The sequence below is a fragment of the Carboxylicivirga longa genome (genome assembly GCF_050589825.1).
Taxonomy (GTDB): domain Bacteria; phylum Bacteroidota; class Bacteroidia; order Bacteroidales; family Marinilabiliaceae; genus Carboxylicivirga; species Carboxylicivirga longa.
In genome coordinates this window covers 173,014-275,551 of record NZ_JBNGOZ010000005.1, presented here as the reverse complement: position 1 = coordinate 275,551, position 102,538 = coordinate 173,014, and the positions used below count along the sequence as shown (strand labels likewise).

Below are 102,538 nucleotides of genomic sequence, written 5' to 3'. Positions count from 1 at the left end.
TTCGGGGTTTTGTTATACTTTTAAGATAGTAATAATTATCTAGATATCAAAGATATAAGTCAACTTATGAATATCCCCAAATATCATAAATCAGCAACTTAAAGGTTTGTGGGAGTTTCTACATAAACCCCTGCTGCTTCAGCACTTGTAACAAGACCTTACTAAAGTGCTCATTGTCGGCTTTTTTATAGCGCACATCGGTAAAAACCTGAGCCAGTGTCTCTTTATTATTTTCCGCAACAAAGGCTTTATTTTCCTCCAGGCTCTCTTTTTCGGCATATAGCTCATTAATATGCTCTTCCGAATAATCTTGATAGGTTTCGGGATGCACAACAGCGGCTAGTGGAAGACGATCCACCTGCTTGGGAGTTTCAGCAGGATAGCCCAGTGTAACCGTTGTAACAGGCACCACCCCCTTGGGCAGGTTTAACACCTCAATAATCTTATCAGCCAGATAAGTAGTAGTTCCCACATAACAGATACCAAGCCCCTTGGCTTCGGCCGCTACACATACATTTTGTGCCACCAGCAAGGCATCGATGGATGCCGTTACAAATGAAATAAAATTATCGTATCCAGGCTCTGCCTTACGCAATTCGCACCACTTCTTAAAACGGTTGAAATCGGCACAAAAAGTGATAACCACAGGAGCCTGGGTAATCATGGGCTGATTAAAATGACAGGGTGCCAATTTTGTTTTGATGGTATCATCTTGAGTTACCACCATACTATACACTTGCATATTACCCGTTGTAGAAGCCCTGACACCAGCCTCTAGCACCTCATTTAACACGGCCTCATCCACCTTTTGATCTGTATATTTCCGTATGGTTCGATGATTCTTCAGTAAATCAATCATTGCCTTTTACATTTTTAGTTAGTTTCTCAAATGTAAAAAAATATACCGTCTTTTTACAAAATAGACCGGGCGCGGCTCAGCAGAAAAAAACCAATAAAAAAAGAGTGCTTCCGTTGAAACACCCTTTTTTATTCAATCCAACAACAACTATAATATCTACATAAGATTCAATTTCTTAAGCTCAGCTAGCAAAGCCACTTTATTCTCATCCTCCATGGTACACATCGGCGATCGAAAAACCTCATTCACCTTGCCTAATGCTGCCAAAGCCGTTTTCACAGGTATGGGGTTTGATTCCACAAACATCAGATCCATCAGCTGACGGTATTTGTAAAACAAAGTATTCACTTCCTTCACGCGACCTGCTATGGAAGCTTCCATCAGTTGAGAAAAATCATTAGGAATAACATTGGCTACTACTGAAATACAGCCATCGGCCCCCAACAAATTAGCCGACGCAGACAGAAAATCATCGCCACTGTAAATCTTAAAGCCTTCGGGACGCTGTGCCACTAGTTCGGCAAACAAGGCCAGGTCGCCGGAGGCCTCCTTGATACCCACAATATTATGATAGGTATTGGCCAGCTTAATGGTATTGGCCACTGAGATACTGGAACCGGTGCGCCCAGGTACGTTATACAAAATAACAGGCACATCAACAGCCTCTGCCACTGATGAAAAATGCATGTACATGCCCTTCTCGGTCGGTTTGTTATAGTAAGGCCCAACCACCAATACAGCATCAACTCCAATCGCCTCTGCCTTTTGAGTATACTTAATACATTCGTCAGTTGAATTGCTGCCCGTGCCAGCAATTACAGGAATCCGTCCTGCCACGCGCTGCACGGCACGTTCAATCATAAAAGCATCCTCATCGCCCGTAAGTGCAGGCGTTTCGCCCGTGGTGCCACATACCACAAGACCTCGTGTTCCATTTGCCACATGCCAATCGATCAGCTCATCAAAAGCATTCACATCAATCTCCCCATTGGCCTTAAATGGGGTTACTATTGCCACAATTGAGCCGCTCAAACTAAAATTTTTCATGTGTCTGTTATTTGCATGTTTGTTTTGTGTCGCCTACTTCAGTCTCCTTTATTCCTGTTCTACAAAAGTCAGCTAAACACGTGTCAAAAATATCAATTGCTATGACGAAATAAAAGTTTTTCAACAAAAAAAACTTCTTTATAACACTGTGTTAATATCTTAACATTTTCTATCTTTGCCTCAAAATTCAGAAACCATGAAAACAGTAAGTCAGGCTGTAGAATCAGTTATTAAAGTTAAGCCATTTGTGATCGAAGCGCTATGCGAAGGCCTATTAAATATATCGTCGCTGGCACGGCAAATACAACCAATGGTTGAAAAGCTAACGGAGAAACCCGTGAAACAAGGTGCTATTGTAATGGCTTTAAATCGCTTGACACCTCAGTTGGATTACTCACTCAACCGCAACCTACAGAAATTACTGGAGTCGCTGGGCGACATCATTGTGCGCTCCAACCTAACAGATTACACCTTTCGTAACAGCAATACGATTTTTAACAGCCACACTAAGGTGATGCAAGACATCAGCAATCAGCACGATGTATTTTACACCCTGGTGAGGGGTGTATTTGAGTCCAATCTGGTGGTTAGCTCCGCCTATGAGGAACTGGTTGAAAAGTATTTTGCTGAAGAGGAGTGCCTGCTCAAACAAAGCGAGCTGTCCGCCATTACCTTAAAGCTGCCGGCCGACAACGTACAGGTAACCGGTTTCTACTACCACATAATGAAAGCCATCGCCTGGGAAGGCGTTAATATTAAAGAAGTGATTTCCACCACCAACGAATTCACCATTATTGTCAACGATGAAGATGTGGATCGCGGCTTTACCATTCTGAAGAATTTAAAAACAGCCTACAAGAAAAAGTAAGAAAACAACAAGAGTCGCAGCAGAAAAGAGAAACTTTTTATGCTGCGACCCCTGTTCATTCACTATTGTAGGTATTAATGGGTATTTCCACGTGCGTTAATCAAACTCCACAGGCACTACTAAGGTGGTTGAAACCGGCTTACCCCGCTGCTTGCCCGGCTTCCAGTCATTCAGTTCCGAAATAATTTGAACAGCATACTTTGCCTCTATTTCATTAACTCGGTTAATTGCCTTAATATCCTTTAATTGACCATCTTCTGTTACGATAAACTGAACTTTTACTTTTCCATTTAATTCTTCTTTTTGCTTAACAGCATGTACCTTTTTTTGAAGCTTGTCAGCAAAAGTTTCCTCTCCCTCATTAAAAGAAGGCATCTCCTCCACAATAAAAAAGACAGGCTTCCCATCCTTCGTATTTGGCTCAATTACCGACTCACCCTTGAGCCGTGCCTTTATTTCTGATGGGTCCAATTCATATCCGGTTTGCACCATTGCAACAGTAAGCAATTTTTGATTATTCACCTTCACTATTCGCGTTTCGAATCCTACAAATGAAAAAACAAGTTCATCACCAACAGAAACCGGTAATTCAAACTCGCCCTGCATATTTGCAACAGTACCAGTTGTGGTACCTTTAATAAGAATACTTGTACCAGGAAGAGGGCTTATTCCGCTAATAACTTTCATTTCAGACACATTTGTCTGCACGTTACTAACCACAACGGTATCAGACACAGGTATCCCAACTATCCCTTTTACAAGGAATTTCTTTCCTTCATCCCGCACCGAAGTGTCTTTCTTAAGCTCATTGTTAGAGCGATACTCATACACCGGCTCACTAAAAGCCCATAGCAAACCACCCATCATGGGCAGCACCAACAGTAACTTTAATAGTCGCCATTTGGATTTTTTGTCGTTTTTCATCATTTTTAGTCGTCGTTTATTTTGGGAGAACCGGAAGTGATTGGCTAGCACTGACACTTCCGCTCCCATTGTTTCACAAATAATTATTTGTACGTAATTTTCATATTTATGGCCTTTTTTCAGCACACCCTGATCGGCTAGAAATTCCAAATTTTGCTTTATCAAGCGTGCATAATGCCAGGCCAAGGGGTTAAACCAGTGTAAAGCAATAAACAGCTCACTCAGCATCACATCAATCCAATGCTGCTGAAACAAATGCACACGTTCATGAGTCATAATTTCTGCATGCGCTGAGCTCAGATATTGTTCATCCTTGATAAATATCCAATTCCCGAATACAAAAGGCATTTCAACATCTGCATTAATACAGACAGTAACACCTTCACACTTTACTCTCCGTGAGTTTTTTACAAAGAATAACATCTTAACCAGCATCACCATTATTCTCACAAGGAAAATAATTGTAAGGCCTGCATAAAGATACGCAAGCAGTGTCAACCAGTTAATCCGATCAGGCAGTTCGGCTTCCACAAGCTCGACTTCAGACTGCGCTATTTCCACCGCTTCATATCCTTGATTCGTCATAGCCTGCTCTACTAACACTGTATAGTTTAGCTCTGCAAAAGGCAAACATAGAGCAGCCCCTAAGCCCAGCAGCAAAAAGTAACGTATTGCCGCGTAGTGGGCATCATTGCGCAAAAACACCTTGTAAATAGCGAGGAATATGAACAGTATTAATGATGACCTTGTAAAATAGGTGAGTAAATCCATGGCTTTTACTTTAATTGATCAGCTTCCTTTAATAACTCTTCCAAATCCTGAATATCCATATCATTATCCTTGGCAAAAAAAGCTGCCAATCGAGCAAAACTGCCCCCGAAATAATTTTTGAGTAGATACTTCATCTGAAAAGACGAATACGCCTCCTTGGTAATCAATGGATAATAAACATATACATTACCCACCTTTTTAAAATCGACCACCTCCTTATTCTTCAAAACTTTAAGAACAGTTGCAACAGTGTTGTACGCCGGCCGCTTATCCTTAAAGCCTGCTAATATTTCTTTAATAATGCCCTTGCCCATTTGCCACAGAATTTGCATCACTTCCTCCTCGGCTTTCGTTAACTGCTTCATGTTATCGGTAATATTATAAATACATCTGATGAAGAAAATCGCACCTTCATTTTCTTAAACTACTACAAGTATAGTACTAATTATTTAGTACTACAACTATATTTGTAGTATCTCTACATTTCGTCACTTAAAACTCTTGCGTTAAATATTCGATTAAGCAAACTGTAACCAATTGACAGTTCTAGCGTAGAACCGCCCGTTGGGAAACAGCTATATTATGAATTTACGACGAGTTACGCTCTGCGTTGGCCTGGCATTTTTATGCTATTGTCTTCATGCACAGCATAAAATAAAAAATGAGGATGTATTGGTTTTTGATGACAGCACCGCAGCTGCCATAGACACACTTGGTGCTACACCAAATAAAACCAAATTGGTAATTAAGGCCGATTATAAAATTGCACCCAACAAAAAAGTAAAAAACTCAAAAAGTGCTGACTTCAACAGCGATTCCATAACCACTGTTATAAAAGGATACAGCCCATTCACTAATTATACCGATACTTTTCGGGTGGAAGCCTCTCATAAAACAGGCAGCATCACCCCTGCGACGCAGCAACTAAAACGAAAACCCCTCATTAAAAGACCGGTAATCAATCAAGACAGCACAAGCCGGTTTATTTTTAATTATGACTTCGATTATAGCAGAGCATCCCTTGCACAGGCCTGGCGAGCTTATATCAATAACGACAGTAAAACCATCGCCAGTCACAAACCCACAAACACTAATAAACCTATTGCGCAAGCAGAGAAAGAATCGTGCGCTGAAATAACACCAGTAAATACTGAGGAAAGCCAGCAAAATAAAGATCAACAAGTAACAGAAGCACCCCTATACTCAGAAACGATAGAAAGTGCAGAAGGAACTGAAATTATAAAAGACACAACGGCTGTTACTTTTTACTTACAGCTGGCCGCGAGCCGCCAACCCATGTCAGGAAAAGAAGTAGAACAGATAGATACTACTCACTTAACCCTCAGAAAAATACTGGAGGATGGCTGGTATAAATATCAGCTACCGCTGGGCAGCGACTACATTACCGCCCGACATACCATACGCGACTACTCCAATAAAAACACCTTCTTAGTGGCCTACAGAGGAACAGAACGTCTCAACCTATGGGAAACAGTCAAGCACATTCAGACCCAAAAGCAAAAGAAGAAATCCAGCCTGGTATTTGTCATTCAGGTGGCAGCCAGCAGAACCCCCTTAAGTTACAAGGAGCAGCAAAAGCTAAAGCCCGGCGCCGAGCACCTAAGACAGATTGAGGAAGAAGGTTGGTATAAGTACCAAATTGTAGTAGGTCCCTCCTACCCTCTCACCATCGAGAAATGGAAATTATGTGGTACGCACATCTCCTTTCCGGTAGCCTACCTAAACGGCGAAAAAATTGAAATGGCAGAAGCACTTAAGATAATAAGATAAAAACCATAATTACATGAAACGCAATCGACTAAAAAGCTGGCGATCATTATGCATAATCGCCGCACTGGCGTTCCTTTCCAACGCCTGTATAAGCCTTAAGAAATCTGAGCTTATACAACCCCTTACCATTCCGGATTACAGCCAGGAATTTGTGAATACCGAGCGAGATTCCTATCGAATTAACTATGGCGATAACCTGTACTTAAAGGTGTATAGCGCCGATGTTAAAACATCGAAATACTTCCGATCTGATTTCCCGGAACTGATGAACGACTCCTATATTTACCTGAATTCCTACAAGGTAGATGAGGAAGGCTATGTGCAATACTCTTTTATTGAAAAAGTGAAGGTGAAGGGTCTGACCATTGATGAAGCTCAAGTAGCCATACAAGAAGCTGTCGAAGCTTATTTTGACGATGTAACCGTACAAATCAAACTGGTCAACTTTCAGATATCCATTTTGGGCGAGGTGAAGAGCCCGGGCAGCTATAATATCGACCGCGAGCAGATTACCCTGCTACAAGCCATTAGCATGGCCGGCGGCCTGAATCCCTTTGCCGAGGCTGATGCCATCACCCTAGTGCGCAAGAGCCCCAATGGCAGCATTGTGAAAACACTTGACATTACCGACAGTAAGATACTCGAATCGGAATATCTGTTTTTACTACCCGATGATGTGATTTACATCAAACCCCGCCAATCAAAATCATTTGGTTTCGAGAAATTCCCTTATGGCCTGGCCATTGGTATCATCTCCTTTGCACTTTCCATTTATGCCATCACAAAATAACAGGGCATACAACGCCACCATGCAGTCGAGCACTGATCAATATATCCGACTTTTAATAAGAGGCTTAAAGTACTGGCCTCTTATTATTATTTCACTGCTTTTGGCAGGTGGCGTAGCCTTTTTTACCACCGCCACCACACTACCCGAATATGTGGTGAGTACAAAAATACTCATCCTGGATGATGAGAGCAGCAACCCAAACGCCATACTTGGTCTGGGAGACTTTGGCCATTCGAAAAAGCAAATAGAAAATCAAAAAGGACTGCTCACCTCCTACGAATTCATCAAAAACACCATTGACACACTGGGCTTTGAGGTGGAAGTATTTCGCACCGATGCCTATGGCAACGAAATACTGCAATACCCGGCACCGGCCAACATACGCTATACCAAAGACCATCCACAGGCGGTTAATACAATGTTCTCCTTAAGCTTCATCAGCGACAGCACAGTGCGCCTCAAGGCAAGCAACGAAGAAGCAAGCCTGTACAGCTATGCTACAGAAAAAACTCTTGCTCCATCAGTGGCTATCCACCTGGATACCATCATCCCCACCTCCTCCCATTTTATCAATGACTACTGTGCCTTTGCCATAACACCGCAAGGCAAGGTAAAACACGATCAAGAGCTGCATTTTCGATTTAGAACAAAGCATGCCTGTGTGCGACGCTTTCAGCAGTTCACCATTGAGGAAACACCCAACTCCTCCATCCTAAACATCGCCTTTAAAACCAAAAACATTGCGCTGGGCACCCACTTTCTCAACCGTCTCAGCGCAGCCTTCCTAAACAAAGAAGTGGAAGGTAAAAACAAAGCCAAGGAGCTAACCATTGATTTTATCAACCGACAGCTGGCACAAATACACGACTCACTAAACATCAGCGAAGCATCCATTCAAAGTGTCCTTAACAGCAATGGCGGCGTTGAGCTGGATGTACAAAAATCATCTATTTACAACCAACTGAACGCCTTGGAAAGCCAACTGGCAGAACTCAACCTGCAACGACGTTATTATAACTATCTGGACAGTTATTTGCAGAAAGATGCCAACATGGATAACCTGCTGCCCCCAACCGCCATGAAGATTGACAATCCGCAATTATCTGCCCTCATGAGTCAGCTATTCTCGGCTTACCTTAAGGTGGAAGACATTGAGAGCCGCACAAAGAAAGATATTCCTCAACTGGCACATAACCGTGCCGAGATAAAAACCATACGAAAAACCATCGGTGAAATACTCACCAGCTCTAAGGCCGGCATCAATAACGAAATAGCGGCACTGGAGCAAAAGATAAAAGGCAACCAGGCCAGCCTGCTTGCCCTGCCTCGCCACGAGCAAAAAATTGTATCCATACAGCGGCGTCACACCATTAACGAGGCTTTGTACACACTGCTCCTAACCAAACGTTCGGAGATGCAAATAGCCAAAGCATCCACTATGCCTTCGCATGAAATATTGGATTTGGCAAGGGCCGACCAGGCAAGACGAGTTAGTACCGCCCCACAAAAAGTATATGCCAAAGCGGTGCTGGTGGCGCTGCTGATAGCCGGAGGGATAATCTGGCTCTTGCTGGCTTTCAACGATAAGATTCAAGCCAACGAAGACATTACGAGCGTTACGGAAGCGCCCATAGTAGGACATATCCTGCATAACAAGCGACCGGAACCCTTTATTGTGCAGGCACAGCCCAATACTTTAGTAGCGGAGTCATTTCGTTCGCTAAGGGCTACCCTGAGGCACCTCAGTCACCAACAAGCCCCTAAGCAGGTGTTACTTATAACGTCGGGAAATATGGGCGAAGGAAAAACATTTACGGCCATTAACCTGGCAGCCTCATTTGCTCAGCTGGGGAAAAAAGTGGTGCTGCTTAACTTTGACCTGCGCAAACCCAAAATGGAACAGTACCTGAATGTTCACCAAGCCACGGAAGGACTTACTGAATACCTATGCGGTGCAAACAGCAACACCCGTGAGATTCTCAAAGCCACTGCCCAGGATAACCTATGGTATATCGCGGCAGGAGCAACTCCTCTCAACGCTGCCGAGCTTTTGACACAACGCGAACGGCTGGATACACTAATGAACGATCTGCGTCAGGAGTTTGATTATATAATTATGGATACCCCGCCCCTGGGCCGTGTGGCCGATGCCATATCGCTGCTGCCCTATGCCGACGAACATCTTTTTGTAGTGCGTCATAACTGCTCGCGCCGCAACATCACAAAAAATTTATTTGCCGATCTGACTACTAAAAACATACTATCCTTTAAAATAGTTATCAACGACATACAGGTAAAACATAACCGAATGGGTTATGGGCAGGGCTATGGTTATGGATATGGCTACGGTTACGGATATGGTGTTTAGCAATTAAAATGCCCCCTACAATAATGTTAAGTTTCACGAATTAATATTCTGCTTACAAAAACAGTAGAATATGTCAAAGGGGTTTTTTATATTTACCCCCGTTAACTTTAATTTATTTATTTCAAAAAAATGACACCAAAAGCCATTTTGCCGCACACTGGATTCGGCAGCATCAAATTCGGGATGGAAGAACACGAAGTATCCAACTATTTGGGCGATCCTGATGAAACAGAAGTACAAGACTATGGCGAGGGCGCCGAAGCCAATGTACTTTATTACGATGAAATGGGAATTTCCATGTCCTTTGACAAAGAAGAAGACTACAAACTGGTTGAAATCTCATTTGAAAAGGAGAATTTCATTCTGCACAATGCCATTAAAGTAGGCATGTCAAAAGCAGACTTTCTGGCAAAGCTTGAAACACTCAACATGGGCGACTATGAACGCGAAGACATGAGCCAGGATGGCTTTGATGACAAAGAACTCTATGTGTTCGAGAAAGAAAATATCAATATCTGGCTGGATGAAGAGGCCATTACCTCCATTCAGATAGGTCCTGAGTGGGTTGATGACGAAACCATTCGCTGGCCCATCAATTTTCGCGATGATGAAGATTAATTAAACGATTGCTTAAGTGCAATGCCTAAAATAAAAAACGCTAAGCGTGGGAGAAATAGCAGATCATAATGCTTCTTTACCGGCTTAGCGTTTTTACTTTCCATCAGCATATAAAGCACACTTCCTCCCTGCTTTTAATAGTATTTCATAACCATTCATGGACAAAAACACTGCTTTCATAAGTAAAATTGAACAATTGCCCATTTATGACTGCATAAACGAAACCCACATCTGATTTTTCCGTTTACAAGCTTGTAACGAATAAATTTGGGAGATGCAGTTTAATCTTCTATTTTTACAGACCAAGTAAAGGATAATAAGATGAAAAAGATTTCGTTGATTGCCACTGTTTTATTTTTGATGGTATTGGGTATGAGTTCTTGTAAAACCACCGAAGATTGTCCTGCCTACGGACAAGCCGACGTGCAGATGGAACAGACAACACTTCACGCATAAATAACACAGTCAAAAGCACATTATTACTGGCAAAGCGGATGTTTTAACATACCGCTTTGTTAAGTTTTGGCGCCTGTTGCTTTGGGCTATCTTCCTATTATTCAATACTCCTTTCGCATCGCCTTTTTAAATTTTATTAAGAAAATCATTTTCAGATTTCTTGACCAATTGCCTATGATTTGCTACTTTTGCGATGCATTTTTGAAGACCTTATCAAAACAATTCTTAAAAAAGCAATAAAATGTCAAAAATCAAGATTGGGATTAACGGGTTTGGCCGTATCGGACGTTTCGTTTTCCGTCAGGCTGTAGCTAAAGGAACTGTTCAGGTTGTTGCTATCAACGATTTGATCGATGTAGATTACATGGCTTACATGTTGAAGTACGATTCAACTCACGGTCGTTTCAACGGTACTGTTGAAGTGAAAGATGGTAAGTTAATTGTTAACGGTGACGAAATCCGCGTTACTGCTGAGAGAAACCCAGCTGACATTGCATGGGGTGCTGTGGGTGCTGACTATGTAGTTGAGTCAACTGGTCTTTTCTTAACAAAAGAATCAGCTCAGGGTCACATCGACGCCGGTGCTAAGAAAGTAGTTATGTCTGCTCCTTCTAAGGACGACACTCCGATGTTCGTAATGGGTGTTAACAACACCAAGTACACTAACGATATGACTTTCGTGTCTAACGCTTCTTGTACAACTAACTGTTTAGCTCCTATCGCCAAAGTATTGAACGACAAGTTCGGTATTGTTGACGGTTTGATGACTACTGTTCACGCTACTACTGCTACTCAGAAAACTGTTGACGGTCCTTCTATGAAAGACTGGAGAGGTGGACGTGGTGCTGGTCAGAACATCATCCCTTCATCAACTGGTGCTGCTAAAGCTGTAGGTAAAGTAATTCCTGAGCTGAACGGTAAGTTAACAGGTATGGCTTTCCGCGTACCAACTCCTGATGTATCAGTTGTTGACTTAACTGTAAACTTAGCAAAAGGTGCTTCTTACGAAGAGATTTGCGCTGCAATGAAAGAAGCTTCTGAAGGCGAATTGAAAGGTATTTTAGGATACACTGAAGACGCTGTTGTTTCTAACGATTTCATCGGCGAAACTCAAACTTCAGTATTCGACGCTAAAGCGGGTATCGCTTTAACTGACACTTTCGTAAAAGTTGTATCATGGTACGACAACGAAATGGGTTACTCAGCTAAAGTATGTGAATTGATCGAGTACATGGATTCAGTAAAATAATTGATTCCCTCAATCATATTAAAAGGCTTCCATAGCGGAAGCCTTTTTTTTATATGTGACTGAAACTTAAAACAGGCATCAATAGCTGCAGGAGAGCCCTATCCTTTAAAATTACTAACCCAAAATGAAAATTTAAAAATTGTCCTACTTATTAATAAACCTTCAGCAACTAACGACAGCCTGTTTATTTTTTACATGCATCACAAATACACCGTAATAATAAGACATAAGTCCTGCCGTGTCAATACTTTTTGTACAAGATTTATTGAAAGTAGCGTATCAGTAGAGAAAAAAAACTTAATGACACCTTTACTTTAAATGGATATAATCAATTTCAAGCCGAAAGGACTCTTGTCGATAGTTGGCAATTAAAAAGGCTAGCTCTTCCATCCGCACCCCCGGATAGTTAGGCATATCCAGCCTTCTACCTCTGAAAGTAGGATACATATCTTCCAATGGTATCTCGATCACTTGCCACTCGCCAGAGCTTTGAAAGTAGGAGATATACGCATGTCTATCATAACTATTTTCTTTCACTCGCAATTGATAACCCTTTCCATCACCTTTGATCCGAAGCACAATACATCGATAATCGTTCATTACTATTAGACTAAAACGGTATCGAACGGAAGCAAAGCCGCCATTATTTTCAAGTGAAACACTGCCTGAGAAGACAGCGTTCTCATCCTTATTAATAAGCATCTTACTTTCTGACAAACCACCCATCACCCCGTCGTTGATAATCTGCCAATCCGCTATATCCTTGTTATCACTAAAATCAAACAGTACTTTTTGAGCCTCTGTATCCATAATAGTTCCCATCATTATTAAGCAAATATAAATTAGCTGCACACTCCATTTCATACCGATTATTTTAAAAAAAAATCATCTAAAGCCTTGGTACGATATTTAAAAATATTATTCAACTGCTTATTTATAAACAGCCAATTGGCCAAACCACCAATCCATTTAAAGGGCGGCACGTACGACACTATATCAACCATTTCCACCCCGCCATTTACTTGTTTTACATGGTGCTCATGATGCCATAAGGCATAGGGACCTACGCGTTGCTCATCAACAAAATACGCACCTGGCTTTATATGGGTAATTTCAGTAACCCATTCCGTAATATAAAATGGCATTGGCTTAACCCGATAATGGATAATCATACCCGGATACATTTGCTCAGGCAGATTCGGCGTTAATATATCAAAGCCCATCGCAGGAGGCGTAATCCTGCTCAAATTAGCCGGGGTGGCAATAAAATCCCACACATCGTCGAGTGATGCATTTAGTAATTGCTTTCGCTGAAATTGGTAGAAGGCCATTTTTTATGCTTTTCGTTGGTTACTGCCCTCACAAGACAATTCCCGTTATCATTCGGTATAAAAACTGTGTAATCATCAAACTATTTATCTGCAGTCAAGGCCTGCAGGCGAGTCATAACAGCTTCGGCCATCACGTACTTTTCATCAGCTGCCTTACGGTCCACGCGCGACAAGCGGTATGACTCCTTCATCAGCTTTTCATATTCTTTATGCAACTTTTCAGCCGGCGATTTCTTAAATATTTTCCAAATCATGATCATTAATTTTAGTTGATACTTTTCATTGAGATGGCGCCTTTCGATGACGATACCAATGAATGAAATCTATACCCACGCTGTACAGCCACCGTGGAAAACAAAATGATAGAAGCATTGCCGGATGCACTGAGGCGAGGTAATGTCCGCTGAATACATTTAATAGCGCCGAGAACCTGCAAGGAATAATCAAGGGTAAATACCTCGGGTAAGATGCGATGAAAAGGCTTTAGCTTTATTGATCCCGGACAATAGACCAAGGCATCCAGACTAGATGGTAAATAATCAAAATCAACAGTATCAGACATTACATCCAAGTGATGGTACTCCACATTATTAGGCAGAGTAGCAGGCGCTGCACTATTGTATGTACCATACACATTATATCCTTTCTCCACTAGCAATTGAGCTAAGGCTTTTCCTATGCCCGATGATGCACCAATTATCAATACTGTTTTCATAACTTTAGCTTCTATCCTCTTATAAACAGAACTTTAGTATGAAACCACAATATGATTAATTTGTTTAAAGATTTTCAGATTTTATTAAACAATTAGTTCCAAGGGCAATCAATCACTCATAACGCAAGGCATCGATGGGATCAAGCTTTGCGGCTTTGATGGCAGGCATCAGTCCTGAGCTGAGCCCCACAAGCAAACAAACGACAAACCCAAGCACCACCCAATTCCAGGGCACAATAAAGGTTGATTGCAGCACCATCGACATTAGGTTGCCCACTAAAATACCCAAAACAATGCCCACGATGCCTCCCAGCTGTCCGATAATAATGGACTCAAACAGAAACTGATTACGGATGGCTTTACTGCTCGCTCCAATGGCCTTACGAATTCCGATTTCACGGGTGCGCTCAACTACAGCCACCAACATAATATTCATCAGGCCAATGGCAGCACCCAACAGGGTGATAAGGCCAATGAAAGAAGCCACCAAGGTAACGGTACCTGTACTTTCTATGAGCAGGCGCGAAAGATTATCACTCTTGTTAATGTTGAAATTATCTTCATCGTGAATGGTCAGCCGGCGGATGATGCGAAACAGACCAGTGGCCTCTGAGATAGCCACATCAACCTGACTGCTATCAAGGGCTTTAACAACAATTTTATAAGACATACCCGGACGACTAAAAACCTGTCGAACATTGGTTACCGGTAACAGCAGTAGGTTATCGCTCTGCGCCCCAAAGCCGGCTCCCTTTTCGTCCAGCACGCCAATTACACGATATTTAATACCACCCGAAGAAATCACCTTGTCTACCGGATTGCCACCATTGGGAAATATCTTTTTAGCCAATGCACTGCCCAATACAGCTACATAACGATTATCACGAATCTCCTGCGCCGTAAAGTTACGTCCCCGCGCCAGGCTATGGCCTTCCACATCCATAAAATTCTCATCCACCCCAATAACTCTTACATTGGGGTTGGACTGATCCGAGGCGTGCTTTACCGTGGCAGCTCCTGTGGCATTGTGTGACACGGCTACCAGGGCAGGAAAAGTAAAATCTGACTTAAACTCCATAGCCTCACGGAACGAAATAAAACCATATCGCTTGCTGCGTAACTTACGCTTACCAATCTGCACATTCATCCCCCGGTTTTCAATGGTAAAGGAGTTGGCTCCCATGCCGGTAAACTTACTGCTGATGGTGGCTTCTATAGAAGATATAGCTGTTAAAATACCGATGAGCGCCGTTAGGCCAATACCAATAATCAGAATGGTGAGTATGGTACGCAACAGGTTGGTACGTATGGCCCCCAGGGCAATGCGCAGATTTTCATACAGGAGAGTTAGCTTCATAGCAGTTCGATTGCTTTCAATAATCTGGCATTAAGTTAGTAAAAGAAATTCAATGCCCACAGCCTACAACCAAATCGACTCTGAACTGTTACAAAAATGATGATAAATATTCAGTTTTTAGTAGCTTTGTTACCCTTTTAAACCGAAAGAATTCCGACGTTAATAATATTAAACCGATAGTAAAATGGCTTTTGATATTGAAATGATTAAACAGGTGTATGCCGGGTTGGCGGATAAAGTGGATGAAACACGTCGCTTACTTGATCGCCCCCTAACATTAACCGAAAAGATTTTATATGCCCACCTGGCTAATAGTCTGCCAAAGACTGCCTTTGAGCGGGGTGCCTCCTATGTTAATTTCAACCCCGACCGGGTGGCCATGCAAGATGCCACCGCACAGATGGCACTGCTACAATTTATGCAGGCCGGCAAATCAAAAGTGGCGGTGCCCTCAACCGTTCATGCCGATCACCTGATACAGGCCAAGGTGGGTGCCGACAAAGACCTGGCTACCGCAACAGTTAGCAATAAAGAGGTATATGACTTCTTAAGCTCAGTATCAAACAAATATGGTATCGGATTCTGGAAGCCCGGTGCCGGTATCATTCACCAGGTAGTGCTGGAAAATTACGCTTTTCCCGGTGGTATGATGATTGGTACGGACTCACATACTGTTAACGCCGGTGGACTGGGTATGGTGGCCATTGGTGTTGGGGGTGCCGATGCAGTAGATGTAATGGCCGGCATGCCCTGGGAACTTAAATTCCCTAAGCTGATTGGGGTTAAACTGACGGGTAAGCTAAATGGCTGGACCGCCCCCAAAGATATCATCCTGAAAGTAGCGGGTTTGTTAACCGTGAAAGGAGGAACCGGCTGCATTGTTGAGTATTTTGGTGAAGGTGCCGAGTCGTTAAGCTGTACCGGTAAAGGAACCATCTGTAACATGGGCGCTGAAATTGGTGCCACCACCTCAACCTTTGGCTACGATGCAGCCATGGAGCGTTATCTGAGGGCTACGGATCGTGCCGATGTGGCTGAGGCGGCCAATGCCGTAAAGGAACATCTGACCGGTGATGCCGAAGTATATGCTCATCCTGAAAAATATTTCGATCAGGTCATCGAAATTGATTTGAACACCCTGGAGCCCCACTTGAACGGTCCATTTACGCCTGATAAGGCCACGCCCATATCAAAAATGCGTGAAGAAGCTGAGAAAAACGGCTGGCCGCTACAGGTGGAAGTCGGATTAATTGGTTCGTGCACCAATTCGTCCTACGAAGACATATCAAGAGCAGCCTCTATTGCCAAACAAGCAGCTGATAAAAATCTGCGTGCCGCCGGTGAATTTAAAATAACACCAGGCTCCGAGCAGGTTCGCTACACCATTGAACGCGACGGCTTAATCGATACTTTCAACCAAATGGGTGGCGAAGTATTTGCCAATGCCTGCGGTCCCTGTATTGGTATGTGGGATCGAACGGGAGCCGAAAAGCAAGAGAAAAACACCATTGTGCATTCCTTTAACCGGAATTTTGCCAAGCGGGCCGATGGTAATCCCAACACCTATGCCTTTGTAGGTTCACCCGAACTGGTAACGGCCCTGGCCATTGCCGGCGATTTAGGCTTTAACCCCATCACCGACACGCTGACCAATGCCCAAGGTGAAGAAGTGAAACTGGATGAGCCAACAGGCTATGAGCTGCCTCCGAAGGGCTTTGCTGTTGAAGATGCCGGCTATCAGGCACCCGCAGCCGATGGATCTGGCGTAGAAGTGGTTGTAGATTCAGACAGTAAACGTCTGCAATTACTGACACCTTTCGCCCCCTGGGATGGCCAAAACATAACCGGTGCTAAACTGCTGATTAAAGCCAAAGGCAAATGTACCACGGATCACATCTCCATGGCCGGTCCCTGGTTACGCTTCCGCGGTCACCTGGATAACATTTCCAATAACATGCTGATTGGTGCCGTTAATTTCTTCAACGACGAAACTAACAAAGTGAAGAATCAATTAACAGGGGAATATATGGAGGTACCTGCTGCACAACGTGCCTATAAAGCAGCCGGTATTCCTACTGTAGTGGTAGGCGACCACAATTACGGCGAAGGTTCGTCGCGCGAACATGCCGCCATGGAGCCACGCCATCTGGGGGTGCGTGCCGTATTGGTGAAAAGCTTTGCCCGCATACACGAAACCAACCTGAAAAAACAGGGTATGCTGGGGCTAACTTTTGCCAACGAGGCCGACTATGATAAGATTCAGGAGGATGATGTATTTAACTTCCTCGATCTGAATGCCTTTGCTCCGGGCAAGCCACTGCAGATAGAAGTGGTACATGCCGATGGTTCCAAAGAAGTAATTATAGCCAACCACTCTTACAACGCGCAGCAGATTGCCTGGTTTAAAGCCGGATCGGCACTGAACCTGATTAAAGCAGGAAAGTAAGAGAGAGTTGTGAGTAAGAGAGTGATGAGTAGTGAGTAATGAGATAAGACAGATTTGCAAGGCGCAAAAAATAAAGTAAATATTTCAACTCACGATTTGTCGGATATTGTATTGAGTCAAAAAAAGCCCTGCCTTAAGAACAGATGATCTTATGGCAGGGCTTTGTTATGATACTTATAAGGTAACATATCCTTTGCACCTTAGTACCCTGAGATGAGGCATAGCATCATAAATTAAGCGGCCAGCCTCCAACGCAGGGTGGCCACCTGAATATTGGTAAAACTTTTCAGATCGAGCCTCAAACCTGACCTATCCTGACCGCTTTAATGATTAACTCCCAAACCGGGTATTGGCGCAGGTAAACCAAGCACCAGTATAATTAGCCGGCTCTTTATCAACCCTAGAATGTTTTATTCAGGAAGGGCCCGGATAAACTGATCTCACCATTAGCCATCCATTTGCAGGTCATCATATGCAAGAACCTATCTGTAATCCGAACGATGGCAAAAGACCCATCTCCATCTTCATTAGGTTGGCACCAGGCGTTATTCACTTCAAACACATCGTACCCCTGCCATTTCATATTAATGGCCTCGTGAGTATGTCCCGCAAAAATGCCTACAACATTATAGGGAGCGATAACCTTGCGGTATTTCTTTAGTTGCGCGGCATCAAACCACTTGATGGCCCATTCATCATAACCGTAATGCTGGAATATCACCACCGGCTTGCCATGTGCAGCATGCCGGGCCAGGTCATCGGCTAACCAATCAAGACTTGATGTTTGACCAAAGGCAGTATCCCCCGGATACAATTGGCCGTGCACCAAATGCACGTGCTCCCAATCCCAAGAATAGTTTCGCGATAAGGCATCGTAGTTAGTAACTGGCACGGGTGCCGCTGCCCCTTTATGTCGGGCATCCACATAGTCCCACATCATTTGCCGCCGTTGTGCCAGCAGGCCGGCCTCCACTTCCGGGTTCACATCATGATTACCCAAACCCACGTAGGTAGGAAAGTGAATATGCCGGTCACCCGGCCCCTGTTCATAGCGCTGCTTAAACAGGTTGAGTGCGGCCGGATGGGCCCGATCGACCAAATCACCGGCCAGTACCAGGCCGCGTATCCCTTCGATAAACTGACCGGCACTTGCAAAATTTGTTTTAATACCATCAATCTGCGCGGGCCACTTTAGCTGCGGCACCTTATTCATGGCCTGCACCTGCCTATACTGATCGGTCTCCGGGGGCTCATCAAAATGAGTGTCAGCGCCCACTAAAAAGGTAAGGTCAAAAGCTGGTGACACATTGCTTGCCCAACTATTGGGCACCCACGCGGCGAATGAGAGCAAGCCACTATATTTGAGAAAATCCCTTCTATTCACAGCTAATCGTTTTAAACTATTCAACAAACAAGAAAATATCCGGCAAGGCTTGCCTTTTAATGCCAATACCCGTGAGCCCCACTTCCAGGGTTTGCCCCATATAATTTTCGAAATAAAGCACCTTGATTTTATGAAACCCGGCTTCCAACGCTATTTCATTTTCTCTTGTACGCGCACTGTGGCCACCATCATTATCGATTAACAGTTGATCATCAATCAGCAATTGCGAACCATCATCGGAGCGCAGGTAAAAACGGTAATTACCTGTTTGGGGTATTTTCAGCCAGCCTTCATACATAAAGCCAAAATAATCATCCACCTCAGCCGGATTAAGTGAGATATTAGGGATATAACCTGACTTCAGGCATTTCAGGCCGGCCAGCTCGGCTGTCGATTGTATCTTGTCTTCGTAATAGGTATATCGAATACCCGGTTTTACCTTATCCAACTTGGTAGCCGGCAAAAACACGGTTTTGGGGTCAGGTGCCGGCATGCCAGCCGGATAATAATAGTGATGCATCTTCTCCCTGCCCGTTCGTATCCATGTTTCGAAAGAAAAATCACCCTCCTTCAGCACGATGATGCGTCCACCCCGGTCGAGTTCGCCATAGGCATCGTAGCCACTCACCTGGCCAAAAGCCAGGGCAATACCCTTATGCAGACCAATGTAATTGTTATCATGATCATGTCCCACGAAAACACCCATCACATCCTGCATCTGCAGCATTGAGGCAAACATACCGGAATTAAGCGCCGGGGCAGCCACCCCTTCCAACTGATCGCCTACCGTTGTTGCCGCACCAACTATGTGTTTATACTCCGGCAGGGGGATATGGAAAAAGGTCAGAGCCGGCAAAGGGAGCCCATCATTTTTATTCGCAAATCGCTGACTCGCCCGGCGGTACCAGTCTATCTGATCGAACTGAATCCAGTCGTAATTTGAGATTTCTTCATCTTCGGCATAGGCATTGGAGTCGAAGAAATAAAGAAGCGCTGCTTCCTTAGCGCCGTCCGATGCATTAATGGGCAACACGTAATTCCCGATACCACTCACATCCCCTTTTATCCCCATAAAAAAAGGCAAGTCTTCCAACAGATCAAAAACCTGCGTGCGTGAGATGTCCGGCTCGGCATCGTGGTTACCCAGGGTCACGGCCCAGGGCACCTCAGCATTGATAAAAATATCAGCCACTTCAAGCCAGCCCTTATGAGCCGGCACCTCCACAACCACATCCCCGGTGAGTACCACCAGATCAGGCTGCTCAAGATCCAGCACATGCTGTATGGTGGCGATGGTTTTGGCACAATTGGCTGAACCCGATTTCCAATGCAGGTCGGTGAACTGGGCTATTTTAAACGTGCCACCGTCATTAAAGCGCAAAGCTGACTGCTCCTGTCCTATAAGAGCCATAAACGGTACACCCACCAACAGGAGGCATAGCCAAAAAGAAGAGGCTGTATATTTTTTAATTAAACCCATAATTACTAGCGTTTAAGTTGAAGCAATTTAACAATCTTTTCGAACACCTCGGTATTCTCATAAATACCGCCAAATAGTTCGGCGCCTGGACCATAGGCATACACCGGCACCAGGATGCCCGAATGCCCCCCGGTAGAAAAATGACCGCTTACCTGACCTGTCTCGATATCGCCATCCAGTAAGGTCAATCCGCCCGTTTCGTGGTCAGCCAGCACAATCACCAGTGTTTCACCATCCTGCTCGGCCCATTGCAACACCCGTCCAATGGTCTGGTCAAAATCAAAAATTTCTTCCATCAATTTGGGCACATCATTCCAATGCCCGCAATCATCAATCCGTGAACCTTCAAACATGGCAAAAAAGCCATCTTTGCTATTATCAAGCAGCGACAAAGCATGCAGACAAGCCGCCTGAAACACTCTGCCACGCTCGGCTGCCAGAGGCAACTGACCGTCTTCCAAAACGGAAAACACCTTGCCCCCTTCAAGCACTTTAGTGGCAGACCAGTTCGATGGTGTTTGATAACCGGCTGCTTCCATCTCGGCCATTAAGTTACGCTGATCGGTTCGTTGCGTGAACACCTTTCGCCCACCTCCGAAAATATAATCCACTCCACAGCTTAAAAAGTCAAGAGCCAATTGCTCTTCCTGGTCCCGATCACTATGGTGAGCACAAAAGGTAGCGGGCGTCGCATCCGTCAGATTACAGGTAACCACAACGCCGGTTGACAAACCCTTCTCATGGGCCAGCTTGGCCAGCGACGACAAGGGACGCCCTACCGTGTCCACACCGACGGAATGATAATTGGTTTTTTGTCCCGTGGCCATGGCCGTTCCGGCTGCCCCCGAATCGGTGATCAATCGGTTAGCCGCATAGGTACGCATGAGTCCCACGGTTGGAAATTGATCCAGGTTGAGTTGGCCATGATTAGCAACCCAGGCAGCTGAAACCTGATGAAGCCCCATCCCGTCGCCGATCATCAGCACAACATTTTTTAGCTTTCGCGCCTTTTTTTGACTTAAAGTCACTTTCTGATAGGCTTGCGCATTGGTATAGGTTAATTTTTCAGCAGCCTGATTGTTCTGCGACTGACCTGCAGCTGGGGCAGCCACTATGAGAATGGCAGCCATAAGCAGCCCTAAATAGTTCATTATCTTCATAACTTAATCGTCTTTTGGAGGTATTTATTTTTTATCACTTAAGGGGTATTGACCGGCTTTTTCGGTGTAAAATGTGCGCAAAGCTTTTAAGTCATCCGCCCCAATTAGTACGTTGGGCTCGGCAGATAAACAGTTCCACACATTACGCTTCACTTGAGCGCTATGATTGGGCGCTCCCCAAAAACGCAGCAGCGAACCGGCTGCACGCGCTTTGCCCGCCAGCGAAGCCAAGCGCTTTTGCTCAACATCAGGCATAAGCCCTGTGCCATCCCAGCTGAAGAAATCACCCCATGCACCACTTACTAAAGGCATCAGATGGGCAGGTATCGCTGTGTCCAGCTCATTCATGCGCCCATCCAAAAATATGTGACCGCTTTTACGGGTCAGCAGGGTGTCAATCGCCCTTCCACCGGAAATAATCACTTTCACCGCCTTTTTAGTCAGGCCGGCTTCATCGTAAGTGGATAGTAAGGACTGATAATCGGATAAAATTTGCTCTAATAATAAAAACGAGCGAACAGCATCTCTTTTAATGTCAATCACAAGCAACACCTCGCTGCCATCGCCATAAACAGAGCCCTGGTTATCCTTCACCACTTTTAACAGCGGATCAAGGTAAAGCGAAGGAAGCGTACGACCTTCAGTAATTTCGTAATCGTCGTGTGCCACATAGAGTGAATCACCCAGGGGAAAAACATCCACCTCAATACTTTTAAAACGGTAAGTGAGGGCATCGTGCAAAGGATGCGTGTGGCGGTAATCGTTATGGGCATGACCGGCCGCACAAGCCAGTGGAGACCCTCCCGCCTTTTGCGGAAATGCATGGCTATTCGCTAACAAACAGGCTATAAGGAAAAATATAGACAGGCTTTTCATCATCATTTCTAGTATTAATAAGGATGCCGGACAGCATAAAGAGCCCGGCATCCTTGAAATCACATTATTATCAACACAGGAATTATTTTATTTCCAGCCTTTATTCTGCTCAATACCCGATACATCAATCACATTATTAGGAATCACCCATACATGATGTACTTCCGGGTCAAACTGCGGACGCGCCGGACGCACTTCTTTAATGGTATACGCCGATGAAGGATCCGTTTTATCGGCATGCTCGCGGCCGTGCAATGGCAAAGCATAAATGCTATCTGCATCGCCCCAGCGAACCAGGTCGAAGTGGCGATTGGCAAACTCACCGGCGAACTCCACCCGGCGCTCCTGCTTCAGATCATCCATGGTAGCGCCGCTTAGTAGCGCTAAGCCAGCCCGATCGCGTATGGCATTAATATCCAGATCCGCATTTTGTCCTTGCATCAGCAAGGCCTCTGCTTTCATCAGCACAATTTCAGAATAGCGCAAGATGGGCACATCGGCAATGGTTGTAGGTGCATTACCATTAGGATTAATGGTCGTTCCTACCGGATTGTCATAGCCATAAGGCTCCATGTATTTATTAAACTGGAAGCCACTTTGTGAGTTTTGTGAGGCGTATTGACGGGTTTCGCCAAACCATTTAAATTCCTGTCCGAATTCTAAAATAGTAGCTTTAAGACGCGCATCACCTGCTTCAAAAGCGTTATACAACTCTAATGTTGGCTGATAATAACCCCAACCATTGTAATCGCCCCAGCCTTTGTTCTCCAGCATCACACCGGGTAACTTACTGCCGGCATCCACGCCCGAAACGGCCGACCAGATATACTCGGGTCCAAAATCGTTCTCAGCGGTAAATACATTGCGGAAGTCAAGATCCGGATTATCCGTATCCAGCACATGCCTGTTAGAGCCCGAATTCGTTACCATATCGCAATAGCGCACCACCTCGGCCCATTTAGACTCATCGTATTGTGCCCAATACAGATTCGTTTTAGCGATATAAGCCAACGCAGCATCTTTATGCGCCCGCCCCAGGTCTTCACTGGCGTATTCAGTAAATAATGGCAAGAGCTCAGCCGCCTTTTCCAGATCGCTGACAATATGCTCGTAATTGTCAATCACACTGGCCGGTCGGGTAAATTGGTCGTCAAACATATTGGCTTCGGTGATGATGGGTACACCGCCGTTAGCGCCATTATCACCATAGGTGTGTGCCAACCAGAAATAGTGGAAGCCACGCATAAAATAAGCTTCACCGAGAATGCGCTGTTTCAGGTTTTCGTCCATATCGATAGCAGGTACATTCGCAATCACATCGTTGGCCCGGCGTATCACCTTATAACTCTGTGGATACATCCAACTGAAATACCCCTCGTCGCCACTCAGGTTAAAGTAAACAGCCGCATCTGCTTTGGCATTCACCCGTCCTGTAATCATATCGTCGGAGGCATTAATGTACCACATAAAACCGCGGGTAAACATGTCTTCATCTTTCATGTAATAGTACATGGCATTGGCACCCGCCAGGGCATCGGCCTCATTTTGCCAGAAGTTACCCTGCGTGGCACTTCCTTTGGGCACCAGGTCGGTAAAATCGTCTGAACAACTGATCAGGCTTCCGATTAACAGTGCAGGTAATATATATTTTAATAATTGAATCTTTTTCATCACTATTTTTCTTTTATTCTGTTTGATTTGTTTGAAGCTTAAAAAGAAAGCGATAAACCGGCCGACAATACGCGGGCTACAGGATAGTTACCCACATCGAAACCAATACCTCCTACTTCAGGATCCATACCGGAATAATCGGTGATGGTCAGTAGGTTTTCCGCTGAAACATAAACCCGCAATGACGAGCCCTCAACTAATTTATTCAATGTAGACGCTGGTAAGGTGTAACCTAAGGTCAGGTTTTTCAGGCGCAGATAAGCGGCATCTTCCAGGTACCAGGTTGAGTTGGTTCCAAAATTCCGGTTATTGTCAACGGTTTGAAGGCGTGGTATGTTTGAGCCCCTATTGCTTTCCGACCAGGCATTCAGCACACGGTTATCGCGGTTATATGTTTGTTCTGCCATATTATAGGCCGAGTATTTATAACCATTAAATACTTGTGTTTGACCAACCCCTTGCCATAGCATAGCTAAATCAAACCCCTTGTATTCGGCCGAGAAATTCATGGAATAGGTAAAGTCGGGGAAGGCATTGCCATGGAAGATACGATCACCATCGGTAATTTGTCCATCGCCGTCTACATCGGTAAATTTAAGATCACCGGGCTGGGCATTGGGCTGAATCAGGGCACCATTCCGGGCGTGGGCATCCACTTCAGCCTGACTCTTGAATGTACCCTCACAAGGTATCAGGTAGAAAGAGTACAACGATTCACCGGGCATCGAACGGTAAGGATACAAGGTACCACGTACATTGTTATTATGAGCGATATAGTCGCTGGTGTAACCTTCTAAATCCTGCAGCTCATTTTGTATCGAAGAAAGGTTAAGGCCCACTGAATACTTAAACGGCTTGCTGTGGTCGCGGTAGGTCAGTCCTAACTCATAGCCCCAGTTTTTAACCGTTCCCACGTTGGAGGTAGGCCCTTTACTTACACCCGTATGCGGATCAGCCGAATTGGTCATAATCATATCGTTGGTGTATTTCCAGAAATAATCGGCCACTACTTCCAGTTTATTATCCAGCAAAGTCATATCAATGCCGGCATCATAAGTCTCAGAGGTCTCCCATTTAAGGTTTCTGTTGGATTGCTGTCCCACATAATAACCGGGCAAGTATGTCGGTTGTGCTCCCAAGTAAGGCCGGTGCGATGACAACGGTACGTTGTAAGCATAGTAACCCACCGATTGAATATTACCAATCTGACCCCACGATAAGCGAAGCTTTAATGAATTAATCCAGCTCAGGGATTGCATAAAGGGCTCAGATGACACGCGCCAGGCAGCAGAAACTGAAGAAAATACATCGCTGTTATTAGCCTTGTCTAATCGGGAGGTACGATCTGAACGAATGCTACCCGACAGGTAATATTTATCGGCGTAATTGTAGCGCACCCGTCCGATGGCCGAGGTTAAAGCATCTTCGTAAACGTCACTACCCCATTCAATCATCTCTTCACCATTCTCCATATACTGGTACCAATCGGCTTCCTGCGAGAATCCCTGCAAATGAACGTCGTTAGCTTCGTAATTGGTTTTCTGAGATGAATACACACCGGTTAAGTCCAGCTTGTGCTTGCCAAAATCCACATTGTAGGTCAATTGGTTATCCCAAATCCACTTATGACGATCCGACCAGCTTTGATCCAGATAATTCATTTCTGTGCGCCGCCCGGATTCCGGAATCATCGGCGTAAACTTTTTATAATCATCGCTCACAATATCATAAGAAAACGATGAACGGAACTTCAAGCCCTCAACAATATCGGCATCGATATATGCATTGGCATTATAGGTAGTAGTTGGATTGTTTACATTGGGACGTTTTAATAAGGCCACCGGGTTATAAACATCGCCATAGGCACCTGCAAAGATCGACCCTTCAGGGGCTACCCCATGATAGGCACCATCCTCATCATAAACAGGTGCCGCCGAAGGCATGTAAATGGCATTAATAATGGCCCCCGAATAGCTGGAGCTGGTATTTGCGCCCACCGCGTTGTTATGCGTCAGATAAAAATTTTCGCCCACGGTAATTTTATCACTGAGGTCATACTCCGACTTCATACGAAACCCAAACTTCTTAGAATTGGTACCAACTAATAAACCTTCCCGATCCTGGTAATTAAACGAGGTCATATAACGTCCCTTATCATTACCACCGCTAAGCGAAATATTAGCATTATACACGCTGGCGTTTCTAAAGATGGCATCCACCCAGTTGGTACGGTTTACAGCACCCCATGGGTTTTGAGCCGCGTCGTGCGCCGGCAAACGTCCTTGTCCCGCGTTATCGGTGGCAATATTGTAAGCCATGCTCTGCTCCTGAGCCGTTAAGGGCGTTGGCAGCTTATTGGCTGTTTGCACACCCGTGTAAAGATCCACATTCACCTTTGGCTTACCTTCTTTACCACTTTTTGTGGTGACCACTATAACACCAGAAGAAGCCTGTGCACCATAAATAGAAGCCGATGCCGCATCTTTTAAAATGGTCATGCTCTCGATGTCGTTCGGGTTTAAAGGCCCACCATAATAAGGCATGCCATCCACCACCCACAGGGGCGACTCGTTGTTTACCGAACCGACTCCGCGAATCACCACATTGGGGGTGCTCGTGGGGTCGCCACCATCTTGCACCACTGTTACGCCGGCCACATTGCCCTGCAGAAAATCTTCGGTTGACTTAATGGCACGGCTGCTCATTTTTTCAACCCCTTCTACCGTGGCGATGGACGTTGACAATTCGCCTTTCTTAGCCTTACCGTAACCAATGGCTACAACCTCCTCAAGACCAACAGTCTCGTCCTGCATCACCACTTCATAGACTTCGCGGTTGTCAATCTGCACTTCAACCGTTTTCATACCTATAAAAGAAAATAACAGCACGTCGCCCGTTTGATCTGTTGAAAGGGTAAATTCCCCGTCAAAATTGGTGACCGTACCGATTGTTGTGCCTTTTAAGGAAACGGTTACGCCAGGAATCGGCTCACCAGAAGCATCAATAACCTTACCGGTAAGCAGCTGAACATCCTGCAGCTTACCAACCTGGTCTTCACTATTCACAATTGATTCATGCAAGGCTAATGCATTCGCACCTGGTTCTTTTTTAAACTCCTCTTCTGTCTGGTCTGAACCATTGAGAGCAAAACCTTGTAAGGTTCCCATGAAAAGTAACAAGGTGGCTAATTTTGTAATCTTTAACCATTTCGATACTGGCATGAAATTACGGTATTCAATGAAAAAATATTCTTTTTTCATAATTTTGTCGTGTTTTAAATTTTAATCTTTTTTGTGGGACATGTTGGCGCATGTCCTGCTTTTGGTTTTAATAAACGCTTACTCCATCATCAATCACTCTCTTCACATTGTAACATCATGTTTTTGGGTTTATGTTTCCATTCGATTTATTAATCGCTGCAAAAGAACTCACGGAATGTTACCTGAAGGTTAAATGGAATTCACCAAAACTTTAAATAACGTTCCAGCCAAGTAAGTATTAGAAGAGATGAGTAGTGGGACTGATTTGCAAGGCGCAAAAAATAAAGTATTCGTCATGCCGACTTAAATAATTCAACTCACGATTTGTCGATATAGTATTGAGTCAAAAAAAGCCCTGCCTTAAGGACGGATAATCTTATGGCAGGGCTTTGTTATGATACTTATAATTATTCGCATGACGAGTAGGTAGTTGTAAAAGCACACTATTAATTAAGTACCGACCGAACAGTTCTTTACCAGTGCTGTGTAATAGAGAGCCGTTTCATAGAACAACAATATTTTCATCTGGCTACTAAAAAAAGAATGCCAATATCAGACGCCCTTAAGGCGTATAGAGTAGTTTATAATGTTAGAAATAAGAAAACGCCATGAAATCTCCGTCTGCACCTTACTTCCCCCGGTTAATCAAGTACACGCCGAACAGCACAACACCCATAAACAGTAGGTGATAAGCGGTAACCTGCTCACCATCTAACAATCCCCACATAATGGCAAAGATTGGAATCACATAGGTTACGGAGGAGGCAAACACCGGCGAGCTGTATTTTATGAGCGTATTCATCAGCAGCATGGCGCTTGCCGTACCCACAAGTCCGAGCAAAATCATGGCTCCCAGGTGAAGCTGCCAATGGGCATTCAGTGTGGCAGCTTGAATATCGGTGCTGAAAAAAATGACGGCAGCCAAAGGACCAAAAAAGAAGAAGGACAGGGCGGTAATCCGTATTCCACTGAGGTGCGTAAGATAGGCTTTCACTACGTTAATATTAACGGCATAGCAAATTGTGGCAGCCACCACAAAAAAAGCATAAGCATTAAGGTTACTCAGCGCCACATCCTCGCCCGATACAATTAAGCCCAATGCACCCAACAAACCCATACCAATGCCAATAAACTGGCTAAGCCGGCTTTTTATACGAAAAACCAACACACTGAGCAGCAAAGTGAAAACGGGTGTTAAAGAGTTAAGCATACCTGCCAGCGAGCTATCGATGCGTGTTTGAGCCGTGGTAAAGAGAAAGGCCGGTATAAAATTACCCACAAAGCCGGCAATAATAAGCGGCAGTACGTCAGGCCGCTTTAGAGTCCGGATGTATCGAAGGGCCCAGGGCAACAAAAACATAGAAGCGAAACCCATGCGCAGCGTAGCCACTTGTATATTGGTAAAACTTTTCAGACCGATCTTCATTAGGATAAACGAACTCCCCCAAACCAAACCCAGTAATAGCAGCACGGCGAACTGAAACCATCTTTTTTCCCAAGGCATTTTAATATTTTTTTACAAAACTAGCATTTTTAACGAAGCAAAAGGAAGGCCTTTGAAAAACTGTACAACAGTGCCTTGCACATATACCACAGCACAAATACTGATCAATATCCAACCAATCAGTCACATTCTTTTTATCTTTAAGCAAATTCAAATTCCACAATTATGCAACGAATTAATAATGCCACTTTCTTGCTGGCGCTCATTATTTTCATCTCCAATTATGGCATGCAGGCACAAAACGTGTTATCGCCTGCTGAGCTGCTGCAGCTGCAAAGGGCCAGAACCGTGCAAATGCACCCCGATGGCAAACAACTGCTTTATACTGTCTACAAGCCCCGCACACCCAACGAAGCACCGGGTGGTTCGCATGCTGAATACAGGGTGATGGATGTAAGTACCCGACAAAGCAAGGCCCTATTTAGTGATCAGCTTAAGGGAAGGGCTCCACATTGGAGCCCCAACGGTAAGCATCTGGCTTTCAAAAAGAGAACTAAAGGCCACTATCAGATATTTGTCCTTGCCGAAAATAGCGACGAAGCCATACAGGTCACCCATCAGGAAAACGGCGTTAACACCTTTCAGTGGCATCCCAATGGCAAAGGTTTTGCTTACCTTTCCTCCACACCTTCTTCCGACAAAGAGAAGGAACTGAAGAAGCGGGGCTATGACTTTATAACTTTTGAGGAAAACATAAAGAACGATAGGCTCTTCCTGATTGAACTGGATGAGGCCTTCATGCAAACTGCTATACATCAGTTAACAGAAACAGGGAATGTGTGGGACTTCAATTTTGACCAGAAGGGCAAACAGCTGGCTTATTCTGCAACGGATCAGAAGCTTATCGATCAGCGCTATATGTTCCGAAAAATACATGTGTATGACCTGGAAGCAGGTAAGCGTAAGCGGGTACTCAATAACGTAGGTAAGCTGGGCAATTACTGCTTCAGTCCTGATGGCAAGCACCTGGCCTACACCGGCGCCTTAAATATTAACGACCATGCTGTTAGTCAGCTGTACAAAGTAAGCCTTGCCAATGGCGAAACCTCCAACCTTACGCCTAGTAACTACAGGGGACATATCAGCTGGTGCGCCTGGAAGAATAATAAAGAAATCGCCTACCTTGCCCATGAAGGCGTATATCCAAAACTCTTTACTACTTCAATTAAAAACGAAAAGAGAAAGCTGATGCTAGATGCGGCCAAAGAGGGCATAATATTCAGCGCTCCTGTCTATTCAGCCGGCTTTGATTCCTTTGCCTTCAGCGGAAGTACGCCCCGCGATCAATCAAATATTTACCATTGGGATGGGCAATCTGCCCCGGTTAAAATAAGCAGCCTGAACCCACAATTGGCCCAGACGAAGCTGGGCAAGCAAGAAATAATTAAATTCAGTGCCCGCGACGGTATGCGCATCGAAGGTCTTTTAATTAAGCCCGTAGACTACCAGGAGGGTAAAAGATATCCCTTAATTGTTTACGTGCATGGCGGACCGGAATCGCACCATAGCAATGGCTGGCTCAGCGGCTACTCAACGCCCGGGCAAGTGATGGCGGGCAAAGGCTACCTGGTTGCTTACTTTAACTATAGGGCCAGCACGGGCTATGGCGTCGACTTTGCCATGCAGGGCTTTAAAGACCCGGCCGGTAAGGAGTTTGATGACCTGGCCGATGGCATTGACTACCTGGTAGAAAATTACGGTGCTGATAAAGACCGTGTGGGCATGGCCGGTGGCTCCTATGGCGGCTACGCATCCGCCTGGTTTGCCACCTATTACACCGATTATATCAGGGCAGCCGCGGTATTTGTGGGCATCACCAATGTGATTAGTAAAAAAGGAACTACAGATATCGCCTACGAAGAACTGTATGTGCACAGCGGCGACCCGCTGGAGAAGCAATGGGAAATGAATTTAAAGCGCAGCCCGGTTTACCATGCTCATAAAAGTAAAACAGCCACCCTCATCTATGGCGGAGCCGCCGACCCACGCATCCATCCCTCGCAAAGCCTTGAATTATACCGCCGTATGAAAATGAATAGACACCCTGCCGTGCGCCTGGTGCAATATCCTGGCGAAGGGCATGGCAACCGCAAACAAGTAGGTCGCATCGATGTGTTATACCGTCAGATAGCGTGGATGGATTGGTATGTGAAAGACCTTAAAGACCTTGACGGCCCCATGCCACCGCTGGACATCAGCGATCAGTACGGATTAGACTGGGAGTACTAACAATACGCTGTTGCTTTTAGTGACGAATCAGATCTTAAATACCCTGATCCTCAATAGAAAATAACAAAAACGCTGTGGCTCCGAAAAAAAGTCACAGCGTTTTTATTATGTAAAGATTGTATGTATCCCTGCTTATGAAAGCAAGCGATAATCAGGAAACCGACTTAGGCAGGCTAAAGAAAAATGCGGCACCACCCTTGGGGGCATTTTTAACAGACACCTCCCCCTTGTGCAAGTTAACGGCATGCTTCACAATGGCTAATCCTAATCCGGTACCGCCAGACTTACGCGAGCGCCCGGCATCAACACGGTAAAATCGCTCAAAGATGCGTGCCAGATGCTCTTCCGGAATACCGATACCATTATCGGCAACCGAAAAATAATAGAACTCCTCATCCTGGTGATACATAGTAATATCGATGGTAATATTATCGCCTGCATAGTTCAGGGAATTGCCCACCAAATTCTCAAAGATTGACTCGAGAAGAGAGCGATCGCCTTTGACCACCACAGCATCATCGATGCCAACCTTTAAACGGGCATTAATTTTATCAATCCGCTCCTGATTATTATCCAGTACTTCATCCACCACCTGTCTGATAGCAATGGCTTCAAACTGAAAATTAGACACTGCTTCTTCAATTTTGTTGAGCACCGAAATGTCCTCCAACAACTCAGTCAGTCGTTGTGTTTGTGCATAGGCCTTTTGGATAAAGTAATCCTTCTTATCTGCCGGTAGATCCGCATTACTCAAGATGGTTTCGAGGTAACCAAAAATGGACGTCGTGGGCGTCTTCAACTCGTGCGAAATATTGGAGGTCATCTGCTGCTTCAATAACTTGCGGGTTTCCAACTTGGTTATATCATTAATATATACCTCAAAACTTTTATCCGGAAAAACGATACACTTAATATCGAAGTAGTATCCATTTTTAAAGAGCGTATCACTCATTTGGGGCAGGTTATTGGCGTTGATTTCATCGGTATTTTTATCCACAAACTTGGTGATAAACTTATGTAAGGACTTTAATTCTTTGATTTCAAATAGATGTTCGGGGTTGATGGACGCCTGCTCGGCAATCAAATTGAGATATTGTACAAAGTGACTGTTGGTTAACAATGCCTTTTTATCGGCAGAGAAAAACCCGACGCCTTCGCGCAATACAAATAAATGCTTAATCAGCTTTTCTTTTTCTGTGCTTAATGCGGTCTTAGCCTCATCCAGATTTTTATACATCGAGACAATTTGATCACCTATCACACCTAATTCGTTGCTTGGAAATTGAATATTACTGTTGACACCTTTATTTTGTTGAAGGTTAATAGCAAAATCTTTCAACTTGGTAATACTCTCGCTCAACTTGCTAGTTACAAAGGATAACACAACGAATGCAACCACAAATACAAAGGCGATAAATATCAGAAAGGCATGATCGGCCTTTAAAAAGCTTTGAATCGCCTCGTCGTACACTTCGGCTGCCCGGATGTAATAGGCTCCATAATTATGTGCATAGTAAAAAAAATTCTGATTGGTTGAAGCCGAATGCCTGATGTTGGAACCTGTATTGGATTTTGAAAATTTAGCCCGTTGAATTTCGGGACGCTGCAAATGATTTTCGAGACCTTCTAAATTTTTTACAAAGTTATCGTACAGAACCTGACCCTCGCTATTGATTAGGGTAATGCGGGTATCCCGGGTAGGCACAATCTGCATTAAAGAATCCAGCAGCGCATAATTTTTAGTCTCAAGAATGCTGTTATGCTCAATAAAGCGGCTGGTCAGATCCGTTATACCATCGAGTGTATTCTCGAGCTGCATAGTTCTAAACTGTTTTTCGCGCTTGTACTGAAATAACAAAAACGATACTAATAAGACCGAAAAAACAGAAAAAAAGTAAATAAACAACCTACGTTTATAACTGACTTTAGAAAACATAACACGCTATTATTAATGATTATACTTCAAAAAAATAACCAAGACCGGGCCTGTTCTTTAAATACTCACCATAATGTTTCAACTTCTTTCGAAGCCGGGTTATATTTACATCAACGGTTCGGTCGGCCACTATTACATCATCGCCCCATATTAGCTGCAGAATTTCATCGCGTGAAAATACTCTGGATTGATGTTCAAAAAATAATTTTAATATCTCATATTCCTTACGAGTCAAGGGTACCTGCTCTCCATCGATGGCCAGGCCTTTACGGTCAAGGTCTAAAACCAAGCCTTTAAGTTCAATAATGCGACTCTTCTCTTGAATGGTAGTATTACGCCGCAGTACCACTTTAACGCGGGCAATCAACTCCTTAAGCGAGTAGGGCTTGGTTATATAATCATCGGCTCCCAGGTTAAAACCCGTCAGTACATCGTTTTCTGCACCCCGCGCTGTCAGATAAATAACGGGCACCGTGAGTCTTAACTCTTTACGGATGACATCAACCAACTTAAAACCCGACATTTTTCCCATCATCACATCCACTAATAAAAGATCGAATGCTTTCAAGTCCTTTTTCAACGCTTCCTCCGCTGAGTATGCGATATCTGTTTCGTAGCCCTCGCTTTCGAGATTAAATTGCAATATTTCGCAAAGGTCCTCCTCGTCATCGATAATTAATATTCGTTTCTTACTTTCATTCATGCGATTAAAGTTTACACGAATATACAAGGAAATACCAACTCTTGTTTACTCCATCATGTTTTGATGCCGGATATCTCTACCGTCCTGCGCAAAAATGGAGGCTTCGGCAATGTGGCAGGCATGATCGCCAATGCGCTCAATTTTTGAGATAATACTCTTGAAATTGATCAGGTTCACCAGCATCTCACGCGCTTCATCCTGCAAACTGGTTTTTTTAATACCCTTTTTCAACATCTTCTTATAGATTTCATCAATCACCTCATCGTTTTTAATGGTCCATAGAGCTGCCTCCCGGTCCTTGTTAATAAATGACAAGAGTGATTTTTCAACCATGCTATTGCTAGCGGTAATCATGTTAAAAATGAAGTCCGACAGGTCACCATACAACTTAGAATCCTCAATTTTCTGAATAAAGCGGGCCACATCCTTCACCAGGTCACCAATACGTTCCATGTTAATAACAATGCGGTAACAGGCCATCAGGTTACGTAATTCAGAAGCTACCGGATGATGCAATACGATGGCATTTATAATCTTTTCACTAATCTGCACCTCGTAGATATCCAGCTTTTGCTCGGTGGCCTCTATTTGCTTAATTTCTTCATCAAACTTTTCATACCCAGTTTGCACCAACCTTTCCAGTGCAGTTAACTGCTGCATCATTAAATCAGCGTAGCTTTTAAAGTCTTTATCTATCTTTTTTAGGGCCTTGTCTTTTTGTAACATACTCAATTATTTTTGAGGGTTTTAAGGGTGTACTTAATCGTTAAAAGTTGATTTCGCATAGATTTTTGGAGATATAATTAAACCTCCATTCTGGATAAGCCTATTCATCAACCAAATTTTCCGGTCAGATATTCCTCCGTTTTGCGGACGCGCGGATTAGTAAACATCATCTTTGTTTTACCATATTCAACCAAATCGCCCAAATACATAAACATGGAATACTCGGAAATACGCGCTGCCTGCGCCATATTATGGGTAACCATCACAATGGTATAGTTTTTCTTAAGCTCAACCAGCAAATCTTCTATTTTGGATGTGGCAATGGGGTCCAATGCCGACGTTGGCTCATCCAATAATATTACCTCCGGCTGAAAAGCCAGGGAACGGGCAATACACAAGCGCTGCTGCTGACCGCCGGATAAAAAGGTTCCTTTTTTATGCAAGGCATCCTTCACCTCGTCCCACAGAGCCACATTGGATAAGGAACGTTCCACAATATCATCGCGTTCAGTCTTTTTAAGCCGAATGCCATTTAACTTGTAGCCTGCCAATACATTATCATAAATACTCATGGTTGGAAAAGGGTTAGGCCGCTGAAAAACCATACCGATATTACGCCTTAAATGAATGGTGGACATCTTCATGATATTTTCCTCGTTCAGATAAATATCACCCACCGTTTTAATATCCGGATACAGCTCGTGCATCCGATTAATGGCGCGCAACAAGGTACTTTTACCACAACCTGATGGTCCCATAATAGCCGTGATGGCATTTTTTTTAATGGTCACATTAATGTCCTTCACAGCGTATTTATCGGCCTTATTATAGGCGATGGACAAGTCTTTGATGGAAAGAACCGGGTTATTAACAATGTCTATATTATTATTCATAATTATAATTTCCTTAGTGTTTAGCTGCAATTCGCTTTGCAATAATATTCAGGGTTAATACAAAGCCCATCAAAAAGAGGGAAGAGCTCCAGATTAAATCTGCCATGTTAGGGTCGTTATAAAAATCCCATATCAGCAGCGGAACAGCACTTGTTGGCTCTGCCGGATTCCAGTTAATCATAGGGTTACCCAGCGTGGTTAACAAAAGTGGCGCCGTTTCGCCCAGGATGCGCGATATGGCCAGTAAAATGCCCGTGGACAAACCACTCAAACCAGAAGGTATCAAAACCCGCAGAATCACTTTATAATACGGCACCCCCAAAGCTAATCCGGCTTCTTTTAACGAACCGGGTAGCATCAGCATAGTTTCTTCTGTTGAGCGAATAATCAGAGGTAACATCATAATGGCTAAAGCCACGCTCCCTGCCAGGGCCGAATAACCTTGGGTAACCCCCTTTACCACCCACAAATAAGCAATCAGACCCAAAACAATAGAGGGAACACCCTGCAGTATATCCGAAAGGTTACGAATAAGGTTGGCATATATTTTACCCTTATTTTCATATAAGAACAAGCCAATTAAAATACCCACAGGAATGGCTATTAAGGCGGCAATGGCAACAATCAGCAGGGTGCCGGTAATACCATTAACGATACCTCCCGGAATTAATTCACCATTGGCAATGGCCGTCATGGCTTCGTAGGTACTGGGTGTTACTTCTGTGAAAAAAGAGAAATTAATCTGCTTAAAACCCTTAAATACTAATTGCCCAATAATGAGCACAATGGGGGAAATAGTAATGATGGATACAACAATCACTCCCCATAAAAATAGTTTATCTTTAATATTACGGTAAGTGCTTTTGGCGCTGTAATCTACTGCCCTTATTTCGCTTTCCATGTTATTATAATCAATTAAGACAATTTTTTAATAACCAGTTTACCAATGGCATTTACAATACCTGTTATTGCAAATAATAAAAGACCAATGGCTATTAAGGCACTCAATTTTAAACCATCAGCTTCGCCAAACTGATTGGCAATGACACTGGCCATACTGTTGCCGGTGCTAAATAGTCCGGTAGGTATGATATTGGCATTTCCGATGAGCATGGTAACCGCCATGGTTTCGCCTAAAGCCCGGCCAAAGGCCAGGATGAAACTGGCAACAATACCCGAACGGGCATTGGGCAGTACCACACTAAAGATGACTTCCATACGGGTGGCTCCTAAAGAATAAGCCGCCTCCTTAAGCTCGTTGGGCACCATGGAAATAATTTCGGCGCTCAGCGAGGTAGCATAGGGAATAATCATGATGGCCAGAATCAGGCCTGCGGTAAAAATACCATAGCCCTGCGCATCGAGCCCCAGCGAAACAATGAAAGGACGCAGGGTGTAAAATCCCCACAAGCCATAAACAATAGACGGTACACCTGCCAATAAATCGACCATGGAGCCAATGATGGTTGAAAGGGATGATTTTTTAAAATACTCGGCTAAAAACAGGGCAGTGGCAAAGGCCATGGGCAGGCAAATGATGAGTGCCAAAATAGAGGTACTTAAGGTACCTGCAATAAAAGGCAAGGCTCCGTAATTTTCTCTGCCTTCAGTGGGATTCCATTCGCTTGATGTGATAAACCGCCAACCAAATTTCTCAAAAACCGGCAACGCATCGCCAATCAGCGAAAAAACCATACCGGCCGAAACCAATAAAATAACAATTGATGAAACTAATAATACGTATTTGGTTATCGTATCGGACTTCATTATCTCTGTTGTTGTAAGCTACAGGAATAAGACCCTGAGGGCATCTTATTCCAATAGCTTATGTTTTTACTCCGGTAGGTCCTTACTTCAATAAAGCTTCGCCATTGAAGGTAACTGAGCGTAATATTGATTTTGCCTGATTCACTGCTTTAGCGGGAAGTGGTGCGTAGTTAACTTTTTCAGCCACGCCCTGTGCATCAGCACTCACTACCCAATCTAAAAACTCAAGTGTTGCCTGGGCCTGGGCTTTACTTCGTCCACCATAAGCCTGCTCTTTGTAAAGTATTAACCAAGTAAAACCACAGATTGGATAAGCATTGGCATCGTCCGAATTGGTTAGCATGGCACGTGTATCGGCAGGCAAGGCGCCCTGAGCTGCTGCACTGATTGACGCAATGGAAGGCTCGATGTAATTACCACTTTGATTTTGCAGTAAGGCCACCGGCAATTTTTGGGCAAAAGCATACTCGCTACCTACGTAACCAATGGCACCCACTGTAGATTTAATGGTGCCGGTTACACCCGGATTACCTTTGGCACCCATGCCCACTGGCCATTGTAAGGATTTACCTGTTCCCACCTGATCGGCCCAAGCTGCACTTATCTTACTCATATAATCGCTGAAAATATAAGTGGTACCGCTACCATCCGAACGGTGCACGAAGGTGATGGCCAAATCAGGGAGGTTTACGCCTGGGTTATTAGCTTTAATAAGGCTATCGTTCCAATTGGTAATCTTTCCCATAAAAATGCCTTCCAGCAATTCACTCGTCAGTTTAAGTCCTTCTACACCCTCCAGATTATAAGCAATAACAACAGCGCCTAAACAAGTGGGAATATGCACTATTTCTGCAGGCATATCGGCCATTTTAGCATCGGATAAGAAGGCGTCAGTCGCACCAAAATCAACTACCTTGTCTTTTAGGCTTTTGATGCCACCGCCCGAACCAATACCGCCATAGGTTACCAAAGTACCGGTTTTGCCAATGTAATCTTTAATAATCATATTATAATAAGGCATTGGGAAGGTTGCTCCAGCCGCTGCAATACTAACTGAATCGGATGCCTTGTTATCTGCTCCTTTTTTATTGCCTGTCTGACATGCGCCCATTACGGCACCGATCAAGAGAATGGTTAATAATTTTTTCATTGTCTTATTTTTTTACAATTGTCATATAAAACGCGCTATATAGGTCATGCTTATGCCTGATCTGCTATGCTCATGGCACGTTTCCTATTTCTAAAATTTAATTTCGCAGTTCACATAGATGTAATCCACCTTGGCGCTACCTGTTGCCGAGGGTGAGAAGTTTCGATAGTTGGGACTGATTTTAATGCCCTTAACCGGATTGAACTCGGCACCCAACACAAACAGGTTACCATCCTTAGCGGCATTCCAATCATTTTCAGACTCCAGCATGTCGAAACGGGCAAATAGTTTTGATGCTTTAAGCTTCAGTGTTGAATAAAATGAGTAACCAGTCATATCAAGCCCTTCTTCCATGCCATGGTTAAACTGCTTGTTAAATTCGGCACCTATGGATAGCTTCTTAAGCTGATACCCGGCAAAAAGTGCCAAGCTGTTTTGGCGCTTAATGGCTCCCTCATCCTTTGTAGTTGTTTCGAAATAGCCACGCAATGCTAGTTGCTCTAAAGGCCTAAGCGTAATACCGGCTCCTATGGTAAAAATACTGTCCTGCTCCAGCTTTTTATAGCCTTCTCCATTGATCAGAATCAGGTCGGCACTCAGTTTGTCATTGAACTTATAGGCGGCGCTGATACCCAGGTCGGCACTCGCACCAAATTTATACTCATCCTGAAAGGACTTTAGTAGATAACGATAGCCCCAAAACTTTTCCTGCGTTTTGAAAGATGTCGTGCTGATCATACCAAAATTAACCGTCCAGGCATCTTTCTTATAGCTCAATAAGGCATTTTTTACATAGGCCGTCATCTCCAGGCCGCCACCATCCTTTGGGTTACCCACATCAAAGATTAATTTACCTGACCAGTTTTCGCTGAATTGATGCTGATAGCCTAAATAAGCCCTGGTTAATTCAAATTGGTTATATGTCTTGCCGTCAGTTATGGTGCTGTGGTAATTCGAAAAGATTTTAAAAGTTGGCTTACCCGAGGCTTTAAAGCTTGTCTTTTCCTGAGCTGTACCCGCCATGTTCAATCCGATAACGGCCATGACTGCTAATGTTAATAGTCTAATTTTCATATCCTGTGCTGATAATTTATTAATATTGTCTCAATAAAATTGTGTGCTGTTCTATTATTTCCTGCTGCAAACATAGGACTGCGGTATTACAGCCCTGTTAAGCCAATGTTACATTCTTGTTACATTTCCATTAATAAGAAACTACCTTTAATTTTATGTAACTTCGAAAAATGAAACGAGCCCTTATTGCCGGTGCATCCGGCCTGGTGGGTCAGGCACTATTGACCCGCTTACTAAACAGTTCGAACTATGCCGGTGTGCACGCCCTGGTTCGAAGGCATCTACCCATTAGCCATCCTAAACTCACTCAGGAGCTAATTCAGTTTAAGCATCTGGATCGATATAGCGGTCCTGAAACATTTGAAGATGTCTTTTGCTGTCTGGGCACAACCATTAAAAAAGCAGGCAGTAAAAAAGCCTTTACAGAAGTTGATCAGCACCATGTGGTAAGACTGGGGCGATGGGCAAAAAAGCAACAATGCCAACGCTTTTTAGTTATTAGTTCGGTGGGTGCCAATGCGCAGGCCGCTAATTTTTACCTTTGTACAAAAGGACAGATGGAAAACGAGCTAAGGGCGCTGCAATTACCGACATTGCATATTTTCAGACCCTCGCTGCTGCTGGGTGATCGTCGGGAATTTCGCTTGGCAGAAAAACTATCGGAAAAAGCAATGTACTTACTGAAGCCCTTTCTGCAATGGCCCTGGCGGAAATACAGAGCCATAAAAGCCAGCGATGTAGCCGAAGCCATGTATCGACAGGCACAGGACGGCAGAAAGGGAGTATGGATTTATGAAGGTGCTAAGCTATCGTAAGTACAGTTTTTATTTTGCTATTTATTACGTAAATTGCGTTACGGGTTTTGCGTTACGTAAATTACGTAATAAATTAAAAGAATATGAAAAATCCATTTTTATTATACGGCTACAAATCTCCGGAACTATTCTGCGACAGAGAGATAGAGGTGCAAAAGTTAATCAACGCCATAGAAAATGGCCGTAACATCACCTTAATTTCGCTACGAAGAATAGGTAAAACCGGATTGATAAAGCATCTTTTATACCATATAAATCGAGAAAAGAACATACAAAATACACTGTATTTAGACATTATGTCAACCACAAATTTAAGTGATATGGTGAAAGAAATCAGCACATCACTCCTTTTGTTCGAACGACAAAGAAGCAAACGCTTTCTTGAAAATATAAGCGAATTAATCAGTGGAATTAAAGCCAAACTATCGTTTAATGCCATTACGGGTGCACCCGAACTAGAATTTGGATACAAGTCGGAAAATGAATCTATCAACGATCTTAACCTACTATTTAGCTACATTGGCAGCCATAAGCACCCCTTCATCATTGCCTTTGACGAATTTCAACAGATAAGTACCTACCCGGAAAAGAATGTGGAAGCCTGGTTTAGGAAATTTAGCCAGGAATATCCGGATATACGCTTTATCTTTTCAGGCAGCAGCAAGCATATTCTCGAAACGATGTTTACAAATAGCTCACGCCCCTTTTATCAAAGCAGCGAAATACTATACCTAAACCGCATTAACACAAATACTTATGCTTCCTTTGTCCATCACCACTTTACACTGGGTAAAAAGCATATTGACATTGCTCTGATTAAAGAATGGCTTGATATATTGGACAACTACACCTTTTATGTCCAATATTTCTTCAATAAAGTATTTGCAGTAAACACCAGGCGCTACACCCACCAAATACTTTATGATGCCTGCTATGGCATACTGAAAGAACGCGAAAATATCTTTATCAACTATCGCAACTTACTTACCAATAATCAGTTTCAATTAGCTAAAGCCATTGCCAAAGAGAGCGGGGTGGAGCAGCCTAATGCTCAGGTATTTATACAAAAACACAAACTACCGTCGGCCAGCTCGGTCAATACCGCACTTAGCACTTTGGTCAACAAGGAAATGATATATTACGAAAAGGGTTTATACAAAGTGTACGACCACTTTTTTTCTCTCTGGCTTAAGAGTTTATGATTTACCTGGAAATCTCCAGCTTTAACTTCTTACCCTTAATGCGCTCATTTTTCAAGGTCTGCAACAAAGTTTTGGCTTTACTGCGTTTGACAGCCACAAAAGCACTATGATCGAGCACGTCAATTAATCCCAACTCTTCTTTTTGCAGCTTTCCTTTTTTTAAGAATAAGCCCACAATATCCACCTTATTAATTTTATCCTTTTTACCACTACCCAGGTAGATGGTTTGCCACTCGGGCAAGGCAGGTAATGGTAGATCGGCAGCAAGCTCATCAAAACAAACCGTGTCTTTAATGTATTCAGGTACCTGCTCATCCTCGGCCATGATCAGATAGGCCACGCCCTCGGCATGCATGCGTGCGGTTCGCCCATTACGGTGAATGTAGGCATCTTCTTTAGAAGGCAGATGGTAGTGGAGTACATATTTAATTTCGGGTATATCAAGCCCACGCGAAGCCAAATCCGTTGTGATCAAAAGATGATGACTGCCGTTTCGGAACTTCAGCAAAGCCCGCTCCCGTTCCTCCTGCTTCATACCACCATGAAACACATCGTGCGCTACTCCCTGCTGGGTAAGATGATTACTGATACGGTCGGCCGCTTCGCGATGGTTAACAAAAGCCAGCATGGGTGCATTGCCCAGGTGACTGATTAAACGTACAAATACAGCCAGCTTATCGCGTCCTTCGGCACGCACACCCCGCACAGCCAACTTTTCCGGCGTGGGCTCGTCTTCAATATAATTAAGCACCTCAACCTCTTTCAGCCCAACAAATTCAGGTATCTGTTCCATGGTGGTAGCCGAAGTCAACACACGCTGTTGCAACCCATTTAGTTGACCAATGATTTCTTTCATCTCTTTCTGAAACCCTAAATCGAGTGCTTTATCGAACTCATCCAACACCAAGAGCCGGATCGCGGAGGGATCAAAAGATTGGCGCCTTAGGTGATCGGCAATACGCCCCGGCGTACCCACCAAAACAGCCGGCGGATGCTTTAGGTTGTTTATCTCGGTGCGGATGGCATGGCCTCCATAGCAACAATTCACCTTCAGACCCGTGCGCAGGCTTTTAACCACCTGTTCGATCTGCAAGGCCAACTCCCGGGCCGGCACCAAAATAAGCAATTGCACTTGTTCGGCTTTGCTATCCAACTGCTCGATTAAAGGCAAAAGGAAAGCCAGTGTTTTACCTGAGCCGGTGGGTGATAACAGCACTGCATCCTGTCCACTACCAACGCATGCAAAAGTATGCTCCTGCATCTGGTTAAGCGAATGAATATTGAGCTGACGAAGAGCGACCTGACTTGATTTACGTAATTGTTGCATGCCGCAAAGATAGCTAAAGGTTTAAGTAAAAATATCTTTTCTATCTTAGTGCTTCCTTAAAAATGTTTTATGGAACGGTTCTCCATCGCGTGGCACTCATAAAGAAACGTTCCGTAAGTACTTAAATAATGGAAAACTTTCAAAACGTACTGCCAGATAGGACAAGCTACTTTACCATGCACTTAAAATTTACCATAGCACTTCTCTTTTCGATATTTAGCCTGCTGGCACAAGACAGGCTGGATGCCGAACAAGCGGCCTGGCTGTACCGCATCGTACAAAAAACACCGGTGCTAAAGCAAAACTGGCAACACTATTTCGAGTTTGACACACGTCCTTTTCATCGGGTATCGACGATGAATCCCGGGCTCGATTACGACGCCATCGGCCGTTACCAGATTTACCATCCTCAAAGTCTGCTTATTCACTACGACAGCATTCAGGGCTCGTCCAACGGACTTATTTCAGAAGCAGCCATCAAAATTACCCTGTGGGAGCTCAACGAAGAATTAAAAAAACATATTTACCAGCGTGCAAATGCTAATGATTCCCTCATTCAGACACTGCAAGACCCCATCATTACCCGGTTACCCCGACGAATGAGCAGTAAAAAGAGAGAGAAAACACTCACAAGTGTAACCCATCCTTCGCTACCCATCTTTAAAAAAATAGAACAACTTGAGAAGCTAAAAATAGATGCCGAAACGCAGAAGCTACTGCTCAATACCTGGAGTGACATTATTTCGGATTACTGTTTTCAGCGCAGCCAATACTTTTTCAGGATACTCTCAGGCGGACTAGAACTTGAAAGTACTACCTTTTTAGCTGCCGGTGAGGGCAGTGGAACGGCCGGCCTCTTAAACGAATGGGAGCCCCATCCGAAGGATAGCACGCAACGCTGGTACAGCAAAGGCATTGGCCTGTTTACCTATACAACCAGAGTGCATGATGAGCAATTGCAATTACAAACGCATTTAAAGAAAGAGTTATGCTTGCCGGGGAGCGCTTCAACAGTCCTGCACACATCGCTCTGGGGCCTTGACTCATCGTTTAAGCCCATGCTCATCATCATCGACGACACCTTAAGCTATCATCTGTTTGCCGACTATTCCACCATGAGCCTCACACCGGATGGCCATAGCGGCAAAGGCATATCGCACATCGACCGCATTGAACAGTACCGACAGATACATATTATTGATGCTCTGCAAAAAATTAATGATCACAGCCCGCTTACAAAAGCCATTGATAGTAAAACACAGACGGAGAAAGAGATTGCCGTGCTGGAAAATGAGATCGACAGCTTACTGAAGCTTACGCCCGGTAACCAAAATGCCATCAACCATCGAAAGCGACTGATTGATGCCAAACTCACTACACTGAGCAGTAAAACCAGGCGAGTGAACAGCCTTGAACGAGAAGCTGAGGCCACCTACCGCAAAATAACCAAGGCTGAAAATAAACTACAAAGTATGGTGAATCTTTTGGGGCCAAACCCACAAGCCTGGAGGCAGGAAGGAAATACCTACCACTTTCCATCGGGTGTAAGCTTTAACGAACAAACGGGTGATTTAATTTTTCCCCGCCGAGCCGATTCCCGCCAATTATCCATCCGCCTGTTATCGGCTGGTTACACGCTTAGTGGCCATCGAAAAGATGAAGTACAAGCCTACGTGAGTATTAGCAAAGCTAAAGAACACCCCCACTGGGCAGAAAAAACCACAGTAGATACCTCCATCGACACGTTGCTTTATTTCTATTTTCATCCGGATAAATATGAAAGCCACACACGTATAAATTTACCTCAACAACTTCGCAAACAGGCGAAAAAATTCAAACACCTCCAAATAAACTTGGCAGCTATAAACCAGGAAGAAAGGGCGCATAACCATCGTCACCAATACTCCAACCGAGCAAGAGAATACGAAAAACCACTCACCGCTTATGCCAGGCAGCGTGCAGCACATGCTCACCTATGCACCAACGACTCCACACTGATCATCACCATTAAGGCAGGTGCTGACCCTGTGCCATCGAGGCTTAGCCAAGTACCAGATATACCAGGAAAGAAAATCAATAAACCGGGCTATCATCCATACAACAATAATTTGCTAAAGACATTACGAGCCCTGTCAACACTAAATAAAGTCTGCCAATATCTTCGAAAGAATGTGCCCGATCTTAAGGAGATTAACAGTCAACTAAACATTTCTCACGATGAGATGGAACGGCTTTACCCTGCCATCATAAAAAAACCGGATCCGGATGCTTAAAACATCCGGACCCGGTTGGTATTTATTTTACATCAAGAGCTATTATTTTGAAGCGCACTTCCTCATTATGACTGAACATCATCCATTGTTAACGGCGCCGGTGCCGTAAAGTAAGCACCGCGGGCAATGATCTCACTCGGTGAGAATTCCACCGGCATTACGGGCATCTTCTTCTCTGTGATGCGCACCAACACAAGCGTGTATTTCTCATTAATTTGAAAGTATCCCAGGTCTGAATTTGGGAAAGTAATAGTATATCCATTGGCTTGCTCGGCGTCATACTTAACTGAAGTGGTTGCCAAAGGCTTATACTTCTCCTGACCAGCCGCGTACAGATGCGCTACAATCAGCTCATCTTCAGAAATCGGCGACCCACTCCATGTGATTGTGTAATCTTTTCCGTATTCCATATTAGGAACGTCCGCCGGCGCAATGGGATTAATAATCACTGATGTTGAGGCAGCAGCTCCCGTTGCTTCATCAGCCAGCACAAAAACAGGCGAAACGCTGCCATAACTGCCCTCGTGGATGCTTGAAGCCATATAATAACCCACGCCACTGTTAAATATCAACTCACTGTTGTTAAAGGATACTGTATATCCATCGGCCAGCTGAGCGCGCTGATTGCCACCATCAACAAAGAGACCCACTGGATTATAATAACCCGTTGCGTTATCTCCTGATGGCTCCACATAACTTAATTCATACAAACAAGTAGCCTCATTGGGCACAATAGTGCCAAACATATCATCATCACTATTACAAGCTCCCAACATAAATATTAGCGCAAAAGCACTAAATAACATCCCCAGTTTCATTTTCATAGTTCTATTCATTTAATTCAGATTGTTATAAAAATATTACGATCAACGATTCAATCGATGATACACCCTCATAGTCGGATAAACTTTGCAATGGTTGCGTATCTTTCTACTAAACCAACACTTATTTCCACTCTACTATGTGCCCACGGTCTTTGTGCAGCATTTCATCGGGCACTGATGCCCGCACAGAGTCCGAGAGCCGGTTAAGTAAAAGACGCTTATAAAAAGCCCTTGAATAAACAAGGCTCACCTCCCGCAGGGGCACCGGCGACTCGAACTCTTTGACATGCTTATGCAAATCAAATGCCAGCTCTTCAGTAGCCAAGCCCGGCAATAAGGTGTAACCCCCTTCAGTATCCACCATTTTACGAATAGTATCGAGCGAGCCACTTTGAAAATTTAACGGCGACACCGAACTAATATCTGCCTGTAACTGACATACATTTAGCACCTGCGACCGAAAGCAATGTCCTTCATCCAAAAGCCATAATCCGGTTGGCGTTAACATATCTACACTCAAGCTATCCGCCTTATGCAAAGGGTGGTTGGGGTTGGCATAGATAAGTACATCCTCGTAAAAAAGCGGCTGCTCAATAATGTCGTGCTCATCCAGCGGCGTCACCAAAATAGCTGCATCCAGCAGATCCTGTTTGAGGGCCTTTACCAACTCTTCGGTAATCATCTCTTTAAACGTAAGCCGCACCAAGGGGTTATTCTTCTTAAAATGACCCACAAAAAGCGGCAGCAGATAAGGTGCCAAAGAAGGGATAATACCCACCTTAAGGCTTCCTTCGATGCGCCCCGACTCCTCGCGGACTATCTCTTCAAGCCGGTTGTACTCATTGATTACAACACGAGCCTGATCAATAATTTTCTGCCCCACCGGTGTTGTCAGAATGGGCTGTTTCGTACGATCAAATATTACAATATCGAGTTGCTCCTCCGCTTTCTTTATCTGCATACTCAAGGTAGGCTGCGTAACAAAACATTTTTCAGCCGCAATGGTAAATTGCTTATAGTTATCCACAGCCACCAGGTATTCTAATTGCTGCAAGTTCAGTCCAAGCATCTGTTCTACAGTTATTATAGTTTATACTGATGCAATATATAAAAATTATCTATTTGATCGATAATGATGCAATCAATATATTTGTAATAGAAAATAAAACTAATAAAAACACAATATTATGAAAACGATAAATGAACTATTAGGCCTTAAAAAACAAGAGAGCGAACAGCTAAGTACAAAACTCAATAAACTACTGGCTAACTACCAAATATTCTATCAAAACCTGCGCGGATTTCATTGGAATGTGAAGGGAGAAAAATTCTTTGAGTTGCATCTTAAATTTGAGGAGTTATACAATGATGCAGTTGTAAAAATAGATGAAATTGCCGAGCGTATTCTGACACTGGGAGGTACGCCCATGCATTCTTTTGCCGATTATCTTGACACAGCAGCACTGCAAACAGCCAAGGATGTAAGCGACGGGCAGCAATGCATGGAAACGACACTGGAAAACCTGGCAAGCCTTGTACAGCTGGAGAAAGCCATATTACCATTGGCGCAGGATGCAGAGGACGAGGGCACCATTACATTGCTTAGCGATTATATCAGCCAACAAGAGAAAACCATCTGGATGTTGCACTCGTGGTTAAGCAAATGATATTTATAACCATTAGCAGCGTCATTGCAGACGAACTTCTTGAATAAATTAGGCTTCAAATCACAAGCTAAAAAAATATGCCGAACCCATTCCCACCGTCTTTGGCGGCCTACTTCCCTTACTCTCAGGAGTAAAGGGAAGAGGTTTTGGGAGGTACTGGTATCACCTGAGCTGCCCTGCAATATAGCCTGTTGACCAGGCCGCCTGTAGATTATAGCCACCCGTGATGGCATCAATATCAAGCACCTCGCCGGCAAAATATAAACCCTCACAAGCTTTGCTGGCCATAGTTTTCAGGTTAATACTCTTAAGACTAACACCACCACAGGTCACAAATTCATCCCTGAACTTTGCACTACCCTGCACTTCATACGCATCGTTCATCAGAATATTACTCAGCTTATTGAGTCCCTTTTTGCCCAGCTCACCCCATTTCTTTCGGGCATGCAAATCACATTTCTCCAATAGGAAAATCCACAGTCGCTCTGAAAGACCATAAGGTTTAACGTTTACCAGTACCTTATTGGGATGCTCAGTTGTGATCTTGTTTAATACATCTCTCACCTCCTCACTGGAAGCATCGTTACACCAATTCACCTGTACCTTAAACCGATAGTTGAGCTCATTAAGCAAACGGGCACCATAAGACGAAAGCTTAAGTATGGCCGGCCCGCTCATACCCCAGTGAGTAATTAACAAGGGGCCTTGGGCTTTTAGCTTACTCCCCTGAATGGCCACCGTAACATTCTCCACAACCACCCCCATTAAGGCTGTAACCTTTTCAGTGGGCATATTAAAAGTAAACAAGGAAGGAACAGGAGCTTCAATCTGATGGCCCAAATCCTCCAACCAGTTCAAACCAACACGCTTAGGTGAGCCACCCGTGGTTACAATTACCTTATTGAAACAGGCAGGTGCGTAGTTCTCATCCTTAAAATGCAACATTAGGCCATTCGCTTGAGGCCGGATGGCAGCAATACCTGCCTGCGTCTTTATTTTCACGCCCAAGTGCCGGCACTCTCTTAAGAAACAGTCAATGATACTCTGCGAATCCTGCGATCGGGGAAACACACAAGCATCATCCTGCACCACAAGGGGAACCCCGCGCGATTTAAACCATTGCATGGCATCAGTGGTGCTAAACTGATGAAATACCTTTTTAAGACTACGCCCGCCACGAGGATAGGCAGCACACAGTTGCGGTATGTCAGTGCAGGAATTAGTAACATTGCAGCGTCCCCCGCCGGATACCTTTACTTTTGCCAACACCTTACGCGACTTCTCAAAAATAATTACTTCAGCCTGCGGAAAATGCTCCTTTGCTGTAATCGCCGCAAAAAAACCGGCCGCACCGCCCCCAATTACCCCTATCTTCATAGCTTACCACTCTTATCAAATTGTATTGTGCAAAAATAAAGATATCTTCATAAAAAGTTATATTTTTATTAGTTGATAAAAAGACAAATAAAACGAGCCATGGGCGAGGGTTGCTTACACAGAAGGATGATTATTTCCTGGCGAGTTCCATATGGCGATTGAAAGAAAATATAATCAGATGAAACAAGTACATATCACCTGCATCAACGATAATAAAACAAGCTGCTACGAAGCCGGCACGTCGTTAATGGAGATAGCCAATGACCGTGGCATTAAATTAAAAACCCCCATATTAGGTGCTTACGTTAATAATAAGCTATGCGATTTATCGTACGAAGTGTATCAACCTAAAACAATAAATTATATTGATATAAGCCACCCGGATGGAATGCGCATGTATATACGCAGCTTATCACTTGTACTATACAAAGCTGCCAATGAACTGTTTCCCAATGCACAACTTCGCATTGAACATTCCGTATCGAAAGGCACCTACTGCTTGCTCGAGGGTGAAGAACTGACCATTGATGATGTGCTGACCATACAGAACCGTATGAAAGAAATTATTAGCTCTGATACGCCGTTTATACAACATCAGGAGGAGTCCGAAGCTGTGATCGAACGCTTTGAGGCACAAAAACAGGCCGATAAAACAGCACTCATCCGTCATCGTGGCCAGTTATATACCACCTATCACCAACTGGAAAAACACATTGGCATGTACTATGGTCATCTGGTGCCTTCAACGGGCTACCTCAAGGTGTTTGACCTCATTAAATACTATAATGGCATGTTGCTGCAAATACCCAAGCGCACGCAGCCCGATACCCTTGAAGACATAGTGGTACAAAACAAGATGTTTGACATCTTTCAGGAATTTGCCGAGTGGAATCGTGTACTTAACGTTCGTAACCTGGCCGATATCAACGAGTCGTGCTCCAACGGAAAAGCCACTACACTAATCAAGATTTCCGAAGCACTACACGAGAAAAAGATTGGTCACATTGCCGATATGATTGATGCCCGTAAGAAAACGGTGAAACTGATTTTAATCAGTGGCCCCTCATCCAGCGGCAAAACCACCTTTGGCAAGCGACTGGCCATACAGCTTATGGTAGCAGGCATGAAACCAGTAAACCTATCGCTTGATAATTACTTTGTAAACCGTGAAGACACCCCCCTGGATGAGCATGGCGAATTTGATTTTGAGGCGCTCAATGCACTGGATGTTGAGCTATTTAATAAACAACTGATTGGCCTACTGGCCGGCGATGAAGTAGAAATACCCAAGTTTAACTTTGAGAGCGGGCAACGTTATTACGATGGCGAAAAGCTGCAAATGACTCCGGATAACATACTGATTGTGGAAGGCATTCACGGCCTCAACCCACATCTAACGCACCTGATACCCGACACTGCTAAGTTTAAGATTTACGTGTCAGCCCTTACATCAGTAAACATCGATAATCAAAACCTGATTCACACCACTGATAACCGCTTAATAAGACGCATAGTGCGCGACTACAAATACCGCAATTACTCGGCCCGCAACACCATTGCCCGCTGGCCCAGCGTACGACGTGGTGAAGACGCACACATCTTCCCTTACCAGGAAGAAGCCGATGTGATGTTTAACACGGCACTGCTCTATGAGCTATCAGTACTAAAGCAACAGGCAGAACCCATGCTACTGGAAGTACAGCCCAATCAGCCTGAGTATGCCGAGGCCAGACGCCTTCTGAATTTCTTTGGCTATTTTAAACCGATACAAGCCACACAGATACCACCCACCTCCATTATACGCGAGTTTTTGGGCGGCAGTAGCTTTGATTATTAACACTGGGTTGAAATTATTAAGATACACGACTGCGTGTCAGATATTGTGACACGCAGCAGTTTATTGGGTATTTAGAGGGCATAACAAAAATAACATGAAAGCACATATTTATTGCATAACAATATTCTTACTGCTCTTGATTGGTTGTAGTAAAGAATCAAAAAGAATTGAAAACCAAATTACTTTCGCAAAGGTATACGGATATGTCAAATATTTTCATCCAAGTGATGAGGCTGCTCAGCTTGATTGGAACAGCTTTTCGATATACGGTGCTACTCAGATAGGCCAATGTAAATCTCAGAGTGATGTTATTAAGGTTTTAGAAAACCTATTTAAACCAATTGCTCCAACAATTAGATTTTCATCCGATATTTCAGAATTTGATTCTAACCTACCTGTACCCGACAGTCTTGAAGGATTTAAGTCAACATATTGGCAACATTTCGGTGTTAGTATCGGGATGGAAAATAAAGGAAGACCTTATGAAAGCAGAAGGATAAATAGAAGTAATGATGAAAGTAGTATCCAACTTTTCAACTATCAACCGGATACTAATGAATGCATCATTAAAGAAATCGGCAATGGTATATACTGCCAGATTCCACTAGTGCTTTACTGTAATAATGACTATACCTTTCCGCAGGCAAACCACGATGACCTTATAAAATTGCAAGACGAATTACAGCGCATTAAATATTCATTAACTCAGAATTCGTACTCTCGATTAGGGAATGTGATAAATGTATATAATGTGTTTCAACACTTTTATCCCTATTTTGATGTTGTTGATGTTAATTGGGAAGATGAATTTAAGAGTGCACTTCGAAGATGCTATTCTGACGAAACAAAATCAGACCATTTAATTACGCTTCAAAAATTCACAGCTTCTCTTAAAGATGGTCATATTAGAGTTTATGATAAACCAATGACTTCAGCTTACGCTCCTCCGATTGCTTGGGAGTGGGTCGAGAATAAGTTAATCATCACACGGGTTGAAGAAGATAATGACTCAATAAAATTAGGAGATATTGTAACTCATATCGATGGCAAAACTTCAAAACAGTATTTTGAAGAGACCTATTCGAGAATCTCAGCGGCAACTGAGGGATGGCTGAACTATAGAGCTAACACTATTAGTTTATTGGGAGATTATGATAGTTGTATTGAGCTTGTAATTGATGGAAATGAATATCAATTAAAAAGAACCGTTAAGCCATATCAGTGGTCGAGACAATCGGTGAATAGCAATAAATATAAAGAAATAGAAAAGGGGATTTGGTATCTGAATCTGGATATCATTGAAATGGATACTATTACCATGTTATTACCTAAACTGCAGGATTGCAACTCAATTATCTGTGATTTAAGAGGGCGCCCCAAAGGCAATCATGGTTTAATTCAACATCTTTTGGCGATTAATGACACAACGTCAGCATGGATGCAAACACCTCAAATTGTATATCCTGACTACGACAGAATAGTAGGATACGAAAAGCACAATTGGATAGGTGCGATGAAAACCAAAAAACCATACTTGGGCGACAAAAACGTGATTTTTATAACTGATGGGCGAGCTATCAGTTATGCAGAAAGTTACATGGGCTATATTGAAGGGTATAATCTTGCCACAATTATTGGTCAACCTACAGCCGGAACAAATGGAAATATTAATCCTTTTGGTCTGCCAGGCGGATACAAGATTTCATGGACCGGTATGAAAGTCATTAAACATGATGGCACCCAACAGCACGGTGTCGGAATATTACCCGATATATATGTTGAAAAAACAATACAAGGGGTAAAAAACGGCCGAGATGAATTTTTAGAAAAAGCTATTGAATTAGCAAAAAACAAAAACGCCCTCTAACAATGGCTCATAATGCATAGCTTGCCGCAGGCGCAACACAAGTCACACTTTATAATCGCGACCACTGTGTTCCAGGCTATTGAATTAACAAGCACAATATGGTTGAATTTTAAATGCGTCAGCCGCGGGTGGAAGCGCCATCAGCAAGGTAAATCCGCACTTTCTTACTACCTTTAGAGCTTCAGAAAAGAACATGTATTACGAATTGGACAAACCAATTCAGCTGGAGCAAGCGACTATGGAGAAAACACGCAACCTGGTAATTATACCTACCTACAACGAGAAGGAGAATATTGAAGCCATCATCAAGGCGGTATTTGCCCTGCCTCGCCGCTTCGAGATCCTTATCATCGATGATAATTCGCCCGATGGAACAGCTACCATCGTAAGAGATCTGATGAGCCAGCACCCCGATCAGCTACATATGCTGGAGCGCGAAGGAAAGCTGGGTCTGGGCACGGCCTATATAAGCGGATTCAAATGGGCTACATCACATGGCTACGACTATATTTTTGAGATGGATGCCGACTTCTCGCATCCCCCCAAGGATCTGATTAGCCTGCACGACGCCTGCCTAAAGGGTGCAGACCTGGCCATCGGATCACGGTACATATCGGGTGTTAACGTAGTAAACTGGCCCATGGGTCGTGTGCTCATGTCCTACTTCGCTTCGGTTTATGTACGCTTTGTAACGCGGATGAAAATAATGGATACAACAGCCGGCTTTAAGTGCTACAGCCGCCGCGTTTTGGAAACCATCGACCTGGATAACATTAAGCTAAAGGGCTATTCGTTTCAGATAGAGATGAAGTTCACCACCTGGAAATTTGGTTTCAACATTGTAGAGGTACCCATCATCTTTACTGACCGCACACAGGGCACTTCAAAAATGAGTGGCGGCATATTTAACGAAGCCGTATGGGGTGTTATTAAAATGAAGATAGCCAGCTGGTTTAAAAGCTACAAACGATAGACAAAGGGCAAAATGAGATGCCAATATTCTAAACCCATCTCCCTTTTATCTGTTAAAAAGTAAACGCATTAACCAAAAATATTATGCCAACAATATTAATAAAAGATGCCACCATTATTAATGAGGGCAGTCAAATTCAAGGAAGTGTTTTTATTGAGAATGACCACATTAAACACATCATTACCAAAGGAGAACTGCCTGCAGCCGACCAGGTAATTGATGCCAAAGGACTGCTCTTATTGCCTGGAGCCATCGATGACCAGGTGCATTTTCGTGAACCCGGACTAACCCACAAAGCTACCATAGAGAGTGAATCGCGAGCGGCCGTAGCCGGTGGTATCACTTCATTTATGGAAATGCCCAACACCAATCCTCAGGCCACTACACATGCCATACTTGAGGATAAGTACAAGCTGGCGGCACAGTGTTCAGCTGCCAACTACTCCTTTTATCTGGGTGCTACGAATGATAACATAGACGAACTGTTAAAAACAGACCCTAAGAAAATATGTGGCGTCAAAGTGTTTATGGGATCATCAACCGGTAACATGCTGGTGGATGATGAAGCCATATTGGGACGTATTTTTGCCGAAAGTCCAACGCTCATCGCTACGCATTGCGAAGACGAAGCCACCATACGCGAAAACACCACCATCTATAAGAATAAGTTTGGTGAGGACATGCCCTTTAAATACCATCCGGTTATCCGCTCAGCTGATGCTTGTTATAAATCATCGAAAAAGGCAGCTGAGTTGGCACGCCGCCATGGAGCACGCCTACACATACTGCACCTAAGCTCAGCCGATGAGCTGGCGCTGCTGGATCAGGACATGCCCCTTCAGGATAAGAAGATAACCGGTGAAGTCTGTGTGCATCACCTGTGGTTCACCGATGCCGACTACGATCAATATGGCGCTCGCATCAAGTGGAACCCTGCTGTGAAGTCGGAACGCGACCGAAAGGCTCTGCGTGATGGACTGACAAATAACCAGCTTGATGTGGTAGCCACCGACCACGCACCCCACACCATCGAAGAGAAAAACAACAAGTATTTCAGTGCTCCCTCGGGTGGACCCCTTGTGCAGCATGCACTGGTAGCCATGCTGGAAATGGTAAAACAAGGCCTATTCTCCTACGAAATGGTGGTTGAGAAAATGTGCCACAACCCAGCCATACTATTTGATATTGACAAGCGTGGCTTTCTCCGCGAAGGTTATAAGGCCGACCTGGTACTGGTTGCCCCCAACGACAGCTGGGAGGTGAAGCCGGAGAACATACTCTATAAATGCGGGTGGTCACCCTTTGAGGGAACAAGCTTCTCGCACAAAGTAGTGTACACACTGGTGAATGGTCAAACGGCCTTCTCTAAAGGTGAAGTAAATAAGGATGTGAAAGGCGAACGCCTGCTCTTCAATCGATAAACCTCTTGAATACATTAATAACTCATGATAAATACAAAATACCTGAAGCATAGTGCCACACTGGCACTGTGCTTTTTTGTAGCCCTGGCATCCTGCCGTCAGAATCCTACAAATAGCACGTCGAGCATCGCCGAAACCACCGGCACCAGCATTGCCGATACCATTATTTATCCGGTACTAATAAAGAATGCCAACCCCAATGATAGCTGGACCGAGCATTGCCTAAGTCGCCTGGAAAGAGAGAAATTCACCGATCAGCTTTTTGAGGCTGTGTATAGCGAGAAAGCAACAGCCTACAGCTACAATACTCACGAACCACTAACTTTGACTGAAGTTAGAAACATAGAGCAGCAGGCCGAATTTACCCGCGACAAGGTAGCCAAACTGCAATTTTGGGAAACCTGGCGCTTCGATGAGCAAAGCCTACGCATGACAAAAAAAGTGCATGCCATACTACTGGCCTACGAGATATTCACCGAAGAGGGTGAGCTAAGAGGCTACAAAGCGGCTTTCTATGTGAAGCTGCCCCATTAAAAATTCCAGGGTGAGCCCTTCAAAACATAGCGCGCTGTTTTACGGCTCACCTGCGAATCCACTAACTCTTTGTCTTTTAAGATCACCTCAATGGCTGCATCACTATAGTGGCGAATAGTCACCAGCTCCATATCCTCGTTATAGCGCACATCAAAATGAGTCTGTAAGGCATCAATAGCCTGCTGTACACGTGGTGAGTCATCTACACACACCGAAAAGTTCAAGGCGGAGGTCTGCATCATATTAAGGCGCACCCGATGCTTCGAGAACACCTGAAATATATCACTGAGACTCTCCTCCATAATAAATGAGAAATCTTTGGGTGACATGGAAATGAGTACCTGATTGGCTTTCAAGACAAAGATGGGCTGTAAATCACCGGGCTGCTCACTGCTCTGGATGATCGTGCCGGATTCTTCCGGATTTACAAAGGACTTTACATACAAAGGTATTTGCTTGTTTTGCAGAGGTTTGAGTGTTTTGGGATGGATCACCTGCGCGCCGTAATAGCTTAGCTCAATGGCCTCCCAGTACGAGAGCTCATCAATCTTTTGAGCATGCGGATACCAGCGAGGATCAGCGTTGAGTACTCCCGGCACATCTTTCCATATCACCAAACGATCGGCCGTCAGGGCATGGGCAATAATAGCCCCCGTATAATCCGATCCTTCACGCCCCAGGGTAGTCATCAGGTTGGTTTTGGTTGAACCAATAAAACCCTGTGTTACAAATAGGCGATGTTGATCCTGTTCAACAGCTTCATTTAATAACGCTGTACTCAGCGGCCAGTCCACATTGGCACTGCGATACACTTCATCGGTACGAATGAGTTTACGCACATCAAGCCAAACATTTTCAAGTCCAATACTGGCAAGATAATGACTAATAATGGTTGTACTCATCAATTCACCGTAGGGTACAATCTGATCATATTCAAAATCATAATCCAGAGAGGGTTCAGTCGCCAGCTTATCCGCCAGCTGTTGTAATAAAGCGGCAATACAATCATTGTCCGGGCCAAACAAATCCTCAATAATCTGTTCATGATAACTTTTCACCATTGCCAATCGATCATCAAGCAGCATTCTATCGCCCTTCATATAGGCCGCCACAACATCTTCCATGGCATTGGTTGTTTTACCCATGGCCGATACCACCACAACCAGGCGTTTATTATAAGTCTGCACAATATGCGCCAGATTCCTAACTCCCTGAGCATCTTTAACCGATGCCCCACCAAACTTAAATACTCTCATGCCCTAAATTTACATCTTCACTTTGTTTCGCAAAACCACTTTGAAGAAAAATATACTTTCAATTTATAAGCATTTCCTTTCACATCACAACACTTGAGCCTTATCATTGTTATCAATCAAAGCTTTAGCGTATCTTTCAAAATATAATCAAATCCCATTATCCATGACTAAATTTGAGGTTACTACCCTAAATGAATTTATCCTGAAAAGCCAGATGGAACTGGACTACAAGGCCGATGGCGGTTTTTCGCATATGCTGCATCACCTGGGCACAGCGGCACGCATCGTTAACCGCGAAGTGAATAAAGCCGGCCTGGTTGACATACTTGGTGAGGCCAACAACACCAATGTACAAGGCGAAGATCAGAAGAAGCTGGACGTTATTGCCAATGAGTATTTTATTGATGCCATGCATAGCTGCGGCGAAATATGCGCCATTGCCTCGGAAGAGAACGAGAGCTTTATATTTTTTGATGATGAAATTGCTCAAAATGCCAAGTATGTGTTTATGATGGACCCACTTGATGGCTCGTCGAATATTGACGTGAATGTATCCATTGGCACCATCTTTTCCATCTATAAACGTAAGACTCCGGAAGGATCACGTGCCACTATGGATGACTTTCTGCAAAAAGGAACAGAGCAGGTGGCCGCCGGTTATATTCTTTACGGCAGTTCTACCATGCTGGTATATACCACGGGCAACGGCGTCAACGGCTTTACGCTGGATCCTTCCATTGGCGAGTTCTGCCTCTCGCACCAAATGATCAACACTCCGGAAGACGGCACCATCTACTCCATCAACGAGGGCAACTATAAGAAATTTCCCAAAGGCGTTAAGAAATACATTAAATATTGTCAGGAGCGCGATAAAGAAACCCACCGCCCCTACTCCTCACGCTACATCGGGTCGCTGGTATCCGACTTTCATCGCAACCTGCTAAAGGGCGGCATCTTTATCTATCCCGAATTTGAGAACGCCCCCGCGGGAAAGCTGCGTCTCTTATACGAGTGCAATCCCATCGCCTTTTTGGCGGAGCAGGCCGGCGGCATGGCCACCAATGGCGATCAGCGCATCATGGAGATAAAGCCCTCATCACTGCATCAGCGCACACCCTTTTATACAGGTTCAAAAAACATGGTGGGCAAGATTGAAAATTTCCTTAAAAAGTACGGCAAAGACAGTTAGCACTCAAACATTAAATAACCCCATGAACAAGCCTCTAAAGCCATCTCACTTTAGAGGCTTGTTTACTTTATGTCTTCTGGTCGTTTTTTAAGCCTCGTATTTTTCAATTACTTTTGCAAAAAAATAGCAACCCGTGGAGATTAATCAGATACGCGACTTATATACCAACGATGAACGCATTGATCAGCTTAAACAAGCCATCAAGCAAGCAAATAGCAGAATCACCCTTAAAGGGATAAGTGGCAGCTATAAAGCCGTAATCATGGCGACCCTGGCTAACGAGGGACCCCATCTGGTGGTACTTAACGATCGTGAGGAAGCCGCCTATCTGTATAACGACATCGCCCAGCTACTGAATCCCAGGGCTGTATGCTTCTTGCCATCGTCTTACAAACGATCGCCCGAGTACGGTCAGAAAGACCCTCAAAACGTATTGCTGCGAACTGAAGCACTGAGCCAGCTACACAGTCCGGCCAGCCAGCTTTTTGTCATCACCTACCCTGAAGCACTGGTGGAGAAAGTAATCTCAGCTGCGTCGCTCGACGAAAACCGCCTGCTTGTAAACAAGGGCGATCAGCTTGACATCTCCTTTATCACCGATGTACTTAGCGAATATCATTTTGAGCGTGTGGATTTTGTGTTTGAACCCGGACAATATGCGGTGCGTGGTAGTATTGTCGATGTTTATTCTTTCTCAGATGAAGACCCCTATCGCATCGATTTTTTTGGCGATGAAGTGGACAGTATCCGCAAATTCAACCTGGAAAACCAGCTGTCGAAAGAGCAGCTGAACCAGGTCACCATTGTGCCCAACCTCACCGAAAACCAAAATAACGAAACACTAACACCCCTGTCAGACTATCTACCTGCCAATGCACATGTTTGGATCGAAAGCCTCGACTTTATCAGTGAGCGCATGGCTGCCATCATCGACAAAATCAAAAGCCATACTTTTGAAATACCTGAAGAGGATGATGAAGACACGCAATACAGCTTTCTGAGTCCGCAGGCACTATGCTCATTTGAAGATTTCTACAAGGGATGTCTCAACCATCCCCTGATCAGCCTCAGCACCGCGGACAAAAGCACCCAAACGATCAGCTTCAACACCGCACCACAACCCGTCTTTCACAAAAACTTCGAGATACTGGAGGCCAATCTGAAAGAAAAACAAGCCGAAGAGTACGAGTGCTTCATCCTGTCGGATAACCCCCGTCAGTTTGAGCGCCTGAAAGCCATCTTCCACGATCGGGGCATCAGGCTGCAGTATGGCGAAATCAATCACAGCCTGCACGAGGGCTTTATCGACCACGACAACAAACGCTGCTTTTATACCGACCACCAGATATTTGAGCGCTACCATAAATTCTCGCTGCGCACCGAAAAAGCCAAAGCAGCACAGCAAGCCATCTCCCTGAAAGAATTAAGCCGCCTTAATCCCGGCGACTATGTGGTGCACATCGACCACGGCGTAGGACGTTTTGGTGGCCTGGTAACCCAAACGGTGAATGACAAGCCACAGGAAGCCATCCGCCTGGTCTACCGCGACAACGATGTACTGCTGGTGAATATTCATTCACTACACCGCATCAGCAAATTTAAGGGCAAAGAGGGCACCCCGCCCAAAATCAACAAACTGGGCACGGCCGCCTGGCAAAAACTAAAAGATAAAACCAAGAAAAAAGTAAAAGACATTGCCCGCGAACTCATCGCCCTGTATGCCAAACGCAAGGCGGAGCCCGGCTTTACCTTTTCACCCGATACCTACCTGCAAACCGAACTGGAAGCTTCTTTCTTTTTTGAGGACACTCCGGATCAGACCAAAGCCACCGTGGCCGTCAAGGAAGACATGGAAAAAGCCACCCCTATGGATCGCCTGGTATGCGGCGATGTGGGCTTTGGAAAGACAGAAATTGCCATACGCGCTGCCTTTAAGGCCATTGCCGACAACAAGCAGGTGGCCGTATTGGTACCCACCACCATATTGGCGCTCCAACATTACCAAACCTTCCGTGAGCGCCTTAAGGACTTTCCTGCCAATGTTGAATACGTCAGTCGCCTGCGTAAACCGAAGAGTATTAAAGAAGCACTTAAAAAAACGAAAGAAGGACAGGTGGATATTCTTATTGGCACCCACCGCCTTACGGGGAAAGATGTGGAGTTTAAAAACCTGGGGCTATTAATTATTGATGAGGAGCAGCGCTTTGGGGTGGCCATCAAGGAGAAACTGAAACAGCTAAAGGTAAATGTTGATACCCTCACGCTGACCGCTACGCCTATACCGCGCACCCTGCAATTCTCACTGATGGGAGCACGCGACCTGTCGATTTTAAATACGGCACCTCCCAACCGTCACCCCATTATTACCGAGCTGCACGCCATGAATGAGGAAATCATTAAAGAGGCTATTCTTTATGAAGTAGAACGCGGCGGCCAGGTTTTCTTTATTAACAACCGTGTGCAAAACATACTGGAGGTTGAAGCCATGGTTAACCGCATCCTGCCCGAAATAAAAACCATTGTGGCGCACGGGCAGATGGAAGGCCCCAAGCTGGAAAAGATTATGCTGGACTTTATTGAAGGCGAGTACGACGTGCTGATTGCCACCACCATCATCGAATCGGGTCTTGACATACCCAATGCCAACACCATTATTATCAACAATGCGCATAACTTTGGCTTGAGCGAACTACACCAGCTGCGCGGACGCGTTGGGCGCTCCAACAAAAAAGCCTTTTGTTACCTGATGGCACCGCCATTATCGACACTCACCCAAGAAGCGAGACGACGCCTCAAGATTGTGGAAGAATTTTCGGATCTGGGCAGTGGCTTTAACATTGCCATGCAAGATTTGGATATACGAGGTGCCGGCGACGTGCTGGGTGGCGAACAAAGCGGTTTCATTTCCGATATTGGCTACGAAACTTATCAGCGTATCCTTAATGAAGCGCTCCTCGAGCTGCGCGAGACAGAGTACAAGGATACTTTTGCCGATGACGAAAAGAATGATACCCCCAAGGTGTTTGTCAGCGACTGCCTGATTGAGACCGATACAGAACTACGCCTGCCCGATAGCTACATTGAGAATGTGGCGGAACGCATGCACCTGTATCGCGAACTGGACAATATGGAGGAAGAAGACGAGCTGCTTCGCTTCGAAAACAACCTGATCGACCGCTTTGGCCCCATCCCCGACGCCGGACAACGCCTCTTCGAGCTTGTTCGCATACGCCGCATGGCTAAACATCTGGGCATCGAAAAAATCATCTTCAAAAACAAACTACTGTATTTCTACTTCGTTTCCAATCAAGAGTCGCCTTACTACCAATCATCGATATTTAGCGGCATACTCATGTGGATACAGCATAACAGCAAAAAAGCACGCATGAAAGAGGGCAAGGAAAAATTATATCTGATGGTACGTGATATCGCATCTATTAAGGAGGTTAAAAACATGGTAACAGAAATGTACACAAGTATCACTGAAGAAGCAAAGTAAAGAACTGCCCAAGGCATGTTATCCAATGGTTTCGCTGTTTTCACCTACCTGAGGCATAAACATAATTTCGTAAACCCTGCCAGCGGCATCATGAATAACATGCTGTGCAAAAACAGTTTGCCCAAGCCCGTTCTTGAAAATAACATTGGTACCGATGGATTCGAACAACTCCCTCAACTGCTGAAGCCGCTGCCCTTCGAGTGCCAGGCCCTCGAATAACGGATGTGGCGCAACAGCCTTTATCAGACCACTTGCGTCGGTAATAAAATAAGGATGGGCAATGCGCGACATATAGCCCAACAAGCAATCATTACGTTTGCGCGCATAAATGGCCGCAGTGTTATCCACAAGTGTAACCTGCAGAGATTTCTTTTTATTGAAAATAATGGACGAACCCGACACCTGTGCATAAAATGACTGTCCATGCACATCATGCATGGCAATGGACTTACTGCTAAAACCACTGCCATTTTCGTGAAAAGCCTGCAATACTGATTCTACCTCTTCCTTATAAGCAGTATGGACAAAATCGAGATAGGGCATCATCAATACATCCTCCATGTAATGCGTCTTAAACAGATCAAGCGCCAGATTATTAAGATATTGTATGCGACCTTCGTGCAGAATCATCAACGGCAGCGATGCCTCGCTGATAAACTGACGGTAACCCCGTTCTCGCTCCTTCTGCTCCTGATCAACACGGTGCTTATAGTAAGCAAGGTCAATGGCAATGCCCAGCTCTTTTTTATTCACCGGCTTCACCAGATAGGCATACGAATTGGATACTATGGCCCGCTTAATCACCTCACTGCTTGTGTCAGAAGATACATAAATAACGGGTATCTCAAGTTCACGCCGCAACTGCTCAGCCGTTTGAATACCATCCATCTCTCCCTCCAGATGAATGTCCATCAGCACCACATCGGGACGAAGACGATGGCACAGATCAACAGCATCATCGCCATTATCACATTTCCCGATTAGCTCATGCCCCAAATCACGCAAGAACATGCTAATAATCGCTGAAATAAACTTATCATCTTCAACAACAAGAACTTTTCGCATAAAAACAGTTTGGTATTAGCTATATGCCACTTCAGTTTTTTTATCTTTGCAGCTGATTTCAATTAATCAAGTACCGGGGTTTACAACACTTAATATCGTGAATTTAGTTATTGACAGGGGAAATACGCAGACGAAGACAGGAGTTTTTGACCAAGGCAAACTTATCTACTCCGACCATTCAGATTTTCTTGACAAACAATCTATCAGTCAACTAGCCAGTCACTTCACTATCAGACACATCATTGTTTCATCGGTGGTTGAAGAAGAACACACCACATTGCTGAACCAACTATCAGCTTTGAGCGGTTCCATTTTGGTGCTGAATAATACAACACCCCTGCCCTTTGAATGGCATTACAAAACGAAAGAAAGCATGGGTAAGGATAGACTGGCAGCAGTAGCAGGTGCACTTGCCCTATACCCCGATACCAACCTTTTGGTGATAGATGCCGGTACGGCCATTACCTACGAGCTGGTAAGTAACAATATTTTTTTAGGTGGCAATATATCACCGGGTATGGCCATGCGTTTTAAGGCCCTCAACCAGTTCACAAGTCGCTTACCCCACTTAAGTAGTAACGAGGTAACACCTCTGATTGGTAGCGCTACCAATGAGGCTATACAGGCGGGTGTTCAAAACGGTATTACCTTTGAAATGGATGGGCTGATAGCGACACTAACAGAGCAATATGATGACTTAAAAACAATAATAACAGGCGGGGATGCAGAATTTTTTGCAAGGAAATTAAAAAATCCCATCTTTGTAAACCCTAATTTAGTACTTATTGGACTTAACAGAATTCTAGAATACAATGCACAATATATATAAAGTTGTAGTAATTTTCTTACTGGCAGCATGTCTATCAACTGCCGCCTCCGCTCAAAAAAGAACTTATTCACCATATTCCCGATACGATCTGGGTGATTGGCAGGAATCCGGCTTTGGCCGTAACGATGCTATGGGACACACAGGCATTGCCCTTAACAGCCCCTATAACCTTAACAGCATCAACCCCGCCTCCTATTTCAGTATGGATTCCCTATCCTTCTTTTTCGAAGGGGGCTTGACCGGATTCGACCAAAAAATACAATCCGATGAGATGAGTGCCCGCTTCTCCGACATTAACTTTTCGTATTTTGCCATAGGATTTCCGTTGGCTAAATGGGGATTTATGTCTATCGGTATAAAACCGGAGTCAATAGTGGGATATGAATTTTTCGATGACAATTCATCGGCAGACATCGCACCAACCTCGAGTAATTACTCGCGCTCTAACTACATGGGTACGGGAAACACAACAAAGGCCTATGCCGGTTTAGCCATCAGTCCTGTAGAAAACCTGTCGCTGGGAGCCCACTTCTCCTACCTTTTTGGGAGTGTTAAACACTTTTCCATCGCTCAATTTCCCAACGACATATCGGGCCATAAGTTAGCTACATCAGAAAAAATTGCAGTTAAAGATTTGTATATGGACTTTGGGGTACAGTACCGACTGAACCTCAAAGAACGTCATAATTTGGTAATTGGAGCCATCTACAGCCCTCAGTCGGGCATTGGCGGCAAATACAAAAAGCTGGTGGCGCAAGGTACAGCCTTCGACCGTGATGGAACCACCATTCTCAACGCCGACACAATTAGCTACTCAAATCAGAAGTTAAAAAGCGGAACACTGGAACTGCCCGCCAAATATGGATTTGGACTGGCCTATAACATTGACGACCTATTGACAGTGACCGCTGATTACTCCCTGGCAAAATGGAGCGAGTCTGATTTTCCCGGCCTGGATTCCAAGCCTGCTGAAAATAAATTTTCTATTGGCGATGAGCAAAAGATTGCCTTTGGTGTCGAGTTTATACCCAACTACCGAAGTGCAAGTTTTTATCCCAGCCGTGTAAAATATCGCCTGGGTACCTCCTACACAAAGGAGTATCTGGTGGCACCCCTATCAGCCGGTGGTGACAACCTGAAGGACTTTGGCATAACTTTTGGTCTTGGATTACCGTTAAAACGAAGTAAAACATCCTTCAACCTGGGCTTCGAATGGGGTCAACGCGGTAGTACCAACCATGGTTTAGTAAAGGAAAAATACATGCGACTCACCTTGAACCTGACATTACATGAATACTGGTTCATGAAACGAAAATTTGACTAGAACTAATACAATAAAACCAGAATACCATGCCAATGAAAATTGCTACATTACTAATCGCAGGACTTTTATTCACAGGTTCTGTATACGCTCAAAAAGGAGTGGAAGATGGGTCAAAATTTGGCCACGGAGAAGATAGCGTGCGATGCCTGGAAAATCTCTCGCTATATTATGAGTATTACAAACAAAAGAATTACGCGGAAGCATATCCCAAGTGGGAAATTGCCTTTAACGAATGTCCGGCATCCAATAAGAATTTATATTCACACGGAGAGCGTATCGTAGAGTCACTGTACCGCAAGGAGAAAGACGCTGCCAAAAAAGCCGCATACTACGACCTGTTGATGAAGGTATACGATCAGCGCGCCAAATACTTTGGTAATGATAAGCGCTACCCAACGGCCTATATCATGGGTAAAAAAGCCATTACCATGCTACGTTATGGACGCGATGATGCAGCCGTGATTAAAGAAGTACAGCCGCTTTTGAAAAATTCCTACAAAGAGTTGGGGGTTAAGACGCAATATCCTGTTTTGTTAACCTATATGATTAACAGTGCAGCCATGTACAAGCTGGATAATTTGTCAGGCGAAGAGCTGGTAAACATCTATACAAGTGTAACTGAAACACTGAACACTCAGAAAACAGCCTTGCCCAAATACGCAGACAAAATTCAGGAAACCATTGTGAATGTTGAAAAAATATTTGCTCAGAGTGGCGCTGCTAACTGCGAAACACTGGCGGAGATTTTTGGCCCACAACTGGCCGACCACACCGACGACCTGGCTTGGCTAAAGCGTGTTAACCGTCTACTGGCCAAAGGCGACTGTGGAGAATCAGAACTTTTCTATCAATCATCGGAGTACCTGCACAACATTGAGCCTTCAGCATCATCGGCATTTGGCTTATCGCGCATGTACATGAAAACCGGCGATACCGACAAAGCGATTAGCTTTTTAACTGAAGCCATCTCTTTGGAGGAGGACGCTGACAGCAAGGCCAAATACCACAATACATTGGGTCTTATCTACATGTCGAAGAAGCAGTACAGCAAAACGCGTGCTGAAGCTAGTAAAGCGATTGCTCTGCGTGGTAACTGGGGCGATCCTTACATTCTGATTGGAAAAGCTTATGCAGCGAGTGCCCAATCAATCGGATCCAATGAATTTGAACACAAAACTGCTTATTGGGCAGCCGTTGATCAATTTGCCAAGGCAAAAGCCGTTGATGCAGAAAGCCTGGCCGAAGCCAATGAAAACATCGCACTTTACTCACAGTACTTCCCAAATACCGAGGAGATTTTCTTCCAGGGACTTAAGGTGGGTGATTCATACAAAGTAGGTGGATGGATTGGCGTTAACACAACAGTAAGAGCTAAATAACAACGTTTTGATACCAATCGTTAATAATATTACCAAAACAACATGTGCAGCAAGCGGTTTTATACTGCTTGCTGTTTGTTTTTTACTGTCATCCTGCCAGTCCAACAAACCGGAAGAGATTGCAGCCATCACCAACTGGGAAGAGATACCCTCCTTGGTGGTAGAAGAATTAGAAACGATCTTAACCGATTCGGGCAAAGTAAAGATCCGTTTTATCACCCCATCCATGCTTACTTACGACCGCAAAAAAGAGCCTTACCGTGATTTTCCACAGGGCCTGCATTGCATCATGTATCAAAGTAATGGGGAGGTGGATGCCCAAATCAAGTGCCGCAAAGCGATATTCTTTGAGAAAAAGCAACTCTGGGAGCTAACTATTGATGTAGAAGCCATGAACCAAAAAGGCGAAGTTTTAAATACCGAGCAACTTTTCTGGGACATGAAAAGCGAAAAAATATATTCTGAAAAGTTTGTGACCATCACACAGGATAATAGCATTTATACCGGCACCGGATTTGAAGCCGACCAAAACATGGATAATTGGCGGATTAAAAACCTCTCGGGCGATATAGAATTTGATGAAGAATAGCAATTCATAAGTTTTTTCCTATCTTTCTTTTCCAAGCATTCAGCTACGAAACATGAATCATTATTTAATCATCGCGCTTACCCTTCTTTTTTCTGCCTTTTTTTCGGGCTGCGAAATGGCTTTTTTCAGTTCCAATAAATTGCTGCTTGAGCTGAATAAGAAAAAACACCCCCTACCGGCACGCATCATCGATCGCTTTGTGCACAACCCGGGCATTTTCCTGTCAACCATACTTATTGGAAACAACGTGGCATTGGTAATCTATGGTCTTCACATGGCCGAATTAATTGAGCCGGCCATCGTCAGCTACTTCGACTCCAATATTATCCTGCTGCTGACACAGACAGCCATCTCAACACTTATTATTCTTATTACGGCAGAGTTTCTGCCCAAGACCTTGTTTCGTATTCACCCCACTTTTATCCTGAATGTTTTTGCCTTGCCGCTAATGTTCTTTTATCTGCTCTTCTACCCCCTGAGCCGCCTCACCATGAGCATCTCTCAGGTAATAATAAAAGTGGTAATGAAGGCGAGAAAGGCACCCGAACAGGCCAACTGGATGCTGAGTAAAGTGGATTTGGACAACCTCCTTACCGAGCATCACGAAAAAAGTGATAAAGACGACGCCGGAGCAACCGAGATTAAGCTACTAAAAAACGTATTAGACTTCTCTAAGCTAAAAATACGCGAGTGTATAATACCCCGCACCGATCTGCAGGTGATTGAGGTTAATGAGGAGCTGGAACCCCTGCGACAGCAATTTATTGAAACGGGTCTTTCTAAAATAATGGTGTACAAAGACAGTATTGACAATATCATTGGCTATGTACATGTATCTTCTCTGTTCAAAAACCCAAAGAAACTACGCAACATTGTAAGCCCCATATCCATCATTCCGGAAACCATGACGGCCAACAAAGTACTGGAGCTATTTACCAAAGAACACAAGAGCATTGCTTTGGTAGTAGATGAATTTGGGGGCACTGCAGGTATTGTAACGCTCGAAGATATCCTGGAAGAGATATTTGGTGAGATCAATGACGAGCACGATATTATGGAGCACATCGAAGAGCAGCTGAGTGAAACTGAATACCACTTCTCAGCACGCCTCGAAATCGACTATTTGAATGAGAAATACCCCATTAACCTACCTCAATCAGATGATTACGAAACCATTGCAGGGCTTATACTGGCGCATAATCAATCCATCCCCGAGGCCAACGAAGTAATTGTTATTGGCTCGTTTACTTTTCAGATATTAGCCGCCAGCAACGCTAAAATAGAGCTGGTTAAGGTAATTGTAAAAACGGATTAGGGTCGCATAAGAAACTTTATCGATGCAAAGATGAATGCGCAGGTTCGTGTGTCCCATTTTTTTGTATATTCGTAACCTGATTTTAAAATCTACATAATTTTTTAAGTAATAACAGAATGGCAACATTAGAGAGAATTAGAAATAAATCTGGATTACTCATCGTTGTAATTGCGGTAGGACTTTTAGCCTTTTTGCTGGGCGATTTAATGAGTTCGGGAGATTCCATATTTAGAAGACGTAACATGCAGATTGCTGAAATAAATGGAACATCTGTATCTTATCCTGAATACCAAAAATATGTAACAGAGCTTGAGGACTACTACAAGTTGAATTCTCGCTCATCGGCACTGGATGAAAATACTTCATACCAGATACGCGAGCAAGCATGGAATCAAATGGTGCAGGATGTTATCATGAATGAAAAGTATGAAGACCTGGGCATTGCCGTTACTCCGGATGAAATCTACGAGATGGCAACCGGTAAAAACGTACACCCACAGATTCGTCAGATGTTTACGAACCCACAAACCGGCGTATTTGATAAAGCACAGGTAATTAACTTTCTGCAGCAGAAGAATCTGGATCCTAACGCCAACTTCTATTGGTTGTTTTTGGAGAAGCAGATTAAAAAAGAGCGTCTGTTTAACAAATACCGCGAGTTAATTAAAAAGGGTATGTTCGTTACCACCGCACAAGCCGAGGCGGCCGTGAAGGCGAAAGCCAACAAAGTGGATTTTGACTTTGTGGTGAAACGTTACTCTTCACTTCCTGATTCTGCTGTTAACGTTTCGGAGAGTGAAATAAAAGACTACTACAACACGCACAAGGAAAACTACAAGCAAGAGGCGATGCGCGATGTGGTTTATGTATCTTTCGATGTAAAACCATCGGAGGAAGACCGCCAGATGGCCAAAGAGTGGATTGAGAAATCAAAAGTAGAATTTGAAGACCCTCAAACGGACGCCATCCAGTATGTTAACATGAACTCGGAAGCCAACTACATAGATCGAAACCTGAAACTGGAACAATTGAGCTCTACTTTGCAGGGTTTTGTAAAAGATGCGCAGGTTAATGAGGTATATGGCCCTTATCTGGAAAATGAGACTTACAAACTTTCACGCCTCGTAGCCATTAAGCAGATTCCTGATTCAGTGAAAGCCCGTCACATTTTGGTGAACGACCCGGCACTGGCCGATAGCTTATTTGCATTGGCAAAAAGCGGTGCTGACTTTGCTCAGCTGGCCCGCAAGCATTCAAGCGATCAGGGTTCGGCAATCAATGGGGGTGACCTGGGCTGGTTTGCTGATGGAGCTATGGTGAAACCATTTAACGATGCCTGCTTTGAAAACCGCAAAGGTGCCATTGTTAAGGTGGAGTCGCAATTCGGTATTCATATTATTAATGTGCAGGATAAAGGTAAGCCGGTAACGAAGTACAATATTGCTACTCTTGAGCGCAATATTACTTATAGCACCAAGACCAACCAAAAAGTATATGCTCAGGCAGCGAAATTCGCTTCTTTGAACAACTCTATTGAGAAATTCGACGAAGCCATTACCGCTGATAACCTGGTGAAGCGCTACGGCAGAAGCATTAGAGCCAACGATCGCACCGTGAACAACATGGAGCACTCACGCGAAATGGTACGTTGGGCTTTTGAAGCAGACATTAATGATATGTCACCTATTTTTGAGTTTGGCGATTCTTATGTGATTGCCTTCTTATCTGATGCAAAAGAAGCAGGCTACCAGTCTGTAGCTGCTGTTCAGGGCGGTATCGAAAGAGTTTTACGCAACAAGAAAAAAGCCGACAAGCTAATTGCTGAGTTAAACAGCAAAAAGCAAGGTGGTGACATCGCTGCACTGGCTGCTAATATTGACAGTGAAGTAATGAGTGCCAGCCAAATCGATTTTGGCGCCTTCCAGGTTCCGGGAGCCGGCGTTGAGCCTGCCTTGGTAGCCGTTGCCACCAGCACCAAACAAGGTGAGTTGAGCCAACCCGTAGCGGGCAATAACGGTGTTTACGTAGTTAAGGTTAACAATGTAACACCCAACACAACTGATGTAGCCACCGAAAGAGCTCAGTTGTCACAGAGCAATGGTTTCAAGGTAGATTACCAGGCTACTGAAACCATTCGCAAACAAGCAGAGATTAATGATGAAAGAAGCAAGTTCTTCTAAAATCCATCATGATATAAAAGAAAAGGCGGGACACTATGTTCCGCCTTTTTTTGTTCTTTAAAATAATAAGGACAGCAAAATCATAGCAGCTAAATAGATCACACAGTTGATTTTTAGTATCTTAATGATGAAAATAATACACTCTTTAAAATGATCGCTATGAAAGCACCTTCAATACTTGTTAAAATCCTACTATTCTTTATAGGTATCATGGCTTTCATCCCGGTAAGCGCGCAGGATGCCAAAGCCATTGTTAAAAAAGCCGATGAAAAGATGGAAGGGGAAGAATCCAGCATCTCGGTAATGTCGATGACTATTAAACGTCCTACTTACGAGCGAAACCTGGCGTTTAAAAACTGGACCAAAGGCACTAAGCTTGCACTAACACTGGTAACCAGTCCGGCGCAGGAAAAAGGACAAACCTTCCTGAAGCGTGACCGTGAGATGTGGAACTGGAATCCCCGGATATCACGTATGATCAAACTACCGCCTTCCATGATGTCGCAAGGTTGGATGGGATCGGATTATACCAATGATGATGCCTTGAAGAAATCATCCATCGTGGATGATTATCATCACACCCTGCTTGGCGAAGAAAAAATTGACGAACTGGATTGTTATCATATTCAACTAATCCCCACTGAAGAGGCCGCTGTTGTTTGGGGCAAAGTAATTATGTGGATTACCAAAGATGAATACCTTCAAATGAAGGTGGAATATTACGATGAAGACGCGTTTTTAGTAAAAACAGAACTGGCACATAACATCACCACGATTGGCGGGCGCGTATTACCATCACAGTTTGAAATAATCCCGGCTGACAAACCCAACCAAAGAACCATTATCAACATTCAGCGCATCGAATTTAACGTGCCAATTGATGATAACTTCTTCTCGCAACAAAACATGAAACACATTCGCTAAGCCCTAATGCCGAAAAGTATTAAGTATCAAGACTATTTACAGCATGCTTAAAATGTTGTAAAACTTTAAAAAGTAGCACGATGGCAACCAATGAATTTAAACTGGCCTGGCGCAATATATGGCGAAACAAGCGCCGGACATTAATTACAGTCGCCTCAATCTTTTTCGGAGTGATATTAAGCACCCTGATGAGTTCGATGCAAAACGGCACCTACTCAAAAATGATTGATAATGTAGTGAGCTTCTATTCAGGATACCTACAGATCCATCACCCCGACTATTGGGAAACAAAATCCATCGATGATTTATTTATCCCTACCGACTCACTACTTAATGCCGTCTCTAGCAATAAAGCAGTCGATTTGGTGGTGCCACGAATGGAATCTTTTGCCTTGATGTCGTATGGTAACAATACCAAAGGCGGTATGCTTATTGGTATCGAACCAGCTGAAGAAAACCAATTGACCCGGCTCAAACAATGGGTGCATGAAGGCCGCTATCTGAAAGCCGGAGATGATGGTATTCTGATGGCTATCAATCTGGCCAAGGCATTGGACGTGCAACTGGGCGACACCCTTGCTTTAATTAGCCAGGGCTATCATGGCTATAGTGCAAGTGGACTGTTTCCGGTTGTTGGGATACTGAAATTTCCTTTCCCAACCATGAATAACTTTGGAACCTATATATCCTTAGATCGTGCCCGTACGTTTTTTTCAGCACCAGAAATGGTGACGAGCCTGGTATTAACAGTCGATAATTTTGACGACGTTTATCCTGTTAAACATCACCTCACTTCGAGCCTTGGCAGCCATTACTCAGTGATGACTTGGGATGAGATGGATCCTGTTACCAAGCAGATGATCGAAGGCGATAAGGGGCAGGGCTATATCATGAAAGGCATCCTGTATATCCTGATTGGGTTTGGTGTATTTTCTACTGTCATTATGATGATTGCCGAGCGACGTAAGGAACTGGGCGTCATGGTGGCTGTGGGCATGAATAAGTTAAAATTGGCCAAAGTACTGTTCTACGAAACCATGCTTATTGGCGTAGTGGGCGTAGCTTCCGGATTTGCCATCAGTGTACCGCTGGTTTGGTGGATGGTGAACAACCCTATCCCATTAACCGGCGAAGTGGCTGATGTATATGAACAATTCGGCATGGAGCCAGCTATCTATTTTGGTAACGATCCTATGATTTTCTGGGGACAGATTCTGATTGTTTTCGGCATCACCCTTTTGGTGTCTATCTACCCCATCAGCAAGATTAAACGCTTACAGGTAACCAAAGCACTTAGAGCATAACATAACGATAAAAACTTAAATCATGATACTTTCAATCTCATGGCGTAACGTATGGCGAAGCAAAACCAGGAGCCTGGTTATCCTGTTAGCCATCGCTTTGGGCATATTTACAGGTGTGTTTAATTATGCCTTTTATAATGGCATGGCCATTCAGCGTATCAATTCGGCCATATCAACCGAAGCTTCACATATCCAGCTTCATCAGAAAGGCTACCTCGAAGAGCCTGATGAAAAAAACTATATGCCCAACGCCATCAACCTGGCTAATAGCATAACCGCCAGAGACTCCGTTAAGGCAGCCTGCGCTCGTTTTATTGTGCAGGGTATGATTCAGTCGCCAACCACCTCTGCCGGAATTAAAGTGATGGGTGTAAATCCGGACAAAGAATCTCAGGTCACTAACCTGTACACGAAGATTATTGATGGTGCCTACTTTGCAGGCATCAAACGTAACCCGGTAGTGATTGGACAAAAGCTGGCCGATAAACTGAAGCTGAAAGTTCGCTCCAAGGTGGTGATTACCTTTGCCGATGCTGCAGGTTACATCTCGGGGGCCTCCTTCAGGGTGGCCGGCATTTATCAGACATCCAACAATATGTATGATAATACCAATGCGTTCGTGCGTTCGGAAGACCTGACCGCACTATACGGTGCCGACAGTAATGCCGGGCACGAAATAGCGGTGCTCCTGAATCATTCCGATGATGTTCCGTATATTCTGTCTGATCTGAAATCAGACTATGCGCAATTGGATATTAAAGAGTGGCGCGAAATCATGCCCGAGGTATCCATGCTGGAATCGAGTCTGGATATCTCGATGTATATCTTCATGATCATCATCCTGCTGGCGCTAACCTTTGGCATTGTTAATACCATGCTGATGGCCGTACTCGAACGCACCAAAGAGCTGGGGATGCTCATGTCAATCGGCATGAATAAATCGCGTGTTTTTAAGATGATCATGATTGAAACCGTATTTTTATCACTGATTGGCGGTGTTGTAGGTATCATTATTGGAATCGTTGTAACAGTTGCCACGGCGAGCTCAGGAATCGATATTTCAATTGTATCCGAAGGCTTTGGTGCCATGGGCTACGACTCCATTGTTTACCCCGTGCTTAAAATCAAGAATGTGGTGGATGTGGTTGTGATGGTTTTTGTCACAGGTATGCTGGCCGCTGTTTACCCGGCTCTGAAAGCCTTAAAACTGAAACCGGCTGAAGCCCTCCGCATCGATATGTAATAGTAGCTAGTAACATCAAAAAATCAAGATCATGAATGTCATTGAAGTAAAACAACTGACCAAGATATATAACGATTCAGAGGTAAAAGTACATGCCGTTCAAGGCATCGATCTGGAGATACAGGAAGGCGAATTTACAGCTATTGTTGGTCCTTCGGGATGCGGGAAAACCACCTTTTTAAACATGCTGGGTGGCTTGGATCAACCCACCGAAGGAACGATCCGTATTGGCGATACCATGGTAAATGACCTTAAGTCAACAGAACTCATCGATTTTCGCCTGCATAACATCGGATTCGTGTTTCAGGCTTATAACCTGATTCCGGTGTTGACAGCCAAAGAAAACGTGGAGTTTATCATGCAGCTGCAAGGGAAACCGAAGGAAGAACGGGAGAAAAGGGCCATTGATCTGCTGACTGAAGTTGGACTGGGTGAGCGCATTGACAGCAGGCCATCAAGGCTTTCGGGCGGTCAGCAGCAACGGGTGGCTGTAGCGCGTGCACTGGCATCCAAACCTAAGTTTGTGCTGGCCGATGAACCAACTGCCAACCTCGATTCAACCTCTACCGAGACATTACTCGACATCATGGAAAAACTGAATCGCGAAGAAAACATCACCTTTATATTCAGCACCCACGATGCCAGGGTGGTCAATAAAGCACGGCGAGTCATCCAGCTAGAAGATGGTAAAATCATTAAAGACGAACGCAAAGGATAAATTAATTCAATGATTCAACTTAAAACGATCATTATCGCTTTTGCATTAGTCAGCTTACACTTAATTGTATCGGCCCAATATGCAGATGCCGGCAAGAAGCTGACTATAAACGGCTACCTGGTCAACATGCAGTCAGTTTCGATCTCAGACATGCCTTTTGAAGTGCCCGACAGCCTTGATTTTCTGACAAAAGACGACAAACATCTATACAATACCAATATCTACTTTCAAAACCGCTTAAACTTGTCCTGGTATGTCAATGAACACTTAACCCTCTCGACCCAGATGCGCAACCGTCTGATCATAGGCGACCAGGTACGGTTGGATTGGACCGGTCAATTGGAAGACAGCTATGAGAAGAATGGTAACTTTTTTAACCCGGCCCGGAATGTGGCTGTGGGCAACAGTTATATCCTTAATCTGGCTTTCGATCGCTTATATGCCCAATACTCATCCGGCAACCTGGATATCACGGTTGGTAAACAACGCATCAACTGGGGAAAGACCTTTGCCTTCAATCCCAACGACCTGTTTAATACCTACTCGTACTTTGATTTTGATTATGAGGAAAAACCGGGTACAGATGCCATCCGTGCCATGTATTACACGGGGGCAGCTTCATCCATCGAACTGGTGGCCAATATCGACAGTGCATCGCATGTATCTGCCGCCCTGAAATGGAATGCCAACATCTGGAATTATGATTTTCAGTTTATTGGCGGCACTTTGCTGAGTCATGATCTGGCTCTAGGGTTCGGATGGTCGGGCTATGTTAAAGATGCCAGCTGGCGTGGTGAATTAGCCTGGTACCAACCCTTTGAAAACTTTGCCGATACCTCAGGTGTCGTAATGCTATCTACCGGGATGGACTATTCATTAAATTCAAAATGGACCATCCAGGGCGAGGTGATGCTGGCTAAACTTCCCAAAGACAAGGAGATTATATTCTACGATGCCTATGCTCCGCCCCAATCTGTTAAAGATCTGGCTACTTCACCCTTTCAGCTGCTCGGAAGTGTACTGTTTCAGGCAAGTCCCCTCTCCTCCTTTTCGCTGGCAGGCATCTGGTATCCGCATCCCGATATTAAAGGTATTTTCCTGGGGCCCACCTGGACCTATAGCGTAGCCGATAATTTCAGTGCATCAGTTTACTGGCAGTTTTTCAACGGCTATTTTCCCGATAGCCTCACCAATGAGATCAAGCGCCAAGGTATTCATTCGGGCTATCTGAGGTTTAAATACAACTTTTAGAATCAAAACCACGCACCTTAGAAAAGCTTAAATTTTAGACTACCTCTGTTGGCTACTAAAATCTAAAGCTTTTCCAAAGTGCGCTAAGTAAACCTATTGTGGATTAAAGCCACAGAATAAAAACCAAAGATCGGTTTTAATCAATATTAAAAGTACTAAGATAACGCTCTCCCGTATCGGGCAATATCACTACAATACGTTTCCCTTTATTTTCAGGACGCTTAGCTAGTAAAAGAGCAGCATATAAAGCAGCACCGGATGAATAACCACATAAAATGCCCTCTTTCCGCGCCGCCTTAAGTGCCGTTTCAATGGCGGCTTCGTTAGGTACTTTAATCACTTCATCCAACACACTGGTATTTAATACTCCGGGAATAAAACCGGCACCAATACCTTGTATCTTATGCGGCCCGGGCTGACCACCCGACAAAACCGGTGATGCTTCCGGCTCAACAGCAACGATTTTTATAGCTGGATTACGCTCTTTCAAGACCTCTCCCACGCCGGTTATCGTACCTCCTGTACCCACACCCGCCACAAAAATATCCACTTCACCACCGGTAGCTTCCCACACCTCTTCGGCCGTTGTGCATCGGTGAATAGCAGGATTAGCAGCGTTGTTAAACTGCTGGGGAATAAATGACTTGGGTAGCTCGGCAGCAATCTGCTCAGCCTGTTCAATGGCTCCCTTCATTCCCTTCTCAGCCGGTGTAAGCACCAGCTCAGCACCAAACTTAATCAACAGTTTACGCCGTTCCATACTCATACTTTCAGGCATGCACAGTATTATTCGATAGCCTTTAACGGCTGCTACAAAGGCCAATCCAACCCCTGTATTTCCGCTTGTGGGCTCCACAATAACCGTATCTTTAGTCAACAAGCCCTTCTGTTCCGCATCATTAATCATGGAATAGGCAATACGATCCTTGACCGAGCCGGCCGGATTAAAAAACTCAAGCTTGGCCAACACTTCGGCATGAGCATCTTCACTTAGGCGGTTAATGCGAACCAAGGGGGTATTACCGATTAACTCATTTACATTCTTAGCAATTTTCATCATTCTGATTATGGTTTATTGTCAATGCTTTGTTATGATATAAATAAAATACGTTGACCATCCTTTTTGTTCATGCACCAAAACAAAAATACAGGCTCTTTGAATCCAATAGAGGTCCCAAAACTGTAAAGCACCGCTCGCATCCAAGTGTCCGGCTGGAGAATAAATGTCAAGTAGTAAGTTTTGAAAGAACCATATTTATAAGGCTTTTACGGAACGATTCTGTACAAGTGTATTGTGATAGGGAACCGTTCCGGAAAACATTATGAACGCTCCACTAGAAAGCCTCACGCAATGTGAAATACACACCGTTGTCACCGTGGTTAGATACGCCAAAATCAACACGAAAGTTCAGTCCCTCATCGGGCAGCACCTTAAAGCGAACGCCGGCACCGGCTACCCAATGTAAATCCGAAAAAGGAGTCTGCATAAATTCAGGCATCACTTTCCCCGTTCCTGTAAACAGTGCTGTACCCAGGCGCCACCAAATATGACGCCGCCACTCAGCTTGCACAAACCACGAATGCCTATCCATATAACGATAAGGATGGGCTATGCCGCGTAGCATACGGTTTCCGCCAATAGATGACAGCTTGTAAAAAGGTACATCGCCTGTGGTAGCATTCACCATAGCCTGAAAACCCAAAATGGAAACATCCGCATGCAAAGACACAAACTTACGAACATCCAAACTGGTACTTGTGAAGGCGTAATCACTACCCATAAAACCATCATAAATAGCCGATGAGCACATAACGAACCAACCTTTGGTGGGGTATAGCTGATCATCGCGATTATCGTAAGCCAAAGCCGGCCCTATACCATTGGCCCATCCTCCACCAAAACCGGGTATTGAGGGATTGAGAAGCTCTCCCTCCACATCGGTAAAATCATCATAATTAACATCGAGTCGAAGCCCCAGAAACCAACTGGCGCTAATGCCTTTTAGTACATCGGTTTTAAAAGCTATTCGGTTAATATCATAGCGCGAAAAAGGCGGATCTTTCTGCTGATTACCAATGCCATAAAACTCATCAGGAAGAAACATGTATTGAAACTTTGAGATAAACATCCAACGATTAGCCGTGAAGGCCTGAACATCAAAGTCAAATTCATACATCCCCTTGGTAGAAATTTTAGCTGAAGGCGCAATGGTGGTGGGTCGATAAAAATCAGAGGACTCATTCAGTCGGGGACGAATACGCCATACCGGCATTACGCCAATGATAAACCCTGTGCGTGGCGAAAAACCAGCCATCGGATACAAGGAAAGAGTAGTGCGTCCCTTCTCAATGGTGACAAAATCAATCACATCCTCTACAAGCGAAGCCGCCTGTTCCACCAAACTAGCATCCAGCGTATCAATGACTACTTCCTCCTGCGCCATTACCTGATTACAAAGGCCGCATAACACCCATAAAAAAAAGATTTGTACTCGCATTCCTTCGTTTTGTCGTGATTGAGGTTTCGAATGATTTATCTAACGTTTACATTACACCACCTCCTATTGCTGAAGGTGGCATAGTAAGGCAAAAGTAGCTAAAATTAACCATCTGCTAATTCATATATTCAGAATTGCTCGCGATAAAACAAACGCTTTGTTGCTTTAACAAGCCTCCTGCCCAACTGCATCCCTGCTAATATTCAGAAGAGGATAAATTTATATCAAAAACGGAACCCAATAGCGTTAGGTGAATGATCGTTTAAATGCAAGATCCCGGATAATGCGTTATCACTTCCAGGCGAATAATTACAAATTGTTGTAATTGAGTACCTTAGCGCAGCGCCTTTACATCAGAAGCCACAATTTCAGCACCTTCATTACCAAAACCTGTGCGCAAGTAATTAAGTATATCGGCAATTTCCTGATCCGATAAATTACGATAGCTGGCCATCACCCCATTATATTTCTGACCGTTCACCTCAATCTCACCACTCATGCCATTTAACACTATATCAATCAGTGGCGAAGGATCGCCGGATACCATCTTATTATTCGCCAATGGCGGATACATGCCGGGCAATCCGTTTGCATTACGCTGATGACATGCCATACAATGCCGCAGGTAGGCTTGCTTTCCGGGATGCTCATCCAGGGTTATTGGGGTCTCAACAGGGTTCGATGCCTGTTTCTCCGCACTTTTCTTGTTTCCTGAAGGCCCACAAGCCACCAAGCCCACCACTAAAAGTGATGCACCAATTAATTTATGCATATTACGCTTTTTTGTCTTTTACGACAGTTTGGATAATCATTTCACTTTGATGACCGGCAATATCCATTGCCTCTTCAATAACGCCGCCAAAAAGACTGCCCATCTTTATGCTATTGAGGCGAGATACATACACTTTACCATCACTTTTCTCATATACGGAGATACGGCAAGGCATCAGTGAGGAAGCAATGCGCTCATCATCACGACTCAGTATCTTCTGGGCTATATCAGGCTGACAGACCGCCATCACTTTTACTTTTCGCACATCGTAGTCGAACTTGGCCAGCGTAGCCTGAAGGTCGTGTACAGCCGGTGTCTTCCATCCCTTTTGGTCAATGGCCTGCTGCAAACGCTGTAAAGTTTCCTCAAAACTGTATTTGCTTTCGCTCTCCACGAGCATCATTTTGGGTGCCATGGATCTAATAATGAAAAAAGTGATGGCTGCACCCACAATCAGGCCAATCAATATAAAAATAAATCGTTCCATCATAATTTGTATTTTTTACTACTATAACAACTTTTAATAGTCAATGTTTAGCCCTTTGTGATAACAAAACACACTCCGTAACTGTTATTTTTAATACTTTTGCCAATCTGACCAAGCAACAAAAAATGCAAGCGCAATGATTATTTACTTGAGGGTATTGTCGAACGAGGTTGAAAGTTTCGTTGAGGAGATTGCTATTGACGATACGGCAAGCTTCGCTGATTTACACACCTGCATTCAACATACCAACGATTACGATGCCACGCAGATGGCTTCCTTCTTCACTACTGATAATGAGTGGAACAAGGAAACGGAAATCACCCTGTTTGACATGAGCGAGGGAGCCAATGAATCCTTAAAGGTGATGCAGGACACCTTAATATCTGATTTTCTGTTTGAAGAAGGGCAGCGTTTGCTCTATGTTTTCGACTTCTTCTCGGAACGAGCCTTTTTCATGGAGGTGATTGAGATGGCAGAGGGCACACTTAAAAAAGCCAATTGCTACCGAAACGAAGGCGAGGCACCTGAGCAAATAAAAATGGCAGATTTGTCGGATGACACCGGCATGGCAGATGAAGACCTGTTTGGCGATGAGTTTGACGGCTCGCTGGATTCAATGAATTTTGAGGATCTGGATACGGATTTGAACCTGGACGACTACGCCGACCAATACTAAAACAGTAAAATGACAAATACGCTTATTGTTATAGTGGGCCCCACCGGCATTGGTAAAACAGAACTGTGCCTGACCCTGGCCAAACACCTAAAAACCGACATCATATCGTCGGATAGCCGACAAATATTTAAGGAGCTAAAAATAGGCACCGCTGCCCCCACTGCTGAGCAACGTGCAGCCATTAAACACCACCTGGTGGCCACCCATTCTGTTAATGACTATTACAATGCCTATCAATTTGAGCAGGATGTGCTGAAATTACTGAAGGAACTGTTTACCCACCAAAATCAGGTGATTATGACAGGTGGCTCCATGATGTATGTTGATGCTGTTTGCAAGGGAATTGATGAATTACCCACCATCGACCCTGAACTTAGGCAGGAAGTAATGGACCTCTATAATAAAGAAGGACTCGATGCCATACGCCGGCAACTTAAGATGCTGGATCCGGTATTTTACGATCAGGTGGATCTTAAAAACCACAAACGCGTGATGCATGCCCTTGAAGTATGCCTAATGACAGGGCAGCCCTACAGCAGCCTACGTACCAATACAGCGCGCAAACGCCCCTTTCATATCCTGAAAATAGGACTCGATATGGATCGTGAAGCACTGTATGAACGCATTAACCAGCGCGTTGACTGCATGGTGAAAGAAGGACTTTTTGATGAGGCCAAAGCCTTTTACCACCTAAAGCATATTAACGCCCTGAACACTGTAGGCTACAAAGAAATATTTGCCCACTGGGATGGTGAATATGATGCCGATAAGGCCATTGAGCTGATCAAACGTAACTCACGCCGCTATGCCAAACGACAGCTATCTTGGTTCCGGCGAGATAAGGAAATAAACTGGTTTCACCCCTCACAAATCAATGAAATTATTAAATTTGTAGATACTCATATCGAATTAGTTTAACCCACCGGGCCAAAAAAGCAAATCCTTGCTCGCGGTTTACAAACGAAAGGCCCGGTGTTTTTTTGTACTATGGACACTCCCAAGCAATTCAATATTCGCGTTTATGGACTGCTGATTAACGAACAGCAGGAAGTCCTGATCACCGATGAGTACCGAATAGGCATGCTCATGACCAAATTTCCGGGCGGTGGTTTAGAATTTGGAGAAGGGACGATCGACTGCCTCAAGCGTGAATTTATGGAAGAGCTGGGGCTACCTATTGAGGTTGAAAGTCATTTTTATACCACCGACTACTTTCAGGCAGCTATTTCCTTTGAAAACACACAGCTAATGAGCATCTACTACCGGGTAAAAACGAACACTACAGAGCCTATCCAAACAAGCCACCATAGTAATGATATTCCTGCCGTGGATGGAGCCCAGTCGTTTCGCTGGATGCCCATAAGGCATCTAAATTCCGAAGAATTCACATTCCCAATAGATAAGATAGTGGCTGAGATGCTCAAATCGGACTGCATTAGGGCGTTGTAAGGCGAATTCCGATTGATAACTTATCATCTTTTTGACCGCTAACCTGAATAATACTTGTTGCTAATGTTAGTGTTGCAAGCAATAATTGTTTTTCCATTTATAGATTTTGGTGTTTGATTGAATGATGATTAACATTAATTAATCAAACAATTTAACACCGACTACATTAGAACATTGAACTTTTCACTTATCATTTCTTCGATATGCAAGAGTGCATTCCAACTACTTCACCGCCTCCACCACCAAATGAAAGGTTGATGGCTTCCATTCTGAGCGGTCGAAACCACCAAAACAATGTACACTTGAAAAATACTTCTGGAGAATGGCCTCCAGCGGCTGCTTTTTAAGCACCAATAAGGAAACCGAATTTTTAACTTCCCCTGCAGGAGTCTTCAATACGGTTGAGAAATCGATTTTACCATCAGAACGATGCGAATAATTACGCACAAACATGCAGTTACCAGCCTCTATACTGGGTAAGGCCTCTACCCGATCGCAAATAACACGATCATAGTTAACCACCTGTAACATAAGCTTGCCACCTTCTTTAATGCGGGCAGCCGATTGCTGTATCATCGACTCCACATCCTCCATTGCATCCAGGTGCGCCAGGGTATTGCCAAAGCACAAAATAGCATCAAACAGCATAGGCTTAAAATACTCACCCACCTGCTTCATATCACCCTGTTGAAACTGCAAATCGAGTGCCTGAGGACGCTTTTCTTCCGCTTTGTCCACCATGGCACTGTCGTAGTCAAAAGCCCTAACCTTTGCACTCCTGCGCGCCAAGGCGATGGATAAAGAGCCAGTGCCGCAGCCCACATCTAAAATACGTTTGCCGTTCAAGCAATGGCCCAAGCCTTCATGCACAAACGATAATTGCTTTGGGTTAAGCGGAAAAATAGTGTCGTAAGCGCTTACTATTGTGCTGTAAAAATCCATTAATCGATACGTTGTGAGATATGATAATTATTTCGCTCATGACCGTTACGTGCCACCATCTCGGCCAGGAAACCGGCCAGGAAAAGCTGTGTACCGATAACCATACTCACCAAAGAAATATAGAAATAAGGACTATCGGTTAGTAAACGTGCTGCCACATTATGATACACGTACCATAGTTTACTGGCACCCAAGCCCAATGCAGTAAGGAAACCTACGGCAAACATTAAGGTACCCAAGGCGCCAAAAAGATGCATGGGACGCTTGCCAAACTTAGCAATAAAAGTAACCGACAATAAATCCAAAAAACCTTTTATGGTGCGTTCGATACCGAACTTAGACACTCCGTACTTACGTTCCTGATGTTGCACCACTTTTTCGCCGATTCGCTTAAAACCGGCCTGCTTGGCAATAAGTGGTATATAACGATGCATCTCGCCATACACCTCAATATTTTTCACCACCTCATTACGGTAAGCTTTCAGCCCGCAATTGAAATCGTGCAGCTTGATACCCGACACCATGCGCACCGTACGGTTAAACAGCTTACTGGGTAATGTTTTACCAATGGGATCGTAGCGTTTCTTTTTCCAGCCACTCACAATGTCGTATCCTTCCTCCTTCACCATACGAGTCAGTTCGGGTATTTCATCCGGGCTATCCTGAAGGTCGGCATCCATGGTTATCACCACGTCACCTTGTGCAGCTTCAAAGCCGCAATATAAGCCGGCTGACTTACCATAGTTACGACGGAATCGGATTCCCTTAACCGGAGCAGCCTCCCTTTTCAGCTCTTCTATCACAGTCCATGAAGTATCGGTACTGCCGTCATCTACAAAGATGACTTCATAAGACCAGTTCAGCGGGCTCACCACCCGCTGAATCCAATCATATAATTCTTTTATTGACTCTTCTTCGTTATATAAGGGAACGACGATTGATAAATCCATATTAGGCTTCTTCAATTTGTGAACCATCAAACATTTGTGGCTCCTTTTTAAATATAGCGGCTAAGATAAGAGAAATAATCGCGCCCATAAAAGGACTTCCAACAATGCTCATTATTAAAATGGCATTAGGACTGGTAAACATACGAATCATCTTTTCGGCCATTTCCAGCTGAGCATCGGGCGTTCCTTGTGCCATAGCCTCTTCCATAGCCTGTGCTACCAGTTGTTCAACAATGCCCGGATCGATAAATTTATAAAGGATGAAAGTAAATACTCCGGAGATAACACCCCCGAAGAACATGGTTAAAGTGCCCAATCCAACGCCCTGACCGTAACGCAAGTAGCCTCCATTCTGCTTATCCCGAAAATTAATCATCGCCCATGCCAAAACACCAATACTGATGGCAACAGACAGCCAGCCGATGGCTTTGTTGCCAAGCAAACCGGCCAAATAAATAATCAGCGTAAAAACAATTGATACTACCCCAAGGTACAAACCATAGGTCATGGCATTTTTAACAACGGATGGTTTTTGAGTTTCCATAATTAAGATTTTAAGTTATCGCCATCTAAAATACAAATTACCTTTTAAACACGATGAATTCTGTCCCTATTTCTTTCTGGACGGGTTCGAGGAAAAAAAAACGAAAATTTTGTTTTTCATTTTCACCACTTTAGCTATTTCAGTCAAAAAAAGTAGTGCTGAATATTTGCAGGGATAAAAAATTGCCCTACTTTTGCATCCGCAATCAAGAAACAAACACGGGTAAGTCCCATACGACTAGCTCCTGTTGAACTCCCCCAGGGCCTGGCGGCAGCAAGGGTAAACGGTTGTAGCAGTGCGATATGGGTAGCTTACCCACCCGCCTGTGTAGCTCAGCTGGCTAGAGCAGCTGATTTGTAATCAGCAGGTCGGGGGTTCGAGTCCCTCCACAGGCTCTCAACAACAAACGAGTTGTGAGAAAGAATAAGAAATATTGAAGTGATTGATGGGGAGATACCAAAGTGGCCAACTGGGGCGGACTGTAACTCCGCTGACTTATGTCTTCGTAGGTTCGAATCCTGCTCTCCCCACCAAATTGCCTGTGTAGCTCAGCTGGCTAGAGCAGCTGATTTGTAATCAGCAGGTCGGGGGTTCGAGTCCCTCCACAGGCTCAATATTTTTATTTATTGCGAAAGTAGCTCAGTTGATAGAGCATCAGCCTTCCAAGCTGAGGGTCGCGGGTTTGAGCCCCGTCTTTCGCTCAAGGCCATTCTCAGGAGTGGCTTTTTTATTGAAAGTTTTCAGTTGGGGAGATACCAAAGTGGCCAACTGGGGCGGACTGTAACTCCGCTGACTTATGTCTTCGTAGGTTCGAATCCTGCTCTCCCCACAAAAGGTTCTGTTAGAAATAGCAGAACCTTTTTTTATGCCTGTATATTTGCTATTTTTAGTATCTCATTAATTTAAAATCTCATGTTAGTTAAAATTTATCCCGAGAATCCCAACGAAAAGGAGATAAGTAGAATAGCGGACATACTGCGTCAGGGAGGCTTGGTCATCTACCCTACCGACACTATTTATGGTATTGGCTGCGATATTAATAATGCCAGGGCGGTTGAAAAAGTAGCCCGCCTCAAAGGTATCAACCTAAAAAAGGCAAACCTCAGCTTTATCTGTCACGATCTGAGTCATATATCAGATTTTACCAAGCCCCTGAATAATCATGTGTTTAAGCTGATGAAAAAGCATCTGCCCGGTCCTTTTACTTTTATCCTACCGGCCAATAGCAATGTGCCCAAACTGTTTAAAAACAATAAGAAAACCATCGGTATTCGCGTGCCTGATAATTCAATTGTGCGTGCCCTCGTTAAAGAACTGGGCAACCCCATCCTGTCTACTTCTGTAAGAGACGAGGATGATATACTGGAGTACACCACAGATCCGGAGCTGATCTATGAAAAATTTGGCGATCAGGTTGATGCGGTAATCGATGGTGGCTACGGCGATAACGAACCATCTACTATCGTTGACTGCACCGGTAATGAGCTGGAGATTACGAGATACGGAAAGGGCGAAATAGAACTTTAAAGAAATAGTTCCGGAGATAATATTAAGCATAGATTTTCAGGATCGCATCTTTCATTTCCATAACGCTGTAAAGATACGATCCTACACGACGGTACAGGATAAGTTGGGGATTGAAGTCAACTCCTCCAGCCTTAACCTTTCCAGAAGTAAGGCGAGAACAGCAGGATAACAGTGAAGAGTTCAAGGCGACCAATCAGCATAAGAAAGGACAGAAACCACTTACCAAAAGCCGGTACCTCATAGAAGTTAAGTGCCGGCCCCACATCACCCAATCCGGGCCCAATATTTCCAATGGAGGTAGCTACTGCCCCCAGCGCTGTATCCAGATCGAAACCCATAATGCTCATAATAATCATGGATATACCCACCGTCATCATGTAAATAACGATAAAAGCCAGCACATTAGTGATGATACCCTGGCTAACAGCGCGATTATTATACCTAACAGGAATAACAGCATTAGGGTGCACCAAACGCTTCAACTCAAAGAAGCTATTCTTCATAAGCAGCACGATACGAACAATTTTTATACCTCCTCCCGTGGACCCAGCAGAGCCCCCTGTAAACATAAGCAGGAAAATAATGACACTTAAGAAAGGTGCCCACACCAAATAGTCGGCGGTTGCATAACCCGTAGTGGTAATGATGGAAACCACCTGAAACAAACCATCGCGCCAGGCCTGCTCAACAAAAGATGCACTCCCGGTAAAATACAAAACAGTTGCCACAAGCGCACTAACACCAATTATAATACCCGTATAGGCCTGCAACTCCTCATCCCTGACAATCTTCATAAATTTACCACGCAAAGCACTGTAAGACATGGTAAAGTTGGCCCCTGCAATAAACATAAACAGGATAATAATATACTGTATATAAGGCGAAGCAAAATAGGCCACACTCGCCTGCTTGGTCGAATAGCCACCCGTTGCCATAGTAGTAAAAGAATGGCAGATGGCGTCGAAAGGTGTCATGCCTCCAATAACCAATAAAATAGCCTCTGCTAAAGTGAACAACACATAAATTCCATAGAGGCGCTTAGCCGTTTCAGTAATCCGAGGGTGTAACTTATCCGGTGCCGGACCGGGCACTTCAGCAATAAACATTTGCATGCCCCCCACACCTAATACAGGAAGTATAGCCAGCGACAACACAATGATACCCATTCCTCCCAGCCATTGAATCAGGCTGCGCCAAAATAAAAGACCATGCGGTAAGGCCTCAATATCATTAAGGATACTACTGCCCGTGGTTGTAAAACCCGATATGGTCTCGAAAAAAGCATCGGTAAAAGAAGGGATAGCACCACTGAGATAGAAAGGTAATAGTCCGAAGAAGGAAAATACAACCCACACAAGCGCCACAATAAGATAACCTTCGCGCATACCAATATTCTTGGGGGCTTTGCGCAGCATTAAGCTAATGAGTCCTCCCACACCAATACACACTGCCGATGAAGTAAGATGATAAGGCAAATCATACTCACCATACAACAACGCCACACCAGCCGATAACAACATAAAAACACCCTCGACAACCAATAATAAGCCGAGTACCAATATGATAAATCTTGAATTGAGCATTTTATATCTGACGAAATAATTAGCGGGGCAAAGATGTTACTTTTTCATTCAATTTACTGCTTTTGTTCTAAATATTCTTCCAAAAGCCGGGTGAAAACAGGATCAGGACAGTAAACAGCTCAAGGCGCCCCAAAAGCATTAATGAGGAAAGCACCCACTTGCCGGCTTCGGGCACTGCTGAAAAATTGTCAACAGGACCTACCGAACCAATGCCCGGACCAATACCTCCCATGGTGGTGGCGGCTGCCCCCATGGCTGAATCCATGTCCATACCCAGAAAGGTTAAAACAAAGGTACCCATTGAAAAAATTGTCAGATAAAGAATTACAAAAGCCATTACTTTATACACAATATCGGGCGCCACCGTACGATCCTGAACCTTCAAAGGTATAACAGCATGAGGATGCACCATGCGCTTAAATTCGAGTATCGTATTGCGAAAAAGAATGGAGTGACGCATAATTTTAATGCCGCCCGACGTACTTCCTGCACAGGCTCCGCTGAACAGCAAGAGGAACATTAAATACGTTAAATAAGGGTGCCAGGCCGTGTAATCGGCCGTTGCAAAACCAGTACTTGTTACCAGGCTAACCACCTGAAAAAAAGCAACACGAACAGATGACTCCCAGTTATGATGATCGAGAAACACCAGCGTGATAGACACGATGGCACTAACCACAGCAATAACAACTAAATAGACCCTAAACTCGCGATTCGAAAATAACTTATTGACCTTACCCTTCCACACAAAATAGAAAAGTGCAAAGTTAGTACCGGCAAATATCATAAAAAGTATGATGACATATTGGATGTATGGCGAATATCCGGCAATACTATCATTTTGTGTTGAAAAACCACCCGAAGCGATGGTGGCGAAACTATGACACAGAGCATCAAAAAGCGGCATGTCACCCGCCACCAGAAAAACGGTCTCCAAAAGTATAAGAACCAAATAAATGCGCCACAAAATATTGGCAGTTTGTTTCATGCGCGGATGTAACTTTTCATTGCTAATGCCGGCCGCCTCGGCATTGTACAAAGACATACCGCCAAAACCAAAATACGGTAGTATAGCAACAGCCAATACCACAATACCCATTCCGCCAATTAGGTGTGTAGTACTACGCCAAAACAGAATGCCATGAGGCAGTGCTTCAATATCGGCTACAACGGAGGCTCCTGTTGTGGTGAAACCCGATATGGTTTCGAAAAAGGCGTTGGTAAACCCCGGTATTGTACCACTGATTAGATAGGGCAGGCTACCAAATACCGACATAATAACCCACACAATGGTAACAATAATGAAACCCTCGCGCCGCCCCAGCTCATGACCACTATTACGCCAAAGCCATGAAGCCATGCCCCCTAACAGCAGGCAGATCAGTGCTGACAGCAGGTGCGCATTCAGATCATTCTCCTGATAATAAAAAGCCACGCCGGCACAAACCAACATAAACATACTCAGCGCCACTAAAATATGCCCCAATACTTTTCCTATAAATCGATAATTCAACATACTTGCGATTCAAACAACACACAAAGTTGATACATTTTAAGCAAAAACACCGACCTCTACCTAAAAAAAATCCCCTTAACCATCTCCAGTACACTACTCAAGTTACTAATAATTAGAATTCAACACTCACGAAGCATGAAAAGGATTTAGGTTTCTATTATAGAAAAATATCAAGAATAACCGGAATTAAAATATTAACTTCGCATCCTAAACAAAAATACAATATACGATGGGGATAGTTATACAGGAAGTCAACAGTACGAAGACTCTTAACGACTTTGTTAACCTACCATATATCCTTTATAAAAACGAAGCCAATTGGGTACCTCCCATCAAGAAGGAGGAACTTAATGCGCTTCTTGAAGATAAAAACCCGGCCTTTGATTTTTGCAAGGTTAAACTTTGGGTAGCTTATAAAGACGGCAAATGCGTGGGACGCATCGGCGGCATCATTAATACACTATGGATTGAGAAGAAAGGTGAGAACATTGGACGCTTTACACGTCCTGAGTTTATCGATGATGAAGCGGTGAGTCGTCAGCTGATGGAAACGGTTGAAAATTGGCTGCGGGCAGAGGGCATGAAGGAAGTTCAGGGACCGCTGGGATTCTCTAACCTTGACCATCAGGGCTGTCTGATTGAAGGACACGACTGGTTGCCTTCGGTAGCTTCGGATTACCACATGGCCTATTACCAGAATCATTTTGATGCACTGGGATACGAAAAGGAGATCGACTGGCTTGAATTCCGCATTACCTTTCCTGATGCCCTACCCGAGAAAGCTTTTAAGGTGGCTGACATGCTTACCCGCCGCTACAGCCTTAAGGCGCTGAATTTTACATCAGCCAAGGAGCTAGAGCCCTATAAAGAGAAAGTTTTCGCCCTATTCAATAAGGCTTTTGCGGAGCTGTTCGGAACTTTCCAGTTGCCCGAAAAAATGATACAATTCTATATCAAGAAATATTTCCCCATTTTAAATCCCCGCTACGTCAAAATCATATTGGATAAGGATGATGAGTTAGCCGGCTTCCTCATTGCCTTGCCATCTTTGTCCCAGGCTATGAAAAAGGCAAAAGGCAAATTGCTGCCCTTTGGCTGGTGGCATGTGATGAAAGCGCTTAAAAAACCCAAAGAAATGGATTTGATGCTAACAGGCGTAAAGCCAGAACTGCAAAAGATGGGAGTAGCAGCACTGCTAATGAATGACTTATGGAGAACAGCTAAAGAAGACGGCGTAAAGTATGTGGAAACTACGGGTATGCTAGAAAATAACCATGTGGCCATACAAATGTGGAAATCATTTGACCATATACAGCATAAAAGAAAACGTTGTTATAAAAAAGCACTTTAACCAAAGACAATAGATAATAAATTGAATGAAAGGTGCTTGTTTGACAAGCGCCTTTTTTAATGTTAAACACTAATGACACGAATCGAAATCTTTAAAGAATTAAAAAGCTATGCCATCATCACGCTGGGTCTGATGGTAAGTGCTGTGGGCTGGACCGGCTTTATTATTCCCTGCGACATTGTAGGCGGTGGCGTAATGGGGCTTTCCTCCTTGCTCTATTTTATTTTTGATTTACCGGTTGGCCCAACTAACCTGGCTATCAACGGCGTTCTTATCCTACTCTCCATGAAGGTGCTGGGCAAAGGCTTTGGCTTTAAAACCATCTACTCGTTGGTCACCCTGTCGCTATTTATAACTGTTTTCCCTTATTTCATTACCGAGCCCATTGTTAGCGATCGCTTTATGGCAGCCATTATCGGAGGCGGTTTAGTAGGGGCCAGTATCGGCATTTTATTTGTTCAGGGCGGTAGCACGGGCGGTACCGAAATTGTTGCCATGATCATCAATAAGAATCACAACATTAGCCCGGGACGCATCATGATGTTCCTCGATGTATTTATCATCAGCTCCTCACTCATCGTCTTCAAATCACTGGAAACCATGGTATTTGGCTTTGTGGTAATCGGCTTAATGTCTTACATCGCCGACATGCTGCTTACCGGCTCACGACAGTCGGTTCAGATTCTTATCATCTCACAAAAACCTAAGGAAATCGCCCATAAACTATCATCGCAGATCAACCGGGGTCTCAGTTTCCTAAAGGGGCGCGGCTACTACTATGCCGGCGATCGCGAATTCATCATCACCATCGTAAAAAAATCAGAGTCGCACATGGTGTTTCAAATCATTAAAGAAGTGGACCCGGATGCCTTCATTTCAGTGGCCAACGTAATGGCAGTATACGGACAAGGCTTCGATGAGTATAAGCCGCCTCGCAGCAGCAAAAAAAGCATTAAGGCGCCACGTACTGACACCCAGCCAATTGTTTAAGCAAGAGATCAAAAGCCTCGGGCAATGGTGCCGCGAGGCTTATTTTTTCCTTACTCTCCGGATGTTGAAAGGTAAGACTCTCTGCATGCAGCAGTAATCGCTTCACACCGCTTAGTTCCGTCATAATTTTATTCAGGGTCCAGTCACCGTGTTGCGTATCTCCCAGAATGTCTGTTCGGTTAAAAGCAAAATGCTGCCGCAATTGGTGCCAGCGACCTGTCTCAGGCATTGCCTTCACCAGACTGATAGCCACATTCTCTTCCTGCTTATAAGAGATTCCTGTTTCAATGGTGGTAATTGTTTTATATGCCGTGCGGGCGGCCTGTCGTTTTTTCTTCTTTTTTATGAGTACCTCGTTGGTAAAAACACCTTCGCCCGGTACGCCTTTACAAAGAAGCATATAACTTTTATCCACTTTACGCTGTTCGAACTGCTTAGCCAAAGCAGCAGCTACTTCACGGGAGAAAGCCAGTACGATTAATCCCGATGTTTTGGCATCGAGACGGTGAACCGGAAACACCGGCCTATCTGTCAGCTGTCCCACCAGCTTAGTGAGGTAATCGGCATCGGCGGGCATAAAATCATTCTTATGAACCGGCAAATCAACCGGTTTATTTACGGCTACCAGGTAATCGTCCTGGTACAGAACATCCTTATTACATAACTGCATGCAGCAAAGATAAAGGCTTCCTCCTTCATTCTTATAAAATACTTTGTACTTTTGCCATCTTATTCAAAAAAAACATGCATAAAGACACCATTAAAACCACACTATTGGCCATTGTGGCCTGCCTGTTATGGTCAACCGCCTTTGTGGGCATTAAAATTGGCCTTCAATACACCACTCCTTTGCAGTTTGCCGGCCTGCGCTTTTTCTTTTCCGGTGTATTACTGTTACCCTTCACTAAATCCTTATCCCGCTTTTACCGCGTTGTGAGCAGCAACCTATGGCTGATTATTAAAATCTCTTTCTTCCAGACTTTCATTCTATATGCCCTGTTTTACACAGGTGTTGATTTGATCGATGGATCACTGGCGGCCATCATCATTGGCTCGCAACCTTTATTTGCTGCATTAACCGCACACTGGATGATGAGCAACGACAAAATGAGCCTTCGCAAACTATTGATTATCTCCTCAGGCATTGGCGGCATTGCTTTGATTGCCCTGCCCAAAGGGCTGGCTGGCCCGGGCAGCTGGAGCGAGCTGCTGGGCATGGCACTGCTGGTGCTGGCCAACATCGCCTCGGGCATGGGCAATGTATTTGTAAGTAAAAACAATAAGCAGATCTCTCCCATCATTCTCAGTGCGGCACAGATGATGATAGGTGGTTTTCTGCTGTTTCTGGTTTCCTTATTGATAGAGCCTTTTAAAGGTTTCATTTTTCCGGGTGAATACTACATCGCCCTCTCATGGCTTAGCTTTTTATCGGCAGCCGCCTTCTCCATCTGGTTTTTCCTGCTTCAGAAAGAACATGTTAAGGTATCAGATCTGAATATCTATAAATTCATTATTCCGGTATTCGGCGCCACTTTAAGCTGGCTGGTGCTACCCGATGAAACACCTAACATCACATCCTTGGCAGGAATGTTAATCATTGGTGCCTCCGTGGTAATGTATGGCCTTTTCAATATCAAGAAAAAATAAACTTTAGGCCATCTTTTTTGTTGCATGATGGACATCATGTTTCAAAACTTTAATTTTATATTTTGATTCATAAAATACGTTTTAACCATTACGCTATTCATGAGAATACGATTCACCCTACTGCTGATGGCCATGACCTTGTCAGTCTATGCCCAACAAACAAGCAAAGAAGACTCGCTTAAGAACAAGAAGAAACCCAAACGCTATAACGCTGTAGCTGCACGGTATCATGCAGGCCGGGTGTTACAGACCAATGATTTTGTAAAAGGAGAAAACGAGGCCAACCAGATCATCGACTACTATCAGGCGCTAACCATTAGCTATGGTGTACAAACCGATGGTAGCAAAGAGTGGCACCATATCTTCAACTTCCCATATTATGGTGTTGCTTTTTACAATGCCAACTTTTTTAATGTTAAAGAATTAGGCAAACCAACGGCGCTCTACGGCTTTATGGGCTTCCCCTTAAAAAGAGGCAAACGCGGCCTGTGGGGCTACGAGTTGGGCTTTGGGTTAACCTACAACTGGGAGCCTTATGACAAATATAATAATCCCTTTAACGTTGCCATTGGCTCGTACCGAACGGTGTATATCGATGCCAACATGTTCTATGAATACCATCTTAGCCCGCGCTTTGACCTGCGGGGCTCCTTCGGCTTTACTCATTTTTCCAATGGGGGTACCAAAAAACCCAACAGCGGCATTAACCTGCTGTCTCCATCAATTGAGTTAAGCTATCATTTTAAGGATCGCCCTTTGCTGATTAGAAAACCCCAACCGGCCTACGAACAGCACTATGAGGTGGCTATTCAACTGGGCTCCGGATCGAGCAACCTACTGTACGACAACATCAACACGCCTGCCAATCCTGATGATCCCAAGGGAGCAGCCGATGTGATGCACAATTACGTAAACCTGTCGGCCGCATTTTTAAAGCAGACAACCTGGAAAAATAAGTTTGGTGCCGGCTTTGACCTTAGCTACGATGAAAAAGCCAATGTTAAAATCACCTATCCGGAAGACGGTAGTCTGGAACCCACCGTGGAATTTGCCGATAAAACAGCCGATAAAATGATGCTGGGTTTATATGGCACCTATGAATTTGCCATCGACCGCCTGTCCATCGCCTCCTACCTCGGCTTCCTGGTATTACGCCACAAGGGAGAGAATGCCAACCCCCTGATGTATCAGAAGTTTGGCTTGAAATACCACTTTAAAAACAACCTGTATGCAGGACTGCTGGTCCGGGCTCACAACTTTTCGGTGGCCGAAGTGATTGAATGGAACATCGGCTATCGAATAAAATGGCATTAAGTTTGATCATTACAAGCTAAAACACAAACACTTTTAACAAATCACCATGAAAAAACTAGCATTATTCAGCCTGTTGGTAGCTTTCTCACTACTGAGTATGGCACAAGAGAACCAGACAGAAAAAATGACTCGCAAAGAACGGCGCGCCCTCCAAAAACAAGAGCAGGCAGAACGCACAGCTGAATTATCCAAGCTGCTGGAAGTGGCCATAGACGAACAACAATGGGTACTGGAGGCCAACGTACTACAAAACAAAAGAGGTGCTTCGGTGAATGTAAACAGCAACTTGAACTTTATTGCTGTTGAAGGCGATGAAGCCTTTGTTCAGCTGGGTTCTAGTACCGGAATGGGACAGAATGGTGTTGGGGGCGTATCGGTTCGTGGACGTGTTAGCAAGTACGAGGTAAAGAAAAACGACAAAAAAGGAACTTATTTTATCACAGTATATATCACATCGGCTCTTGGCTCGTTCGATATTCGACTTGACAGCAATGCCAGCGGACAGATTGCCAATGCCTCAGTGCAGGGAAACACCTCGCGTAGAGTGCAATACAGAGGCATACTACTACCTGTTTCCATGTCTAATGTTTACAAGGGAACTCCGATAATATAAAGCATAAGCCTGGTTACTAAGGCCGGTGCACAGACTGGCCTTAGCGATGGGTTTTTCGATGGTGGGCACCAATGGCCACATAGGTCTCTATCAGACGTGCGATGGAGCCTGCACTTATCTGCTCAAAATCGATAGCTTCAGGGTGAATAAATTCATAGCCACTGATATCGTCCTGTGCATGCATATTATCAAAGTTAGCCACGCGGCATACAAAACCCAAATCGGTAGTGTATACCGTGTATCCCGAGAACACATACTCATTGGGATAGGAAGCCAGAAAACGCAGGTCAATAACTTCCAGATTCAGCTCCTCCTTAATTTCCCGTACCAAAGCCGCCTCCGCTCGCTCGCCTGGATCAACGAAACCACCGGGCAAATCAAGCATACCTGCATGCGGGTCAAAAGCCCTTCGTGTCAGCAGCATCTCCCCCTTTTCGTTAATGATTATTCCAGCAACGGCGCAGGCCGAATTAACAAAAAAATGAAAATAACAGTCTTGACATTTAAAGGACTTACCATCCTGCGCAATAAATTGATTACTGCCACATCGCGGGCAAAAGCGAATTACTTCCTGAGGCTTCGTTTTACACATAACAGATACTTGAAATGATTCGTATTGATTGTTCCCTTCATCAAGCAAAGGGAATAAAAAACATAAAAATACACAAGTAATTTGATTCTACTCCCTTTTGGAAGTAGATAGAGGGGTTTAGTGAAAAATCATAATGCCGTCAACCTAAACCCCATAAAACGTGCTATTAAAAACCATTCAAGGTCATGGTAACCGTAGGTATCAACAAAAGGAAACCCAACACAATAAGCATAACAATTAATGGAGCAGCCCACTTAAACCATTTGGTATAGGGCACTTTGGCAACGCCCAAAACGCCAATCAAAACCGGCGAAGTAGGTGTTATCATATTGGTAAAGCCGTCGCCAAACTGGAAGGCCATAACAGTTGCCTGACGCGACAGACCTATCAAATCACTGAAAGGTGCCATAATGGGCATGGTCAGAGCCGCTTTAGCCGAGCCGCTGGGAATAAAAATATTAATCATGGTTTGAATACCATACATGATACCTACCGAGGCGATATTGCCCAAATCACTCATGGACTGTGCCAGAGCATGTAGTATGGTATGTACAATCTTCCCATCTTCGAGGATGACAATAATGCCACCGGCCAGGCCTACCACAAGAGCCGCCGACATAATATCTTTAGCACCCTCCAGAAAGAGTTTGGTAATTTGATTGGCATCGTTGCCCATGGCTATGCCCGAGAGAATGCCCATGGCAAGGAACAAGGCCGCTATTTCAGTGATATACCAGGCATAACCCATCACCCCAATCACCAAAAACAAAATAGTAAAGGCCAGTAGGTTAAGAATAAAAAAATGCACTTTCTTACGCAACGATAGGAAACCTGTAAGGATAAAAATACCGGCCATAATTGGCATAACAGGCCAGGTAATGCCTTCGCCACCTCCAATCTTCAGGGTAGTTTGCTGATGCATCAGCGCAAACAAAACAAGGGCCAATGCAGTGAGACCATAGGCCCACCAGGCAGCGCGCGGTGTTGCCTTATCAATATCTTCAAGCTGCGTTGCTGCTCGATTGCGCCAGTAGGCATCCTCATGATAAACAGGCGATGACTTGGGATTGCGCTTTACCTTACGAGCATAAATTAGTATGTATGCAAATCCCACTATGTTAATAATCACCCAGCATACCAGGCGATATTCAAAGCCAGAGAACAACGGCAGATCGGCCAGACCCTGTGCTATGCCTATGGTGAATGGATTGAGTACAGCACCGGCAAAGCCCAGGTGAGCCGCCAGATACACAATACCCACTCCGGTGATACTGTCGTAGCCCATTGAGATAGCCAGAGGAATCAGTACTACCATAAAGGCAATGGTTTCTTCACTCATGCCAAACACAGCACCAAATACCGAGAACATCAGCATAATAAGCGTTAGTATCAGGTTATTGGCTCCCATCATCCGTATAAGCTTAAAGTGATCGAGCCGCTTCACAAAATTCAAAAAGGAAAAAATACCCACATCAACAGCCTTCGAATCATTCATTATCCAGAAGGCTCCGCCAATCATTAGGATAAAAACAATAATACCAGCTCCTTTTTCGAAACCATTTACCATGGCCGCAAACACCTCCCAGGTCTGTGGCTGACTTTCAATGGTTTTAAACACCAACTGTGTTTGCTCAACACCATTAACAACGGTGGTTTCTTCCACGTATTCACCGCCCGGAACCAGCCAGGTTAAAATGGCAGCAAATACAATTAGAGAGAAAATAATAACGTAGGTATGCGGTACTTTTTTAAACATTTCTTTAAGATGTTAGACTCAAGATATAGGTATCAAGAAAATTAGACGAAGCACAAAAATAGGATTTTAATTTTACTGTTACCCATCTTATATTTATTAAGCGTTTCATCCAAATGCATTCAACAACTCCACAGGACGCATTCTCGCAAAATGTTATTAGTGCACTACAATTCAGTACAAGCTGAATTGATTAAAATCATAGACATACCATCTACAATTATCCTACTTTTAAATCCTTGAAATGGAGCAAAATAAAATTCTTATGAAGCAACTATTAATCAAGAATATAAAACAACTTATTCAGGTTGAGCAAGAGCACCAATCCTTTATTGCCGGGGCGCAGATGGCGCATTTACCATCTCTTAAAAACGCCTACCTGCTTATCAAAGGTGAAACAATCGAGTCGTACGGTAACATGGCAGAGCTAAATAAGGCAGCCTTACCTGACAACATCGAAGTAATTGATGCCACTGACAGACTCGTGTTGCCCGCCTGGTGCGACTCACATACCCATTTGGTATATCCCCAAAGCCGCGATGTAGAGTATGTAGATAAAATCAAAGGTTTGAGTTACGAAGAGATAGCTGCGCGCGGCGGTGGCATCCTTAATTCGGCCAAGCTAATGCAAACAGCCAGTGAGGAGCAGCTCTTCGATGATGCCATGCTTCGCTTACAGGAAATCATCAAGTGGGGCACCGGTGCGGTTGAAATTAAAAGTGGATACGGACTGACACTGGAAAGCGAACTCAAGATGCTGCGGGTCATTAAGCGTCTGAAAGAAGCCAGCCCACTAAGCATAAAATCAACTTTCCTGGGTGCACACTCCATTCCCCTGGAATACCGCGGGCAACAGGAGAAATATGTTGATTTGATTATTAACGAAATGCTACCAGCTGTAGCCAAAGAACAATTGGCCGATTATGTGGATGTATTCTGCGATGTAGGTTTCTTCTCGGTAGAGGATACCGATCGCATATTGAATGCAGCCGCTAAATATGGTCTACGCCCTAAGATACATGCCAATGAGCTGGATTATTCGGGTGGCATACAAGTGGGCGTTCAGCACCGCGCGCTATCGGTCGATCATCTGGAATATACAGGTGAGGATGAGATTCGGGCGCTGAAAGATTCGGGCACCATGCCCACCATCCTGCCGGGCGCTGCCTTCTTCCTGAACATGGCCTATGCACCGGCCCGTAAAATGATGGAGGCCGGATTACCCGTGGCTTTGGCCTCCGATTACAACCCGGGCTCATCACCATCGGGTAACATGCAGCTAATAATGTCCATGGGCAGCGTTTTATACCGTATGCTGCCGGAAGAGGTGATTCATGCCGTAACAAAAAACACAGCTTACGCCATGGGTGTTGATAAAGAACTGGGCTCTATCTGTATTGGCAAAAAAGCCAACCTGGTAATCACCAAGCCCATTCCGGGCATTGAGTACCTGCCCTATGCCTACGGCGAAAATAAGGTGGAAACGACCATTTTAAATGGAGTTATCAGCTAATAGTTGTTGCCTAACGGCTTTTTACATCACGACTTAGAACCGCAATCTTCGGAGTAATAAAAGAAGATAAAAGTCATAAGAGCTAAGACCTATTGAAACATTGGCCTCTCAACTAACAACTAAATTAAATAAAATACACTTGGCACAACGAACGGCGCACTAAATATAAAATCAACGAAAAACTAAATACCATGCAACAATTAATCGAATGTGTTCCTAACTTCTCTGAAGGATGCGACATGACGATCATCGACAAAATTACCGATGAAATTAAGAAGGTAGACGGCGTAAAGCTCATCGATGTAGATCCGGGGAAAGCCACCAACCGCACCGTAGTAACCCTTGTGGGTACACCCAACGAAGTATGTGAAGCCGCTTTTCAGGCGGTAAAAAAAGCGCAGGAACTGATTGACATGCGCCATCATAAAGGCGCCCATCCACGATTCGGAGCCACCGATGTATGCCCACTGGTACCCGTGGCTAACATCACCATGGAAGAAACGGTGCAGTACGCCCACAAGCTGGCCGAGCGCATTGGCAAAGAATTGAACATCCCCATCTACTGCTATGAATTTGCCGCCAAAGAAGAAAAACGGAAAAATCTGGCGAGCTGCCGCGAAGGCGAATACGAAGCGATTCCCAAGCGTATTGGTACTGCTGAATGGAAGCCGGATTATGGTCCTGCTGAGTGGAACGAAAGTGTGGCTCAATCGGGCGTTACAGCGGTAGGCGCCCGTAACTTCCTGATTGCCTATAATGTAAACCTGAACACCACCTCAACACGCCGTGCCAATGCCATTGCCTTTGATGTGCGCGAACGAGGACGCGTGAAGCGCGAAGGACATCCGGTAACCGGTAAAATTGTAAAAGACGAAAATGGCAATCCTGTGAATATTCCCGGCATGCTGAAATCGGTGAAAGGCATTGGCTGGTACATTGAAGAATACGGTGTGGCACAAATATCCATGAACCTGACCGATATTACGGTTACATCCTTGCATAAAGCCTACGAAGCGGTGTACGAGCGTGCCAACGCCCGCGGCATCCGGGTAACAGGTTCCGAGATGGTAGGTGTAGTACCGCTTCAGGCCATGCTGGATGCCGGTAGATACTTCCTGCGTAAACAAGAGCGCTCAACGGGTATTCCGGAGCGTGAGATCATTAAGATTGCAGTGAAATCAATGGGACTGGACGAGCTATATCCCTTTGATCCGGACAAGAAAATTATAGAGTACATCCTGAAGGAAGATAAGAAGCAGCTAATCGACATGAACCTGACTGCGTTTGCTGACGAGACGGCTTCGGAATCGCCTGCGCCGGGTGGGGGCTCCATCTCAGCTTATGTGGGCTCATTGGGTGCTGCCCTGGGCACCATGGTAGCCAACCTATCGGCACACAAACGCGGCTGGGACGATCGCTGGGAAGAATTCAGCGACTGGGCCGAGAAAGGTATGGCAGTTGAAAAAGAACTGCTACACCTGGTAGATGAAGACACCCATGCTTTTAATAAGATTATGGATGCCTTTGGTTTGCCCAAATCAAATGAGGAGGAGAAGGCAGCCCGCAAAAAAGCCATTGACGAGGCCACTAAATACGCCATCCAGGTACCCTTCCGGGTGATGGAAGTAGCCTATAAAGGTTTTGAAGTGATACGAGCCATGGCTGAAATTGGTAATCCCAACTCTGTGAGCGATGCCGGCGTGGGCGCCTTATGTGCCCGTTCTGCCGTGATGGGGGCTTACCTGAACGTGAAAATCAACGCCGCCGGGCTGGATGATAAAGCCTATGTGGAGAAGGTATTGGCAGATGGTAAAGCAATTGAGGACAAAGCCATACAGGAAGAAAAGGACATACTGGAGATTGTCAATGGGAAAATATAACCACTGGCTGATAGTTATTTGTTTAATATATGCGGCTGCCGAATGATCGGTGGCCGTTTTTTTTTGGTAATGCAGTATACATACTAATTACAACACATTAAAATGTAACATAATCTATTCTACCCCGTACTACATCTAACAAAAAAATAACACCTACATCCAAATGATTAAGAACATAGCGATGCTGACACTATTGGTCATGCACATAAGCGCATTTGCGCAAAAAAAATACACGAATCCAGAAAAGGCTGAAAAGCTAAAACAACTCTTCCCGAATGCCATTATTGCTTCATCAGCGTATAATTCGCAGTACACGTTTAGGGTAAATGCCCAGGGCTTACAGGTGGAAGAAAAAGAAAAAACTGACCTCATCTCGCTCGAAAGCAACATTAAGTATTACAAAAATGTGTATTACAATGATAATGTTGACCTAACACATGGCTCAGCCAGATACACATCGGGGCGTGGCAAACTAAAATATGATAAAATATATGGTAACTACGAAGTGGATGGTATTTTTTACTCAGATGCCAAAGTGGCTCATTATAACTTTGATATGCTATATGAATCTACTGAAGTAACCTTTCGATCGACCTGCCTTTATAAAGATCCCAAGTATCTCACTAAAGTATTTTTGCAAGATACAGAACCGGTGCACAAACGTAATATCTCTTTTCACATTCCCGATGGAGTAGATGTTGAACTGGTAGAAATGAATTTCGAAGGCTATAGCATCACGCGCACTGAGGAAAAAAAAGAAGGGGTGACGCTAGTGAATTTCAGCTGTGAGCAATTAAAAAAACTTGAAGATGAAGACAATTCTCGCGGTATTTTGTATCATGCCCCTCACATTATAGTTCTTAGCAAAAGCTACACAGCCAATGGAAGTAAAAAAACGGTAATCAGTACTGTTGACGATTTATACAACTGGTACAATAGTCTGGCTCAAAAGGTAAAAGTGGATAACTCCCCATACGCAGAATTGGTAAATCAGCTAACCGCAGGTGCTAAAAGTAATGAGGAGAAAATTAAAAAGATCTACTATTGGGTGCAAGAGCATATTAAATACATTGCTTTTGAAGAGGGTATAGCTGGATTTAAGCCGGATGCTCCTCAAAATGTTTACAATAACCGCTACGGCGACTGTAAAGGTATGGCCATACTAACTAAATCAATGCTCAAAGTAGCGGGAATCGATGCCCGTTTGACGTGGATAGGAACCAGTAAAATACCCTATAACTACGACTTACCCTCATTGTGTGTTGACAACCATATGGTTTGCACAGCCTTTACTAATGATAAAATGTTTGTACTGGATGCTACCGAAAAATATATTGGGCTAGGTAAAAATGCGGAACGAATTCAGGGCAAAGAAATGCTCATTGAAAATGGCGATACATATATCCGCAAACACGTTCCTACTCACACGGCAGAAGACAACCTGTTGCTTCGCACCGAAAACATACAAATTGAAAATAATAACCTGGTTGGTGAAGGTTCCTTGCTTGTTAAGGGTGAAACAAAGAAAAATATCCTTTATCTATCCAACAACACTAAGGTGGAAGATAAAAATGATTTATTTAATTACTTGTCAGTGTCTGAATCAAACAATGAAGATAAGGTGCAAGTACTTAACGCGCCTGATTCAAACAGGGATAAGCCCTTAGAACTCAAATACAATTACAATATTACCAATCGAATCAGTGAGTTTGATGGTGAATTATTTATTGAGCTGGACTGGGATAAACGCTTAAGCGGTGCCAAAATAGACAAAGAGCGCAAAAGCGCCTATGCGTTTGGAAAGAAGGTCATGTCAAAAACACTGAAGACCGTATCAATACCCAAAGGTTATAAACTAAGTTATCTGCCGGAAGCTGTGTCGTTTAGCGATGGTGAAATAATGGTTAACGTACATATGAAATCAAATGGTAACACCATTACTTACACCAACGAAGTAAAGATCAATAATGGATTAATATTGCCCGAACAGTTTGAGTTATGGAACACCATTATTGAAAAGCTCAACACATTCTATGGAGATCAGATTATTCTCAAAAAAATATAAACACAACACTATGAAAATTAAATTAATAATTACATTCTTAGTTGCCTCCTTCCAGCTGCTTAGTGCCGGTGAAAAATATGAGGAAATAAAAACGGAAATGTGGAGCTCTGCTAATACTGCTTTTTCAAACACTAACGTACCTGCCAAATGGAGTAGCAGCTCAGCTGTCATTCTAGCGCAGCTCAACCGCTTTGAGTACCGCAAACCTGCCATTATAAAAGAACTACAAACCAACAACTATTATCATATTCGAATTAAACTCAACGATAAAAATGCAATAAAAGAATATTC

The 102,538-nt window shown here is 44.2% G+C and carries 86 protein-coding genes, 5 tRNA genes and 1 other RNA gene (1 of these 92 cut by a window edge); 50 read left to right on the top strand and 42 right to left on the bottom strand.

Annotated elements, in window-relative coordinates; all coding sequences use genetic code 11:
• Positions 1–118: 118 nt before the first annotated feature.
• Both ACRD7A_RS06645 and dapA read right to left on the bottom strand, forming a co-directional pair.
• Positions 119–859, bottom strand: a complete 741-nt coding sequence (locus tag ACRD7A_RS06645) for an NADPH-dependent oxidoreductase (protein WP_430810352.1) — start codon at positions 857–859, stop codon at positions 119–121.
• Positions 860–1,015: 156 nt separating this feature from the next.
• Complete coding sequence (gene dapA / locus ACRD7A_RS06640; protein WP_430810351.1) at positions 1,016–1,906, bottom strand: 4-hydroxy-tetrahydrodipicolinate synthase; 891 nt, start codon at positions 1,904–1,906, stop codon at positions 1,016–1,018.
• Positions 1,907–2,102: 196 nt separating this feature from the next.
• Here dapA and ACRD7A_RS06635 point away from each other — a divergent pair, with 196 nt between their 5' ends.
• Positions 2,103–2,774 (top strand): hypothetical protein, encoded by a 672-nt coding sequence (locus ACRD7A_RS06635; RefSeq protein WP_430810350.1) that lies wholly within the window; start codon positions 2,103–2,105, stop codon positions 2,772–2,774.
• 96 nt (positions 2,775–2,870) lie between these two features.
• On the opposite strand, the gene ACRD7A_RS06630 is transcribed toward ACRD7A_RS06635, so the two are convergent.
• Together ACRD7A_RS06630 and ACRD7A_RS06625 are read right to left on the bottom strand one after the other, a co-directional pair.
• On the bottom strand, positions 2,871–4,469 hold the full coding sequence (locus ACRD7A_RS06630; RefSeq protein ID WP_430810349.1) for a M56 family metallopeptidase: 1,599 nt from the start codon (positions 4,467–4,469) through the stop codon (positions 2,871–2,873).
• 5 nt (positions 4,470–4,474) lie between these two features.
• On the bottom strand, positions 4,475–4,834 hold the full coding sequence (locus tag ACRD7A_RS06625; protein ID WP_430810348.1) for a BlaI/MecI/CopY family transcriptional regulator: 360 nt from the start codon (positions 4,832–4,834) through the stop codon (positions 4,475–4,477).
• Between the two features lie 217 nt (positions 4,835–5,051).
• On the opposite strand from ACRD7A_RS06625, the gene ACRD7A_RS06620 reads away from it, so the two are divergent.
• The 6 genes from ACRD7A_RS06620 to gap all read left to right on the top strand — a co-directional run bounded on the left by ACRD7A_RS06620 (position 5,052) and on the right by gap (position 11,741).
• On the top strand, positions 5,052–6,260 hold the full coding sequence (locus ACRD7A_RS06620; protein ID WP_430810347.1) for a hypothetical protein: 1,209 nt from the start codon (positions 5,052–5,054) through the stop codon (positions 6,258–6,260).
• Between the two features lie 13 nt (positions 6,261–6,273).
• A complete protein-coding gene (locus ACRD7A_RS06615; RefSeq protein WP_430810346.1) occupies positions 6,274–7,050 on the top strand; it encodes a polysaccharide biosynthesis/export family protein in 777 nt (258 codons plus the stop codon).
• A complete protein-coding gene (locus ACRD7A_RS06610) occupies positions 7,034–9,418 on the top strand; it encodes a GumC family protein (protein WP_430810345.1) in 2,385 nt (794 codons plus the stop codon). Before ACRD7A_RS06615 ends, ACRD7A_RS06610 begins: the two co-directional genes overlap by 17 nt.
• Before the next feature lie 129 nt (positions 9,419–9,547).
• Positions 9,548–10,036, top strand: coding sequence for a hypothetical protein (locus tag ACRD7A_RS06605; RefSeq protein WP_430810344.1), 489 nt, complete (start codon positions 9,548–9,550; stop codon positions 10,034–10,036).
• A 321-nt stretch (positions 10,037–10,357) separates the two neighbouring features.
• Positions 10,358–10,492, top strand: a complete 135-nt coding sequence (locus ACRD7A_RS06600) for a hypothetical protein (protein WP_430810343.1) — start codon at positions 10,358–10,360, stop codon at positions 10,490–10,492.
• A gap of 241 nt (positions 10,493–10,733) precedes the next feature.
• Positions 10,734–11,741 (top strand): type I glyceraldehyde-3-phosphate dehydrogenase, encoded by a 1,008-nt coding sequence (gap, locus tag ACRD7A_RS06595; protein WP_430810342.1) that lies wholly within the window; start codon positions 10,734–10,736, stop codon positions 11,739–11,741.
• 309 nt (positions 11,742–12,050) lie between these two features.
• Here the strand turns inward: gap and ACRD7A_RS06590 are convergent, their stop codons facing one another.
• The 5 genes from ACRD7A_RS06590 to ACRD7A_RS06570 form a co-directional block, all read right to left on the bottom strand.
• The gene (locus tag ACRD7A_RS06590) at positions 12,051–12,605 is read right to left on the bottom strand and encodes a CIA30 family protein (RefSeq protein ID WP_430810341.1); all 555 of its coding nucleotides are present in this window, start codon (positions 12,603–12,605) and stop codon (positions 12,051–12,053) included.
• 5 nt (positions 12,606–12,610) lie between these two features.
• Complete coding sequence (locus ACRD7A_RS06585) at positions 12,611–13,072, bottom strand: SRPBCC family protein (protein WP_430810340.1); 462 nt, start codon at positions 13,070–13,072, stop codon at positions 12,611–12,613.
• Positions 13,073–13,152: 80 nt separating this feature from the next.
• Entirely contained in the window at positions 13,153–13,326 is a 174-nt protein-coding gene (locus ACRD7A_RS06580) for a Lacal_2735 family protein (RefSeq protein WP_430810339.1), read from the bottom strand.
• A gap of 11 nt (positions 13,327–13,337) precedes the next feature.
• Entirely contained in the window at positions 13,338–13,787 is a 450-nt protein-coding gene (locus ACRD7A_RS06575; RefSeq protein ID WP_430810338.1) for an SDR family oxidoreductase, read from the bottom strand.
• Positions 13,788–13,899: 112 nt separating this feature from the next.
• Positions 13,900–15,144 (bottom strand): ABC transporter permease, encoded by a 1,245-nt coding sequence (locus ACRD7A_RS06570; RefSeq protein ID WP_430810337.1) that lies wholly within the window; start codon positions 15,142–15,144, stop codon positions 13,900–13,902.
• Positions 15,145–15,328: 184 nt separating this feature from the next.
• On the opposite strand from ACRD7A_RS06570, the gene ACRD7A_RS06565 reads away from it, so the two are divergent.
• Positions 15,329–17,590 carry an aconitate hydratase gene (locus tag ACRD7A_RS06565; RefSeq protein ID WP_430810336.1) on the top strand — a complete coding sequence of 754 codons (2,262 nt, stop codon included), beginning with the start codon at positions 15,329–15,331 and terminating at the stop codon, positions 17,588–17,590.
• Between the two features lie 400 nt (positions 17,591–17,990).
• Here the strand turns inward: ACRD7A_RS06565 and ACRD7A_RS06560 are convergent, their stop codons facing one another.
• The 7 genes from ACRD7A_RS06560 to ACRD7A_RS06530 form a co-directional block, all read right to left on the bottom strand.
• Positions 17,991–18,974: a metallophosphoesterase gene (locus tag ACRD7A_RS06560; RefSeq protein ID WP_430810335.1), complete on the bottom strand. Its 984-nt coding sequence runs from the start codon at positions 18,972–18,974 to the stop codon at positions 17,991–17,993.
• 16 nt (positions 18,975–18,990) lie between these two features.
• Positions 18,991–20,454: a PA14 domain-containing metallophosphoesterase gene (locus ACRD7A_RS06555; protein ID WP_430810334.1), complete on the bottom strand. Its 1,464-nt coding sequence runs from the start codon at positions 20,452–20,454 to the stop codon at positions 18,991–18,993.
• A 5-nt stretch (positions 20,455–20,459) separates the two neighbouring features.
• Positions 20,460–21,614 carry an alkaline phosphatase gene (locus ACRD7A_RS06550; protein ID WP_430810333.1) on the bottom strand — a complete coding sequence of 385 codons (1,155 nt, stop codon included), beginning with the start codon at positions 21,612–21,614 and terminating at the stop codon, positions 20,460–20,462.
• A 24-nt stretch (positions 21,615–21,638) separates the two neighbouring features.
• Positions 21,639–22,496 (bottom strand): PI-PLC domain-containing protein, encoded by an 858-nt coding sequence (locus ACRD7A_RS06545; protein WP_430810332.1) that lies wholly within the window; start codon positions 22,494–22,496, stop codon positions 21,639–21,641.
• A gap of 81 nt (positions 22,497–22,577) precedes the next feature.
• Positions 22,578–24,161, bottom strand: coding sequence for a RagB/SusD family nutrient uptake outer membrane protein (locus tag ACRD7A_RS06540; protein WP_430810331.1), 1,584 nt, complete (start codon positions 24,159–24,161; stop codon positions 22,578–22,580).
• A 38-nt stretch (positions 24,162–24,199) separates the two neighbouring features.
• The gene (locus ACRD7A_RS06535) at positions 24,200–27,421 is read right to left on the bottom strand and encodes a SusC/RagA family TonB-linked outer membrane protein (protein ID WP_430810330.1); all 3,222 of its coding nucleotides are present in this window, start codon (positions 27,419–27,421) and stop codon (positions 24,200–24,202) included.
• 628 nt (positions 27,422–28,049) lie between these two features.
• Positions 28,050–28,925, bottom strand: coding sequence for a DMT family transporter (locus tag ACRD7A_RS06530; protein ID WP_430810329.1), 876 nt, complete (start codon positions 28,923–28,925; stop codon positions 28,050–28,052).
• Positions 28,926–29,090: 165 nt separating this feature from the next.
• On the opposite strand from ACRD7A_RS06530, the gene ACRD7A_RS06525 reads away from it, so the two are divergent.
• On the top strand, positions 29,091–31,154 hold the full coding sequence (locus ACRD7A_RS06525) for a S9 family peptidase (RefSeq protein WP_430810328.1): 2,064 nt from the start codon (positions 29,091–29,093) through the stop codon (positions 31,152–31,154).
• A 151-nt stretch (positions 31,155–31,305) separates the two neighbouring features.
• Here the strand turns inward: ACRD7A_RS06525 and phoR are convergent, their stop codons facing one another.
• The 8 genes from phoR to ACRD7A_RS06485 form a co-directional block, all read right to left on the bottom strand.
• On the bottom strand, positions 31,306–33,090 hold the full coding sequence (gene phoR, locus ACRD7A_RS06520) for a two-component system sensor histidine kinase PhoR (RefSeq protein WP_489672203.1): 1,785 nt from the start codon (positions 33,088–33,090) through the stop codon (positions 31,306–31,308).
• A 19-nt stretch (positions 33,091–33,109) separates the two neighbouring features.
• Positions 33,110–33,793, bottom strand: coding sequence for a two-component system response regulator PhoB (gene phoB, locus ACRD7A_RS06515; protein WP_430810326.1), 684 nt, complete (start codon positions 33,791–33,793; stop codon positions 33,110–33,112).
• Positions 33,794–33,838: 45 nt separating this feature from the next.
• The gene (locus tag ACRD7A_RS06510) at positions 33,839–34,519 is read right to left on the bottom strand and encodes a phosphate signaling complex PhoU family protein (protein ID WP_430810325.1); all 681 of its coding nucleotides are present in this window, start codon (positions 34,517–34,519) and stop codon (positions 33,839–33,841) included.
• Positions 34,520–34,626: 107 nt separating this feature from the next.
• Complete coding sequence (gene pstB, locus ACRD7A_RS06505) at positions 34,627–35,412, bottom strand: phosphate ABC transporter ATP-binding protein PstB (RefSeq protein ID WP_430810324.1); 786 nt, start codon at positions 35,410–35,412, stop codon at positions 34,627–34,629.
• Positions 35,413–35,425: 13 nt separating this feature from the next.
• Complete coding sequence (pstA, locus tag ACRD7A_RS06500) at positions 35,426–36,313, bottom strand: phosphate ABC transporter permease PstA (RefSeq protein WP_430810323.1); 888 nt, start codon at positions 36,311–36,313, stop codon at positions 35,426–35,428.
• 14 nt (positions 36,314–36,327) lie between these two features.
• Positions 36,328–37,179, bottom strand: a complete 852-nt coding sequence (gene pstC / locus ACRD7A_RS06495; protein WP_430810322.1) for a phosphate ABC transporter permease subunit PstC — start codon at positions 37,177–37,179, stop codon at positions 36,328–36,330.
• 82 nt (positions 37,180–37,261) lie between these two features.
• Positions 37,262–38,329 (bottom strand): phosphate ABC transporter substrate-binding protein PstS, encoded by a 1,068-nt coding sequence (pstS, locus tag ACRD7A_RS06490; RefSeq protein ID WP_430810321.1) that lies wholly within the window; start codon positions 38,327–38,329, stop codon positions 37,262–37,264.
• Positions 38,330–38,419: 90 nt separating this feature from the next.
• Positions 38,420–39,403: a hypothetical protein gene (locus ACRD7A_RS06485; RefSeq protein ID WP_430810320.1), complete on the bottom strand. Its 984-nt coding sequence runs from the start codon at positions 39,401–39,403 to the stop codon at positions 38,420–38,422.
• 170 nt (positions 39,404–39,573) lie between these two features.
• On the opposite strand from ACRD7A_RS06485, the gene ACRD7A_RS06480 reads away from it, so the two are divergent.
• Positions 39,574–40,218 (top strand): NAD(P)H-binding protein, encoded by a 645-nt coding sequence (locus tag ACRD7A_RS06480; RefSeq protein WP_430810319.1) that lies wholly within the window; start codon positions 39,574–39,576, stop codon positions 40,216–40,218.
• 83 nt (positions 40,219–40,301) lie between these two features.
• The gene (locus ACRD7A_RS06475; RefSeq protein ID WP_430810318.1) at positions 40,302–41,420 is read left to right on the top strand and encodes an AAA family ATPase; all 1,119 of its coding nucleotides are present in this window, start codon (positions 40,302–40,304) and stop codon (positions 41,418–41,420) included.
• A gap of 1 nt (position 41,421) precedes the next feature.
• Here the strand turns inward: ACRD7A_RS06475 and ACRD7A_RS06470 are convergent, their stop codons facing one another.
• Positions 41,422–42,747: a DEAD/DEAH box helicase gene (locus ACRD7A_RS06470; RefSeq protein ID WP_430810317.1), complete on the bottom strand. Its 1,326-nt coding sequence runs from the start codon at positions 42,745–42,747 to the stop codon at positions 41,422–41,424.
• A gap of 128 nt (positions 42,748–42,875) precedes the next feature.
• On the opposite strand from ACRD7A_RS06470, the gene ACRD7A_RS06465 reads away from it, so the two are divergent.
• On the top strand, positions 42,876–45,020 hold the full coding sequence (locus tag ACRD7A_RS06465; protein WP_430817934.1) for a hypothetical protein: 2,145 nt from the start codon (positions 42,876–42,878) through the stop codon (positions 45,018–45,020).
• A 65-nt stretch (positions 45,021–45,085) separates the two neighbouring features.
• On the opposite strand, the gene ACRD7A_RS06460 is transcribed toward ACRD7A_RS06465, so the two are convergent.
• Positions 45,086–45,844, bottom strand: coding sequence for a hypothetical protein (locus tag ACRD7A_RS06460; RefSeq protein WP_430810315.1), 759 nt, complete (start codon positions 45,842–45,844; stop codon positions 45,086–45,088).
• A gap of 121 nt (positions 45,845–45,965) precedes the next feature.
• Positions 45,966–46,913 carry a hydrogen peroxide-inducible genes activator gene (locus ACRD7A_RS06455; protein ID WP_430810314.1) on the bottom strand — a complete coding sequence of 316 codons (948 nt, stop codon included), beginning with the start codon at positions 46,911–46,913 and terminating at the stop codon, positions 45,966–45,968.
• Positions 46,914–47,031: 118 nt separating this feature from the next.
• Here ACRD7A_RS06455 and ACRD7A_RS06450 point away from each other — a divergent pair, with 118 nt between their 5' ends.
• On the top strand, positions 47,032–47,511 hold the full coding sequence (locus tag ACRD7A_RS06450) for a Dps family protein (RefSeq protein ID WP_430810313.1): 480 nt from the start codon (positions 47,032–47,034) through the stop codon (positions 47,509–47,511).
• A gap of 162 nt (positions 47,512–47,673) precedes the next feature.
• Here ACRD7A_RS06450 and ACRD7A_RS06445 read toward each other — a convergent pair whose 3' ends face one another.
• The gene (locus ACRD7A_RS06445) at positions 47,674–48,888 is read right to left on the bottom strand and encodes a BaiN/RdsA family NAD(P)/FAD-dependent oxidoreductase (RefSeq protein ID WP_430810312.1); all 1,215 of its coding nucleotides are present in this window, start codon (positions 48,886–48,888) and stop codon (positions 47,674–47,676) included.
• Positions 48,889–49,066: 178 nt separating this feature from the next.
• Between ACRD7A_RS06445 and ACRD7A_RS06440 the strand changes: the two genes are divergently transcribed.
• The 5 genes from ACRD7A_RS06440 (at position 49,067) to ACRD7A_RS06420 (ending at position 55,520) form a co-directional block, all read left to right on the top strand.
• On the top strand, positions 49,067–50,725 hold the full coding sequence (locus ACRD7A_RS06440) for a uridine kinase family protein (RefSeq protein ID WP_430810311.1): 1,659 nt from the start codon (positions 49,067–49,069) through the stop codon (positions 50,723–50,725).
• 94 nt (positions 50,726–50,819) lie between these two features.
• The gene (locus tag ACRD7A_RS06435; protein WP_430810310.1) at positions 50,820–52,592 is read left to right on the top strand and encodes a S41 family peptidase; all 1,773 of its coding nucleotides are present in this window, start codon (positions 50,820–50,822) and stop codon (positions 52,590–52,592) included.
• Positions 52,593–52,785: 193 nt separating this feature from the next.
• A complete protein-coding gene (locus ACRD7A_RS06430) occupies positions 52,786–53,565 on the top strand; it encodes a polyprenol monophosphomannose synthase (protein ID WP_430810309.1) in 780 nt (259 codons plus the stop codon).
• A gap of 83 nt (positions 53,566–53,648) precedes the next feature.
• Positions 53,649–54,986, top strand: a complete 1,338-nt coding sequence (locus tag ACRD7A_RS06425; RefSeq protein WP_430810308.1) for a dihydroorotase — start codon at positions 53,649–53,651, stop codon at positions 54,984–54,986.
• Positions 54,987–55,010: 24 nt separating this feature from the next.
• Entirely contained in the window at positions 55,011–55,520 is a 510-nt protein-coding gene (locus tag ACRD7A_RS06420; protein ID WP_430810307.1) for a hypothetical protein, read from the top strand.
• Here ACRD7A_RS06420 and ACRD7A_RS06415 read toward each other — a convergent pair.
• The gene (locus ACRD7A_RS06415) at positions 55,517–56,776 is read right to left on the bottom strand and encodes an aspartate kinase (RefSeq protein WP_430810306.1); all 1,260 of its coding nucleotides are present in this window, start codon (positions 56,774–56,776) and stop codon (positions 55,517–55,519) included. The genes ACRD7A_RS06420 and ACRD7A_RS06415 overlap by 4 nt on opposite strands.
• A gap of 163 nt (positions 56,777–56,939) precedes the next feature.
• Between ACRD7A_RS06415 and fbp the strand changes: the two genes are divergently transcribed.
• Together fbp and mfd are read left to right on the top strand one after the other, a co-directional pair.
• Positions 56,940–57,965, top strand: a complete 1,026-nt coding sequence (gene fbp, locus ACRD7A_RS06410) for a class 1 fructose-bisphosphatase (protein WP_430810305.1) — start codon at positions 56,940–56,942, stop codon at positions 57,963–57,965.
• A gap of 133 nt (positions 57,966–58,098) precedes the next feature.
• Entirely contained in the window at positions 58,099–61,464 is a 3,366-nt protein-coding gene (gene mfd / locus ACRD7A_RS06405; RefSeq protein WP_430810304.1) for a transcription-repair coupling factor, read from the top strand.
• Positions 61,465–61,482: 18 nt separating this feature from the next.
• On the opposite strand, the gene ACRD7A_RS06400 is transcribed toward mfd, so the two are convergent.
• A complete protein-coding gene (locus tag ACRD7A_RS06400) occupies positions 61,483–62,529 on the bottom strand; it encodes a response regulator (RefSeq protein ID WP_430810303.1) in 1,047 nt (348 codons plus the stop codon).
• A 97-nt stretch (positions 62,530–62,626) separates the two neighbouring features.
• On the opposite strand from ACRD7A_RS06400, the gene ACRD7A_RS06395 reads away from it, so the two are divergent.
• The 11 genes from ACRD7A_RS06395 to ACRD7A_RS06345 all read left to right on the top strand — a co-directional run bounded on the left by ACRD7A_RS06395 (position 62,627) and on the right by ACRD7A_RS06345 (position 75,585).
• Positions 62,627–63,358 carry a type III pantothenate kinase gene (locus ACRD7A_RS06395; protein ID WP_430810302.1) on the top strand — a complete coding sequence of 244 codons (732 nt, stop codon included), beginning with the start codon at positions 62,627–62,629 and terminating at the stop codon, positions 63,356–63,358.
• Entirely contained in the window at positions 63,342–64,682 is a 1,341-nt protein-coding gene (bamG, locus tag ACRD7A_RS06390) for a BamG family beta-barrel-assembly machinery protein (protein ID WP_430810301.1), read from the top strand. Before ACRD7A_RS06395 ends, bamG begins: the two co-directional genes overlap by 17 nt.
• 26 nt (positions 64,683–64,708) lie before the next feature.
• Positions 64,709–66,061 (top strand): tetratricopeptide repeat protein, encoded by a 1,353-nt coding sequence (locus ACRD7A_RS06385; protein ID WP_430810300.1) that lies wholly within the window; start codon positions 64,709–64,711, stop codon positions 66,059–66,061.
• Positions 66,062–66,068: 7 nt separating this feature from the next.
• On the top strand, positions 66,069–66,650 hold the full coding sequence (gene lptC, locus ACRD7A_RS06380) for an LPS export ABC transporter periplasmic protein LptC (protein WP_430810299.1): 582 nt from the start codon (positions 66,069–66,071) through the stop codon (positions 66,648–66,650).
• 52 nt (positions 66,651–66,702) lie between these two features.
• Positions 66,703–67,965 (top strand): hemolysin family protein, encoded by a 1,263-nt coding sequence (locus ACRD7A_RS06375; RefSeq protein WP_430810298.1) that lies wholly within the window; start codon positions 66,703–66,705, stop codon positions 67,963–67,965.
• Positions 67,966–68,081: 116 nt separating this feature from the next.
• Entirely contained in the window at positions 68,082–70,145 is a 2,064-nt protein-coding gene (locus tag ACRD7A_RS06370) for a peptidylprolyl isomerase (protein WP_430810297.1), read from the top strand.
• A gap of 159 nt (positions 70,146–70,304) precedes the next feature.
• Positions 70,305–71,069, top strand: a complete 765-nt coding sequence (locus ACRD7A_RS06365; RefSeq protein WP_430810296.1) for an outer membrane lipoprotein-sorting protein — start codon at positions 70,305–70,307, stop codon at positions 71,067–71,069.
• 80 nt (positions 71,070–71,149) lie between these two features.
• Positions 71,150–72,373 carry an FtsX-like permease family protein gene (locus tag ACRD7A_RS06360; RefSeq protein WP_430810295.1) on the top strand — a complete coding sequence of 408 codons (1,224 nt, stop codon included), beginning with the start codon at positions 71,150–71,152 and terminating at the stop codon, positions 72,371–72,373.
• Between the two features lie 22 nt (positions 72,374–72,395).
• The gene (locus ACRD7A_RS06355; protein ID WP_430810294.1) at positions 72,396–73,616 is read left to right on the top strand and encodes an ABC transporter permease; all 1,221 of its coding nucleotides are present in this window, start codon (positions 72,396–72,398) and stop codon (positions 73,614–73,616) included.
• Between the two features lie 31 nt (positions 73,617–73,647).
• Positions 73,648–74,334 (top strand): ABC transporter ATP-binding protein, encoded by a 687-nt coding sequence (locus tag ACRD7A_RS06350; protein ID WP_430810293.1) that lies wholly within the window; start codon positions 73,648–73,650, stop codon positions 74,332–74,334.
• A gap of 9 nt (positions 74,335–74,343) precedes the next feature.
• Entirely contained in the window at positions 74,344–75,585 is a 1,242-nt protein-coding gene (locus tag ACRD7A_RS06345) for a hypothetical protein (RefSeq protein ID WP_430810292.1), read from the top strand.
• Between the two features lie 136 nt (positions 75,586–75,721).
• Here the strand turns inward: ACRD7A_RS06345 and cysK are convergent, their stop codons facing one another.
• From cysK to ACRD7A_RS06325, 4 genes are all read right to left on the bottom strand, one after another.
• Positions 75,722–76,645, bottom strand: coding sequence for a cysteine synthase A (gene cysK, locus ACRD7A_RS06340; RefSeq protein WP_430810291.1), 924 nt, complete (start codon positions 76,643–76,645; stop codon positions 75,722–75,724).
• Positions 76,646–76,919: 274 nt separating this feature from the next.
• On the bottom strand, positions 76,920–78,083 hold the full coding sequence (locus ACRD7A_RS06335; RefSeq protein WP_430810290.1) for a BamA/TamA family outer membrane protein: 1,164 nt from the start codon (positions 78,081–78,083) through the stop codon (positions 76,920–76,922).
• A gap of 334 nt (positions 78,084–78,417) precedes the next feature.
• Positions 78,418–78,855: a c-type cytochrome gene (locus ACRD7A_RS06330; RefSeq protein WP_430810289.1), complete on the bottom strand. Its 438-nt coding sequence runs from the start codon at positions 78,853–78,855 to the stop codon at positions 78,418–78,420.
• A gap of 1 nt (position 78,856) precedes the next feature.
• On the bottom strand, positions 78,857–79,345 hold the full coding sequence (locus tag ACRD7A_RS06325) for a DUF302 domain-containing protein (protein WP_430810288.1): 489 nt from the start codon (positions 79,343–79,345) through the stop codon (positions 78,857–78,859).
• A 133-nt stretch (positions 79,346–79,478) separates the two neighbouring features.
• Between ACRD7A_RS06325 and ACRD7A_RS06320 the strand changes: the two genes are divergently transcribed.
• The 3 genes from ACRD7A_RS06320 to ACRD7A_RS06310 all read left to right on the top strand — a co-directional run bounded on the left by ACRD7A_RS06320 (position 79,479) and on the right by ACRD7A_RS06310 (position 81,467).
• On the top strand, positions 79,479–80,018 hold the full coding sequence (locus ACRD7A_RS06320; protein ID WP_430810287.1) for an IS1096 element passenger TnpR family protein: 540 nt from the start codon (positions 79,479–79,481) through the stop codon (positions 80,016–80,018).
• A 9-nt stretch (positions 80,019–80,027) separates the two neighbouring features.
• Positions 80,028–80,936 carry a tRNA (adenosine(37)-N6)-dimethylallyltransferase MiaA gene (miaA, locus tag ACRD7A_RS06315; RefSeq protein ID WP_430810286.1) on the top strand — a complete coding sequence of 303 codons (909 nt, stop codon included), beginning with the start codon at positions 80,028–80,030 and terminating at the stop codon, positions 80,934–80,936.
• A gap of 69 nt (positions 80,937–81,005) precedes the next feature.
• Positions 81,006–81,467: an NUDIX hydrolase gene (locus tag ACRD7A_RS06310; RefSeq protein ID WP_430810285.1), complete on the top strand. Its 462-nt coding sequence runs from the start codon at positions 81,006–81,008 to the stop codon at positions 81,465–81,467.
• A gap of 222 nt (positions 81,468–81,689) precedes the next feature.
• On the opposite strand, the gene ACRD7A_RS06305 is transcribed toward ACRD7A_RS06310, so the two are convergent.
• From ACRD7A_RS06305 to ACRD7A_RS06295, 3 genes are read right to left on the bottom strand one after another with little or no spacing between them, the layout of a single operon-like run.
• On the bottom strand, positions 81,690–82,409 hold the full coding sequence (locus tag ACRD7A_RS06305) for a class I SAM-dependent methyltransferase (protein ID WP_430810284.1): 720 nt from the start codon (positions 82,407–82,409) through the stop codon (positions 81,690–81,692).
• Complete coding sequence (locus tag ACRD7A_RS06300; RefSeq protein WP_430810283.1) at positions 82,409–83,359, bottom strand: glycosyltransferase family 2 protein; 951 nt, start codon at positions 83,357–83,359, stop codon at positions 82,409–82,411. Before ACRD7A_RS06300 ends, ACRD7A_RS06305 begins: the two co-directional genes overlap by 1 nt.
• Before the next feature lies 1 nt (position 83,360).
• Positions 83,361–83,903, bottom strand: coding sequence for a DUF4199 domain-containing protein (locus ACRD7A_RS06295; protein WP_430810282.1), 543 nt, complete (start codon positions 83,901–83,903; stop codon positions 83,361–83,363).
• A gap of 220 nt (positions 83,904–84,123) precedes the next feature.
• Here ACRD7A_RS06295 and ffs point away from each other — a divergent pair.
• The 7 genes from ffs (at position 84,124) to ACRD7A_RS06260 (ending at position 85,430) form a co-directional block, all read left to right on the top strand.
• An RNA gene (gene ffs, locus ACRD7A_RS06290) (signal recognition particle sRNA small type) lies at positions 84,124–84,223 on the top strand.
• 1 nt (position 84,224) lies between these two features.
• Positions 84,225–84,298 (top strand) — tRNA-Thr (locus tag ACRD7A_RS06285).
• Between the two features lie 52 nt (positions 84,299–84,350).
• Positions 84,351–84,436, top strand: a tRNA-Tyr gene (locus tag ACRD7A_RS06280).
• 4 nt (positions 84,437–84,440) lie between these two features.
• Positions 84,441–84,514, top strand: a tRNA-Thr gene (locus tag ACRD7A_RS06275).
• Positions 84,515–84,531: 17 nt separating this feature from the next.
• Positions 84,532–84,604, top strand: a tRNA-Gly gene (locus tag ACRD7A_RS06270).
• A gap of 45 nt (positions 84,605–84,649) precedes the next feature.
• Positions 84,650–84,732: transfer RNA gene (locus tag ACRD7A_RS06265), tRNA-Tyr, on the top strand.
• A gap of 83 nt (positions 84,733–84,815) precedes the next feature.
• Positions 84,816–85,430, top strand: coding sequence for an L-threonylcarbamoyladenylate synthase (locus ACRD7A_RS06260; protein WP_430810281.1), 615 nt, complete (start codon positions 84,816–84,818; stop codon positions 85,428–85,430).
• Positions 85,431–85,561: 131 nt separating this feature from the next.
• On the opposite strand, the gene ACRD7A_RS06255 is transcribed toward ACRD7A_RS06260, so the two are convergent.
• Complete coding sequence (locus tag ACRD7A_RS06255) at positions 85,562–87,013, bottom strand: TrkH family potassium uptake protein (protein ID WP_430810280.1); 1,452 nt, start codon at positions 87,011–87,013, stop codon at positions 85,562–85,564.
• 67 nt (positions 87,014–87,080) lie between these two features.
• Positions 87,081–88,529, bottom strand: coding sequence for a TrkH family potassium uptake protein (locus ACRD7A_RS06250; RefSeq protein ID WP_430810279.1), 1,449 nt, complete (start codon positions 88,527–88,529; stop codon positions 87,081–87,083).
• A gap of 229 nt (positions 88,530–88,758) precedes the next feature.
• Here ACRD7A_RS06250 and ACRD7A_RS06245 point away from each other — a divergent pair, with 229 nt between their 5' ends.
• Positions 88,759–89,880, top strand: coding sequence for a GNAT family N-acetyltransferase (locus ACRD7A_RS06245; protein ID WP_430810278.1), 1,122 nt, complete (start codon positions 88,759–88,761; stop codon positions 89,878–89,880).
• Positions 89,881–89,952: 72 nt separating this feature from the next.
• Positions 89,953–90,870 (top strand): YitT family protein, encoded by a 918-nt coding sequence (locus ACRD7A_RS06240; protein ID WP_430810277.1) that lies wholly within the window; start codon positions 89,953–89,955, stop codon positions 90,868–90,870.
• Here ACRD7A_RS06240 and ACRD7A_RS06235 read toward each other — a convergent pair.
• Positions 90,833–91,540 (bottom strand): RluA family pseudouridine synthase, encoded by a 708-nt coding sequence (locus ACRD7A_RS06235; protein ID WP_430810276.1) that lies wholly within the window; start codon positions 91,538–91,540, stop codon positions 90,833–90,835. The genes ACRD7A_RS06240 and ACRD7A_RS06235 overlap by 38 nt on opposite strands.
• A gap of 74 nt (positions 91,541–91,614) precedes the next feature.
• Here ACRD7A_RS06235 and ACRD7A_RS06230 point away from each other — a divergent pair, with 74 nt between their 5' ends.
• From ACRD7A_RS06230 to ACRD7A_RS06220, 3 genes are all read left to right on the top strand, one after another.
• Complete coding sequence (locus tag ACRD7A_RS06230) at positions 91,615–92,517, top strand: DMT family transporter (RefSeq protein ID WP_430810275.1); 903 nt, start codon at positions 91,615–91,617, stop codon at positions 92,515–92,517.
• Between the two features lie 99 nt (positions 92,518–92,616).
• A complete protein-coding gene (locus ACRD7A_RS06225; RefSeq protein ID WP_430810274.1) occupies positions 92,617–93,831 on the top strand; it encodes an acyloxyacyl hydrolase in 1,215 nt (404 codons plus the stop codon).
• Between the two features lie 46 nt (positions 93,832–93,877).
• Positions 93,878–94,444, top strand: a complete 567-nt coding sequence (locus ACRD7A_RS06220) for a DUF4251 domain-containing protein (protein WP_430810273.1) — start codon at positions 93,878–93,880, stop codon at positions 94,442–94,444.
• Between the two features lie 40 nt (positions 94,445–94,484).
• On the opposite strand, the gene ACRD7A_RS06215 is transcribed toward ACRD7A_RS06220, so the two are convergent.
• Complete coding sequence (locus ACRD7A_RS06215) at positions 94,485–95,036, bottom strand: NUDIX hydrolase (RefSeq protein WP_430810272.1); 552 nt, start codon at positions 95,034–95,036, stop codon at positions 94,485–94,487.
• A 166-nt stretch (positions 95,037–95,202) separates the two neighbouring features.
• The gene (locus ACRD7A_RS06210; protein ID WP_430810271.1) at positions 95,203–96,792 is read right to left on the bottom strand and encodes a YfcC family protein; all 1,590 of its coding nucleotides are present in this window, start codon (positions 96,790–96,792) and stop codon (positions 95,203–95,205) included.
• 262 nt (positions 96,793–97,054) lie between these two features.
• Here ACRD7A_RS06210 and hutI point away from each other — a divergent pair, with 262 nt between their 5' ends.
• The 4 genes from hutI to ACRD7A_RS06190 form a co-directional block, all read left to right on the top strand.
• The gene (gene hutI / locus ACRD7A_RS06205) at positions 97,055–98,302 is read left to right on the top strand and encodes an imidazolonepropionase (protein ID WP_430810270.1); all 1,248 of its coding nucleotides are present in this window, start codon (positions 97,055–97,057) and stop codon (positions 98,300–98,302) included.
• Positions 98,303–98,493: 191 nt separating this feature from the next.
• On the top strand, positions 98,494–100,182 hold the full coding sequence (gene ftcD, locus ACRD7A_RS06200) for a glutamate formimidoyltransferase (protein WP_430810269.1): 1,689 nt from the start codon (positions 98,494–98,496) through the stop codon (positions 100,180–100,182).
• Between the two features lie 163 nt (positions 100,183–100,345).
• Complete coding sequence (locus ACRD7A_RS06195) at positions 100,346–102,247, top strand: transglutaminase-like domain-containing protein (RefSeq protein WP_430810268.1); 1,902 nt, start codon at positions 100,346–100,348, stop codon at positions 102,245–102,247.
• A gap of 10 nt (positions 102,248–102,257) precedes the next feature.
• A protein-coding gene (locus ACRD7A_RS06190) for a DUF3858 domain-containing protein (protein WP_430810267.1) crosses the window boundary here: on the top strand, positions 102,258–102,538 show its start. Its footprint extends 1,867 nt past the window's final position; only the first 281 of its 2,148 coding nucleotides appear in the window; its start codon is at positions 102,258–102,260; its stop codon lies beyond the right edge, outside the window.

Excerpts from the sequence above, each read along its gene's own strand:
- ACRD7A_RS06645 (WP_430810352.1), bottom strand. The coding sequence starts at position 859 with ATGATTGATTTACTGAAGAATCATCGAACCATACGGAAATATACAGAT.
- dapA (WP_430810351.1), bottom strand. The coding sequence starts at position 1,906 with ATGAAAAATTTTAGTTTGAGCGGCTCAATTGTGGCAATAGTAACCCCA.
- ACRD7A_RS06635 (WP_430810350.1), top strand. The coding sequence starts at position 2,103 with ATGAAAACAGTAAGTCAGGCTGTAGAATCAGTTATTAAAGTTAAGCCA.
- ACRD7A_RS06630 (WP_430810349.1), bottom strand. The coding sequence starts at position 4,469 with ATGGATTTACTCACCTATTTTACAAGGTCATCATTAATACTGTTCATA.
- ACRD7A_RS06625 (WP_430810348.1), bottom strand. The coding sequence starts at position 4,834 with ATGAAGCAGTTAACGAAAGCCGAGGAGGAAGTGATGCAAATTCTGTGG.
- ACRD7A_RS06620 (WP_430810347.1), top strand. The coding sequence starts at position 5,052 with ATGAATTTACGACGAGTTACGCTCTGCGTTGGCCTGGCATTTTTATGC.
- ACRD7A_RS06615 (WP_430810346.1), top strand. The coding sequence starts at position 6,274 with ATGAAACGCAATCGACTAAAAAGCTGGCGATCATTATGCATAATCGCC.
- ACRD7A_RS06610 (WP_430810345.1), top strand. The coding sequence starts at position 7,034 with ATGCCATCACAAAATAACAGGGCATACAACGCCACCATGCAGTCGAGC.
- ACRD7A_RS06605 (WP_430810344.1), top strand. The coding sequence starts at position 9,548 with ATGACACCAAAAGCCATTTTGCCGCACACTGGATTCGGCAGCATCAAA.
- ACRD7A_RS06600 (WP_430810343.1), top strand. The coding sequence starts at position 10,358 with ATGAAAAAGATTTCGTTGATTGCCACTGTTTTATTTTTGATGGTATTG.
- gap (WP_430810342.1), top strand. The coding sequence starts at position 10,734 with ATGTCAAAAATCAAGATTGGGATTAACGGGTTTGGCCGTATCGGACGT.
- ACRD7A_RS06590 (WP_430810341.1), bottom strand. The coding sequence starts at position 12,605 with ATGAAATGGAGTGTGCAGCTAATTTATATTTGCTTAATAATGATGGGA.
- ACRD7A_RS06585 (WP_430810340.1), bottom strand. The coding sequence starts at position 13,072 with ATGGCCTTCTACCAATTTCAGCGAAAGCAATTACTAAATGCATCACTC.
- ACRD7A_RS06580 (WP_430810339.1), bottom strand. The coding sequence starts at position 13,326 with ATGATTTGGAAAATATTTAAGAAATCGCCGGCTGAAAAGTTGCATAAA.
- ACRD7A_RS06575 (WP_430810338.1), bottom strand. The coding sequence starts at position 13,787 with ATGAAAACAGTATTGATAATTGGTGCATCATCGGGCATAGGAAAAGCC.
- ACRD7A_RS06570 (WP_430810337.1), bottom strand. The coding sequence starts at position 15,144 with ATGAAGCTAACTCTCCTGTATGAAAATCTGCGCATTGCCCTGGGGGCC.
- ACRD7A_RS06565 (WP_430810336.1), top strand. The coding sequence starts at position 15,329 with ATGGCTTTTGATATTGAAATGATTAAACAGGTGTATGCCGGGTTGGCG.
- ACRD7A_RS06555 (WP_430810334.1), bottom strand. The coding sequence starts at position 20,454 with ATGGGTTTAATTAAAAAATATACAGCCTCTTCTTTTTGGCTATGCCTC.
- ACRD7A_RS06550 (WP_430810333.1), bottom strand. The coding sequence starts at position 21,614 with ATGAAGATAATGAACTATTTAGGGCTGCTTATGGCTGCCATTCTCATA.
- ACRD7A_RS06545 (WP_430810332.1), bottom strand. The coding sequence starts at position 22,496 with ATGATGATGAAAAGCCTGTCTATATTTTTCCTTATAGCCTGTTTGTTA.
- ACRD7A_RS06540 (WP_430810331.1), bottom strand. The coding sequence starts at position 24,161 with ATGAAAAAGATTCAATTATTAAAATATATATTACCTGCACTGTTAATC.
- ACRD7A_RS06535 (WP_430810330.1), bottom strand. The coding sequence starts at position 27,421 with ATGAAAAAAGAATATTTTTTCATTGAATACCGTAATTTCATGCCAGTA.
- ACRD7A_RS06530 (WP_430810329.1), bottom strand. The coding sequence starts at position 28,925 with ATGCCTTGGGAAAAAAGATGGTTTCAGTTCGCCGTGCTGCTATTACTG.
- ACRD7A_RS06525 (WP_430810328.1), top strand. The coding sequence starts at position 29,091 with ATGCAACGAATTAATAATGCCACTTTCTTGCTGGCGCTCATTATTTTC.
- phoR (WP_489672203.1), bottom strand. The coding sequence starts at position 33,090 with ATGTTTTCTAAAGTCAGTTATAAACGTAGGTTGTTTATTTACTTTTTT.
- phoB (WP_430810326.1), bottom strand. The coding sequence starts at position 33,793 with ATGAATGAAAGTAAGAAACGAATATTAATTATCGATGACGAGGAGGAC.
- ACRD7A_RS06510 (WP_430810325.1), bottom strand. The coding sequence starts at position 34,519 with ATGTTACAAAAAGACAAGGCCCTAAAAAAGATAGATAAAGACTTTAAA.
- pstB (WP_430810324.1), bottom strand. The coding sequence starts at position 35,412 with ATGAATAATAATATAGACATTGTTAATAACCCGGTTCTTTCCATCAAA.
- pstA (WP_430810323.1), bottom strand. The coding sequence starts at position 36,313 with ATGGAAAGCGAAATAAGGGCAGTAGATTACAGCGCCAAAAGCACTTAC.
- pstC (WP_430810322.1), bottom strand. The coding sequence starts at position 37,179 with ATGAAGTCCGATACGATAACCAAATACGTATTATTAGTTTCATCAATT.
- pstS (WP_430810321.1), bottom strand. The coding sequence starts at position 38,329 with ATGAAAAAATTATTAACCATTCTCTTGATCGGTGCCGTAATGGGCGCA.
- ACRD7A_RS06485 (WP_430810320.1), bottom strand. The coding sequence starts at position 39,403 with ATGAAAATTAGACTATTAACATTAGCAGTCATGGCCGTTATCGGATTG.
- ACRD7A_RS06480 (WP_430810319.1), top strand. The coding sequence starts at position 39,574 with ATGAAACGAGCCCTTATTGCCGGTGCATCCGGCCTGGTGGGTCAGGCA.
- ACRD7A_RS06475 (WP_430810318.1), top strand. The coding sequence starts at position 40,302 with ATGAAAAATCCATTTTTATTATACGGCTACAAATCTCCGGAACTATTC.
- ACRD7A_RS06470 (WP_430810317.1), bottom strand. The coding sequence starts at position 42,747 with ATGCAACAATTACGTAAATCAAGTCAGGTCGCTCTTCGTCAGCTCAAT.
- ACRD7A_RS06465 (WP_430817934.1), top strand. The coding sequence starts at position 42,876 with ATGGAAAACTTTCAAAACGTACTGCCAGATAGGACAAGCTACTTTACC.
- ACRD7A_RS06460 (WP_430810315.1), bottom strand. The coding sequence starts at position 45,844 with ATGAAAATGAAACTGGGGATGTTATTTAGTGCTTTTGCGCTAATATTT.
- ACRD7A_RS06455 (WP_430810314.1), bottom strand. The coding sequence starts at position 46,913 with ATGCTTGGACTGAACTTGCAGCAATTAGAATACCTGGTGGCTGTGGAT.
- ACRD7A_RS06450 (WP_430810313.1), top strand. The coding sequence starts at position 47,032 with ATGAAAACGATAAATGAACTATTAGGCCTTAAAAAACAAGAGAGCGAA.
- ACRD7A_RS06445 (WP_430810312.1), bottom strand. The coding sequence starts at position 48,888 with ATGAAGATAGGGGTAATTGGGGGCGGTGCGGCCGGTTTTTTTGCGGCG.
- ACRD7A_RS06440 (WP_430810311.1), top strand. The coding sequence starts at position 49,067 with ATGAAACAAGTACATATCACCTGCATCAACGATAATAAAACAAGCTGC.
- ACRD7A_RS06435 (WP_430810310.1), top strand. The coding sequence starts at position 50,820 with ATGAAAGCACATATTTATTGCATAACAATATTCTTACTGCTCTTGATT.
- ACRD7A_RS06430 (WP_430810309.1), top strand. The coding sequence starts at position 52,786 with ATGTATTACGAATTGGACAAACCAATTCAGCTGGAGCAAGCGACTATG.
- ACRD7A_RS06425 (WP_430810308.1), top strand. The coding sequence starts at position 53,649 with ATGCCAACAATATTAATAAAAGATGCCACCATTATTAATGAGGGCAGT.
- ACRD7A_RS06420 (WP_430810307.1), top strand. The coding sequence starts at position 55,011 with ATGATAAATACAAAATACCTGAAGCATAGTGCCACACTGGCACTGTGC.
- ACRD7A_RS06415 (WP_430810306.1), bottom strand. The coding sequence starts at position 56,776 with ATGAGAGTATTTAAGTTTGGTGGGGCATCGGTTAAAGATGCTCAGGGA.
- fbp (WP_430810305.1), top strand. The coding sequence starts at position 56,940 with ATGACTAAATTTGAGGTTACTACCCTAAATGAATTTATCCTGAAAAGC.
- ACRD7A_RS06400 (WP_430810303.1), bottom strand. The coding sequence starts at position 62,529 with ATGCGAAAAGTTCTTGTTGTTGAAGATGATAAGTTTATTTCAGCGATT.
- bamG (WP_430810301.1), top strand. The coding sequence starts at position 63,342 with ATGCACAATATATATAAAGTTGTAGTAATTTTCTTACTGGCAGCATGT.
- ACRD7A_RS06385 (WP_430810300.1), top strand. The coding sequence starts at position 64,709 with ATGCCAATGAAAATTGCTACATTACTAATCGCAGGACTTTTATTCACA.
- ACRD7A_RS06375 (WP_430810298.1), top strand. The coding sequence starts at position 66,703 with ATGAATCATTATTTAATCATCGCGCTTACCCTTCTTTTTTCTGCCTTT.
- ACRD7A_RS06370 (WP_430810297.1), top strand. The coding sequence starts at position 68,082 with ATGGCAACATTAGAGAGAATTAGAAATAAATCTGGATTACTCATCGTT.
- ACRD7A_RS06365 (WP_430810296.1), top strand. The coding sequence starts at position 70,305 with ATGAAAGCACCTTCAATACTTGTTAAAATCCTACTATTCTTTATAGGT.
- ACRD7A_RS06360 (WP_430810295.1), top strand. The coding sequence starts at position 71,150 with ATGGCAACCAATGAATTTAAACTGGCCTGGCGCAATATATGGCGAAAC.
- ACRD7A_RS06355 (WP_430810294.1), top strand. The coding sequence starts at position 72,396 with ATGATACTTTCAATCTCATGGCGTAACGTATGGCGAAGCAAAACCAGG.
- ACRD7A_RS06350 (WP_430810293.1), top strand. The coding sequence starts at position 73,648 with ATGAATGTCATTGAAGTAAAACAACTGACCAAGATATATAACGATTCA.
- ACRD7A_RS06345 (WP_430810292.1), top strand. The coding sequence starts at position 74,344 with ATGATTCAACTTAAAACGATCATTATCGCTTTTGCATTAGTCAGCTTA.
- cysK (WP_430810291.1), bottom strand. The coding sequence starts at position 76,645 with ATGATGAAAATTGCTAAGAATGTAAATGAGTTAATCGGTAATACCCCC.
- ACRD7A_RS06335 (WP_430810290.1), bottom strand. The coding sequence starts at position 78,083 with ATGCGAGTACAAATCTTTTTTTTATGGGTGTTATGCGGCCTTTGTAAT.
- ACRD7A_RS06330 (WP_430810289.1), bottom strand. The coding sequence starts at position 78,855 with ATGCATAAATTAATTGGTGCATCACTTTTAGTGGTGGGCTTGGTGGCT.
- ACRD7A_RS06325 (WP_430810288.1), bottom strand. The coding sequence starts at position 79,345 with ATGATGGAACGATTTATTTTTATATTGATTGGCCTGATTGTGGGTGCA.
- ACRD7A_RS06320 (WP_430810287.1), top strand. The coding sequence starts at position 79,479 with ATGATTATTTACTTGAGGGTATTGTCGAACGAGGTTGAAAGTTTCGTT.
- miaA (WP_430810286.1), top strand. The coding sequence starts at position 80,028 with ATGACAAATACGCTTATTGTTATAGTGGGCCCCACCGGCATTGGTAAA.
- ACRD7A_RS06310 (WP_430810285.1), top strand. The coding sequence starts at position 81,006 with ATGGACACTCCCAAGCAATTCAATATTCGCGTTTATGGACTGCTGATT.
- ACRD7A_RS06305 (WP_430810284.1), bottom strand. The coding sequence starts at position 82,409 with ATGGATTTTTACAGCACAATAGTAAGCGCTTACGACACTATTTTTCCG.
- ACRD7A_RS06300 (WP_430810283.1), bottom strand. The coding sequence starts at position 83,359 with ATGGATTTATCAATCGTCGTTCCCTTATATAACGAAGAAGAGTCAATA.
- ACRD7A_RS06295 (WP_430810282.1), bottom strand. The coding sequence starts at position 83,903 with ATGGAAACTCAAAAACCATCCGTTGTTAAAAATGCCATGACCTATGGT.
- ACRD7A_RS06260 (WP_430810281.1), top strand. The coding sequence starts at position 84,816 with ATGTTAGTTAAAATTTATCCCGAGAATCCCAACGAAAAGGAGATAAGT.
- ACRD7A_RS06255 (WP_430810280.1), bottom strand. The coding sequence starts at position 87,013 with ATGCTCAATTCAAGATTTATCATATTGGTACTCGGCTTATTATTGGTT.
- ACRD7A_RS06250 (WP_430810279.1), bottom strand. The coding sequence starts at position 88,529 with ATGTTGAATTATCGATTTATAGGAAAAGTATTGGGGCATATTTTAGTG.
- ACRD7A_RS06245 (WP_430810278.1), top strand. The coding sequence starts at position 88,759 with ATGGGGATAGTTATACAGGAAGTCAACAGTACGAAGACTCTTAACGAC.
- ACRD7A_RS06240 (WP_430810277.1), top strand. The coding sequence starts at position 89,953 with ATGACACGAATCGAAATCTTTAAAGAATTAAAAAGCTATGCCATCATC.
- ACRD7A_RS06235 (WP_430810276.1), bottom strand. The coding sequence starts at position 91,540 with ATGCAGTTATGTAATAAGGATGTTCTGTACCAGGACGATTACCTGGTA.
- ACRD7A_RS06230 (WP_430810275.1), top strand. The coding sequence starts at position 91,615 with ATGCATAAAGACACCATTAAAACCACACTATTGGCCATTGTGGCCTGC.
- ACRD7A_RS06225 (WP_430810274.1), top strand. The coding sequence starts at position 92,617 with ATGAGAATACGATTCACCCTACTGCTGATGGCCATGACCTTGTCAGTC.
- ACRD7A_RS06220 (WP_430810273.1), top strand. The coding sequence starts at position 93,878 with ATGAAAAAACTAGCATTATTCAGCCTGTTGGTAGCTTTCTCACTACTG.
- ACRD7A_RS06215 (WP_430810272.1), bottom strand. The coding sequence starts at position 95,036 with ATGTGTAAAACGAAGCCTCAGGAAGTAATTCGCTTTTGCCCGCGATGT.
- ACRD7A_RS06210 (WP_430810271.1), bottom strand. The coding sequence starts at position 96,792 with ATGTTTAAAAAAGTACCGCATACCTACGTTATTATTTTCTCTCTAATT.
- hutI (WP_430810270.1), top strand. The coding sequence starts at position 97,055 with ATGAAGCAACTATTAATCAAGAATATAAAACAACTTATTCAGGTTGAG.
- ftcD (WP_430810269.1), top strand. The coding sequence starts at position 98,494 with ATGCAACAATTAATCGAATGTGTTCCTAACTTCTCTGAAGGATGCGAC.
- ACRD7A_RS06195 (WP_430810268.1), top strand. The coding sequence starts at position 100,346 with ATGATTAAGAACATAGCGATGCTGACACTATTGGTCATGCACATAAGC.